129 protein-coding genes and 2 pseudogenes (2 of these 131 only partly in view) are annotated in these 114,812 nt (G+C 39.5%); 50 read left to right on the top strand and 81 right to left on the bottom strand.

Going from position 1 to position 114,812, the window contains the following annotated elements:
* The 5 genes from NST15_RS09170 to NST15_RS09150 form a co-directional block, all read left to right on the top strand.
* A protein-coding gene (locus NST15_RS09170; RefSeq protein ID WP_342499032.1) for a CoA-acylating methylmalonate-semialdehyde dehydrogenase crosses the window boundary here: on the top strand, positions 1-617 show its 3' end. Its footprint begins 844 nt before the window's first position; only the last 617 of its 1,461 coding nucleotides appear in the window; the start codon falls outside the window, past its left edge; its stop codon occupies positions 615-617.
* Between the two features lie 235 nt (positions 618-852).
* The gene (locus NST15_RS09165; protein ID WP_342499031.1) at positions 853-2,397 is read left to right on the top strand and encodes a glycoside hydrolase family 43 protein; all 1,545 of its coding nucleotides are present in this window, start codon (positions 853-855) and stop codon (positions 2,395-2,397) included.
* Between the two features lie 41 nt (positions 2,398-2,438).
* Positions 2,439-3,704 (top strand): glucuronoxylanase, encoded by a 1,266-nt coding sequence (locus NST15_RS09160; protein WP_342499030.1) that lies wholly within the window; start codon positions 2,439-2,441, stop codon positions 3,702-3,704.
* Positions 3,705-3,841: 137 nt separating this feature from the next.
* Complete coding sequence (locus NST15_RS09155) at positions 3,842-4,549, top strand: response regulator transcription factor (RefSeq protein WP_008343743.1); 708 nt, start codon at positions 3,842-3,844, stop codon at positions 4,547-4,549.
* Positions 4,550-4,551: 2 nt separating this feature from the next.
* Positions 4,552-5,955, top strand: coding sequence for a HAMP domain-containing sensor histidine kinase (locus tag NST15_RS09150; protein ID WP_268357884.1), 1,404 nt, complete (start codon positions 4,552-4,554; stop codon positions 5,953-5,955).
* 53 nt (positions 5,956-6,008) lie between these two features.
* Here NST15_RS09150 and NST15_RS09145 read toward each other — a convergent pair whose 3' ends face one another.
* Positions 6,009-6,317: a DUF4870 domain-containing protein gene (locus NST15_RS09145; protein ID WP_342499029.1), complete on the bottom strand. Its 309-nt coding sequence runs from the start codon at positions 6,315-6,317 to the stop codon at positions 6,009-6,011.
* Positions 6,318-6,691: 374 nt separating this feature from the next.
* Between NST15_RS09145 and NST15_RS09140 the strand changes: the two genes are divergently transcribed.
* The 6 genes from NST15_RS09140 to NST15_RS09115 all read left to right on the top strand — a co-directional run bounded on the left by NST15_RS09140 (position 6,692) and on the right by NST15_RS09115 (position 13,273).
* Entirely contained in the window at positions 6,692-7,534 is an 843-nt protein-coding gene (locus NST15_RS09140; protein ID WP_060781083.1) for a PRD domain-containing protein, read from the top strand.
* 118 nt (positions 7,535-7,652) lie between these two features.
* Complete coding sequence (locus NST15_RS09135) at positions 7,653-9,545, top strand: beta-glucoside-specific PTS transporter subunit IIABC (protein WP_060781082.1); 1,893 nt, start codon at positions 7,653-7,655, stop codon at positions 9,543-9,545.
* Positions 9,546-9,568: 23 nt separating this feature from the next.
* A complete protein-coding gene (locus NST15_RS09130; RefSeq protein ID WP_164072383.1) occupies positions 9,569-11,035 on the top strand; it encodes a glycoside hydrolase family 1 protein in 1,467 nt (488 codons plus the stop codon).
* Positions 11,036-11,270: 235 nt separating this feature from the next.
* On the top strand, positions 11,271-11,672 hold the full coding sequence (locus tag NST15_RS09125) for a MerR family transcriptional regulator (protein WP_017367349.1): 402 nt from the start codon (positions 11,271-11,273) through the stop codon (positions 11,670-11,672).
* A gap of 26 nt (positions 11,673-11,698) precedes the next feature.
* Complete coding sequence (locus tag NST15_RS09120; protein WP_342499028.1) at positions 11,699-12,625, top strand: alpha/beta hydrolase; 927 nt, start codon at positions 11,699-11,701, stop codon at positions 12,623-12,625.
* Positions 12,626-12,850: 225 nt separating this feature from the next.
* Entirely contained in the window at positions 12,851-13,273 is a 423-nt protein-coding gene (locus NST15_RS09115) for a cytidine deaminase (protein WP_025207420.1), read from the top strand.
* A 43-nt stretch (positions 13,274-13,316) separates the two neighbouring features.
* On the opposite strand, the gene NST15_RS09110 is transcribed toward NST15_RS09115, so the two are convergent.
* Complete coding sequence (locus tag NST15_RS09110; RefSeq protein ID WP_342499027.1) at positions 13,317-13,778, bottom strand: hypothetical protein; 462 nt, start codon at positions 13,776-13,778, stop codon at positions 13,317-13,319.
* A 165-nt stretch (positions 13,779-13,943) separates the two neighbouring features.
* Between NST15_RS09110 and NST15_RS09105 the strand changes: the two genes are divergently transcribed.
* On the top strand, positions 13,944-15,089 hold the full coding sequence (locus tag NST15_RS09105; RefSeq protein ID WP_342499026.1) for a choline esterase: 1,146 nt from the start codon (positions 13,944-13,946) through the stop codon (positions 15,087-15,089).
* Positions 15,090-15,204: 115 nt separating this feature from the next.
* Here the strand turns inward: NST15_RS09105 and NST15_RS09100 are convergent, their stop codons facing one another.
* The gene (locus NST15_RS09100) at positions 15,205-15,516 is read right to left on the bottom strand and encodes a monooxygenase (RefSeq protein WP_113767126.1); all 312 of its coding nucleotides are present in this window, start codon (positions 15,514-15,516) and stop codon (positions 15,205-15,207) included.
* 11 nt (positions 15,517-15,527) lie between these two features.
* Positions 15,528-16,451, bottom strand: coding sequence for a DsbA family protein (locus NST15_RS09095; RefSeq protein WP_342499025.1), 924 nt, complete (start codon positions 16,449-16,451; stop codon positions 15,528-15,530).
* A 181-nt stretch (positions 16,452-16,632) separates the two neighbouring features.
* Here NST15_RS09095 and NST15_RS09090 point away from each other — a divergent pair, with 181 nt between their 5' ends.
* From NST15_RS09090 to NST15_RS09080, 3 genes are all read left to right on the top strand, one after another.
* On the top strand, positions 16,633-17,202 hold the full coding sequence (locus NST15_RS09090; protein WP_342499024.1) for a TetR/AcrR family transcriptional regulator: 570 nt from the start codon (positions 16,633-16,635) through the stop codon (positions 17,200-17,202).
* Between the two features lie 72 nt (positions 17,203-17,274).
* Positions 17,275-17,700, top strand: coding sequence for a MarR family transcriptional regulator (locus NST15_RS09085; protein WP_113767123.1), 426 nt, complete (start codon positions 17,275-17,277; stop codon positions 17,698-17,700).
* 156 nt (positions 17,701-17,856) lie between these two features.
* Positions 17,857-18,204 (top strand): DoxX family protein, encoded by a 348-nt coding sequence (locus NST15_RS09080; RefSeq protein WP_058337222.1) that lies wholly within the window; start codon positions 17,857-17,859, stop codon positions 18,202-18,204.
* 72 nt (positions 18,205-18,276) lie between these two features.
* On the opposite strand, the gene NST15_RS09075 is transcribed toward NST15_RS09080, so the two are convergent.
* Positions 18,277-18,465, bottom strand: a complete 189-nt coding sequence (locus tag NST15_RS09075; protein WP_047946213.1) for a hypothetical protein — start codon at positions 18,463-18,465, stop codon at positions 18,277-18,279.
* 254 nt (positions 18,466-18,719) lie between these two features.
* Here NST15_RS09075 and NST15_RS09070 point away from each other — a divergent pair, with 254 nt between their 5' ends.
* From NST15_RS09070 to NST15_RS09050, 5 genes are all read left to right on the top strand, one after another.
* Positions 18,720-19,889: an NAD(P)/FAD-dependent oxidoreductase gene (locus tag NST15_RS09070; RefSeq protein WP_342499023.1), complete on the top strand. Its 1,170-nt coding sequence runs from the start codon at positions 18,720-18,722 to the stop codon at positions 19,887-19,889.
* A 63-nt stretch (positions 19,890-19,952) separates the two neighbouring features.
* Positions 19,953-20,612 carry a TetR/AcrR family transcriptional regulator gene (locus NST15_RS09065; RefSeq protein ID WP_202734698.1) on the top strand — a complete coding sequence of 220 codons (660 nt, stop codon included), beginning with the start codon at positions 19,953-19,955 and terminating at the stop codon, positions 20,610-20,612.
* A 162-nt stretch (positions 20,613-20,774) separates the two neighbouring features.
* Positions 20,775-21,425, top strand: coding sequence for a PAS domain-containing protein (locus NST15_RS09060; protein WP_342499022.1), 651 nt, complete (start codon positions 20,775-20,777; stop codon positions 21,423-21,425).
* A gap of 11 nt (positions 21,426-21,436) precedes the next feature.
* Positions 21,437-21,811, top strand: a complete 375-nt coding sequence (locus NST15_RS09055) for a RidA family protein (RefSeq protein ID WP_017367342.1) — start codon at positions 21,437-21,439, stop codon at positions 21,809-21,811.
* 72 nt (positions 21,812-21,883) lie between these two features.
* Positions 21,884-22,987 carry a threonine synthase gene (locus NST15_RS09050; RefSeq protein WP_048001473.1) on the top strand — a complete coding sequence of 368 codons (1,104 nt, stop codon included), beginning with the start codon at positions 21,884-21,886 and terminating at the stop codon, positions 22,985-22,987.
* 395 nt (positions 22,988-23,382) lie between these two features.
* Here the strand turns inward: NST15_RS09050 and NST15_RS09045 are convergent, their stop codons facing one another.
* Positions 23,383-23,727 carry a helix-turn-helix domain-containing protein gene (locus NST15_RS09045; RefSeq protein ID WP_017359567.1) on the bottom strand — a complete coding sequence of 115 codons (345 nt, stop codon included), beginning with the start codon at positions 23,725-23,727 and terminating at the stop codon, positions 23,383-23,385.
* Positions 23,728-23,850: 123 nt separating this feature from the next.
* Between NST15_RS09045 and NST15_RS09040 the strand changes: the two genes are divergently transcribed.
* The gene (locus tag NST15_RS09040) at positions 23,851-24,432 is read left to right on the top strand and encodes an NAD(P)H-dependent oxidoreductase (protein ID WP_202734423.1); all 582 of its coding nucleotides are present in this window, start codon (positions 23,851-23,853) and stop codon (positions 24,430-24,432) included.
* A gap of 218 nt (positions 24,433-24,650) precedes the next feature.
* Here NST15_RS09040 and NST15_RS09035 read toward each other — a convergent pair whose 3' ends face one another.
* The gene (locus NST15_RS09035; RefSeq protein ID WP_017359569.1) at positions 24,651-25,238 is read right to left on the bottom strand and encodes a TetR/AcrR family transcriptional regulator; all 588 of its coding nucleotides are present in this window, start codon (positions 25,236-25,238) and stop codon (positions 24,651-24,653) included.
* Positions 25,239-25,463: 225 nt separating this feature from the next.
* On the opposite strand from NST15_RS09035, the gene NST15_RS09030 reads away from it, so the two are divergent.
* From NST15_RS09030 to NST15_RS09020, 3 genes are all read left to right on the top strand, one after another.
* A complete protein-coding gene (locus NST15_RS09030; protein ID WP_007499309.1) occupies positions 25,464-26,108 on the top strand; it encodes an NAD(P)H-binding protein in 645 nt (214 codons plus the stop codon).
* A gap of 127 nt (positions 26,109-26,235) precedes the next feature.
* Complete coding sequence (locus NST15_RS09025; protein WP_254506442.1) at positions 26,236-26,856, top strand: NAD(P)H-dependent oxidoreductase; 621 nt, start codon at positions 26,236-26,238, stop codon at positions 26,854-26,856.
* A gap of 126 nt (positions 26,857-26,982) precedes the next feature.
* A complete protein-coding gene (locus NST15_RS09020; protein WP_342499021.1) occupies positions 26,983-27,696 on the top strand; it encodes a DsbA family oxidoreductase in 714 nt (237 codons plus the stop codon).
* Between the two features lie 191 nt (positions 27,697-27,887).
* Here NST15_RS09020 and NST15_RS09015 read toward each other — a convergent pair.
* Together NST15_RS09015 and NST15_RS09010 are read right to left on the bottom strand one after the other, a co-directional pair.
* A pseudogene (locus NST15_RS09015) lies at positions 27,888-28,206 on the bottom strand (maltose acetyltransferase domain-containing protein).
* Positions 28,207-28,208: 2 nt separating this feature from the next.
* Complete coding sequence (locus tag NST15_RS09010; protein WP_065460430.1) at positions 28,209-29,372, bottom strand: isocitrate/isopropylmalate dehydrogenase family protein; 1,164 nt, start codon at positions 29,370-29,372, stop codon at positions 28,209-28,211.
* Positions 29,373-29,449: 77 nt separating this feature from the next.
* On the opposite strand from NST15_RS09010, the gene NST15_RS09005 reads away from it, so the two are divergent.
* The 3 genes from NST15_RS09005 (at position 29,450) to NST15_RS08995 (ending at position 31,320) form a co-directional block, all read left to right on the top strand.
* Complete coding sequence (locus NST15_RS09005; protein WP_065460428.1) at positions 29,450-30,622, top strand: MFS transporter; 1,173 nt, start codon at positions 29,450-29,452, stop codon at positions 30,620-30,622.
* Between the two features lie 195 nt (positions 30,623-30,817).
* Positions 30,818-31,165, top strand: a complete 348-nt coding sequence (locus NST15_RS09000) for a hypothetical protein (protein ID WP_008343786.1) — start codon at positions 30,818-30,820, stop codon at positions 31,163-31,165.
* 29 nt (positions 31,166-31,194) lie between these two features.
* Positions 31,195-31,320: a hypothetical protein gene (locus NST15_RS08995; protein ID WP_008343787.1), complete on the top strand. Its 126-nt coding sequence runs from the start codon at positions 31,195-31,197 to the stop codon at positions 31,318-31,320.
* 53 nt (positions 31,321-31,373) lie between these two features.
* Here NST15_RS08995 and parC read toward each other — a convergent pair whose 3' ends face one another.
* The 3 genes from parC to NST15_RS08980 form a co-directional block, all read right to left on the bottom strand.
* The gene (gene parC / locus NST15_RS08990) at positions 31,374-33,815 is read right to left on the bottom strand and encodes a DNA topoisomerase IV subunit A (protein WP_058213730.1); all 2,442 of its coding nucleotides are present in this window, start codon (positions 33,813-33,815) and stop codon (positions 31,374-31,376) included.
* Positions 33,816-33,817: 2 nt separating this feature from the next.
* The gene (gene parE / locus NST15_RS08985; protein WP_007499323.1) at positions 33,818-35,785 is read right to left on the bottom strand and encodes a DNA topoisomerase IV subunit B; all 1,968 of its coding nucleotides are present in this window, start codon (positions 35,783-35,785) and stop codon (positions 33,818-33,820) included.
* Positions 35,786-36,200: 415 nt separating this feature from the next.
* A complete protein-coding gene (locus NST15_RS08980) occupies positions 36,201-36,614 on the bottom strand; it encodes a CoA-binding protein (protein ID WP_144716658.1) in 414 nt (137 codons plus the stop codon).
* 154 nt (positions 36,615-36,768) lie between these two features.
* Here NST15_RS08980 and plsY point away from each other — a divergent pair, with 154 nt between their 5' ends.
* Positions 36,769-37,350 (top strand): glycerol-3-phosphate 1-O-acyltransferase PlsY, encoded by a 582-nt coding sequence (gene plsY, locus NST15_RS08975; protein ID WP_008343794.1) that lies wholly within the window; start codon positions 36,769-36,771, stop codon positions 37,348-37,350.
* A gap of 96 nt (positions 37,351-37,446) precedes the next feature.
* Positions 37,447-37,734, top strand: coding sequence for a HesB/YadR/YfhF family protein (locus NST15_RS08970; RefSeq protein WP_008343795.1), 288 nt, complete (start codon positions 37,447-37,449; stop codon positions 37,732-37,734).
* A gap of 41 nt (positions 37,735-37,775) precedes the next feature.
* Here NST15_RS08970 and NST15_RS08965 read toward each other — a convergent pair whose 3' ends face one another.
* The 7 genes from NST15_RS08965 to acnA form a co-directional block, all read right to left on the bottom strand.
* Positions 37,776-38,084 (bottom strand): hypothetical protein, encoded by a 309-nt coding sequence (locus NST15_RS08965; RefSeq protein ID WP_008343798.1) that lies wholly within the window; start codon positions 38,082-38,084, stop codon positions 37,776-37,778.
* Positions 38,085-38,087: 3 nt separating this feature from the next.
* Positions 38,088-38,510 (bottom strand): thioesterase family protein, encoded by a 423-nt coding sequence (locus NST15_RS08960; protein ID WP_008343800.1) that lies wholly within the window; start codon positions 38,508-38,510, stop codon positions 38,088-38,090.
* A gap of 103 nt (positions 38,511-38,613) precedes the next feature.
* Positions 38,614-38,856, bottom strand: coding sequence for a small acid-soluble spore protein Tlp (gene tlp / locus NST15_RS08955; protein ID WP_017359579.1), 243 nt, complete (start codon positions 38,854-38,856; stop codon positions 38,614-38,616).
* Positions 38,857-38,871: 15 nt separating this feature from the next.
* Positions 38,872-39,015 carry an acid-soluble spore protein N gene (locus NST15_RS08950; RefSeq protein WP_008357830.1) on the bottom strand — a complete coding sequence of 48 codons (144 nt, stop codon included), beginning with the start codon at positions 39,013-39,015 and terminating at the stop codon, positions 38,872-38,874.
* 51 nt (positions 39,016-39,066) lie between these two features.
* On the bottom strand, positions 39,067-39,192 hold the full coding sequence (locus NST15_RS08945) for an FbpB family small basic protein (RefSeq protein ID WP_003211002.1): 126 nt from the start codon (positions 39,190-39,192) through the stop codon (positions 39,067-39,069).
* A gap of 76 nt (positions 39,193-39,268) precedes the next feature.
* Positions 39,269-39,772 (bottom strand): TlpA disulfide reductase family protein, encoded by a 504-nt coding sequence (locus NST15_RS08940; RefSeq protein ID WP_008343807.1) that lies wholly within the window; start codon positions 39,770-39,772, stop codon positions 39,269-39,271.
* A gap of 66 nt (positions 39,773-39,838) precedes the next feature.
* The gene (gene acnA, locus NST15_RS08935; protein ID WP_008343808.1) at positions 39,839-42,568 is read right to left on the bottom strand and encodes an aconitate hydratase AcnA; all 2,730 of its coding nucleotides are present in this window, start codon (positions 42,566-42,568) and stop codon (positions 39,839-39,841) included.
* A gap of 220 nt (positions 42,569-42,788) precedes the next feature.
* Here acnA and sspO point away from each other — a divergent pair, with 220 nt between their 5' ends.
* The 4 genes from sspO (at position 42,789) to NST15_RS08915 (ending at position 44,279) form a co-directional block, all read left to right on the top strand.
* Positions 42,789-42,935: a small acid-soluble spore protein O gene (gene sspO / locus NST15_RS08930; RefSeq protein ID WP_035700940.1), complete on the top strand. Its 147-nt coding sequence runs from the start codon at positions 42,789-42,791 to the stop codon at positions 42,933-42,935.
* A 17-nt stretch (positions 42,936-42,952) separates the two neighbouring features.
* Entirely contained in the window at positions 42,953-43,099 is a 147-nt protein-coding gene (locus tag NST15_RS08925; RefSeq protein ID WP_003211331.1) for a small acid-soluble spore protein P, read from the top strand.
* A 102-nt stretch (positions 43,100-43,201) separates the two neighbouring features.
* Positions 43,202-43,591 (top strand): Hsp20/alpha crystallin family protein, encoded by a 390-nt coding sequence (locus tag NST15_RS08920; RefSeq protein ID WP_024719083.1) that lies wholly within the window; start codon positions 43,202-43,204, stop codon positions 43,589-43,591.
* Positions 43,592-43,850: 259 nt separating this feature from the next.
* Positions 43,851-44,279, top strand: a complete 429-nt coding sequence (locus NST15_RS08915) for a DUF2621 domain-containing protein (RefSeq protein ID WP_007499335.1) — start codon at positions 43,851-43,853, stop codon at positions 44,277-44,279.
* 21 nt (positions 44,280-44,300) lie between these two features.
* Here NST15_RS08915 and NST15_RS08910 read toward each other — a convergent pair whose 3' ends face one another.
* Positions 44,301-44,783, bottom strand: a complete 483-nt coding sequence (locus tag NST15_RS08910) for a CcdC protein domain-containing protein (protein ID WP_007499337.1) — start codon at positions 44,781-44,783, stop codon at positions 44,301-44,303.
* A 94-nt stretch (positions 44,784-44,877) separates the two neighbouring features.
* Positions 44,878-45,585: a cytochrome c biogenesis protein CcdA gene (locus NST15_RS08905; protein ID WP_008343813.1), complete on the bottom strand. Its 708-nt coding sequence runs from the start codon at positions 45,583-45,585 to the stop codon at positions 44,878-44,880.
* 214 nt (positions 45,586-45,799) lie between these two features.
* On the opposite strand from NST15_RS08905, the gene NST15_RS08900 reads away from it, so the two are divergent.
* On the top strand, positions 45,800-45,967 hold the full coding sequence (locus NST15_RS08900) for an aspartyl-phosphate phosphatase Spo0E family protein (RefSeq protein WP_008343814.1): 168 nt from the start codon (positions 45,800-45,802) through the stop codon (positions 45,965-45,967).
* A 268-nt stretch (positions 45,968-46,235) separates the two neighbouring features.
* On the opposite strand, the gene NST15_RS08895 is transcribed toward NST15_RS08900, so the two are convergent.
* The 6 genes from NST15_RS08895 to yneA all read right to left on the bottom strand — a co-directional run bounded on the left by NST15_RS08895 (position 46,236) and on the right by yneA (position 50,652).
* Positions 46,236-46,454, bottom strand: a complete 219-nt coding sequence (locus tag NST15_RS08895) for a YneF family protein (protein WP_003212379.1) — start codon at positions 46,452-46,454, stop codon at positions 46,236-46,238.
* A gap of 84 nt (positions 46,455-46,538) precedes the next feature.
* Positions 46,539-46,985 (bottom strand): sporulation inhibitor of replication protein SirA, encoded by a 447-nt coding sequence (gene sirA, locus NST15_RS08890; RefSeq protein ID WP_007499339.1) that lies wholly within the window; start codon positions 46,983-46,985, stop codon positions 46,539-46,541.
* Positions 46,986-47,183: 198 nt separating this feature from the next.
* The gene (gene tkt, locus NST15_RS08885) at positions 47,184-49,187 is read right to left on the bottom strand and encodes a transketolase (RefSeq protein ID WP_019744127.1); all 2,004 of its coding nucleotides are present in this window, start codon (positions 49,185-49,187) and stop codon (positions 47,184-47,186) included.
* Positions 49,188-49,375: 188 nt separating this feature from the next.
* Entirely contained in the window at positions 49,376-49,606 is a 231-nt protein-coding gene (locus NST15_RS08880) for a DUF896 domain-containing protein (protein ID WP_008343816.1), read from the bottom strand.
* A 69-nt stretch (positions 49,607-49,675) separates the two neighbouring features.
* On the bottom strand, positions 49,676-50,323 hold the full coding sequence (locus NST15_RS08875) for a recombinase family protein (RefSeq protein WP_144740949.1): 648 nt from the start codon (positions 50,321-50,323) through the stop codon (positions 49,676-49,678).
* A 17-nt stretch (positions 50,324-50,340) separates the two neighbouring features.
* Positions 50,341-50,652, bottom strand: a complete 312-nt coding sequence (yneA, locus tag NST15_RS08870; RefSeq protein ID WP_007499348.1) for a cell division suppressor protein YneA — start codon at positions 50,650-50,652, stop codon at positions 50,341-50,343.
* Between the two features lie 159 nt (positions 50,653-50,811).
* Between yneA and lexA the strand changes: the two genes are divergently transcribed.
* Positions 50,812-51,432, top strand: a complete 621-nt coding sequence (gene lexA / locus NST15_RS08865) for a transcriptional repressor LexA (protein WP_007499350.1) — start codon at positions 50,812-50,814, stop codon at positions 51,430-51,432.
* A 47-nt stretch (positions 51,433-51,479) separates the two neighbouring features.
* Here the strand turns inward: lexA and NST15_RS08860 are convergent, their stop codons facing one another.
* The gene (locus NST15_RS08860) at positions 51,480-51,923 is read right to left on the bottom strand and encodes a hypothetical protein (protein ID WP_008343821.1); all 444 of its coding nucleotides are present in this window, start codon (positions 51,921-51,923) and stop codon (positions 51,480-51,482) included.
* Positions 51,924-52,219: 296 nt separating this feature from the next.
* On the opposite strand from NST15_RS08860, the gene NST15_RS08855 reads away from it, so the two are divergent.
* On the top strand, positions 52,220-52,762 hold the full coding sequence (locus NST15_RS08855; protein ID WP_017367324.1) for an IseA DL-endopeptidase inhibitor family protein: 543 nt from the start codon (positions 52,220-52,222) through the stop codon (positions 52,760-52,762).
* Positions 52,763-52,794: 32 nt separating this feature from the next.
* Here the strand turns inward: NST15_RS08855 and NST15_RS08850 are convergent, their stop codons facing one another.
* The 8 genes from NST15_RS08850 to NST15_RS08815 form a co-directional block, all read right to left on the bottom strand.
* On the bottom strand, positions 52,795-53,643 hold the full coding sequence (locus NST15_RS08850) for an STAS domain-containing protein (protein ID WP_342499020.1): 849 nt from the start codon (positions 53,641-53,643) through the stop codon (positions 52,795-52,797).
* 143 nt (positions 53,644-53,786) lie between these two features.
* Entirely contained in the window at positions 53,787-54,167 is a 381-nt protein-coding gene (locus NST15_RS08845; RefSeq protein ID WP_224559893.1) for a NucA/NucB deoxyribonuclease domain-containing protein, read from the bottom strand.
* A 227-nt stretch (positions 54,168-54,394) separates the two neighbouring features.
* Positions 54,395-56,389 carry a glycosyltransferase family 39 protein gene (locus NST15_RS08840; RefSeq protein WP_342499019.1) on the bottom strand — a complete coding sequence of 665 codons (1,995 nt, stop codon included), beginning with the start codon at positions 56,387-56,389 and terminating at the stop codon, positions 54,395-54,397.
* Positions 56,390-56,535: 146 nt separating this feature from the next.
* Entirely contained in the window at positions 56,536-57,444 is a 909-nt protein-coding gene (locus NST15_RS08835) for a trypsin-like serine protease (RefSeq protein WP_008343827.1), read from the bottom strand.
* 244 nt (positions 57,445-57,688) lie between these two features.
* Positions 57,689-60,832: a bifunctional cytochrome P450/NADPH--P450 reductase gene (locus NST15_RS08830; protein ID WP_342499018.1), complete on the bottom strand. Its 3,144-nt coding sequence runs from the start codon at positions 60,830-60,832 to the stop codon at positions 57,689-57,691.
* A 21-nt stretch (positions 60,833-60,853) separates the two neighbouring features.
* Complete coding sequence (locus NST15_RS08825; protein WP_007499369.1) at positions 60,854-61,435, bottom strand: TetR/AcrR family transcriptional regulator; 582 nt, start codon at positions 61,433-61,435, stop codon at positions 60,854-60,856.
* A gap of 228 nt (positions 61,436-61,663) precedes the next feature.
* On the bottom strand, positions 61,664-62,374 hold the full coding sequence (locus NST15_RS08820; RefSeq protein WP_017359590.1) for a DUF421 domain-containing protein: 711 nt from the start codon (positions 62,372-62,374) through the stop codon (positions 61,664-61,666).
* Between the two features lie 64 nt (positions 62,375-62,438).
* Positions 62,439-64,655: an RNA ligase gene (locus NST15_RS08815; RefSeq protein ID WP_342499017.1), complete on the bottom strand. Its 2,217-nt coding sequence runs from the start codon at positions 64,653-64,655 to the stop codon at positions 62,439-62,441.
* Between the two features lie 111 nt (positions 64,656-64,766).
* Here NST15_RS08815 and NST15_RS08810 point away from each other — a divergent pair, with 111 nt between their 5' ends.
* Positions 64,767-64,958: a hypothetical protein gene (locus NST15_RS08810; RefSeq protein ID WP_342499016.1), complete on the top strand. Its 192-nt coding sequence runs from the start codon at positions 64,767-64,769 to the stop codon at positions 64,956-64,958.
* Positions 64,959-64,969: 11 nt separating this feature from the next.
* On the opposite strand, the gene NST15_RS08805 is transcribed toward NST15_RS08810, so the two are convergent.
* The 7 genes from NST15_RS08805 to NST15_RS08775 form a co-directional block, all read right to left on the bottom strand.
* Positions 64,970-65,878, bottom strand: coding sequence for a DMT family transporter (locus NST15_RS08805; protein WP_224563478.1), 909 nt, complete (start codon positions 65,876-65,878; stop codon positions 64,970-64,972).
* Between the two features lie 132 nt (positions 65,879-66,010).
* The gene (locus NST15_RS08800) at positions 66,011-66,733 is read right to left on the bottom strand and encodes a lactate utilization protein C (RefSeq protein WP_342499015.1); all 723 of its coding nucleotides are present in this window, start codon (positions 66,731-66,733) and stop codon (positions 66,011-66,013) included.
* Positions 66,730-68,154: a LutB/LldF family L-lactate oxidation iron-sulfur protein gene (locus tag NST15_RS08795; RefSeq protein ID WP_058213741.1), complete on the bottom strand. Its 1,425-nt coding sequence runs from the start codon at positions 68,152-68,154 to the stop codon at positions 66,730-66,732. Before NST15_RS08795 ends, NST15_RS08800 begins: the two co-directional genes overlap by 4 nt.
* 15 nt (positions 68,155-68,169) lie before the next feature.
* Positions 68,170-68,892 (bottom strand): (Fe-S)-binding protein, encoded by a 723-nt coding sequence (locus NST15_RS08790; protein WP_076821672.1) that lies wholly within the window; start codon positions 68,890-68,892, stop codon positions 68,170-68,172.
* Between the two features lie 188 nt (positions 68,893-69,080).
* Positions 69,081-69,932 (bottom strand): SDR family oxidoreductase, encoded by an 852-nt coding sequence (locus NST15_RS08785; protein ID WP_008343941.1) that lies wholly within the window; start codon positions 69,930-69,932, stop codon positions 69,081-69,083.
* A gap of 135 nt (positions 69,933-70,067) precedes the next feature.
* A complete protein-coding gene (locus tag NST15_RS08780; protein WP_008343943.1) occupies positions 70,068-70,481 on the bottom strand; it encodes an Rrf2 family transcriptional regulator in 414 nt (137 codons plus the stop codon).
* A 48-nt stretch (positions 70,482-70,529) separates the two neighbouring features.
* Positions 70,530-71,003, bottom strand: a complete 474-nt coding sequence (locus NST15_RS08775) for a VOC family protein (RefSeq protein ID WP_342499014.1) — start codon at positions 71,001-71,003, stop codon at positions 70,530-70,532.
* A 159-nt stretch (positions 71,004-71,162) separates the two neighbouring features.
* Between NST15_RS08775 and NST15_RS08770 the strand changes: the two genes are divergently transcribed.
* Positions 71,163-71,606, top strand: coding sequence for a DUF2188 domain-containing protein (locus NST15_RS08770; RefSeq protein WP_007499382.1), 444 nt, complete (start codon positions 71,163-71,165; stop codon positions 71,604-71,606).
* Between the two features lie 28 nt (positions 71,607-71,634).
* Here the strand turns inward: NST15_RS08770 and NST15_RS08765 are convergent, their stop codons facing one another.
* On the bottom strand, positions 71,635-72,483 hold the full coding sequence (locus NST15_RS08765) for a Ku protein (protein WP_025207383.1): 849 nt from the start codon (positions 72,481-72,483) through the stop codon (positions 71,635-71,637).
* Between the two features lie 115 nt (positions 72,484-72,598).
* Between NST15_RS08765 and NST15_RS08760 the strand changes: the two genes are divergently transcribed.
* Positions 72,599-74,464, top strand: a complete 1,866-nt coding sequence (locus NST15_RS08760) for a DNA ligase D (protein WP_282833655.1) — start codon at positions 72,599-72,601, stop codon at positions 74,462-74,464.
* A gap of 34 nt (positions 74,465-74,498) precedes the next feature.
* Positions 74,499-75,194, top strand: a complete 696-nt coding sequence (locus tag NST15_RS08755) for a YoaK family protein (RefSeq protein WP_035700895.1) — start codon at positions 74,499-74,501, stop codon at positions 75,192-75,194.
* 39 nt (positions 75,195-75,233) lie between these two features.
* On the opposite strand, the gene NST15_RS08750 is transcribed toward NST15_RS08755, so the two are convergent.
* The 5 genes from NST15_RS08750 to NST15_RS08730 form a co-directional block, all read right to left on the bottom strand.
* On the bottom strand, positions 75,234-75,455 hold the full coding sequence (locus NST15_RS08750; RefSeq protein ID WP_008343948.1) for a hypothetical protein: 222 nt from the start codon (positions 75,453-75,455) through the stop codon (positions 75,234-75,236).
* Between the two features lie 462 nt (positions 75,456-75,917).
* Positions 75,918-77,030 (bottom strand): tetratricopeptide repeat protein, encoded by a 1,113-nt coding sequence (locus NST15_RS08745; RefSeq protein ID WP_048003261.1) that lies wholly within the window; start codon positions 77,028-77,030, stop codon positions 75,918-75,920.
* Positions 77,031-77,274: 244 nt separating this feature from the next.
* Positions 77,275-78,240, bottom strand: a complete 966-nt coding sequence (locus tag NST15_RS08740) for a collagen-like protein (RefSeq protein ID WP_342499013.1) — start codon at positions 78,238-78,240, stop codon at positions 77,275-77,277.
* A gap of 44 nt (positions 78,241-78,284) precedes the next feature.
* Positions 78,285-78,629 (bottom strand): S-Ena type endospore appendage, encoded by a 345-nt coding sequence (locus NST15_RS08735; protein WP_008343952.1) that lies wholly within the window; start codon positions 78,627-78,629, stop codon positions 78,285-78,287.
* 74 nt (positions 78,630-78,703) lie between these two features.
* Positions 78,704-79,357, bottom strand: a complete 654-nt coding sequence (locus tag NST15_RS08730; protein WP_272511603.1) for a CotZ-related putative spore coat protein — start codon at positions 79,355-79,357, stop codon at positions 78,704-78,706.
* Between the two features lie 384 nt (positions 79,358-79,741).
* On the opposite strand from NST15_RS08730, the gene NST15_RS08725 reads away from it, so the two are divergent.
* Positions 79,742-80,113: an iron chaperone gene (locus tag NST15_RS08725; protein WP_272511548.1), complete on the top strand. Its 372-nt coding sequence runs from the start codon at positions 79,742-79,744 to the stop codon at positions 80,111-80,113.
* Positions 80,114-80,516: 403 nt separating this feature from the next.
* On the opposite strand, the gene NST15_RS08720 is transcribed toward NST15_RS08725, so the two are convergent.
* On the bottom strand, positions 80,517-81,059 hold the full coding sequence (locus tag NST15_RS08720) for a GNAT family N-acetyltransferase (RefSeq protein ID WP_272511547.1): 543 nt from the start codon (positions 81,057-81,059) through the stop codon (positions 80,517-80,519).
* Between the two features lie 186 nt (positions 81,060-81,245).
* Here NST15_RS08720 and NST15_RS08715 point away from each other — a divergent pair, with 186 nt between their 5' ends.
* Positions 81,246-81,707, top strand: coding sequence for a macro domain-containing protein (locus tag NST15_RS08715; protein WP_272511546.1), 462 nt, complete (start codon positions 81,246-81,248; stop codon positions 81,705-81,707).
* Positions 81,708-81,813: 106 nt separating this feature from the next.
* Here NST15_RS08715 and NST15_RS08710 read toward each other — a convergent pair whose 3' ends face one another.
* The 3 genes from NST15_RS08710 to NST15_RS08700 form a co-directional block, all read right to left on the bottom strand.
* A complete protein-coding gene (locus NST15_RS08710; protein WP_041092234.1) occupies positions 81,814-82,287 on the bottom strand; it encodes an antitoxin YezG family protein in 474 nt (157 codons plus the stop codon).
* A complete protein-coding gene (locus NST15_RS08705) occupies positions 82,287-83,606 on the bottom strand; it encodes a DNA/RNA non-specific endonuclease (RefSeq protein WP_342499012.1) in 1,320 nt (439 codons plus the stop codon). The genes NST15_RS08710 and NST15_RS08705 overlap by 1 nt, the downstream gene beginning before the upstream one ends.
* Before the next feature lie 143 nt (positions 83,607-83,749).
* Positions 83,750-84,169 carry a MarR family transcriptional regulator gene (locus NST15_RS08700; RefSeq protein ID WP_048003264.1) on the bottom strand — a complete coding sequence of 140 codons (420 nt, stop codon included), beginning with the start codon at positions 84,167-84,169 and terminating at the stop codon, positions 83,750-83,752.
* A 112-nt stretch (positions 84,170-84,281) separates the two neighbouring features.
* On the opposite strand from NST15_RS08700, the gene NST15_RS08695 reads away from it, so the two are divergent.
* On the top strand, positions 84,282-85,268 hold the full coding sequence (locus NST15_RS08695) for a YhdH/YhfP family quinone oxidoreductase (protein ID WP_282833653.1): 987 nt from the start codon (positions 84,282-84,284) through the stop codon (positions 85,266-85,268).
* A 357-nt stretch (positions 85,269-85,625) separates the two neighbouring features.
* On the opposite strand, the gene NST15_RS08690 is transcribed toward NST15_RS08695, so the two are convergent.
* From NST15_RS08690 to NST15_RS08675, 4 genes are all read right to left on the bottom strand, one after another.
* Positions 85,626-85,961 carry a hypothetical protein gene (locus NST15_RS08690; RefSeq protein ID WP_272511543.1) on the bottom strand — a complete coding sequence of 112 codons (336 nt, stop codon included), beginning with the start codon at positions 85,959-85,961 and terminating at the stop codon, positions 85,626-85,628.
* An 809-nt stretch (positions 85,962-86,770) separates the two neighbouring features.
* The gene (locus NST15_RS08685) at positions 86,771-86,905 is read right to left on the bottom strand and encodes a hypothetical protein (protein WP_019743847.1); all 135 of its coding nucleotides are present in this window, start codon (positions 86,903-86,905) and stop codon (positions 86,771-86,773) included.
* Positions 86,906-88,015 (bottom strand): RapH N-terminal domain-containing protein, encoded by a 1,110-nt coding sequence (locus NST15_RS08680; protein WP_050827286.1) that lies wholly within the window; start codon positions 88,013-88,015, stop codon positions 86,906-86,908.
* Between the two features lie 401 nt (positions 88,016-88,416).
* On the bottom strand, positions 88,417-89,262 hold the full coding sequence (locus tag NST15_RS08675) for an SMI1/KNR4 family protein (protein WP_282833652.1): 846 nt from the start codon (positions 89,260-89,262) through the stop codon (positions 88,417-88,419).
* Between the two features lie 190 nt (positions 89,263-89,452).
* Here NST15_RS08675 and NST15_RS08670 point away from each other — a divergent pair, with 190 nt between their 5' ends.
* Positions 89,453-89,872 carry a hypothetical protein gene (locus tag NST15_RS08670; protein WP_017367294.1) on the top strand — a complete coding sequence of 140 codons (420 nt, stop codon included), beginning with the start codon at positions 89,453-89,455 and terminating at the stop codon, positions 89,870-89,872.
* Between the two features lie 39 nt (positions 89,873-89,911).
* Here NST15_RS08670 and NST15_RS08665 read toward each other — a convergent pair.
* The 12 genes and pseudogenes from NST15_RS08665 to spoVK form a co-directional block, all read right to left on the bottom strand.
* Positions 89,912-90,241 (bottom strand): annotated as a pseudogene (locus NST15_RS08665) (phage terminase small subunit-related protein); the annotation flags it as partial.
* 56 nt (positions 90,242-90,297) lie between these two features.
* Complete coding sequence (locus NST15_RS08660) at positions 90,298-91,416, bottom strand: hypothetical protein (RefSeq protein ID WP_282833651.1); 1,119 nt, start codon at positions 91,414-91,416, stop codon at positions 90,298-90,300.
* Between the two features lie 262 nt (positions 91,417-91,678).
* Positions 91,679-92,173 carry a hypothetical protein gene (locus NST15_RS08655; protein WP_041507243.1) on the bottom strand — a complete coding sequence of 165 codons (495 nt, stop codon included), beginning with the start codon at positions 92,171-92,173 and terminating at the stop codon, positions 91,679-91,681.
* 272 nt (positions 92,174-92,445) lie between these two features.
* Positions 92,446-92,586 carry a hypothetical protein gene (locus NST15_RS08650; protein WP_160282801.1) on the bottom strand — a complete coding sequence of 47 codons (141 nt, stop codon included), beginning with the start codon at positions 92,584-92,586 and terminating at the stop codon, positions 92,446-92,448.
* A 477-nt stretch (positions 92,587-93,063) separates the two neighbouring features.
* Positions 93,064-93,483 (bottom strand): hypothetical protein, encoded by a 420-nt coding sequence (locus NST15_RS08645; RefSeq protein ID WP_041507244.1) that lies wholly within the window; start codon positions 93,481-93,483, stop codon positions 93,064-93,066.
* A gap of 20 nt (positions 93,484-93,503) precedes the next feature.
* A complete protein-coding gene (locus NST15_RS08640; RefSeq protein ID WP_342499053.1) occupies positions 93,504-95,192 on the bottom strand; it encodes a T7SS effector LXG polymorphic toxin in 1,689 nt (562 codons plus the stop codon).
* A gap of 87 nt (positions 95,193-95,279) precedes the next feature.
* A complete protein-coding gene (locus NST15_RS08635; RefSeq protein WP_255817034.1) occupies positions 95,280-95,414 on the bottom strand; it encodes a hypothetical protein in 135 nt (44 codons plus the stop codon).
* Between the two features lie 326 nt (positions 95,415-95,740).
* Positions 95,741-97,075, bottom strand: coding sequence for a type I glutamate--ammonia ligase (gene glnA, locus NST15_RS08630; RefSeq protein ID WP_007499421.1), 1,335 nt, complete (start codon positions 97,073-97,075; stop codon positions 95,741-95,743).
* A gap of 60 nt (positions 97,076-97,135) precedes the next feature.
* The gene (locus NST15_RS08625) at positions 97,136-97,546 is read right to left on the bottom strand and encodes a MerR family transcriptional regulator (RefSeq protein WP_135227066.1); all 411 of its coding nucleotides are present in this window, start codon (positions 97,544-97,546) and stop codon (positions 97,136-97,138) included.
* Positions 97,547-97,637: 91 nt separating this feature from the next.
* Positions 97,638-98,918, bottom strand: a complete 1,281-nt coding sequence (locus NST15_RS08620) for an aminotransferase class I/II-fold pyridoxal phosphate-dependent enzyme (RefSeq protein WP_046343581.1) — start codon at positions 98,916-98,918, stop codon at positions 97,638-97,640.
* An 18-nt stretch (positions 98,919-98,936) separates the two neighbouring features.
* Complete coding sequence (gene hflX, locus NST15_RS08615; protein WP_017367291.1) at positions 98,937-100,199, bottom strand: GTPase HflX; 1,263 nt, start codon at positions 100,197-100,199, stop codon at positions 98,937-98,939.
* Between the two features lie 120 nt (positions 100,200-100,319).
* Positions 100,320-101,279, bottom strand: coding sequence for a stage V sporulation protein K (gene spoVK, locus NST15_RS08610; protein WP_008344008.1), 960 nt, complete (start codon positions 101,277-101,279; stop codon positions 100,320-100,322).
* A gap of 320 nt (positions 101,280-101,599) precedes the next feature.
* On the opposite strand from spoVK, the gene NST15_RS08605 reads away from it, so the two are divergent.
* Entirely contained in the window at positions 101,600-102,358 is a 759-nt protein-coding gene (locus NST15_RS08605) for an N-acetylmuramoyl-L-alanine amidase (protein ID WP_008344009.1), read from the top strand.
* Between the two features lie 55 nt (positions 102,359-102,413).
* On the opposite strand, the gene NST15_RS08600 is transcribed toward NST15_RS08605, so the two are convergent.
* The 9 genes from NST15_RS08600 to NST15_RS08560 all read right to left on the bottom strand — a co-directional run bounded on the left by NST15_RS08600 (position 102,414) and on the right by NST15_RS08560 (position 109,288).
* On the bottom strand, positions 102,414-103,031 hold the full coding sequence (locus NST15_RS08600) for a hypothetical protein (RefSeq protein ID WP_046343578.1): 618 nt from the start codon (positions 103,029-103,031) through the stop codon (positions 102,414-102,416).
* Between the two features lie 84 nt (positions 103,032-103,115).
* Positions 103,116-104,096 carry a class 1b ribonucleoside-diphosphate reductase subunit beta gene (nrdF, locus tag NST15_RS08595; RefSeq protein WP_008344010.1) on the bottom strand — a complete coding sequence of 327 codons (981 nt, stop codon included), beginning with the start codon at positions 104,094-104,096 and terminating at the stop codon, positions 103,116-103,118.
* A gap of 17 nt (positions 104,097-104,113) precedes the next feature.
* Entirely contained in the window at positions 104,114-106,216 is a 2,103-nt protein-coding gene (nrdE, locus tag NST15_RS08590) for a class 1b ribonucleoside-diphosphate reductase subunit alpha (protein WP_017359033.1), read from the bottom strand.
* Positions 106,176-106,568: a class Ib ribonucleoside-diphosphate reductase assembly flavoprotein NrdI gene (gene nrdI / locus NST15_RS08585; protein WP_017359034.1), complete on the bottom strand. Its 393-nt coding sequence runs from the start codon at positions 106,566-106,568 to the stop codon at positions 106,176-106,178. The genes nrdE and nrdI overlap by 41 nt, the downstream gene beginning before the upstream one ends.
* 265 nt (positions 106,569-106,833) lie before the next feature.
* Complete coding sequence (locus tag NST15_RS08580) at positions 106,834-107,046, bottom strand: hypothetical protein (protein ID WP_003212415.1); 213 nt, start codon at positions 107,044-107,046, stop codon at positions 106,834-106,836.
* A gap of 79 nt (positions 107,047-107,125) precedes the next feature.
* Positions 107,126-107,458 carry a YmzC family protein gene (locus NST15_RS08575; RefSeq protein WP_007499435.1) on the bottom strand — a complete coding sequence of 111 codons (333 nt, stop codon included), beginning with the start codon at positions 107,456-107,458 and terminating at the stop codon, positions 107,126-107,128.
* 162 nt (positions 107,459-107,620) lie between these two features.
* Positions 107,621-107,842: an RNA chaperone Hfq gene (hfq, locus tag NST15_RS08570; protein ID WP_003211269.1), complete on the bottom strand. Its 222-nt coding sequence runs from the start codon at positions 107,840-107,842 to the stop codon at positions 107,621-107,623.
* Between the two features lie 25 nt (positions 107,843-107,867).
* Positions 107,868-108,818: a tRNA (adenosine(37)-N6)-dimethylallyltransferase MiaA gene (miaA, locus tag NST15_RS08565; RefSeq protein ID WP_272511536.1), complete on the bottom strand. Its 951-nt coding sequence runs from the start codon at positions 108,816-108,818 to the stop codon at positions 107,868-107,870.
* A 68-nt stretch (positions 108,819-108,886) separates the two neighbouring features.
* On the bottom strand, positions 108,887-109,288 hold the full coding sequence (locus NST15_RS08560; protein ID WP_007499437.1) for a YmaF family protein: 402 nt from the start codon (positions 109,286-109,288) through the stop codon (positions 108,887-108,889).
* Between the two features lie 104 nt (positions 109,289-109,392).
* Between NST15_RS08560 and NST15_RS08555 the strand changes: the two genes are divergently transcribed.
* From NST15_RS08555 to NST15_RS08540, 4 genes are all read left to right on the top strand, one after another.
* On the top strand, positions 109,393-109,656 hold the full coding sequence (locus NST15_RS08555; protein ID WP_017359036.1) for a hypothetical protein: 264 nt from the start codon (positions 109,393-109,395) through the stop codon (positions 109,654-109,656).
* Between the two features lie 112 nt (positions 109,657-109,768).
* The gene (locus tag NST15_RS08550) at positions 109,769-110,311 is read left to right on the top strand and encodes a TetR/AcrR family transcriptional regulator (RefSeq protein ID WP_008344015.1); all 543 of its coding nucleotides are present in this window, start codon (positions 109,769-109,771) and stop codon (positions 110,309-110,311) included.
* 2 nt (positions 110,312-110,313) lie between these two features.
* Positions 110,314-110,631 (top strand): multidrug efflux SMR transporter, encoded by a 318-nt coding sequence (locus NST15_RS08545; protein WP_017367286.1) that lies wholly within the window; start codon positions 110,314-110,316, stop codon positions 110,629-110,631.
* A gap of 15 nt (positions 110,632-110,646) precedes the next feature.
* Positions 110,647-111,015, top strand: a complete 369-nt coding sequence (locus NST15_RS08540) for a multidrug efflux SMR transporter (RefSeq protein ID WP_007499443.1) — start codon at positions 110,647-110,649, stop codon at positions 111,013-111,015.
* 46 nt (positions 111,016-111,061) lie between these two features.
* Here NST15_RS08540 and NST15_RS08535 read toward each other — a convergent pair whose 3' ends face one another.
* The gene (locus NST15_RS08535) at positions 111,062-111,511 is read right to left on the bottom strand and encodes an OsmC family protein (RefSeq protein ID WP_272511535.1); all 450 of its coding nucleotides are present in this window, start codon (positions 111,509-111,511) and stop codon (positions 111,062-111,064) included.
* 76 nt (positions 111,512-111,587) lie between these two features.
* Entirely contained in the window at positions 111,588-112,322 is a 735-nt protein-coding gene (locus tag NST15_RS08530) for a poly-gamma-glutamate hydrolase family protein (protein ID WP_007499447.1), read from the bottom strand.
* A gap of 584 nt (positions 112,323-112,906) precedes the next feature.
* On the opposite strand from NST15_RS08530, the gene NST15_RS08525 reads away from it, so the two are divergent.
* Positions 112,907-114,232: a S8 family peptidase gene (locus tag NST15_RS08525; protein ID WP_272511534.1), complete on the top strand. Its 1,326-nt coding sequence runs from the start codon at positions 112,907-112,909 to the stop codon at positions 114,230-114,232.
* Positions 114,233-114,321: 89 nt separating this feature from the next.
* Here NST15_RS08525 and NST15_RS08520 read toward each other — a convergent pair whose 3' ends face one another.
* Positions 114,322-114,812, bottom strand: partial view of a Rap family tetratricopeptide repeat protein gene (locus tag NST15_RS08520; protein WP_019744195.1) — the 3' portion only. It continues 658 nt past the right edge of the window; 491 of the gene's 1,149 nt are visible here — the last part of the coding sequence; its start codon lies beyond the right edge, outside the window; it ends in the stop codon at positions 114,322-114,324.

Genomic DNA, 114,812 nt, shown 5'->3' with positions numbered 1-114,812 from the left:
CAGGTGAACGCTGCATGGCAGCAGCCGTTGTCGCAGTTGAAGAAGACGTGGCAGACGACTTGATTCAACAATTGGCCGATGAATCCAACCAGCTTGTCATCGGAAACGGAATAAATGAAGATGTCTTTCTCGGACCAGTCATTCGGAAAGAGCATAAAGAACGAACTCTTCAATATATCCAATCAGGAATTGAAGAAGGCGCAAGCCTGATTCGTGATGGCAGACAAGATAACGAAACAAATGGAGAAGGGTATTTTGTCGGACCAACGATCTTTGATCATGTCACAAATCAAATGAAAATCTGGCAGGACGAGATTTTTGCCCCAGTCTTATCCATTGTCCGTGTCTCATCACTCGCAGAAGCAATCGACCTGTCCAATCAATCAAAATTCGCAAACGGTGCCTGCCTATACACAGACAGCGCTTCAAGCATAAGAGAATTTCGTGAAAACATCGAAGCCGGCATGTTAGGCATTAACATTGGTGTTCCTGCTCCAATGGCTTTCTTCCCATTTTCCGGCTGGAAAGATTCCTTCTACGGAGACTTGCACGCCAATGGAACAGATGGAGTAGAGTTTTACACGAGAAAGAAAATGGTGACCGCTCGGTATATATAGCCTACATTTATTAAACATTGAGGAAGAATGCAGCTCCATCATGGAGACTGCATTTTTTTGTTGTCTTCTAGTTAAAAAGTAAGGGTTTTCATCGCACTCTTTACAAGGATTCACAGGGAGAAATCATTCTTTGTATTCATTCTTCATCACGAAACATCAACATAATTTGAAATTGGGCCTAAACCCCAATATCAGGAAGATGAAAACAGGAGGAAATGACACGATGAGGATGAGGATGAGGACGAGGATGAAGTGTAGCGTTTGTTTATTGATCTTCACTTTGGTACTGAGTTGTTTGCCAGTATATGAAGCTCATGCGGCAAGCACACCAATTGCCAAGCAAGTAGGAAATGCAAACCCGCTCATTGATCATCACTTAGGAGCAGACCCGTTTGCGCTTACCTATAACGGAAGAGTGTACCTTTATATGTCGAGTGATGACTATGAATATCAAAGCAACGGAACGATTAAGGACAATTCATTTGCAAATCTGAATAGAGTATTCGTCATCTCTTCGGCGGATATGGTCAACTGGACCGATCACGGAGCGATTCCAGTAGCGGGGGCAAATGGGGCAAATGGCGGCAGAGGCATTGCCAAATGGGCAGGCGCATCATGGGCCCCATCAGCGGCGGTAAAGAAGATCAATGGAAAGGATAAATTTTTCCTTTATTTCGCTAATAGCGGCGGAGGGATTGGAGTCCTTACAGCAGACAGCCCGATTGGCCCATGGACTGATCCAATTGGAAAAGCGCTCGTTACGCCAAGTACACCTGGCATGTCCGGAGTTGTATGGCTTTTTGATCCGGCCGTATTTGTAGATGATGACGGTACTGGTTATCTATATGCCGGCGGAGGCGTTCCAGGCGGTTCCAATCCAACGCAGGGACAATGGGCAAATCCTAAAACAGCAAGAGTCCTGAAGCTAGGTGCTGATATGACAAGTGTGGCCAGTAGCGCATCCACCATTGATGCTCCTTTTATGTTTGAAGACTCAGGGATGCATAAGTATAACGGAACCTATTACTATTCCTATTGCATCAATTTTGGCGGCTCACATCCTGCCGATAAACCACCTGGTGAAATCGGCTATATGACGAGCTCAAGTCCGATGGGACCCTTCACGTATAAAGGACACTTTCTGAAAAATCCGGGTGCTTTTTTTGGTGGCGGCGGTAACAACCATCATGCGGTGTTCAATTTTAAAAATGAGTGGTATGTGGTGTATCATACGCAAACCGTTAGCTCTGCCTTATACGGAAGTGGCAAAGGCTATCGCTCTCCACATATTAACAAGCTTGTGCATAATGCAGATGGCTCCCTTCGAGAAGTAGCAGCCAATTATGAAGGGGTGAAACAGCTATCTAATCTGAATCCATATCAACGTGTTGAAGCTGAAACATTCGCTTGGAATGGACGCATTTTGACAGAAGCCTCGTCAGCACCAGGAGGACCAGTGAATAACCAGCATGTCACCAACATTCAAAACGGCGATTGGGTGGCTTTAGGGAATGTAGACTTTGGTTCAAATGGCGCTAGAACATTTAAAGCCAATGTCGCATCGACAGTAGGCGGGAAAATAGAAGTACGCCTTGGCAGCGCAAACGGCAGACTGGTCGGTACACTTGATGTTCCTTCCACCGGTGGAACACAAAACTGGCGGGAAATAGAAACATCGATTAACGGCGCATCCGGAGTGCACAACGTATTTTTTGTCTTTACCGGAACAGGCGGGGGAAATCTATTCCAATTTGATTCTTGGCAGTTTACTCAAAGGTAGCGAATAAATGTGCTTAAATGTTTGATAGAGGAGTGGGAAATTTGATGTCATGTATAAAAAAACCAATGTTTGCTTTATTGGTGTGTTTCACCATGCTGTCTGTCATGTTCATAGGACCTGGAGTAGCTGAAGTATCAGCAGCTGACGCAAACATTAACCTTAATGCAGAAAGACAAGTGATTCGTGGTTTTGGCGGAATGAACCATCCAGCTTGGATTGGTGATTTGACAGCGCCACAAAGGGAGACTGCCTTTGGCAATGGACAAAATCAGTTAGGGTTTTCCATTCTTAGAATTTATGTAGACGAAAACAGAAACAATTGGAGCAGAGAAGTTGCGACGGCCAAACGAGCGATCGAGCATGGTGCTCTAGTCATTGCTTCCCCTTGGAATCCTCCAAGCAGTATGGTTGAAACATTTAACCGGAATGGATCACCTGCCAAGCGGCTTAAATACAATCAATACGCAGCATATGCTCAGCATCTGAATGATTTTGTCACTTACATGAAAAACAACGGAGTCAATCTTTATGCCATTTCTGTACAAAACGAGCCTGATTATGCGCATGAATGGACATGGTGGACACCTCAGGAAATCCTGCGATTCATGAGAGAAAATGCCGGCTCCATTAATGCACGTGTGATTGCACCAGAATCCTTTCAATACCTTAAGAATATCTCAGATCCTATCTTAAACGATCCGCAGGCGCTTAGAAATATGGACATTCTCGGCGCTCATCTATACGGGACCCAAATCAGTCAGCTTCCGTATCCTCTTTTCAAACAAAAAGGAGGGGGAAAAGAGCTATGGATGACAGAGGTCTACTACCCGAATAGTGATAACAATTCAGCGGACCGCTGGCCTGAGGCATTAGGGGTATCAGAGCATATTCACCATTCAATGGTGGAAGGGGACTTTCAGGCGTATGTGTGGTGGTACATTAGGAGATCATACGGTCCTATGAAGGAAGATGGAATGATTAGCAAACGTGGATACAACATGGCGCATTTCTCCAAATTTGTGCGTCCAGGGTACGTCAGAATTGATGCAACGAAAAGCCCTGAATCGAATGTTTTCGTCTCAGCCTATAAAGGAAACAATCAGGTCGTCATTGTGGCGATTAATAAAAACAATGCAGGGGTCAATCAACACTTCGTCGTGCAAAATGGCTCTGTTTCTCAGGCGTCTAGATGGGTGACGAGCGGCAGCAGCAACCTTCAGCCTGGTACAGATATCACGATTTCGGGCAATCAATTTTGGGCTCATCTTCCGGCTCAAAGTGTGACAACATTTGTGGTCAAACGCTAGAGATAGAGAAACACGAAAAGCCAATTTTCTCATTCAAAAAGAAAATTGGCTTTTTTCTGTGTAAATAGAAAGTTGATTTTTCACGACGTCAACACTTTGGGTATAATAATAACAATGACTTCAGGAGAGTGATCATTATGCCAAAGGTTCAAAGCAAAGTATTGATTATAGATGACGAAAAAGAAATTTTAGAATTAATCCATACCGTATTAACAAGAGAAGGCATTGACCAGGTGTTAACAGCTTCAACTGCCCGTGATGGGCTCACGCAATTTCATCAAGAACAACCAGATCTCGTCATACTGGATATTATGTTGCCAGACGGAGAAGGCTACGATATTTGCAAACAAATCAGAGATGTCTCACATGTTCCGATTATCTTTTTATCAGCAAAGGGAGAGGAATCAGACAAAATTGTAGGACTTGCCATTGGCGGCGATGATTACATTACAAAACCGTTCAGTCCAAAAGAAGTCGCCTACCGGGTAAAAGCCCAGCTAAGACGGTCATCCTACTTACAGCCTTCTCAAGCGGAGCCCGTGATCAAAAAAGGACCATTTGAGTTAAACGAGCAGCAAGCCGAACTGACGAAAAACGGAGCGGCAATTGAACTCACACCGAAAGAACTTATGTTGATGACTTATTTCTTGCAGCATCCGAATCGCGTCATCAGTAAAGAAACGCTTTATCAAACGGTTTGGGGAGAGGATTTCTTCGGTTCTGATAATACGGTAATGGTTCATATACGAAGACTGCGGGAAAAAATAGAACATTCCCCATCTACACCAGAATTTCTCGTGACGGTCAAAGGACTTGGCTATAAATTTGTTGTAAAGGATGCGTAAAGATGAAATGGCGATTAACAGGCAGATACATGGTCTCTGTCATTATCGTGACCATTATCACGGTCTTTATTAACTTATTTGGATTCATGATATGGCTTGTACTACAAGCAAGCAGTCAGCAAAACGAAGAAAATACGCCGGAAACCTTCACAAGAACATTTGAACAATACATCACCTTGTCTAATCAAAATATCACTGTGAGTAAAGAAGGACAGCAAGCCTTAAAACAACAAAATGCGTGGATTCAAATATTAGACGAAAATGGACAAGACGTCTATCATGCACTAGCACCTAAAGGCATAAAGAGCAAATACACACCTATAGAAATTGTAAACTTACATAAATATAAAGATAAGCAATTGATGTCGACGATCTATGCTGGAGGGAAAAATGGAAAGGGTAAGGAATACAGCTACTTCATCGGATTTAAGGACCCTTCCATCGGAAAATATTTATTTTCTTTTGATACGAAAGAATTAATATCGCAATTCAATATCGGGACGATGATTTTATTATCGATTGATGCCATCATTGCCTTATTCATTGGATACTTATTCAGCCGGCAACTCATCAAACCGCTCGGCCGTGCCATTTATGGCATCCAGCGGCTCGCAAACGGAGATTATACGACAAAGCTGCCAACGAAGGGGATATATAAAGATGTGTTCTATAATGTCAATCACTTATCCGAGCAGCTCGCTTCAAGCCAAAAAGAAAAAGACAAATTAGAGCAAATGCGGGAAGAGTGGATCAGTCATATTTCTCATGATATTAAAACACCATTATCCTCTATTCAAGGCTATGCAGAAATCATGAAAGATCCAAATTATCCTCTTTCAAATCAAGACATTAGACATTATGCCAGCATCATAGAGAATAAATCACTGTACATCAAAGATGTGATGGAGGATCTCAATTTAACAACAAGGCTGAAAAATAACGACATGATGCTGCATAAAGAACTGGTGAACATTGTGCCATTGCTGCGTGAAACGTTAATTGATATCCTCAACGATTCGAGATATGCAGATCAGACCATTGAGCTACAAACGAATGTAGACAAGCTCATGCTGAATATTGATACGATCCTCATACGAAGAGCGGTCACCAATCTCATTTTAAATGCCCTTGTTCACAATAATGCTGATGTGAAAATCATTGTACAGCTTGAACAAAAAGAACATACCCACATCACCATTCAAGACAACGGCAAAGGAATTGAAGAGGCAGAACTAGAAAAAGTATTTGACCGCTACTATAGAGGGACGAATACAGGAGGGACACATGCAGGCTCAGGTCTTGGAATGGCGATTGCAAAAGATATCATCCAAAAACACGGGGGAGATATGACAATACAAAGTATAATAGGAGAAGGAACAACGATTGATATCCAATTACCCGCTTAAACGGACATACAAAAAACGGTTCTGCTCAATCACAGAACCGTTTTTTCTAACTCTTATTCTGAAAACACTTTAATGCCTTTCACAATGTTCCAAATGAAGAAGTAGATCGCCACAAGGAATGTCACAGCATACGTTGCAATTAAGAACGGACCAGCATGACTGATATCGTTCATGCCAAGTAAACCTGAACCGGCAATACCAAGACCGAAAATCAAATAAGGAATAATATGTGTCCATAGTGATTTTTTCGCATGGTATTTCACTTCGTCTTTTCCTAAGAAATAAAAGATAATCGGAAATAGAAATGGTGCAAAAAAGATGCTGAAGTAACATAATGAAGACAAAATTTTATTTTCTCTCAAAGCTTTTCACCTCTATGATTGATGTAGAAGAGGGGACCATTTGACTCATCCCTCAATTCCTTACAAACCCATTGTACAACCTCAACCTTAACTCGTATTAATCCGAACCTTACAGCAACCTTAAATATGTTAAACTGTAAAAAGACAAGGAAAGATAAAATGATTCTGGGTATTTCAATCTATTTTTTCAGAAAAAAATAGTTGACTTTGGTCATTCCTCTATTTAAAATAAAGTCGTAACCGATGCAGGAGTGTTACTGATATGATCAGGCACCACCAAGTCAGGTAAACAGATTGTACATTTGTACGTTGTTTGCTGAGATTTTGGTGTTTTTTTATGCTTTTTTTAGCATTTTAGGTAAGGTGGGATGAGGATGTTCACCGTCGTTAAAGTTTTAAATAATAATATCGTATTAGCTCTAACAGAGGCTCAAAATGAAGTCGTTGTGTTTGGAACAGGAATAGGTTTTAAAAAGAAGAAAGGTGATACACTTGATGAGAGCGCTGTCAGTAAGACATTTTATTCTGATCAGACGTCTCCATTAGAATCTCAACTTGCCGCTATCCCAACTGATATCCTTTTATTAACTGAAAAAATCATTCGCGTAGGCGAAGAGATGTTGAATAAGAAGTTAAGTTCCAGCGCGCTCTTTTCGCTATCCGATCATCTCACCTTCGCTATTCAAAGGCACGAAGAAAAAATGGCGTATGAAAACCCCATTGTGTGGGAAATTCCACATCTCTATTTTCAAGAATATCAAGTCGGGAAAAAAGCACTGACAATTATTCAAAAGATGATGGGCATTTCTTTTGAAGATACTGAAGCTTCACTCATTGCCCTGCATTTTGTAAACGCTCAAATAGATGGTCAGTCTATGGGAGACACCATTAAGATGACTCACCTCACGAAAGAAATCGTCAAAATCATTCAAAATATTTTCGAGATGATATTGGATAAATCATCCATTAATTATTCGAGGTTTATTACCCACTTGAGATATTTTATTGTCAGGCAGGAAACCAACCAACCACCGCAGCAGATGGATGACTCGTTAAAAGAATTAATACAGGATCGTTATATGAAGAGTTATGCCTGCGGATTGATCATCAAAGAAATGTTAAAACGAGAATTCAATTGGAATGTGACAGAAGACGAACTTGTTTTTTTAGTCATCCATATTGAGAGAATCACAAAGGAACACCAAAAAAATAAATGATTTCTTTTAGGCGTGTTATGAAAAAGCATTAACCTAAACAAATCTCCATGAGAAAGAATGATCTTTTCTATGGTGGATTTTGTTTAGGTTTTTTTTGTGAAAATGAAGGGGTGAAAGCATGGAAAACAAAGAATTGGCTGGAAAAATTGTGAAATTAATCGGTGGAACCGAAAATATATCTCAAAGTTGGCATTGTATCACACGGCTAAGATTTAATCTCAACGATGAAAGTCAGGTAAAAGTAGATGAGCTGAAAACATTAGATGGTGTTTTAGGTGCTCAATTCCAAAGTGGACAGTTCCAAGTCATTATTGGAGCAAAGGTAGCAGAGGTTTATGAGGAAATCGATCATCTGGCCGGTCATAGTAGCAATGATTCTGCTCCTGTTAAAAACACGTCAAAGATGAACCCAATTGAAGTCGTATTCGATGTGATCAGCGGGATTTTCACACCTATTTTGCCAGCGATTGTTGGTAGTGGATTGATCAAAGGGATCATGGCACTGTTCGTTAGCTTAGGCTGGCTGACGGAGACAAGCTCTACCTATCAAGTACTTCAAATTTTTTCAAATGCTGTCTTTTACTTTTTACCTTTCCTCATTGCTTATTCGGCAGCGAAGAAATTTAAAACGCGAGAATCTCTTGCGCTCGCATTAGCAGGGATTTTACTATATCCAACGATGATCGAAGGTGCAGCAAAAGGAGCAGACCCGTTAAGTTTTTTAGGGTTAAGTATTCCACTAAATAATTACACATCTTCTGTATTACCAATTATTTTAGGTGTGCTATTACTAAGTTTTGTCGATAAGTGGATAACAAAAGCGATCCCAAAATCCTTAAGTATCGTATTTACACCGGTACTGAGCCTGATGATCACGGCTCCTCTTACACTGGCTTTTATCGCTCCTATTGGGAACGTTTCTGGGCAATATTTAGAAATCTTTTTCACTTCTTTGTTCAATTTCGCTGGTCCGATTGCCGGTTTATTAATGGGAGGCCTTATGCCACTCATTGTGTTAACTGGAATGCATTACGCATTCTTCCCAAGCACGTTAGCCAGCTTTGAAAAAGTGGGTTACGATATCATGCTGCTTCCGATGAATTTCATTGCGAATATGGCACAAGCAGGCGCTGTGTTAGGTGTCATCATCCGCACCAAGCGGGTAGAAACAAGGTCTTTGGCGCTTTCAACATTGCTTCCTAGTTTCTTCGGGATCACAGAACCAGCCATTTATGGAGTCACACTTAGACTAAAAAAACCTTTTTATGCTTCATTAATTGGCGGCGCAGTCGGTGGATGTTTTTACGGTTTATTTTCAGTTAAAACGACAGCCTTTTCGATCCCAGGCATTACTTCACTGCCAACTTACATTATGAAAGGGACAAATAATTTTCAGCTGGCTCTGATTGGAATCGCCCTTAGCTTCATCGTGTCACTTCTCATCACCATTCTCCTTGGATTTCAGGAGTCTGTCACGGCCGCTAACGAGCAAGCAGCAGAAAAGCGAAATCACACTGAGAGTACAGAGAATCAACAAATGTCTAAGCAAACAAACCCTTATGAAGTTCAAGCACCTATGAGTGGAAAGGTCATTCCTTTATCTGAAGTGAATGATTCCGTGTTCTCAAGTGAAATGATGGGGAAGGGAGTCGCAATTTTGCCTGATAAGGGGGTGGTACAAGCACCGTTCTCAGGAAAAGTAGTGACTGTTACACCTACTAAACATGCCATCGGACTCGTTTCAGATGATGGGATTGAATTATTGATCCACGTGGGGATTGATACCGTCAGCCTAAATGGCCAATTCTTTGATGTACTGGTAAAAGAGGGCGATGAGATGAAGACGGGGGATCATTTATTATCGTTTGATATAGAAGGAATTCAATCAAACCATTTAGATGTAGTGACACCTATTATCGTCACAAATTCAACGCAATACCTTGATGTGATTCATACAGGTGACGCTCATGTCACCGCAAGTCAAAATAAGCTCTTAATGCTTATTCACTAATATAAAGAGAAGGGATGATTGAAATGAAGAATGTAAAAAAAGGATTTTCAGATGATTTTTTATGGGGTGGCGCAACTGCTGCCAATCAAATAGAAGGCGCATACTTAGAAGGTGGCAAGGGCCTGTCGACGTCAGACTTTGCTGCATATAAAGATCCTTATGAAAAAGGAAAAGTGAACAACTTTACTTTCGATGTGAGTTCAGCTGAATTAACAAGATACAAGGAACAACCCGATGAATTTGATTTCCCGAAAAGACGCGGAATCGATTTTTACCATCGATATGAAGAGGATATTGCACTATTTGCAGAGATGGGCTTTAAAGTGTTTCGCTTGTCTATTTCATGGGCAAGAATCTTTCCAACTGGTTTAGAAGACAAGCCGAACGAAGAAGGATTGGCTTTTTACGATAACGTATTTGATGAGTGTGCGAAATATGGAATTGAACCGCTAGTCACGATGTCTCACTATGAAATGCCGATTACTTTAACAGAGAAATATAATGGCTGGATGAGTAGAGAGCTTGTCCCGTTGTTTGAAAAATATGCCCGCGCCATTTTAGAAAGATATAAAAATAAAGTGAAGTATTGGATTACATTCAATGAAATGAATATGAACCTCAATAGCCTTTACACCGGTGCTGGAATTTTAGAGGACCTAGTAGACCATAAATTACAGGCTGCGTATCAAGCATCACATCACCAATTTATCGCCAGCGCTCTCACAGTGAAGGCTGCAAAAGAAATCATTCCACATGCACAAATTGGCTGTATGATTAACCAAATTGAAGCCTATGCAAAAACAACGAAACCAGAGGACCAGCTGCAAGCGGTAAAATCAAACCAATTGAATATGTTCTATCCGGATGTTCAAGCTAGAGGTGAATATCCAACATACATGGTGAAATATTTTGCTGACAACGACATCAAACTTGATATCGAAGAGCAGGATGAGCAAATTTTGAAAGAGGGCATCGTTGATTTTGTGGCGATCAGCTACTATATGTCCCACGTAGCAGAAGCGCGAGAAGATGCAGCAGAGCTAGCGGGTACATTTGATAGTCCAATTAAAAATGAGCATTTGGAGTTATCACAATGGGATTGGCCAATTGATCCAATGGGGCTGCGCATTTCATTAATTAAACTGTATGACAGATACCAAAAACCTTTATTTGTTTGTGAAAACGGACTTGGCGCAAGAGATACATTGACACCAGACAGAGAAATTCACGACGATTATCGAATTGATTATTTAAAACAACATATTGAACAGATGAAAGAAGCAGTCAAAGAAGGTGTCGACTTAATGGGGTATACACCATGGGGTTGTATTGACTTAATTAGCTGCGGAACATCTCAAATGAGTAAACGCTATGGTTTGATCTATGTAGATCAAGACGACAGAGGGAATGGGACATTAAATCGTTACAAAAAAGATTCCTTCTACTGGTACAAAAAAGTGATTGAAACAAATGGGGAAGATTTATCATAATCCAGATGGAATGATGATGACACCATTGCATCCGCCTTATTTGGCCGGGTGCGATGGTGTTTTTTTGTTTACCCAAAAGTAACCTCAATTATGTCATAGCAAGCACTAGAGATCTCTTTGCTACAATCATTTGATAACAAAAGTTGGCCGAAAAATGTTTCACCTTGACCTTGAAGTATAGTTCAACCTTTATAATGTACATATAGTAAAACAAAATAATAAAAAAGGAGTAACGATGGAGTTGATGACTAGAGGAGAACTTGCCAAAAAAACAGGAGTAAGTCCTGCCGCAATTCGTTACTATGAAGAGCACAACATATTACCTGCTCCAAGACGACGTTCAAACGGTTACAGATTCTATACAGACGACTATGTTGTGAAAATTCAATTGATCAAAGATGCGAAAACGCTCGGTTATTCATTAAAGGAAATAGCTGAAATTATGGACATGCTAAGTCAAGACATAGACCTTGATACCCTAAGACAAATTGTCCATCTTAAACATGAAGAAATTGAAAAGAAAATTAAAAGCCTTCGTCTCATTCAAGACCTTTTATCTAACTTATTAAAAACCCCTGAAAAAAAAGTACAAGTCTACCTGGAATCATTTCGTGTTCCGAAGCAGGATGATCAATAAACCTATTGAGTGAAGGAGAGAAAAAAATGAGCGTAGAAATGTATCATGGTGAACGTTCTAAAGAAAGTATTCAATTTGAAACATTATTCGCTTCGCAAAGTAATAAAGAGAGTTTTTCTAGTATCGAACAGACAAAAAAATTTCTTGAGCAAAAAGGAATTGAAAATACGCAGCCTTATGCCATTGGAGAGGATGTGAAGTTAATCAGTGAGGTACAAGAGCAGACATTCGAAGGCATGCAAGTTTTCACATTGAATGAACAAGCATCACAAAATCAAAAAGTCATTCTCTATCTACATGGTGGTGCGTGGACAAATCAGCCTTTGAATGTCCATTGGTGGTTCATGGATAAAATGGCGCAATCACTAGGTGCGAAAGTAGTCGCCCCTATTTACCCAAAAGTGCCTCATTATAGCAACCAGGATACGTATCCGAAAATGCTTAACCTATATAAAGACCTTCTGAAAACTGCTGAAAGCGCCAATCAATTGACGATCATGGGAGATTCAGCTGGCGGAAACATCTCACTTGGTCTTGCGCACCTTTTAAAGAAGGAAGATCTGCCGCAGCCAAAGGATATCGTGTTACTATCTGCGTGTGTTGATATGAGTATGAGCAACCCTCTCATTTTTGAATATGCAAAAAAGGACCCGATTCTAGGTCATGAAGGAATGGAAGTCATCACAAAAATGTGGGCAGCTGATCAAAGTCTCACAGACCCATTGATTAGTCCGATTTACGGTGACTTTAAAGGGCTCGGGAAGATCACTCATTTTATCGGAACACATGATATGTTATATCCAGATGCCATAAAGCTCGATGAAAAACTATCAGAACAAGGAATGGACATCAAAACCTTTGTTTATCCTGAAATGCTGCATGTGTTTGTTGTCATGCCAATTCCAGAAGCGGCAGATGCTCTGAAGAAAATCATTCAAGTGATCAATCGTTAGGGATTCAGTTCACACCTAGAAAGGGTACATGTTCTGATGTAAATAGGCGAAAAGGCTGCTTACTTGAAAGCAGCCTTTTTCAATTGAATATGAAATACATTCAGAATGGCAATTCACTACAGATTAAACGGTCTTTTGGCTGGTTAGTAAAGGAGAGTGAAGTTCAGTTCATCACCTTATGTTTGGTATAATACATACGAGCAGTGAGACGAAAGGGGAAACGCGATGAAAACGTTTGATCTATCACAAGAAGATATCGAATTAATAGACGAAGCAAAAAAGAAGATGATCAGTCTTTATGAAGATGACAAGCATCATGTAGGGGCAGCGATCCGCATGAAAACAGGAGAAATCATATCAGCTGTCCATATAGAAGCCTATATCGGACGGGTAACTGTTTGTGCAGAAGCCATTGCGATTGGTAGCGCTTTATCGAATGGATACAAAGATTTTGATACAATTGTTGCAGTGAGACACCCTTATTCAGATGAAAAAGATAGAAGAATTAGGGTAGTCAGCCCTTGCGGCATCTGCCGAGAGCTCATTTCAGACTTTGGACCAACATGTTTTGTCATCCTTGATATGGATGGGGAGCTGGTCAAGGTGAAAATCGAAGAACTCATTCCGCTCAAATATACTCGAAGCTGATGTACCACATAAAGATAAAATAGGAAAAAGGATGTAGCAAACGCTACATGTGATCCTTGCTACATCCAAGATGACTGAAAAAGCGTTCAACAAAAGCGGCCGCATGTATTTTCTCCATATATTTCGTGTTAAAAATACACTGTTCCATTTGTTCAAGCTTCCGCAGACTCCGCACTATTATTTTCCGATCATGGTCAGACAGAGTAGGATCATCTTCTATCTTCTCTAAGGCCTTTTTCACTCGTGCAGATACATGTTCAACATATAAATGGTTTTTGGATGCTGGCGGAATACATGCCGCTAGGTCACAGCCTATAAAACGAACACCATCAAGGGTGCAGTTTTCAAAATTGGTGATCAGCTTTTGTTTGCCATTTCCCTCAAACGTTATATCTATTAGCTTACAAGCAAAGGTACAATTGACGATGTTCGCTGCCTGTAAAACACGGTCATTGAATCTACAATTAGAGAAAGTACAATCGATACCAGACTCAAGTCTTCTCATCGCTATCACCCTATCATTTCTTCAGAAATTTTTCACCATCATGATGTCCATTCAGCAAGTTCATTTTCTCTTAGCGCTTGTCTTTGACTCAAGATTATATCACAATACGATACTCAGCCAGCAAAGAACCGATATTCATTTTCATGATGAAAGGGGCATAAAAGAATGAAAAGGTATGACACATTTCCAGAACCAATCGGTAGGTACATAGTCGGCCGAATCCAGATGGATTTTGAGTATACGGCATCAGATCAATCCAAAAGAGAACTGACCGCATTTATGTACTATCCATCTGATAGCAGTGAAGGAAAGACTCCATCCACATACATGTTTCCTGAAGTCTACGAAATGCTTCATGACCAGCCGCTTGTCACTGAGTATTTGAAGGAAATAAAGTTCTTCTCTATCGATATCAAAACGCATTGTTATGACGATCTGGCTCTTTCTCGGAAGGAAGAGCGCTATCCAGTGGTATTCTATGTTTGCGGCGGGGGTGGTTCACCTGAATGGGGGACAGCCATCTGTACAGATATGGCAAGCCAAGGGTATGTTGTCGTCAGTATCGGCCATCAGGATAGCACCATGTACAAACGGAAAGATGGGAAGCTGTTGAATGTATCAAAGGGTTTTTCGGAAGTCATTAAGGCGTTTTCTGAAGATCCAGAGATGATAACACTGGCAGGTAAGATGAATATGCGCCCTGACGATGAAACGGCTATTGAGATGTGCCGTAACATCCTTTCCTTGCCAATCATTAACGAGTTAACAAGATATAGTGAACGACAGGCAGAAGATGTAAGGTACGTAGCCGATCATCTTCACAAACTAAACTCTGGAGAATGGAAGTCCATTTTTCATGACAGACTACTGCTCGACACTGGCATGGGTATCGCTGGACATTCTTATGGCGGACCTACAGCGGTTATGGTTTGCCGGGATGACGACCGGTTTGTCTGCGGGGCTGGCTTAGATAGTGGTGCATTTGGCCTTCTCGACAGCGACCTCAATAAACCCTTTTTGCTCCTGTTTTCTGAACCGAATTATAATATGAATGCGATCATTGGTGACAACAATAGCATGGAAACTTATTATTTCACTGTTGATGGTGCTGCACATTTAGATTACTGTGACATCGTGTTTACCGGTGTAGATGAGGAACTTAGAGGCACAAGAGATGCATTAGAGATGCATCATCTTGTGACGGACTATACGAAGACGTTTTTTGATCATTACATCCTGCAAAAGGCTACACATGTAGAAACCCTATCATATGATGGTGTAGACTTAATTAAAAAAACAAGCAACAAGTGAGCTAGGGGAAACTGCTGATCATAACCTTTTAATGAATCGATTTAAAGTTGAATATCTTACTTCATTCACACGAAAAAAGAGCAGTCAACAACCGCTCTTTTTTCGTGTGTTAATCTTAATACGTTTTTAATGGACCTTTTGTGATATGCGTCAGCTTAGAATTTATGTCAAAGATTTTCGCATTGATGTCTGTTATGCCAAAGCTAGTGATTCTTTTAGAATGCATATCGAGATATGTTTGAGCTTCTTCTTTTGTTTCAAATAAATAAATTCCGCCAGCCTCATTTTTCTCAGGATTCTCCGTCCATATCTTCCATATGAACCCATCCTCTTCACTAATACTTCTCGCTAAATCAGAAAACTCTTTTGCCAATTCATCTCCGAAAGGGCCATTCATCTTAAAATCCACTTGTAATACGTAAGCCATCGCCATTCTCCTTATATTGAAGTTGTGAAATACTGTTCTCCTAGAACTTCTTTCATTTGGAACGATTCTTGTGAAAGTTCTTTCTCCATAAAAGATCGCACATCCGATTGATCAACATCGTACATCACTTCAATCTCTTTAGAGAATAGACATTTTTCTTTTTCGAGTAAGGCAGAAACCATGGGAAGCTTCTTCGGTTGAAGCTCTTCTGTGTTTAAAGCTTGCTTTAAACCATCAATATAGACGTCTAATGGTCGACCACCCGTGATTTTAACTCCTTTATTTTCTTCGTTGACGAGGATGATGGTCGGAAAACCTCTTGCATCGAGGTCTCGAACAAGAGCAAAATCTTGATTTAATAAGTCTTGTCCGCTATGGAGCTCCGCTTCATGTAAAATCTCATCCCCGTTCAATCCAAGGTTGTTGACGATATCAATCAAAACTGCAATATCCGATATATTTTGATTGAATGCAAATAGCGCTTCTCTTGCACGGCGTAAAAACGTATAGGCTTGTTCATCACCGTGATGTTTTTGAATCACTTTGAACACACGAGAGGACGGGTAGGAGGATTGAACAGGATTGTCAATCATTAAGGACCCATCAATTGGCATGCGAGAATGTTCTCCGACTTCTCTCCAGTGACCCGCAACATCAGCCGGCTTATAAATTCCGTTTGCAGGATCAATTGGACCGTCATGCCATTTCTCTAGCAGTCCACCTAACACAGTCTGGAAATGAAAATAATGTCCGTATTGCTCTTTAAATCGGCGCAGGACAGGTTCAATTGCCCAGCAATGAGAACAAATTGGATCTGTTACATAGTAGAGCGTAATGTTTTTTTTAGGTTGGTGAAAGTCAATGACCTGGATATCTTCTTCACCTACACCGCATACACTAGTTTCTAAATCACAAAACATGTCATTGTTTTTCAAGTTGTTTCCTCCTTATTTTTTCAGGAAAAAATGTGTCCTGATCAGTTGTTTGAATCAAGTCATCATTTGCTTTACAATTGAATCTTAAGACAGAATGAGTGAGATCAACACCAATAATTTCTTCAATTTGTTGTTTATCCGACAGATTCAAGCTTGTGTTTAAAAAGAAGGGGGGAAGAAGATGACGCAGCCAAAGACAGACCCGCGTGTATTAAGAACGCGCAAATTAATCATGGAGTCTTTCATGAAGCTTTCATCGAAAAAGGAATTTAAGGATATTACGGTGAAAGATGTGACAGCAGAAGCCATGATTAACCGAGCCACGTTTTATTATCATTTTGAGGATAAATATGATTTATTAGATAAAACACTCTCAGAAGTATTGTCAATTAATTTAGAAAGTATCAATTTTAACAATAGTAAACTAGATGATGATACAATGATGAATATTTTTAAAGCGCTAGCCAGTTTCCAACAATCTCTTCATAACCGCTGCCAAGTAGAATATGAAACTGAACTTGCTCCAATTGTTCGAGAACAGCTAGAAATTATTTTTTATCAGTTGTTAGTGAATCAATATACAAATGTCGAAAAGCAAGTGTTGAAGGTCACGGCTGTTTTTTTAAGCTGGGGAATTCACGGAGCTTCTGTTGAGTGGAGAAAAAATAGTTCGCACATATCTTCAGAAGAATTTATCAAATCAGCATTGCCGTATATCATGTCAGGAATTGATTTTAAGCATAGCATGTAGACAATTTGACAATGTTTAACCGCTCCACTAATATAAATGCTATAGCATATAAAATGATTAGAGGGTGTTTACATGAAGTTACATGATTTAATAGGTTATCTCGTTCATCGCACTGATGTGAAAATGACGAATTATTTTACGAATAGGTTAAAGCCATACGGTGTTACACCAGAGCAGTGGAGTATTATTAGTATTCTTAGCCGTGAAAAAGGCGCGACTCAAAAAGAATTGGCAGAAGGCATTGATAAAAATCAAACCACTGTCGTAAGAATGATCCAGTCAATGGAACGAAAAGGGCTTGTCAAAAAAACCTATAATGAACAAGACCGGCGCTCGCATCACCTGTTTTTAACAGAAAAAGGGGACGAGATCAAAAAGGCGATTCTTCCTGTCGTCATGGATGCACATCGAACTGTGACAAATCAATTAAGTGATGAAGAGATTGAACAATTAAAATTACTTTTAAACAAATTATTCTATTCAGACTATCCATCTTGATAAATCTATAAGGTAGAAACAACCTCTATTTTTGTATAATATATGCTATGACATATAAATTTCATCCATTCAATGTGGAAGTGAGATTTTATCAAGATGGCCCCAGAAACCGGTGTCCATTAAGCGACCCTTTCTGGTCAAATAACTTAGAAAGATGTGATTACTATTTTCATTCTTATTCTACAAATTGTATTGGCCGTTTTCTTTTTCCTCACAGGAACGAAAATCATATCTGGAAAAATGGCAGAAGAGTTCAAACGATTTGGTTTACCTGCTTTTTTTAATGTTTTAACGGGGGCTCTTGAGTTAATAGGCGCTGCTGGAATGCTAGCCGGCATATGGATCCCAACATTAGCATTATTATCAGGCTTATTGTTAGGAGGTACGATGCTGGCAGCTGCATTTACTCTGATCGTATTGGCCAAAGATCCCTTTAAAAAAGCAATCCCTGCACTTGTTTTATTCGCTCTCAGTATAGGTGTCAGCTTATACCACATTCTTTAAATTCATATTAAAAAACCACAAAAACCTAAACACATCTCCACTGTTCATGACGGTGGATTTTGTTTAGGTTTTTTAGCGATTGAATCGTTTTCGAAGAACTAGGCATGAGACAGCGAATACTACGAAAGCGCCCGCTGATCCAGCAGCAAACACCAGCTCAAATTGTCCCGGTTTCGGTTTGAATAACAAAGGGACTGAAAGAATGAGCGCAGCACCACTAAAGCTTAATCCTAATATCAACATGGCCAATAATTTATTCATAGAAACACCTCTTACACTTAGAGTGAGAACAATGGAGACCTACTGATCTAAGTATCATTGTTATGATTCGACAACCTTTAACCGTCCTAAATGGAGTGTATCATATGATGGTAGGAGATTGTTTTTTTCATGAAAACACAATCGTACAACAAACAATTTTAAACGAACACTGTTCTTCACGAACGGTGTTCGTTATAATATAAATGAAATGTAATTTAAAACGCTTTCCACAAAGGGATGAGGAGATGCAGAAGATGACGTCATTATCTAAGAATCAAAAGCAAATCGCTATCATTGGAGGAGGACCTGGGGGACTAACACTCGCCTTAATTTTGCAAAATTACGGTATACAAACAACCATCTATGAACGGGAGATGCATGACAAGAGCCTTGAACGAGGGGGCTCACTGGATATTCACGAAGAAACAGGTCAAAAAGCCTTAAAAGAAGCAGGAGTTTATGAGAAATTTCAAAAGAATGCTCGCTATGAAGGGGAAGATTTCCGATTACTTGATAAATCAGGAAGAATTTATTTAGATGAAGAAACGGAATCAGATCAAACAGGTACTCGCCCGGAAATTGATCGTGGTGTGTTATGTGAACTACTGTTAGAACAAATTGATGCTGAAACCATCAAATATGGGTATAAACTAGAAAGATGCGTTTCATTAGAAAGTGGTATGACAGAGCTTCATTTTGAAAACGGAGTTGTCGAAACAGTTGACCTTTTGATTGGGGCTGATGGTGCTTTTTCTCGTGTGCGTCCTCTGTTAACAGATATTGAGATTGAATACTCTGGGCTCACGATGCTAGAACTGAATGTCTTAAGCGTAGAGGAGAAACACCCTGATTTAGCTGAATTTAATAAACGAGGTAAGATGTTTGCTTTGGCAGACCACAAAGGACTGATTGGGCAGTTAAACGGAGATGGCCGAATCAAAGTGTATGCAAGCCTTATGGTAGAACGCAACTGGATCGAGACTTGTGGTATACCGTTTCATCAAGCGAAAGAAGCAAAAGAACAATTATTAGCGTTATTTAGTGATTGGGATGATCAGCTGAAAAATTATATTCGTTATGCAGAAGATGCCATCATTCCAAGACGGATTTATACGCTTCCTGTCGGTTTCAAATGGAATCGTCATAAAGGAGTAACGCTTATCGGTGATGCAGCTCACGTCATGTCGCCATTCGCAGGCGAGGGTGTGAACATGGCGATGTTTGATGCAAGGGAGCTAGCACTTGCTATTGTCCGACATTCTCATCATTTTGAAAAGGCGATTGAAGAATACGAAGACATGATGTACGAATATTCATCGAAAAAAGCTAATGAATCGGAGAATAGTTTAAAACTGTGTTTTTCAAATGACGCTGCGGTCAAGCTTGCAAATATGATGAATTCTTTTCAAAAGGATGATGATTGATGCTCAATTTACTATTTTACTTTGACATGTTATAAAGAGAGTATGAACAATTCAAATCGTCGTATGATCAGTCGCCGGTCTCGGCCGGCTAAAGAACCCTTAAGCCGTGAGCTTATTGTGAAAACGGCCTATGAGCTTCTTAAGGAGCATGGGATAGAGGGCATGAGTATGCGTAAGGTGGCTAAAGCACTCGATACGGGACCTGCATCCTTGTATGTCTACGTGAACAATGTTCAAGAACTCAGTGCTTACGTATTGGATTATGGTCTCGGACAAATGGTCTATCCAGATTCAAAGGATAGCACATGGAAAGAACAGTTATTCGACCTATTGCATACTTATTTCCTCCTGCTATTCGAAAAACCTGGTCTCGCTGAAATTTCTCTTTCCACCATTCCACAAGGAACGAACTTTATTCAGTTGACCGAACGTATTCTCGCTGCATTGCATGAAGGCGGGATCAAATCTACATCTGCAGCATGGGGAGTAGACCTATTGCTGTTATACGTATCTTCTGTAGCATACGAAAAGGTCTCTTGGAAGAAACAAGGCTCTTCACAGATTTCAGACGCAAAAAAAGCATTTCTTCAAGCAGACAAAACGCAGTTTCCTTTCATTCATCGTGTAAAAGAAGAAATGTTTGCAGGTGATACCGTATCAATGGAACGGTTCCGATGGGGAATTGACGTCATTTTGTATGGCATCCAGCAGGAAGACAATTAGAAAGGAGCACAAGCAAAAAGCAGTCAATGGCTGCTTTTTTTATATGATGATTTTCATATTTGTGATCTTGTGAGCATTACAATATATAAATAAATCTATATATTGTTTTTATATATAAAAAATTATATAATCTAGTGGAATAAAAAAATGAGGTGCTTAGGCATGGAACATATTAAAAAGTTATTAGAGAGTTATATTCCTTTAGCAAAATCTACTGCAAAAATGTTTGGACCAAATTGTGAAGTGGTGATTCATGATTTAACGAATCCTCAAGTATCTGTCATGTTTACAGTAAATAACCATGTGACAGGAAGAGAAATCGGCCAATCATTTGATCATCTAGTCAAGACTGTATTACAATCAGAAGATTTTAAAGAAGATTATCTGGCTGGTTATACATTTGTAACAGAAGATAAGCGTACGATTCGTTCTTCGACTTCATTAATACGTGATTCAAAGCAAAAAGTGATCGGTGCTTTCTGTATCAATTTTGATGTTGAAGCACTGAATCAAATGCAGCAATTTATGGATACTTTTCTTACTACACAAGTGGAAGCTCAAGAGAAAGAAACAACATCAAATGATGATCTTGAAAATGTGGAAGAAATAGTAGATCAATTGATTCAACAAATCATTCAAAACAGTGTTCACCCAGTCATGAAACGTCATGAAAAAATTGAACTAATCAAATTTATGGATGAAAAGGGCATTTTTTTAATGAAAGGATCTGTTGAGAAGGTCGCATCTATGTTAGGTATTTCCAAAGTAACCGTCTATAGCTATTTGGATGAAATCAAAAATAAATCGAGGTAAGGAGTGTCAAAATGGAAAGCATACTCGAGGTAGGAAATCTAAAATCAAACGGACACTATGCATTCGCAACCATTCATCAAAACACGGTCTATGTGTCAGGACAATTTGCCATCAATCCTGAAACGACAGAAAAAGAGTTCGGCCCCATTGAAAAAGAGACATTACAAGCGCTTAAGAATGTAGAGATGATTGTAGAGGCTGCTGGAAGTCAAAAAGAAAAGATTTTGCGCATGACATTATACATTTCAGATATTGAATTATGGGACAAAGTAGATGCGGTTTATACTGAATTTTTCGGTGAACATAAACCAGCACGTACGATTGTACCAACGAATGAATTACATTTTGGTTTCAAAATTGAAATGGATGCCATTGCCTATATTTAGAATATTTTTTTGACCACCCTATATAAAAAATTATATTTTATATAAAAAAATATTCAAAGGGGTAGATGATGAATGAATCAATTAATTTGTAACCATTGCGGGGAAAAATATGAGATGACACCAACTCTATGGAAATGTGATTGTGGTGGAGTATTCAATCTAGTGAAAGATACCCCGAAAATAGACGTCACAGCTTGGGATCACTATCCAAATTCATTGTGGCGTTATGTTGAAACCATGCCATTTCAAAAAGATTCTAAGACGTGGGAAACTGTGACAATGGGGGAGGGCCAATCTCCTTTAATCGTTCTAGATCCTAATGAGCCAAACACTTATGTAAAAGTTGATTATATGATGCCGACACTATCATTTAAAGACCGTGGAGCAGCTGTGTTAATGACAAAAGCTAAGGAATTAGGGGTAACAAAAGTCATTGCTGATAGCAGCGGGAATGCAGGAACGGCAATTGCTGCGTATGCGGCGCGTTGTGGTATTGCCTGTGACATCTATCTAAGTGATCAAACGTCACCTAAAAAAGTCGCTCAAATAAAAGCCCACGGAGCAACGATTAAAGAAATTCATGGTACACGAGAGGACATTGCAGCTGCGGCCCAAAAGGCAGTAGACGAGGAAAACGTTTTTTATGCAAGCCATGTCTATAACCCTTATTTTTTCGAAGGTACAAAAACATACGCCTATGAAATCTTTGAGCAACTAAAAGGAGCACCGGATGCTTTAATCATTCCGGTTGGAAACGGCACTCTGCTGCTCGGTGCGTATTATGGCTTTAAAGAGTTATTTGAAAATGGTCTCATTCATAAAATACCGAAAATTGTTGCTGTCCAAGCGAAAAACTGCGCACCCCTTGTGAAAGCCTATCAAAATGAAGAAGAATCAGCATCACCTGTCACAAATAAAGGGACTGTAGCAGAAGGGATCGCTATTGCTGCCCCAGCGCGTTCTAAACAAATTTTAGAAGCTGTATACAAGACGAATGGTACGTTTATTGATATTGAAGAAGAAGAAATTATACATGCACGCTCTAAACTGAGTGAGAAAGGATTTTATGTCGAAGTGACATCTGCCATCAATTTTGCGGGTTACATGAAATATCAAAAGGAATCAGAAGAAACCATTATCATACCTCTTTGTGGGGCAGGGATTAAATCAAAATAACCTTAGGACTCTGGTAGAATAGAGCGTTGCGTGCCTCGTTGTCCTATTATAGGTTCAATCAGGAGTAATATTTGCGAAATGAATTTAGATGATATGGAGGGATTTGGCGGGGACATACCCCTTTGAAAACTTTACAGATGACATCATTCCTTTGCTGGATCTTTCGGATTCTGATAGTTACTTAATGCCAGATGTTTGTAAGACTGTTGCAGTTAGATTACGTCAACTGATCCACAATTGGCCTGATATGATATAGATAAGAAGAACGCTCTCTATCTGGCAGAAGAAATGGAGTTAGCGCATCAACAAAATGAGCCAATCGGATTGATATAAGATGAGAAGAAAGCTACTTTAGAAAGCATGTTTAAACTGTAGTAGCTTTCTTTCCACTCTACCTAATTATTTTTCATTTGTTCCTCTCCCCAATAGCATATCTCATCTAATACAGGCATCAGTGATAAACCCTTTTCAGATAAACTATATTCTACTTTTGGAGGCACTTGGGGATATTCTTTACGATGAATTAAGTGATCCGCCTCAAGCTCTTTTAGTGTATTGGTTAATGTTTTAAAAGAAATCGTTCCGAGCTTACGTTTCAGCTGATTATAGCGAACAGGACCATCGTTTGAATATAAAGCATACAGAACTGGCATTTTATATTTCCCACCAATTAATGACAAAGTATACCCAAAACCAGTATCTTTTAGCTCAGCTTTCGTCTGGAAGGACTCCTCATTCATTTTATACTCTCCTTTGGGTTAGTATCGCACTTTGATTACCGTACTTGTAGTATGTTATAGCATACAATAAAATCAATGTACATCAAAAAATGATGCAAAACTCAGAAAAAGGGTGAATGAATAATGAAAACGATTGTCTATGCACATCCTTGGGATGGAAGCTATAATCATGCCATTTTGACTTCCATAACAGAAAAATTAGAAACAAAGAGAGAACCGTTTCAAGTGATCGATTTATATAAAGATGGATTTAATCCTGTTTTTACAGCTGAAGAATTAAAGCATTTTCATAAAGGAGAAACGCCTTATCTATTAGTGAAGGATTATCAAGAAAAATTAAAACAGTCAACAGAATTGGTATTTATTTTCCCAGTCTGGTGGTGGGATCTACCTGCTATGTTAAAAGGATTTATTGATAAAGTGATGTTAAGCGGTTTCGCATTCATTGAAGATCAAAACACTGGTACTTTGAAAGGTTTATTGACAAATATAAAAAAAACAACCGTGATCTCAACATCAACTACAGATAAAAAGTATATAGAATCTGAAGCTGGAAATGCCATTCAAAGCGTTTTTATTAACAGAACGCTAGCAGATTTGGGATTGAAAAATGAATCCACGAAATGGATTCATTTTTCTAGAGTGAACTTAACAACAGATGAAAAGAGAAAGCAATTTTTAAAAGAAATATCCCAGATTATTTGATTTACAGTACAACAAATAAGGGCCATCTTCTACGACCGATTTAATTTATTGAGAAGGTCGTAGAAGTTTTGTCATTTAAGCAACAACAAATCGAGCCTGCCTAATTGACCTCTTGATCTCCTCCAAATACCCCATTATTTAAACCCATACCATTTCTGTGTTTTTTTAATATTTTTTATAGCACTGCCGGCTCAAGCAGATTGTTAACATCATTTTCATTAAAGATAATACTGACTCATGCCATTTTTAAAGATAGGCAGGGTCTTAGTCACTAGCTCTTCTGATGAAATAAGTCTTCCATCCTTATTCCATGTGTATGCAGCTCCGTATATCCCCCAACTTAGCATAGTAGATAGGGTTGTTACCATTTGTTTATCCTCGAATTCGATGATGTTTTTAGTTCCTTTTAGCATAAGATCAGCTATTAGTTTCTGTAACTCCTCTTTAATTTTACTTTCGATAATAGTTCCTAAAGAATGATAACCTTTGGGACATAGGTCGCTTATCTCTTTATGGTGATCACACATGGCTAGAAAAATATTTGCAATGACTTTTTCATTGAATGCATCGTGATCATTGATTCTTTTTTTCAATTTGTCTGTAAATGTATTGGTGATTGTAGAATGTAACAAATCAAATTTATCGTCAAAGTGCGCATAAAATGTAGCCCGGTTAATAGTAGCCTTTTCTGTGATATCACGTACCGTTATATGGTTGAAATCTTTTTCACTAGCTAACGAAAGAAAAGAGTCTACAATCAATTGTCTTGTACGAAGTATTCTCGGATCTTTTTTTGGCATAATCATTTTTTCTTCTCCTTTTAGGGTTCATCATCTTGTCTAAAAACGACAATACATTAGAAGTGTTGCGTAAACTACATATTGGCTATTTTGGTTATTGTTTATTATTCTTTTTCATCTTATCATCAATTATACAACGCGCGTTGCTTAAATAACACATGTTATTACGAAAGATTTTTGATCAAGGAAATCATTGTGATCATTCTGAATAACAAAAGGAGATAGACGACCATGAATATCACTATTTTTGGGGCAACTGGTGCAATCGGTCAACTTTTAACACAGTTTGCATTAGAAAACGGAGATATCGTTACGGTATATGTTAGAAACCCTGAGAAAATCAAGCAAAAGCATTCGAATTTACGCATTGTAACGGGTGAACTAACGAACACTTCAGCTATTGAAACGGCAGTTTCAGAAGCTGATGTCGTGATAAGCACCTTAGGTCCCGGCATTGATTTGTCTCGAAAACAAAAAGGTACACCGATCGCCGACGGACATAACCGAATTGTCAAAGCGATGAAGAAGTTCACCAAAAAAAGGTTGATTACACTCGCGACGCCAGCCTTGCAATCTGAAGACGATAAGAAAAGCTTATCGACGATATTGCCAAGAATATTGCCTAAACTTCTCATGCCAAATGGTTATGCCGAAATGAAGAAGATAGGAGAACTGATTAAAGAATCGAACCTGGATTGGACAGTCGTTCGAATCATTAATCCTAATATCAAATACAACGGGCAATCTTACGGTTATTCATTCGGCGATCAGCCAGCTAAAATGTCCGTATCTAGGGAAAATGTCGCTAAACTCATGTATGACGCTGCTAGGCAACACCAATTAATCGGAAAAATGCCCATTGTCTATAATCATTAAATCAGCTTTTTGTATGAGGTTGTTGATTCAGCAGAAATTATAGGAATCATTTAGGGTCATACCAAAATATTGCGTGTGCATTCTTTTTATAAGTATTCAAAATCAAAATCATAAAGGGGAAATGATCATGTCAAAAGTATTATTTGTTAAAGGAACACCTCAAAGTGAGGAACAATCAAGAAGTACGCAAGTTGCTAGAGCATTTATCACTGAATATAAGGAAGTAAACCCAGCGGATGAAATAATAGAAGTAGATGTCTATTATGCAAATGTGCCATTAATCGATGCTGATTTTTTAACTGGACAAAAGAAGTTAAGAAGTGGGGAAGTGCTAACAGATGTTGAAGCACAAAAAATAGAAGCAGTGAATGCATTCACAAAGCAATTTATGGAAGCAGATAAATACATCATTCAGTCTTCAATGTGGAATTTAGGAATCCAACCTTTATTAAAAGCCTATTTTGATACAATCATGAGTGCTGGAAAAACGTTTAAATATACATCAGAAGGTCCAGAAGGATTGATGAAAGGGAAAAAAGCAATCCATATTCATGGTATGGGAGGATTTTATTCACAGGCAATTGGAATGGAGCATTCCGATTCTTACGTAAGAGGTGCGCTGAAGTTTGTTGGAATTGAAGTGGAACCAACGATTTTTGTTGAAGGTATTGACTATGATCCAACTAAAGAAGAAGAAATTGTTACTTCAACAATTGAAAAAGCAAAAACGGTAGCACGAACGTTTTAAAAAAGAGCATTGGTGGGATTAGTTAAAAAGATTTTAATTAACATCATCCCACCTCGCACGTTCAAAAGCGTAATAAAGAAGAATAGACAAAATACATTCATTAAAATCATAAAGGGGGAACATAGGATGAAAGTAGAAATTTGGTCTGATTTTGTTTGCCCGTTTTGTTATATTGGCAAACGTCAATTTGAAATAGGGTTAGAACAGTTTGAACATAAAGAAGAGGTCGAAGTCTTATTTCGACATTTTCAATTAGATCCATATACGAAAAAAAATACAGGAATGGATATTCATCAAGTATTATCCTCTAAGCATGGTGTCCCATATGAAAAAGCAAAAGTACTGAACAATCAATTGAAACAGAAAGCAAAAGAGGTTGGGTTAGATTATCAATTTGATACAATGATTCCTACGAATTCATATGATGCACTTCGTCTTTCTTATTATGCAAAAGAGAAAGGGAAGATTCGGGAGTTTATGGAACGTATTTTGAAAGCTCATTTCACAGATTCACTAGATATCGGTGATCACGCAACACTTGCTCAACTTACAAGTGAAATAGGTCTTGATGGCAACGAAGCTTTGGATGTTTTATCAAATGATCAATATAGCGAGAATATCGCAGCTGATAGAGCCCAGGGATCTAAAATTGGGATTCAGGGCGTGCCCTTTTACGTTGTGAATGATAAATATGTCATCTCAGGAGCACAACCTAGCGAAGTGTTTTTAGAAACATTACAACAGGTATGGAAAGAAGAGTACGCGAATCGTAAGGTTGAAGAGCATAAATTAGAGTCGTCGCTCGATGAATATTGTTCAGATGGAACGTGTAAATTTTAATGGATATTCAAAAATTGAATTGAACCTAAGAGGCTTATGTCATTCTATCGATATAAGTCTTTTTTAGTTTACATAATATATATTCTAGGAAGTTAAAGAGCAATTAAAATTTTCTTGTCTCATTATTAAGTATACTTATCTTATTGAGATGAAACGAAAAACGAAAATCCAACGGTTGATTTGTTAGATTTTCATTCCTCTAAATGTTTTAAGATTTTTGCAAGATTCCCGCCAACAATCACATTTGCCGGAACATCTTTTGTCACAACGAATCCTGATGCAATGACAGCATGATCTCCGATTGTCACACCTGGATTGATAATGGCACCGCATGTCCAATTGTGACTGATTTGCCGAATTCAATACCTGTTTGACGTTCTTCTGGATTTAACGGATGTCCAGCTGTATATATATGTACATTTGTCGCGCTTTTGCTCGATCTGCCATCAATGTGTGGTCATTTGGCTGATAGTATTCTCCCTTGATCATCTTTTCTTTTTCTGTTTTCATGTTCATCTCCCTTTTATTGAAACTTCATTCATCGTTTGAATGAATGCCTCGGTGAATTGTGTCGTCGTCTCATTTCCTCCTAAATCCTTCGTTTTCAAGTTCTTTTTTAAGGTCTCATAAAGAGTATGTTCGATCAGACTGGCTGTCTGTTTTAATCTTTCATCTTGATATTTCACATGTAGCCAGTTACAAAGCATCACTGTAGAAAGAATCAAGCCCATTGGATTGGCGATATTTTGACCAGCTATATCCGGTGCTGAACCATGTGCCGCCTGTGCCATCGCTTGATTTTCGTTGCAATTTAATGAGGGTGCCATTCCTAAACTGCCGACTAGTTCCCCTGCAAGATCAGATAAAATGTCGCCAAACATATTTTCTGTCACAATCACATCAAAATCACCTGCACGTCTCACTAAATGGGCAGCCATCGCATCAATATGAATATCCTCAACCTCTACTTGCGGATATGCTTTCGCTACCTCTTGACATGTTCGTAAAAACAAGCCAGATCCTAATTTGATCACGTTCGCTTTATGAACAATGGTGACTTTCCCCCTCCTCTCCACTGCACGTTGAAAGGCTGCGTGGGCAATACGGGTAATTGCTTTTTTTGTAAACACACCTGTAGATATGGCGACATCTGGTGTAATCATCCACTCTCCTGTCCCCTGATACATATTCCGGTCTGGATAAAAGCCTTCTGTATTTTCTCGAAAAATGACAAGGTCGACGCCACTGGCAACGCTTTTTACACCTGGCAGCGATTGCGATGGACGAATATTTGCAAATACATCAAATGTATGACGGAGTTCTCCACTTGGATTTCTTCTTTCTTTCAATAGATCAGGATATGAAGCTGAATCATGAGGTCCTAATATCCAGCCATGACATTTTTTCAAGGCGGCTATCGTAGAAGCTGGCACTGGATCTTGATGAGAATGAATGGCTTCAGCACCGATAGGACACTCTACAAATTCCACAAATGGTTCTTTGAACTGTGACAGCGCTGTCTTTAAAATACGCATACTAGAATTAACAATTTCCGGTCCAATCCCGTCTCCCTTTAAAACACCCATTCGATATGACATATGTATCGCCCCTTTTGTCTTTATTCTATCAAAGAATGATGAAGTTGGAATATTTTCTTCATGATGATCCTCCCTCATGTTATTTACGAATCAGGAAGTCTCATTTATAATCGAGTAGATTTGTTCTGTATGACTACATAGATATGAGGGATTAGATGAAATTAAAGTGGTATAAAGCGATCATTGTTATTTTTACGATGTCTGGGATCTCCATCTCCACTTGGTTTTCAAGAACACCAGAAGTGAGAGATTTGTTGCAAGCAGATACAGGCACAATGGGACTCATTTTACTCGGCCTATCTGTAGGTTCCATTGTCGGGCTGATTCTTTCCAATGTATTCGTTCGCAAAAAAGGCGGCCGAGTGGCGATTGTGGTCAGCGCTTTTTTGATGTTTATTGGATTCTCAACCCTTGCAATCGGCGCCGCCCTCTCTTCTACGCTGATTGTCACTGCTGGTCTTTTTCTTTTTGGTTCAGGCTCAGGCATGTGCAATGTAGCCATGAACTTAGAAGGAACGGAGATTGAGTATCAGATCAAGAGAACGATCATGCCGATTTTGCATGCTTCTTTCAGTATTGGAACGTTAATTGGTGCAGGTGCCGGAATTCTCTTTATTTATTTAGGTGTGTCTGTCCTCATTCACCTTCTCACCATTGCACTCCTTTTCTTTCTCAGTATCCTGATTTGTACACGGTTTATTCCGCACGGGACAGGAAAAGATCAGGATGAGACGCAGACAGAATCAGTTGAGGCTTCTCAAACATCATGGCTGAACAAACGGACGATCTCATTAGCGATGATTGCCTTATGTCTCGCATTTGTAGAAGGTTCTGCAAATGATTGGATTCCACTAGCAATGGTTGATGGCTATCAGGTTTCTCATTCAATGAGTACGGTCATCTATGCATTATTTTTGTGCGGGATGATTAGTGGCAGACTGGTAAGCGGACGTTTCATTGATCGCTTTGGCAGGGTGCTATTGCTAAGAATCGCGATCTTATCTGCTGCCGCCGGACTATTCTTGGTGATTTTAAAGATTTCACTCGTCGTGTGTATGATATCTATCTTTTTATGGGGACTTGGCGCGTCCTTAGGCTTCCCGCTGACCATTTCAGCAGCTGGTGATGATAGCCGCTATGCTGTCAAACGTGTCAGTATCGTCACTTTATCTGGGTATACAGCCTCTCTATCAGGGCCCCCTGTTTTAGGACTGCTCGCCAATCAAGTCGGACTGCTTCATGCGTTTATTTTTGTTCTGTTTGCCATTTGTATTGCGGGAATCTTCACAAAAGCTGTTGCAAAACCGACATCAATACATTCTTTTTGAAAAGTGCCAGATCTTTGATCTCGGTACTTTTTTTTAATTTAATAAATAAAATTGAAACCTTTCATGAAGTGAAACAGTCCTATAGATATCTTGATGTTTAGCGCTTTTTTAAAGAGGGAAAGTAAAAAAATAAGACTTTTCAAATAACTGAAAACGTGGTAAGATCATGAAAATAAACAGGAAGGGGTGAGAAAAATGAAAAAAAATATGCTGTTAAAATTAGCAGTCTTATTCATAGCACTTGCAAGTTTTCATTTGTTCTCAATGCCTCATTCCGTTCAGGTATACCATCATGCAAAGGTGGTTGCTGATCAAGAATCACATGAAATGAAAATCGTTCAGACAGCAGGCGATGAAAAGAAACAAAAACATGTGAACGCAGTATTTGCGGCATTTACAGCACTGCTAGTCATTGGCAGTATGGCAGCTGGATTTGCACGCATCACTTATACTGATCGATTTGACCGGAAAAAGAAGCATTTACTTGCAGTGTTCTACCAGTCTTCGAATTTCCGAGTAGCTCGTGTTAACCCAACCATTTAAATCAAACAAAAATTGGGAGGTTTTACACGATGTTATTTTTCTTAAGAGTATTCATTCTAGGTCTGTTCTCTGTCACTTCACTTTCTCTTTTCGTTTACCAAGGAATTGAAGTAGTGCATGCCATCACAAGCATGTTTGGCAATCACGAGAGTTAAATTGACCTCATCATAAAAAACCCCCTGCCTTACGCAGGGGGTTTTCATTTTGCTTATTTATTGTCATCTTGGTCAGATGCAGCAGGTGATAAAAGAACTTGAGTTACTTCTCCCTGCTCTTCCTCATCTAAAATAAACGATCCATTGCTATAACGATCATTTGCTCTTAGTGTGGAAATATCGAGCGGGATCGTGGCACCCTTTTCCGTATCAATCTCAAGTGTATCGTGCAGTGAAGCAGCAATCACAGCAACAATTCTGTGAGGGTTTTTCTTTAATTCTCTTAGCATGATCACTCCACGTTTTGCTCTTGATGTCTTATCAAATTCAGAGAGGTTCATCCGCTTCACAGCACCTCTTTGTGTCGTGAGAACAAGCACATTGTTCTTCGGATCAATCATTTGTCCAGAGACCACCTCGTCTCCGTCCTTTAAATTGATGCCTTTCACACCAGCCGCTCTCGGACCGACCACACTCACTTCTTCTTCATCAAACCATAATCCATAGCCATTTTTCGTTGCAATAAACAATTCTTGCTGACCTGTTGTGACATGAACATCTACAAGTTCATCATCACCTTTTAAATTCAAGGCGACAAGCGGTTTTGAATAGCGCTGCGCTTTATATTGGAGAAGCTCTGTTTTCTTCACCATACCGCCTTTTGTGAAGAACAAGAGATACGATGATTCATCGAATTCTTTAATTGGGATCGCTTTTTGAATGGATTCATCGCGATCAATCGAAATAATATTCGTAATATGCTGCCCCATGTCTTTCCAGCGTATATCTGGCAGCTGATGAACTGGACAGTAAATATAGCTCCCTTTATTCGTAAAGAGCAGAAGAACATCTGTTGTATTCATTTCAAACTGGTGAATCAGTCGGTCTGTATCCTTCATACCGAAGTCCTTACCGTTTGATGCAGCATAGGAACGCTGGCTTGTCCGTTTGATGTATCCATCTTTTGTGACTGTGACGTACACGTCCTCTGATGCGATCATCACTTCAAGGTTAATCTTAATTTCTTCAATTTTTTCCTCAATAACAGATCGTCTTTCATCAGCATACGTCTTTTTCAACTTCTTCAAGTTGTTCGTAATGACTTTAAACAGCTTTTTCTCATTCGCTAAAATGTCTTCAAGTTCTGCAATTCGCACGTCAAGCTCTCTTGCTTCGTCTCTTAGTTGAGTGATATCTGTATTTGTTAAACGATATAACTGGAGAGAAACAATCGCTTCTGATTGTGCTTCTGTAAAATCATATTTCTCCATCAAATTGTTTTTCGCATCACGCTTATCATTAGACGAACGGATCGTCGCAATGACTTCATCTAAAATGGAAAGAGCTTTAATTAACCCATCTACAATATGATGACGTTCTTTTGCTTTTCGAAGCTCGTATGCTGAGCGGTTCGTCACCACTTCTTTTTGATGAGTAATGTAAGCGTCTAGTACAGTTGTAAGCGTCATTAAAGTCGGTCTTCTGTTATGTATCGCGACCATATTAAAGTTATATGGGATTTGCAGATCAGAATTTTTATATAAGAAATTCAAGACACCATTCGCATCCGCTTCTTTTTTCAGCTCTACAACAATCCGAAGGCCGGTACGATCCGTCTCATCCCGAACTTCAGAAATTCCTTCTACTTTTCTTTCAATGCGGAACTCGTCCATCTTTTTGACAAGATTGGCCTTATTCACTTCATAAGGAATTTCTGTGATCACGATTTGCTGGCGTCCACCGCGGATGGTTTCAATCTCCGCTTTTCCGCGAATCATAATCTTTCCTTTTCCTGTTTCATATGCCTTCTTAATACCATCCACACCTTGAATGATCCCGCCTGTTGGGAAATCTGGCCCTTTGATGACTGTCATTAAATCCTCAACCGTACAATGCGGCTGTTCGATTCGCTTAATCACGCCATCAATCACTTCTCCTAGATGGTGCGGCGGAATATCAGTCGCATAACCGGCTGAAATCCCTGTTGAACCGTTCACAAGAAGGTTGGGAAACATCGCTGGTAAAACAACAGGCTCTTTGCTTGTATCATCAAAGTTCGCGACAAATTCGACTGTCTCCTTGTCGAGGTCCTTTAAAAGCTCTGATGCAATGGCAGAAAGCCTTGCTTCCGTATAACGCATGGCAGCAGGAGGATCTCCGTCGATACTCCCGTTATTTCCATGCATCTCAATTAGCACATTTCGCACTTTCCATTCCTGGCTCATTCTCACCATGGCTTCATAAACAGAAGAATCACCATGAGGATGATAGTTACCAATGACGTTACCGACTGTTTTGGCAGCTTTACGGAAGTTTTTATCTTGTGTATTTCCTTCTGCATACATCGCATATAAAATTCTTCGTTGTACAGGCTTTAATCCATCACGTGCATCTGGAAGTGCACGATCTTGGATAATATATTTACTATAGCGACCAAAACGGTCCCCAATCACTTCTTCTAACGGTAAATCATGAAATCGTTCTTGTTGTGCCATGTTTAAACCTCCTCAGCTAGCGACAAGTTTTCATTTTCAAGAATGTTGCTTTCCTCATCAAGTCCAAAGGCGACATTCTTTTCAATCCATTTACGGCGTGGTTCTACTTTGTCACCCATCAGTGTCGTGACGCGGCGTTCCACCCGTGCAGCATCATCGATCTTCACCCTGACAAGCGTTCTCGACTCTGGATTCATTGTCGTTTCCCATAGCTGGTCGGCATTCATTTCACCTAAACCTTTATAGCGCTGAATCGTATATCCTTTTCCAACTTTCTTTAGTACGTCATCCATTTCTTCATCAGACCAAGCATATTCAATGACTTCTTTCTTCCCTGAGCCTTTGCTGACTTTATATAAAGGCGGAAGGGCAATGAATACTTTGCCATGCTCAATCAGCGGCTTCATATAGCGGTAGAAGAATGTAAGCAATAGAACCTGAATATGCGCCCCATCTGTATCAGCATCTGTCATGATGACAATTTTGTCATAATTGATGTCTTCTACATTAAAATCGACACCAACCCCGCCGCCAATGGCATGGATAATGGTATTGATTTCTTCGTTTTTGAAAATATCCGCAAGCTTTGCTTTCTCTGTATTAATGACCTTCCCTCGAAGCGGCAGCACCGCTTGGAATTTTCGATCACGTCCTTGCTTGGCTGATCCACCCGCTGAGTCGCCCTCTACTAGATACAGTTCATTTCTTGCCGGGTTTCTAGATTGAGCAGGTGTTAATTTTCCGCTTAGTGTCGCTTCAGATTTTTTCCGTTTCTTGCCGCTCCTTGCTTCTTCTCTTGCTTTTCTAGCCGCTTCTCTTGCCTGCTGCGCTTTAATCGCTTTTTTCACAAGCAGTGTTGCCGTTTCGCGGTTTTCTTCAAGGAAATAAGCCAATTTTTCAGAGATCACAGCGTCTACAGCAGACCTAGCCTCACTCGTTCCAAGCTTTCCTTTTGTTTGTCCTTCAAATTGAAGAAGTTCTTCAGGAATTCTGACAGAAATAACAGCTGACAGGCCTTCACGAATATCCGTACCTTCTAAATTTTTATCTTTTTCTTTTAAAAGGGTCACTTTGCGTGCATATTCATTAAAGGCTCTCGTCATGGCCGTTTTTGCACCAGACTCATGCGTACCGCCATCTTTGGTTCTTACGTTATTGACGAACGACAGAATATTTTCTGAATAGCCGTCGTTAAATTGAAAGGCAAAATCGACTTCAATGGACTGATGTTCGCCTTCAAACGAAACGACTTCACTAAGTACATCCTTTTCCTCGTTTAAATAAGCAACGAACGCTTCAATACCTGTCTCATAATAAAAGGTTTCCTGCACATCATGGCGCTCATCAATCAGCTCTATTTTTAGCCCTTTTAATAAAAAGGCTGATTCTCTTAAACGCTCTGATAATGTATCAAAATTATAGGTGGTGACACTGAACATCGTTGGATCTGGCTTAAAATGAATCAGTGTACCGGTCTTTTTCGTTTTCCCGATTTTTTCAAGTGATGTGACTGGCTTTCCGCCATGTTCAAAGCGCTGGTGATAAATAAATCCATCGCGTTCTATCGTCACGGTGAGCCACTCTGAAAGTGCGTTCACAACGGACGCCCCAACCCCGTGAAGTCCACCACTTGTTTTATAACCACCTTGACCAAATTTTCCGCCTGCGTGCAGGACCGTTAAAATGATTTCTGGTGTCGGTTTTCCAAGCTTATGCATACCAGTAGGCATTCCGCGCCCTTTATCTTGGACGGAAATGCTATTATCTTTATGTATTTTGACAATGATATGATCTCCATGGCCAGCGAGCACTTCATCGACAGAGTTGTCTACAATCTCATAGACAAGGTGATGAAGACCGCGTGAATCCGTCGATCCAATATACATCCCTGGACGTTTACGGACCGCTTCAAGCCCCTCTAGCACCTGAATAGAATCATCGTTATAATCTACTTGCTGCTTTTTAACCAAATGCTTAATCCCCTTTCACTAACAAACATAACCGGCTAATCATCAATGATCTCTCTAGATTTTAATGATGATCATGCTGCTCATTACTGTCCACTTTAATAAGCTGCATCATCACCATGCATGTGTGATTCAGCGATACATGCTCTTTTGCACGGTTATGAGAATGTTCTACATTCTGCAATCAGAACTAGAAGTCCATTATAAACAAGACTGTTTCATAAGCCAAATGCAATCATATGATGGTTTTAGCAAAACAGAACAAATGTTCTATATTTATCTTATCGCTCTTTTTCTCGATATGCAAGGTCACCGATATGTCCCTGTCGCCTTATTTTATCGCTTTCTTCTAGAATCGCAAATATATTTCTGCAACAAAAAAGCAAAAATCCTTGGTTTTTCAAGGATTTTTGACGATTTAATGAGTTTTTGTCATCGCATGAGCCACTTTGATACATAAATCCATGATGGCGACCTTGCCATTTTCCTCAATCAGCCTTTTCGCATCTTCATGATATACGCCTTGCTGCGCCCAAAAAACAGGTGCATTTATTTCAAGAAATTCTTTCGCCACCTCAGGCAAAAACTCGGAACGTCTAAAGACATTGACGATATCAACAGGCCCTTCTATGTCTTTTAAAGAGTCGACCGCTTTTACCCCAAGTGCTTCATCAATCGTTGGATTGACAGGAATGATGTCATAACCGGCATCCTGCATGGCTTTTGAAACCATATAAGACGTTCGGTGCGACTGATCTGACAAACCAACAACCGCAATTCGCTTACTGCTTTTTAATATACGCCCAATTTCTTGTTTTGAAGGATGATTCATCCAGACACTCCTTTTCTTCTATTTTAGCGAATTTCTTGTTAAAAACAAAGCTGAATTCATCGGCCATCGTTTTTTTCAAAAAAAGATCGCCATGTTTTTCATAAGATCATGTTAAAATGTAAGACAAGAGGGAGAATATAAAGGAGTTATGCAGATGTTAATTGCTTTGATGTTTATTTTGGCTTATCTTCTCGGCAGTATTCCATCAGGTCTCATTGTCGGGAAAGCTGCAAAGGGAATCGATATCCGTGAACATGGCAGCGGGAACCTAGGTGCGACGAATGCATTCCGTACACTGGGTGTTAAAGCAGGGTCCATCGTTATCACTGCTGATATTTTAAAGGGGACTCTTGCTTCGGCTTTACCGTTTTTCATGCAACTGGACATTCATCCCTTATTAGCAGGAGTGGCTGCTGTTATCGGTCACAGCTTTCCTGTCTTTGCAAAATTTAAAGGGGGAAAAGCGGTCGCTACATCAGGCGGCGTGCTGTTATTTTATGCCCCATTCTTATTTATCACGATGATCGCTGCTTTTTTCTTATTTTTATACATTAGTAAATATGTTTCATTATCATCTATGCTGACTGGGATCTACACATTCATTTACAGCATATTCACCCAAGATCTATTTTTAATTATTGTTGTTGCCGTTCTTGCTGGCTTTGTGATCTTCAGACACATCGCCAACCTCAAACGAATTCTCAACAAAACTGAACCGAAAATCAAATGGCTTTAGCCGTTTCATCAATTTAAATATGTGGTAAAAGTAAAGAAAAGCTGTTTTTGCATCCTGCATTTAAAAACAGCATGACTTCAAAAAGGGGCGATCACATTGAAATTAACGATAAAAGATGATGCACTCAATTGGTACAAGAATGAACTGGATTTAGAAAAAGGTGATCATGTTCGCTTTTTTGTCAGATATGGCGGGTGCAGTAATGTACAAAAAGGCTTTTCTCTCGGCGTCGCAAAAGATGAACCTCAAAATGCCGGCGCAACCGCTGAAGTAGAAGGCATTACTTTCTTCGTAGAAGAAAGTGATATTTGGTATTTTGACAACCATGATCTGCATATTGATTATAACGAGTCCGTGAAAGAACCAGAATTTCATTATGAATAAACAAAAAAGATACCTCATCCCTCGGGTATCTTTTTTGTTTATCACTCAATATAAAGTCCATACTCCTGAATGTTTCCTAACGACCGCTCTTTTTGTAAAATCCGTTTTTGCGAATCACCGATGAGATCAAAATGAGGAAAACCTTCGCGAACATGAATCCATTCTTTCTTTAATCCATGCTTTTGTCCCCAAGCGATTAATTGCTCCATATCCTGACAGGCTGCCTTTGTGACAGTATTCGCATGCGGAAAACGGTCATCAAGCCAATAGTGTGTCAAAAAGGCCACATTCCCTTGCCGAACAGCTGATTTCCAAGCATGTAGATCCTTTCTTTTAATTCCAAATGCCATGAATCAAACCTGCTTCTTGGACTGTTCGTATACGCTGTGCCATGCAGGGAAAGCTTTTCTAAATTGAATCGGTCTAAAGGTTTCTTTGTCCACACAAATATGTGAAGTGGTCCCTGTAATAGCCGTTTGTCCATCAGGTTTTTGTATTTCATAGCCATACACTGTTTTCACGCCGTTATATTCTTCAATCCATGTGTGAACTGTAGCCGTTTCACCGTACAGTAGTGGTTTCTTATATTGAACCTGAAGATCGACAACAGGTGCAAGGACACCGTCTGCCTCTAACTGGGCATAGGAAAAGCCTAATTCTTTAATTAAAGCTGTTCTGCCGACTTCCATCCAGATTAAATAGTTGGCATGATACACAATACCCATTTGATCTGTTTCTGCATAACGGACTTCTATTTCTTTTTTAGATACATACACGTTTTCATCGCTCTCCTATCAAAACCTAACGTCTCTGACATTTTACCACATTCCAAATGGTTCTTCTAAAAAGAGGCAATAAAATAAACCAGGAATCCCTGGTTTATTCAGTGTAACCGCTCTTTCTTGCTGCTTCCTCGTCCTTTATTTCAGAACGCATTGCGTCAATACTTGTTCTACGGTTTTCATTTTTTTGCTTGATCATCTGCTTTTCTTCCTCTGTTGAAAGACCCATTGCTGCTTCAGATTCATCAATATTTTCAAGTGTGTTTTCGATCATATCCTGCAGCTTCTCAACATTATCAGAACGATCATCTGGATTGGATTGATATGACTTGTCATTCATCATGCTTCCCTCCTATTATTCGCCCTTCGTCTGTATCACATCAGGCTGTTCATTCGATTTATTATGCATCTTTTTGCCTTTATTTCGTTTGTATGCTACAGGTTTTGTCCCTAAATGGTCTGGTGTAAACTGCGCTTGTTTATCATGCTCTCTACCCATCATTCATCCCTCCCTCTTCTTTAGGATGAACGAAAAAGGTCAAATCATAACTTATTTCTGTCTAAATCGCTCTTCCAACTTTTCTTCAAGCTGGTTTAAAAATTCCTCATTGCTTAATAATTCTTTTTTATTTTCAAGCACAAGTTCTTCAAAAGTACGGCGCTTTCTTCGTCTCATTTCTATCACCACCTCCACTCTGTTCATACCATTTTCGCCAAAACATTTAGAAAATAAGCAAAAAAGAGCTGAATCATTATAGATCCAGCTCTTTTTCAATTTCTTTTTTTGTGAGCATTTGATGCTTTACAGACAGGATACGCCCTTTTTCATCTAGTATGTATGTCGTCGGATATGAAAGTACCTGATATCTCGCTTGAATACCTTTTTGATCTAATAAAACAGGAAAACTGACCTTAAGTTCATCAATAAAAGATGCGACGTGATCCACACTCTTTTCAGTGTTCGTCAAATTCACCGCTAGTACCTCAACTTGGTCATTTTCACTTCTAATTGCATCTAGATCTGGCATTTCTGTTCGGCAAGGCTTACACCATGTCGCCCAAAAATTGAGAAGTACTTTTTTCCCTCGATAATCAGATAAAGATGCCGTTTTGCCATCAAGGGTTTTGAGCTCAAAATCAGGGGCTTTGTCCCCTGTTTCAAGACCGATGGCAGGTTCTTTTGGTCCGAATACATTCCACGCAAGTAAACCAATCAACACAAGTAAAACAGCGCTTGCCATTCCTTTTTTCCACATGATTGATCCTCCACTATGTTAAAAAAGAAGAGAAAGCTGTCTAAGCGCCTTCTCTTCTTTGCTTTATTAGTTGCTTGCCAATTTTTCACGCAATACCATTTGAAGGATACCACCATGGCGGTAGTAGTCAATTTCGACTTCACTGTCAAAGCGAACAATTACTTCAAATGTTTTCTCGTTGCCATCTGTATCAATTGCTTTTACAGTGACAAGATCACGCGGACGAACTGTTTCATCAACATCTACTTCAAATGTTTCTGTTCCTGTTAGTCCATAAGTTTCTGCACTTTCACCGTCTTTAAACTGTAAAGGAAGTACGCCCATGAAGACAAGGTTACTTCTGTGGATACGCTCAAAGCTTTCCGCTAGAACGAATTTAATTCCAAGAAGATTTGTTCCTTTTGCAGCCCAGTCACGAGAAGAACCCATTCCGTAATCTTTACCTGCTAAGATCGCAAGACCAGTTCCATCTTCTTTATAACGCATGCATGCATCATAAATGGATGTCACTTCACCAGTTGGCCAGTACGTTGTATACCCGCCTTCTGTTCCTGGTGCGATTTGGTTCTTAATACGGATGTTTGCAAAAGTACCTCTCATCATAACATGGTGGTTACCACGGCGAGATCCGTATGAGTTAAAGTCTCTAGGCGATACGCCTCTTTCTTGCAAGTATTTACCTGCAGGTGTGTCTTTACCAATCGCTCCAGCAGGAGAAATATGGTCTGTTGTGACAGAGTCACCAAACTTCGCCACTACGCGCAATCCTTTAAGTGGTTCAACTTTACCAGGTTCAACTGATAAGTTTTCGAAGAATGGCGGGTTATCAATGTATGTGGAATTTTCATCCCATTTATACAATGCATCGTCTGTCGTTTTAATTTCATTCCAGCGGTCATTGTTGTCAAAAACAGTTTCATACTCTGAACGGAATAGCTCAGGTGTGACAGTGCTTTTCACGACGCTGTTGATTTCATCCATTGATGGCCAAATGTCATTGAAATAAACGTTCTCGCCATTTTTATCGACACCGATCGGATCTTTTGTTAAATCAATATTCACCGTACCAGCAAGTGCATAAGCCACAACTAATGGTGGAGATGCAAGGTAGTTTCCTTTTACAAGCGGGTGGATACGACCTTCGAAGTTACGGTTACCTGATAAAACAGAAGTGATCAGCAGATCATTTTCAGAGACAGCATCTTCAATTTCTTTTTCAAGCGGTCCGGAGTTTCCGATACATGTTGTACAGCCATACCCAACAATGTTAAATCCGAGGTCTCTTAAATATGGAAGAAGTCCCGAATTCACAAGGTACCCTGTTACAACTTTAGAACCCGGTGCTAGTGACGTTTTCACGTAATTTGGCACCTTCATACCGAGCTCACTTGCTTTTTTCGCAACAAGACCTGCTCCGATTAAGACGTATGGGTTCGATGTATTCGTACAGCTCGTAATCGCTGCAATCGCAATCGCACCTGTCTTCATCACAGCCTTTTCACCATTTGCTAGATCAAATTCGATTTGTTTGTCTAGCTCTGATTTTTCTAAGCCAAAACCTTGGTTACCAGCTGGGCTTTCGATGTGTTTATGGAACGTCTCTTTCATTTGAGAAAGTGGAATCAAATCTTGTGGACGTTTAGGACCAGATAAGTTTGATTCAATTTGAGAAAGATCAATTTCCACAACATCAGTAAAGATTGGCTCTTCTGCATCTGGCGTATAGAATAAGCCATTTGCGCGAGAATATTCTTCAACGATATTAATTTGCTCTTCATCACGTCCAGTAAGGCGAAGGTAAGCTAGCGCTTCTTCATCTACTGGGAAGAATCCGCAAGTTGCACCGTATTCTGGCGCCATGTTCGCAATTGTTGCACGATCTGCTAACGGCAATTGTGCAACACCAGGTCCGAAGAACTCGACGAACTTGTTAACTACGCCTTTTTCACGAAGAACTTGTGTCACTTTTAAGGCAAGGTCAGTTGCAGTCGTTCCGTTTGGAAGCTCTCCAACTAATTTAGCACCAATGACTTCTGGTACTGGGAAGTATGAAGGCTGACCGAGCATTCCAGCTTCTGCTTCGATACCGCCAACGCCCCATCCAAGTACACCGATACCGTTAATCATTGTTGTATGTGAGTCAGTACCAACTAATGTATCTGGGTAAGTGATGATCTCGCCATCTTCTTCGATTGCATGAACAACACTTGCAAGATACTCTAAGTTCACTTGGTGAACGATCCCTGTTGCAGGCGGAACAGCTTGATAATTGTTAAACGCTTTCTTTGCCCAGCTAAGGAAGTTATAACGCTCTGCGTTACGTTCGAATTCTAAATCCATGTTAATGTTTAATGCATCTTCAGTTCCAGCTTTATCGACTTGTACAGAGTGGTCAATGACCAGGTCAACTGGAATTTCAGGGTTGATTTTATCTGGGTCTCCGCCCACATCTGCCATTGCTTTTCTTAAAGAAGCAAGGTCAACGACAGCTGGCACACCCGTGAAGTCTTGTAAAATAACACGAGAAGGTTTAAATGGAACATCAATTTCTTTTACCTCGGCAGTTCCCCATTTTGCCAAGTTCTCAACGTGTTCCTTTTTGATCACTCTACCGTCTACTTGGCGAAGCACTGATTCTAACAGTACCTTAATGGAATAAGGCAATTTAGAAACATTTCCGATTCCTTGTTTCTCGAGTGCTTCTAACGAATAATAGTGATACGTTTTCCCATTTGTCGAAAACGTTTTTCTAGATTGAAAAGCGTCTTGTTTAGCGACTTGCTGCTGTTTCGACATGTCCAAAATCCCCCTTTTGATGATCAAGATCAATTTCAATTCTCAGAAAAATCGTCGTATTTCACCACAATTTTCTCACAATTTCATCTTAAAACAAATTCATACATAAGTAAATAACAATGCTTTTATTAAATTCAATAAGTTTAGCTTATCACAAGGAAATGATTACTCCTCATAAACTGAGCAGCACGGGTTCATACTAATGCTGAGGTGATAGAACATGACAAAAAGAAAAGCAAATCATGTCATTGACGACATGAACGCAGCCAAAAGCCAAGGAAATGGTGCAGGCTATATAGAAAATGATCAGCTCGTTTTAACAGAAGAACAAAAGCAAAACAATAAAAAGCGTAAAAAAAACCAATAAGAAAGGAGTGAGAAATGATGACGAACAAAAACACTGGGAAAGACATACGTCAAAACTCTCCTAAAGAGCATCAAGGCGGGCAGCCTGAGCCACTATCAGGCAGTAAAAAAGTGAAAAACCGCAACCATACAAGACAAAAGCACAATTCACATCATGATATGTAAACATTTTCTCTTAAGCCCGTGACCAAACGGGATGTTTTAGGTCTTTCACACATTTCAACTTTCATCATATGATTTATTATGAGATGTGATGGAGGAGTGTTTATGGAGAATGAAAAGCAAGTGAATTCCTCTGATTTTCTTGAAATAGATGATTGGCTGAGTGTATTAATGGACGATCCTTTTGCATGGTATGACGAACAGCTCCCAATAGATCTTTACGAAACGAGCCGTGATTATATTATTGAGATCGACCTCTCCACCCTATCGATCACTGATTTAAAACTGACCTTTTCCGGATGTGAGCTCATCCTCGCTTATTTGATTGATGAAAGAGAACAGCCGATTGAAAAAAGTGTCATGCTCCCTTTTTATTTGAATGACAAAGACATTGATACAGATTACGAAAACAGAATCATATCAATAAAAATCAAAAAAGATGCCCATCGTCAAGACGGAGCATTTTCCTTTCAAATGCCGCACTTCAAACATTAAGAGCCCACCTGTATACAGGTGGGCTCTCTTCCGTTCGTTTCAAGTCAATACCTTGTGCGAACCACCATGGCCAAATAGTAGAGTCGCTATACAATAATGTATTCCTTTTCTACTAAATGGTTTGGGTCATTCTAGTAAATGGGCGTCTCTTTATCAAAAAAGGCATTTATAGAGAAAAAACACATACATTTTTGTTATTTTCTTCTACCTTCTCTTCATGTAAAATAGAATAGAGAGAAGGGATATAGGGAGTGAGAACATGTTAAGCGGCTGGTTTTTGTGGTTCATTTTATTTTGGGGTACAGTGATGATTGGATTACTAGCAATCGGTGGCTTTTTTATGTTTCGCAAGTTTTTAAAACGATTGCCGAAAGAAGACGGGAAATCAGAGCTTGATTGGCAGGATGAATATATTCAAAAGAGCCTGCACCTATGGCGCGATGAAGACAAACAGCTATTAAATGAGCTAGTATTACCGGTTCCAGAGCTGTTTAGAGATGTCGCCAAAGAAAAAATCGCCGGCAAAATTGGCGAACTGGCACTAAAAGAACAAGCGGCCAGCATTAATTTAGACTTAATCATTCGCGGCTATATTATCGCTACACCGAAGCGGGATCATAAATTTCTACTAAAGCGCCTTCAAGAAAAAAAGATCGACCATTCACCATATGAATCTTTATTAAAATAACCTCCTTTTTAAAAAGGAGGTTTAATTTATTTGGGCCTGCTGCAGATCTAATTGTTTAGACATCTTTCTAAACGACAAATACATCGCAACCCGCCATGGGACAATCATGCCAAAGGCTAGAATCCAAAACATCCCGCTGAGCGCACCATAATCAATGGAAGAGCTTAAAATCGTCTTCATTCCGATACGAAGGACAAGAAGTCCAATGAGAATAAACACAAATGCTTTTGAACGTTTCAAATAGATTTCATTGCCTCTAATTTCAAATTTCGATGTTTTAATTAAAAAGATAGAGAAAAACATCCCTACAGTAATCGCCTCTAAAAATTCAGCTCCAGTTACTTGAAACATTGGCACAAAAAACATCAGTGCACCAGTGCTCATAAAGATAGGAGGTAATATAATTTTTTTCGCGGTTGCAGGTTTTGCAGATGATTTAATGCGAATAAACATGACGGCTACCGCCATACATACCGCCACTATAGAAGAAATTATGATCATCATATCAAATCATTCCTTTATTCTTTAAGGTCAGTCTATGTATAATATACTCCAATTGACGAAAAAAAACCATTCGCCGCGACTGTAGAAAACGATTTCAAAAGCCCGTAAATCCTCCAAATAATGATGAGAACATAATAATGATCCATGTCAGAAGATCAAAGAACAGTAAGATCCCTACTACGATCATAATAATCCCGCCAGTTTTCATGATGAGCTGCTGACGCTTTCTGATCCAAGCCATTTTTGTGATGAAAAAGGAAAGAACAAAAAATGGGATAGCAAAACCTAATACATACGCAATCATGTAGGTCACAGCGGACTCTGGCTTGTTGCTGGCAAGTGTGATGACAGCTGATAAAATCGGGCCGGTACATGGTGTCCAACCAGCAGCAAAACCCATTCCGATGAGAATCGATCCAAAAAAACCGGCTGGACGATTTTTAAACTGCAACCTCTTTTCTCCCATTAAAAAAGAAGGCTGAAATACACCAAGAATCATAAAGCCAAAGAAAATAATGAGAATGGCACCAATTTGACGAATCGCATCTTGATATTCAATGAAAAACTTCCCAACAAACGATGTCCCAAATCCAATGGCAATAAAAATGAGAGAGAACCCAATTAAAAAGAATAATGTATGAAGAAGACTTCTTCTTCTCAGCATCACCTTCTCAGATTTCACTTCATCTATACTAACGCCCGTAATATAGGATAAAAAGGCTGGATAAAGTGGCAGACAGCACGGTGAGATAAAAGATAGAAACCCTGCTCCAAACGCTAAAAAGTAATTCAAATCTGACAAAAGAACACCCCCTTCTTACAATATACAATAAGAGATGACAAATTCATTTCATTTTTTTTACATCGCCTCAATAAAGATGGTCTAATCTCTTAAAACCTTATATAATTTAATTTGACATCAAGATACCAAACCCTTTAAATTTGAAAATAAACCTTAAAATGGATATAATAGAATCGATTCTTTTTATCAAGATTTGCATGAAAGGAACATGACTTTGGTAAAAACATCATTATTAACTCAAATTGAAGAAAAAAGAGAAGAGCTGATGAAAGTTGTCTTGCATAATGGGATGACATCAACAGTGACCATCGAACATAGCCAGCAGCTAGATCATCTCCTCTTACAATATCAACGACACTTACACTCAAACTCAGCCAACTAATGATATCTCAAGATAGAAACAAATGCCGCACGATTTTAGAAAAGTTGATATGTGTGACAATAAAAGAAACGAAAACCTCTGCTCACAGGGGTTTTTTGTTTTGTCTTAAACGGACGGTTCACGGCAAAATAAAAACCACTTTCCCTGCTTTATTCATGCAAGTACAGTGGTTTTATGCGTCTGATGAAGGTGACTTCAATAAAGAAAGGACATCGCTTGTCCAATCTTTAGGGACCATGTTCCATCTATGATCATAATAACGTACGTATTATTTCGCTTGGTTGTTCATGGCTTTCATCATTTGATTGATTTTCTTTTGGGACGGTTTCATGCCCATTTGCATCATCATCATTCGAAGCATTTGTTCATTAATTGGTGGATTCTTTTTCAAATAGCTCATCATATACTTACGAGCAATAAAGAATCCGAGTGCAACTCCTGCAAGCAGTGCAACAACGCCTACAAGGATGACAACCCATAAATCCATAATTCTTCCTCCTTCATGTTGTCTCGTATAAAGTGTACTAAACAAAAGGCTATTATACAACATTTCACGTTCAATTTTATTTTTTTAAACAAAATTCCTCACTTTTACCGGATTGAGCCACCCGTGCTTCTTTGATCCAAAGTCCATAGCCAGGAAACAAGGACTAATTTTTCTGAGTACTTCAAAAAACACCGCTTCTGCCTCATAACTGCCTGTGGCAGACATTTGAATGTAACGGTCTTTTATAATGAATGCGGCTGTGCCTTTTCCATCTGGCAGCGATGCACTGTATATTGAGCCTATTTGTGTATAGTGAATGTTGGTTAAATTGTTCATTAAACGCTGGTGCATATGAAAAGCAGGGATTCGTTTCGTTACATAATCCACTTGCTTAACAAGCATGACTAATTCGTCATCACTGCGGTTCGTCCAGTGTAACGATTCAAACAAATGAAACAAAATAGATTCTCTACCAAAATAATGATGAGCAAACTCATCCTCAATCCAATAAATATAATAATGGCGTTCCATGTCTATCCCTTCCTTTCACATTTCGTCAATCTCGCTTATTGCTTGTATTATACAAAAATGTGAAAGAAAGAATTGTCTATATATGAAGCAAGAAGAAACTAGTTTTGTCAAAAAAACAAGAAAAAAGAAAAAAGTTTGCAGAGCATAGTGAAAAGCTCTGCAAACCAACTGCAAAAAAACATGATGCTTGGAGACTGATTATTTATTCAGCTTTGCTTTTACGCGGCTCACCACGTTGCTGACAGTGAAACCGTATTTTTCAATAATGGTTTCGCCTGGTGCAGAAGCGCCAAATTTATCAATCGCAATCACATCGCCATCAAGGCCAGTGTAACGTTCCCAGCCAAGTGAAGCACCCATTTCGATTGCAACACGTGCTCTCACTGCTTTAGGAAGAACGGACTCTTTGTATTCGTCTGACTGCTCATCAAAGCGATCCCATGCAGGTAAGCTCACGACAGAAACGCGAATGCCTTCTTTTTCAAGTGCTTTTTGCGCTTCAATGGCTAAACCTACTTCAGATCCTGAAGCAAGTAGAAGAGCTTCTGGCTGTGCATCAGCTGCTTCAACGACGACATATCCACCTTTTTCTACGCCTTCATACGCCTTCTCTGGTGATTGATCAATCGTTGGAAGGTTTTGACGAGTAAGAACAAGCGCTGTCGGTTTATTCGTTGAAGATACAGCAATTTTCCATGCTGCAGCTGTTTCGTTTCCATCAGCTGGACGAATAACAGAAAGGTTAGGCATCGCACGTAATGAAGCGAGCTGTTCAACTGGCTCATGCGTTGGTCCATCTTCCCCAACCGCAATGCTGTCATGCGTAAATACATAAGTGACAGGAAGTCCCATTAATGCAGCAAGACGAATGGCAGGTCTTAAGTAGTCTGAGAAAACAAAGAATGTTCCACCGAATACACGAAGTCCGCCGTGAAGTGCCATACCGTTTAATGCTGCACCCATTGCGAATTCTCTCACACCAAACCAAATGTTTCTGCCAGCATAATTCTCTCTACCAAAGTCACTTGTATCTTTGATTGTTGTTTTATTTGATCCAGCAAGGTCAGCAGACCCACCAATAAAGAATGGTACTTGCTTTGCAATGCCATTTAATACTTCTCCAGAAGAAGCACGAGAGGCAAGGCTTGAACCTGCTTCATAAACAGGAACTTCTTGATCCCAATTCTCAGGAAGTTTTCCTTCAATCGCAAGCTTCAGCTGAGCTGCCAGTTCTGGATATTCTTTTTCATATTGCTCAAACAGTTCATTCCACGCTGATTCTTTTTTCTGTCCAGCGTCTTTAACAGCAGTTTTGAAATGATCGTACACTTCAGAAGGTACATGGAAATCTTCTTCAAACGTCCAAGAATAAGCTTCCTTCGTTAGCTTCGCTTCCTCACTGCCAAGCGGTGCACCGTGCACCCCAGACGTTCCCGCACGGTTTGGTGAACCGAAACCGATTGTCGTCTTCACTTCAATAAGTGTAGGTTTGTCTGTACTTTGTTTGGCTTTTTCAATGGCAGCCGTCACTTCTTCAATGTTATTGCCGTCTTTTACATAAAGAACTTCCCAATTCATCGCTTCAAAACGATTCTTCACATTTTCAGAGAAAGAACGATCAAGGTCGCCATCTAAAGAAATGTCGTTTGAATCATAAAGAACAATTAAACGGCCTAAGCCTAAATGACCAGCAAGTGAAGCAGCTTCAGAGGAAATGCCCTCCATTAAGTCTCCATCTCCGCAAATGCTGTATGTATAGTGATCCACAACATTAAAATTGTCTTTGTTATACGTTTCTGCAAGATGTCTTTCTGCAAGTGCCATTCCAACAGCCATCGCAATCCCTTGTCCTAAAGGACCTGTTGTCGCATCTACGCCCTCTGTATGTCCAAACTCAGGATGTCCAGGTGTTTTGCTTCCCCATTGGCGGAATTGTTTTAAATCTTCGATGCTCAGATTGTATCCGCTTAAATGAAGCATGCTATATAAAAGCATAGAGCCATGTCCCGCAGATAACACAAAACGGTCTCTGTTAAACCAATTTGGATTTTGCGGACTTACGTTTAAGTGATTCGTCCATAAAGCGTATGCCATTGGTGCAGCGCCCATCGGCATTCCAGGGTGACCGGAATTCGCTTTTTCAATTGCGTCTATGGAGAGAGTACGTATTGTTGCAATAGATTTCAATTCAATCGTTTCCATATAAATCCCCTTCCGTATCTTGTGTACACCATTATCATAAATCTACTGTCCTTTTTTCACAACTATTTCACGCCGAAAAAGAAGGATTTTGTCACATTTAGTTTATCGATCACCTAAAAACTTATGCAAATATGAAAAAAGATGAGAATATTCCTCCCATCTTTTCAAAAATAAAGAAATGATGACCTTTAATGAAGATTCTGGTCTCTTTCTCTTTTTAATTTTTCTGGTGTGACATCGTTTCCTTCTGGATCGACGATTTTCACGGTTTTGAGTGTATTTTTCATAGAAGAACGAAAAGCCTTTAAATATTCCTCTCTTAATTGCTTCTGTTCTGTTTTCTCAGCGTCCGACAAACCGGCCTCTTTCGACTTTTTTGAAAGCTCATTGATTCTTGCAAGCTGTTCTTTAGAAATCATGACAAACTCCTTTAAAACATTTTCTCTACATACTACTAAATATCAGTCATTTTTACAACAAATCACGCTTTAAGTCGCAAGCCCTTTTTCATATTCTTGGTACCTTCTATGGACGGTTGCTTTTGAAATGTCAAAACCAAGTGCCTGCAATGTCACTGCAATTTCAGCGAATGTCATGTTGTTTTTTCTTAATCGAACAATTTCAGAAATCGGTACTTCAATACGTTCGCGGCCAGGCGCCTGCTCTTGGTGTTTTAAATTTAGTTCGGGTTGATACCCTCGCTCAACAGCTTTTTTCATCCCACGCTTAATTTTCAAATTATGAATTTTCCGCTGATACTCTTCTACAACGCCTACAATTTCAATGACCATTTCGTCTGCTTCTGAAAGCTCAAGCTCTCCTCTATGAAATACGCTGTACACCTTGACTTTCTCTTTAAACAGACAGTGAAGAAGAGCGATTTTCGCCTGCCCTCTTCCAAGGCGTGTCTCATCTTGAATGAGAACAGCATCGATTTCTTCCTCTTTCAGCGTAGCCAGCATGTCAAAAACACCGTCACGATCAAGATCGTATCCACTCGCTTTTTCTTTAATCACTTTGACTACATTCATCTTGTGCGCTGCAGCTAAAGCAAGCAGTTCTTCTTCTTGTCTTGTAAGCGAGGTTTCTTGCTCTTCTTTGGCAGTACTTACTCTCGCATAAATGATTGCATTCATGTCTTCAATCGACCTTTCTACTGTACTGTTGCAAGTTGATATACGACTGGATGCTCTTTTTTAACTGGAATGACAAGGATATCTCCAGGCTGGATGTCAGTTGAAGCGAGATCATTGTGTTCAGTTACCCAGTCAATAAAAGCATTTTTATCGATTGATTTACTGTCGTTTACTTGATCAGCTAATCCCCAAAGAGTATCACCTGATTGAACCTCTATTTTAACATATTGATTTGGATCATTATGGCTAGTGACTGCAATAAGTGAGAGAAATATGCCAACGATGAATGAGAATAGCCCAATAAAAATAATAGATTCCTTTAACCTCATAATGTCATCTCTCCTAATAGAATGTGTGTTCGTTCTTTCTGACACTCATTATAAATACGAACAAACGTTTCTGTCAAACGTTTTTTTCGAACCTATGTTTGTACTGTTAGGAAAAACATGCTATAATTTCTTTAAAATTGACGTTTTGAGGTGCAAAAGATGACGAAGCTATCAAAAAGACAACTCGATATCCTGAAATTCATAAAAGAAGAAGTAAAAAGCAAGGGTTATCCCCCATCCGTTCGTGAAATTGGCGAAGCTGTCGGTCTAGCATCAAGTTCAACTGTCCATGGACATTTAGCTAGACTAGAAACGAAAGGTTTAATTAGAAGAGACCCAACGAAACCTAGAGCGATCGAAGTACTAGATGAAGAGGAAATGAATATTCCAAAGAGCGCTGTAATGAATGTTCCAGTCATCGGAAAAGTCACAGCAGGCTTGCCTATCACGGCTGTTGAGAATGTAGAAGAATATTTCCCACTTCCAGAAACTTTTGCAGCGCCAGATGAACAAGTATTTATGCTTGAAATTATGGGAGAAAGTATGATCGATGCAGGTATTTTGGACAAAGACTACGTCATTGTGCGTCAACAAAGCACTGCCAACAATGGAGATATTGTGGTGGCTATGACAGAAGAAGATGAAGCAACAGTGAAACGTTTTTATAAGGAAGATACACACTTTAGATTACAGCCCGAGAATCCATCAATGGAACCGATTATTTTACAGAATGTGAGTATACTAGGTAAAGTGATTGGCGTATTTAGAAATATTCATTAAAAAAAGCCGGTATTTCATCAACGTTTGATGAGAGCCGGCTTTTTCTTTTATGAACAAGAATATGCAAGAATACTAGAGCTTGGGAACGAGCCAAATGTAAAGTTCGGCCATATGAAACCCGTTGTACGGCCAAAAGGCTGCGAGGAAAGAACATACATGAGAAATACTTGACCGTTTCTAAGGAACACAATGGTCCACCTTCTATTACATCCAGCTGCAAATTGAACCGTTTGCTGGCTTCCGCCTACACTCTGCCCTGCAATGAGCGGCTGCATACTTTGAGGCTGAGAAACTGCTTGTTGATATTGCGAGATGATATGCTGCGGCGGGGCTGGCGGGACCGATTGTCCTCCTGCTCCTTGCCCTTGCCCAGTCCCTCCGAATGGCAAGCCGGGAAATCCTCCAACTTGAGAAATAGGAAACGCCGGCATGCTTTGTACCTGCCGATCGTACAAGTACCCATTCCACGTACCTTCATATGGATTATACATATTAAACACCACTTTCTTAGACATTCATCACGACAGTATATGTCATACATAAAAAAAGAGTGTTGAAGAGACAAATAGAAATCTTTCCAAAAGACGTTTTATTCTTCTTTAGAACGGTTAAATATTAATGAGGAAGAAAAAAATAAAAAAATGAAAACTTTTTGTCTCCCTCAAACGTTATATATGTAGAAAGAAAAGAAATAAAAAACATTTAGATTTAATACTTGTAATATATCTGTAACTATTGTAACATTTGTAACATAAGAAGTTTTCATTGAGAAAAGGAGGCAATCGCCTTGAAAAAATTATTTGTTTTATTAACCGCTATTATGCTTATGATCTCATTACAAACAACAACACTGGCCGCTTCCAAAAAATCAGCCGCTTTGACAAATAAAGAAGCGTTACATATTGCCCTTGATGCAAGAGAACACTTTTGGAGTGCGATGTCAGGCTACAACATTAAAGAGCATTCAGATTACAAATTAAAATCATTTACTTATAAAGATATGACTTACAACTACCTGTCTAAAACATTTGATACAAAGAAAAAACTAAACAGCTATCTATCTCAAGTGTTCACAAAAGATGCCATTACTCACGGTTTAAAAGACTATCAGTTCATCGTTCATAAAGGTAAAATGGCTGTGCCAGTTGGTGACGGAGACAATATGCTTAATTGGGATAAGGCAACACCTAAACTCGTCTCTAAGAAAAGTACAATCCGCACATACGAATTCACAGTCCCAACACTTGATGGACGCAAAGTAAAACGTACTGTCACTTTCGAGAAAGTACAAAAGGATTGGAAAGTAACAAAAATTGACGCTGTGATCTAAATAAAAACCAGGCCGTTTACTAGGCCTGGTTTTTATATGGATGAAAATTCAGTCATACGATCTAAAGCGTGAGCAAGTGATGAAGCCGTTTGAAATTCATTAAAAGACAGTCCAAGCTGTACAGCCGTTTGAGCAATTTCTGGTCTAATGCCTGAAATGGTCGTATCAACCCCAATTAACCGAAGTGACGTGACAAGATCAAAGATTTGATGTGCTACCATCGTATCAATGATGACGACACCTGATAAATCAATACATAAATGTTGAACACCTTTTTGCGAACACTGTTTTAATGTATTTTCTAAGATAATCTTTGCTCGCGCAGTGTCAATATCTCCAACTAAAGGCAATAAGGCAACATGACTTTTTAACACAATGACTGGGGAACTCAGCTCATAAATCATGTCTCTTTGTGCAACGAGTTTATTGGTGGTATTTTTCACATATTGCTGAATAAAGACATGAATTGAAATGTTAAATGCCTCAGATATCAAATCATACCAATAAAATATTCGGTCAATGTCAATATCACCTTGATGCTGTTTTATAAACTCTTTTAAGTAATGAAGAACCACTCTTTGATTGGACATATACTCTCTCACGACGTAATCTAATGGCGTGTTCAAGTGCTTCGGATCACTTGCTAAGTCTTCAGACCATTTTTTAAATTTCGTATGTAAATACGTCTTGTCTTCAATAAGTGCGCGTATAAAATGCTGATAATAATCTTGATTTTGCCGTTTTAGCTCTGCTATGATGCTGGAATCTGTTGAACGATAAATGGATTCTGGATCATCATCCTCAATTGATTCATACCATGTTTCAGTCAGTTTCTCTGCATGTTGCATGAAAAAATCGTATAATGCACGGTTCTTTTCCATAAGCATATGTCCCTTCACATTTTCTACTTGTCAGTCTTTGTACCTGATGGATTGATTGTACCACTGAATCTTTTGTACCTGCTAGCTCGAATACGCTCCTGTTGAACAAAAAGAGCCCCTCTCAAGGAGCCTCTTGTCTATGTTTATTTGACAATAAATAAAATTCGTTTCCCGTCAGGATACCCACTGATTTGATGCCCGACCCATGAACCAGCGCCTCTATTATCTGATGGACTGACATATTGAACGCTCGCCCCCTTTCCTCCTTCAAGACACACCGCCATCGGCCATTCATCCCGGTCAAAACCAGGTTTTGTGGGAATTCCTTTTAATGATTCTTGCCTGCGGGCATCTGCCCCATTTCGGTCAATGGTACACACGTCTGAGTGTCCTTTTCGAATAGCTTCTTGAATATGACTGCCTGTTTCAGGATACCGTTCCTTAGGAAATTGAATCACATGATCATAACGATCTGCCCCTTTTGCTGAACGATCCTCTCCAAAACCACCTAATAACGCACCCATCCAAATGACAAAACAAAGAACGACAGCAGCGATCCAGCCTTTTCTCATCTTCAAAAGCTCGTGACCTCCTCATACTTTTGATGAAATGATGTTGACTTGAAGGGAATGAGTCATTTTTAATGTATGAGTGGCTGAGTGATGACATGTGAAAAACATGAGCTGAATCTTCCTAGATACTGATCCATAAGAAAAAACGAATGATCTCTTCATCATTCGCCTTGTTCTACTTAAGATATTTCATCTACTCTATATAATGTTTCGTTTTGTGAAGACATCTCGGACGGCATCCCCTCTTCAGCTGATGAGGATCGTTTATATTCTTCAGATGAGATGACTGTACCATGTGATTTAATCCAACTCACCAATTTGCTGTTAGCTGATGACTGATTGTCTGTTAATAAAAAGTATTTCACCTTTCCTTGTTGAATAAGTGCTTTTAATTTGTTGACAGTCAAAATAGGATCTGTCCCATTAAAACCGCCTAAAGCCATTACATTCTCATCTTCATCAATGATATATGGCGCTGCGGTAACAGTCGTAAGCGTTGCAAATAAATACGTTTCACCTGTTTGATGCGCCTTTAAATAAGTGAGTAAGCCTTGATCGACACTAGATGTAAACATGTTCCCTCCTCGTGAACTAGCCAGCTGTACACCTGCCTCTGGAAGAACAGCATTTCCACCATAGATGATTGGGGTGGCGGACCAAAAACCTGGAATCAGTAACAGCGTTGTCAAAGCGGTGATGAGCAGTCGTTTCATGATCAATTGTTTTTCTCTGTATATCAGCAATAGGATAGCGATAATCATCCCTGCAATCGCAATGGCATACATCCAAATACTACTGATTTGAGTCGTATAGTTACTCAAAATATACCCTTGGAAGATGGCTGTAACAGCGATTGCTGCTGGAAGCAAATACGCAGATACTCCTTTGTTGGCCTTAAATAACTCTCCCATCTTCTTAGCTCCTATGCCGCATAGTGCTGCAATAGGCGGGGCAAGCATAATGAGATAGTAATGGTGAAAGAAACCCGCAATACTAAAGAATCCGGCAGCAGGAATCAGCCATGCTGTCCAAAACATCGTTTGTTTCCATTCATTTAATTGAGCTTTTCTCTCCTTCCACCAGCTGATGATCATCCCTAAAAGTCCAAACAAAGCAAACGGCAGCATCCAGCTGATTTGACCTGACAATGCAGATTGAAATAAACGAAATATACCGGGATTCCCCGTGCCATACATATTCATGCTTTGTTGACCTACAGCACTTCCAGGCGGAGAACCACCATCTGGACCATGTTGAGGTAGCATCATTTGATTTTGGGATGGCGGCGGCTGATTTCTGTTTGACTGATCCTCTGACGAATCGCCTAATCCAGAATTGTCTGGCATCACCATACCTGCTTGCTGGTTCATGTCACCAAAGGATTTCCCTGTCGTCTGACCAAGCAGCCGTTCCGTGCCATTATAACCAAAGGCAAGTTCTAACACTGAATTTGTTTGGCTGCTTCCCACATAAGGGCGCTCACTTTCAGCTGTCATATCTACAGCAACTGCCCACGATAGAGATAAGCAGACTAATACGACCATAGAGCATAAGAGAGAGAAAATTTTCTTTTTTAACGGTACGCGAGCAGCAATGAAATAGTAGAAAATAAATGCTGGAACGACCATAAACGCTTGCAGCATCTTCATATTAAATCCTACCGCTACCAAAGCGAAGGCAATAAGAAGCCAGCGCAACTTCCCTCTTTTTACAGCACGCATCAAGAAATACGTACCCGCAAGTAATGTGAAGACGAGCATACTGTCGATATTGTTCGTTCTGCTCACAGCTGCGGCAATTGGTGTGAGAGCCATAACGGCCGCTGACACCCTTGCAGCACCTTGACCGAAAGCCGGTTTTATCATGAGATAAAGAAGAAGAACAGACCCCACTCCAGCAAGTGCCTGCGGCAATATCACACTCCATGTATGAAAGCCAAAAATAAGTGCACTGATGGTTTGAATCCATAAAACGACGGGTGGTTTATCAATTGATACGAATCCAGTTGCATCAAACGAGGCATAAAAAAAGTGATGGAAGCTTTTGGACATACTTTTGACTGCAGCTAAATAATATTGATTGGCACTGTCATTCTGCCAAATTTGATAAGTGTAGAGAAAAGCTGCGATCAGTAAAATCAACAACAATATCATATCTATTTTTTTATTTTTCACTCATATCTCTTCTTTCTTTTTCATTTATTTCATTCAGCATAGCTTTTAAATATGAAATAGTGATGAACAAAAAAAGAAACTTTTCTGCATTTGACGATAAAAAAAGCCTGTCCCCTGTAAAGGAAACAAGCTGAATGCCCTATTTTTTATTGCGCCTTCGCATAGTTGATAAATTCAACAAAAGCAGCAGTCGCTTTTGGTCCGCCGTTGATCGTTCCGTTTGAATAACCCGCATTATGGACCCCGACGATTTGTTGGTTCTGATCTAGCATCGCAGAGCCAGAGTTTCCGCTAAATGTATCGATCGTATAGTATGCGAGATTCGTATCTTCTCTCGTGACTGGACCTGACATTTCCCATTGTGACACTTTGCCAGTCGATCTCATTTTATCACCTGGATATCCAGAAATTTTAATCGTTGTACCTGTTAGATTTGTCACTTGACGAATAGAGCGGTAGCCGACCGTATTTCCAATGTTCGTATCTGTTTTAATGACGGCAAAATCATATTGACTCGCCCCCGTGTTGATATATCCGCTTGGTACATAGAATTCGGTCATGTTTGCTGAGCCGTTCACAGCCGTGCTGTCATTCATGCCTGGGTAGACAGACCCTTTTGCACTATAGCTTCTTGTGGCTGTATTGTAGACGCAGTGTCCGTTTGTCAATATTTTGTTTGGAGCAATGAGTGTTCCTGTGCAGCTAGATCCACCAAATGTAATATAGGCAATAGAATTATAGGGTGCTACTCTTGTATTCGTCACTTTTGTTCTACCATCGTCTCCAATGACTACTTTTGTTTGAAAGTCTTTTAAATATTTTGTGAGTGGTTTTACTTTTTCGCCAATAGTAGAAGAGAGATCATCCACTTTGTCAAAGGATGAGGGGGTTTTCATATCGTTGTGGAAGTCAGCTGAAGAAATCACCTTTCCGTCAGAAGTCACCATGTCATAATCAGACGTAAGTACTGAATCAGATGCTGCATGGGCAAAACTAGGCACACTTAAAGCACCAAAAACGAGTAGAGAAGGGATTAATTTTTTCACCTTTTTCATCATATTCCTCCTTTATGTCCTATATCAAAAATGATACGATTGTTTCATATTGGAGTAAATGAGAGAATATTCTTATTTTTTACAAAATATTTCATTTGTAAATTAGGTGTTTCGTATCTTCCAAATATTTATTCTAGCGATCTCTCTATGAAAAAAGAAAAACCGCCATTTTGGCGGTTTCAAGATTGTTGACGAAGGGCTAAAAAGTGATTTATTTTAGCCCTTTGTCTTCTTTTCAACATGATCAGCTCCATACATCTTTTACATATCTGTTGTCATTGGCTAAAGATGTCAGCCATTGTTCAGCTGTTTCTTTCGCACACTGTTTCTCAGTCTGATACAGTTCAATAAGTGTTGCCTCGACATCTGGTGCCATGACCTTTCCATCCCCGCAAATATACAGGTAGGCGCCTTTGTCGAGCAATTCAATGAGCTTGGCTCCATCATTTTTAATGAAGTGCTGGACATACACTTTTTGCTCCTCGTAGCGAGAGTAAGCACGGTGGATGGTGACGGCTCCTTTTTCTTGTGCAAGCTGCATTTCGTCATAATACAGATCATCTTCATGCGGGTGGCGGCAGCCAAAATAAAGATGGGCTTCACCTAACGACTTCCCTTCATTTTGCCAAGCTTCCCTTGCCTGAATGAACCCTCTAAACGGGGCGATACCTGTTCCTGGTCCAATCATGATCATTGGTATTTCAGGAGAAGGCGGCATTTCGAATCCTGCTTGAGCTTCATGAAGGAAGCAGGCCACTTCATCTCCTTCTTGCAGTCCGCATAAATAGTTTGATGCGACGCCTGCATATTCACCGCGTCCGCTCCATGATTTTCCTTTCACAACAGCTACTGTGATACTAAGCCTCTTTTCATCTACCTTTGGCGAACTGGAGATCGAGTAATAACGAGGCTTCAATCCTGGTAAAAGGGCTAAGAAATGATCAAATGGCAGTTCACATGCTTCGTACTGTTCTAGTAAATCAAGCATGGTCACACGCTTCTTTAATACAGCTTCTTGATAAATTTCTCCCGCCATTTGTTCAAGTTCAATACGATGAGGTGGGCATACCGTATATTTTGCAAGTTCTCTTAGCTGAGTACGTGTCACAGGCTCTTGCAGCTCTACATGTGACGCCAGCAATTCTCCGACTTGAATTGGCTGATTTAATGGTAAATGACTTGCTTCTTTTTCCGAAGAGAGTATCATGTGCTGATCTGGATCGAGCTTAAAACGATCGGTCACTCGCTGAACGAGTGTTGCACTATTTTTTGGCACGATTCCGATATGATCTCCTTCTTTATAGTGCTTGCCTTCAGGTAATTGAAGTTCGATATGCCTTGTTTGGCGGGTACTTTTTTCAGATTGTAATTCTTGATTTTTCAATACAACAGCTGAAAAGGCACCGTATGTTTTAGCAACAGGACGTTCCACTAGCTCATTCGTATATGCAATGGATAGGTTTGGCTTTTCTTGGCGTTTCTCCTGCAAGGTTAAATTGAATTCTTTTGCAAGCTCATCGAAGACTGTCTTCTGGAATGTTTCTTTATCTTCATCCATATCACCGCCCGCATCGCCTTCACCAATATCCGTTACACGCTTCGCCCCTTTTCTTTCAAGTGCTTCATCAATCAGACGAGGAATACGCTGATACGTGCTCGCCCAATTTCGATCCCCACACCCAAAGACTGCAAATGTCACATTTGATAGATCCTGCTCCTCATCCTGCGTCACCCAATCCACAAACTGTTTCGCATGATCAGGCGGATGACCGTTGTATGAAGCCGTTACAATTAAAACTGCGCCTGACTCTGGTAACTTTCGAGTATAATCATCAAGCGGTGCCGTTGTCACGTCAAACCCTTTTGCTTTCCCGTCTTCAGCAAATTCGTTTGCCATCTGCTTTGCTGTGCCCAGATTTGATCCGTACAAGACCAATAGCGGTGTTCCATGACTCGCTATTTTTGCTTCAGCAGATGCCGTGCTTTTTGTTGGTTCTTCTTTCGGAGGCGCCATAAAGAATTGCTGCTTTCTTGGCCGCACTTTGATTTTAAAATCATTCGGCTTAATGGTCAGAGATTCTTTTAAATCCAGTTCATACGACGTATGGTCAATCAGTTCAAGGTTGTGCAGAACCATCGCCAGAACCATCGTGGCTTCATGAAGGGCAAATTGCATCCCAATACATGCACGCTGGCCATTTCCGAACGGTTTATAGGCATGCTGTGGAATCTTTTCAGGATGCATAAAACGTTCAGGCTTGAATTCTTCTGCATCCTCCCCCCAAACCGCTTGATCCCGATGTAATTTAGGAAGCAGCACATTGACACTTTGGTTTTTTTGGATCGGATATTTTCCTCCAATGACTGTATCCTCTTTCGCATAAAGAGAGAACGTAGGCGCCGTCGGCCAGAGGCGAAGTGCTTCATTTAAGACCATACGCGTATAACTTAGTTTTTGAACCTGCTTAAATGTCGGCAGTCCGCCTTGTAGCACGTTGTCTGCTTCTTGTACGGCTTTTTTTAATTTGTCTGGATTCTTTAGTAAAAAATAAATCGCAAATGACAACAATCCACTTGTTGTTTCATGACCTGCTATTAAGAAGGTAATGATTTGATAACGGATATTTTCATCCGACAGGCGTTCACCTGTTTCAGGATCCTTTGCATGTAGCATGAGAGATAGTAAATCATTGCCCGTTTTATCTTGTTTTTTCCGTTCTTGAATAATGTCATCTACTAATTGCTTCATAAAATCAACATCTTGTTCAAATTCTTTTCTTCTTTTGATCATTAATTTATCTGCGACCGGCAATCTGCTTGCTTGATCCATCGCTTCATTTAAACCATTCAGCATGCTTTCAATAAATGGATGTTGATTTTCTTTATAAAAGCTGTTAAATCGAAAATCAAAACCGCATAGCCCGATCGTATCTAAAGTGAGCTTTGTCATATCTTCTGCTACTTCAATTTCTTCATCACGGCCCGTTCTTTGCCATTTTTGTACAAGCTGTGTGGCAATATCGAGCATCATCTCATGATAGCCCTTCATGGCCTGCTGGCTAAACGCCGGCATCAAGATGTGATGAGCCTTTCTCCAATTCGGCTCTTCTGTCCAACTTGTGAATAACCCATCCCCTGAAAATGTTCTCACTTTATTGAGACTGCTTCCAATGAATTTATCAAAACGCCTCTCATCAAATACTTCTTTAGCAAGTTCATGGCTGGAAACAAAAATACTTGTTGCTTTTGAAAATTCAAACTGAAAGATCGGCCCTAATTCATCTGCCAGCCGCCAAAAGGTTTGAGAAAGCTCTCCTTTTTTGATATGAGGAATATTTTTTAAAGGTCCGTATGTTTTTGGTTTTGGAATGATTGATGTTTGTTGCATGTGCCCACTCCCTTTATTTCTTTATGATGCAACGCTAATGGCACGCCATAAGCATTGCTCAATATCTTCTAAAAATTCAATCGTTGGTTCAATTTCCTCTGCTAGAATCTGTTTATGAAGCTGAACGAACGCTCCAAATACAATGGATAAAATCGTTCTCCCTGAAAGATTTGGATGAATTCCATCCTTTTTGCCTTCTTCAAAAATATGAAATAGCTCATTTAATAGCTGCTGCATCTTCTCTTTACTTGTCTCATCTAAATAGTGTGAGCGTTTGTCAATTTCTAAGAAGTACAGACCACTTGGATTCTCTTTTGTAAAGAGCACTAAGCAATAAAAGACATGTTTGAAATAAGCCCTAATGCTTGCTTTAGGGTCTGGACTGTTTGTATTCACCTTGTCGATAAATGCAGTCAGGCTTCGCTGGTATAAAATGTTCACAAGAGCCTCTTTACTATCAAAATAACGATAAATGGTTCCTGCTCCAACATTGGCTCTTTTCGAAATCATCGGCATCGTTGTACCGTCAAAACCCCGTTCAATAAATAAGTCCAGAGAAGCCTTCATAATCTGCTCCTGTTTATCAGTAGTTGCTGCGGGCATTTCATCCTCTCCTTTCGTTTTATCAGGAATGAATATTCATTCCGCTTGGTGTATATTATATTAATATTTTAAATTCTTCTATTTATACTTAAACATACTTATTTTTCTCCGTCACTACATTTTTTGAAAATAATAATAATTGAGAAATGATACCTAGATAGATGACATCCAAACGACTTATAAATATTGGCAGTTCTGTGACGCGCGGGTGTCGACTGAACTATATGTTCATTCTTGGTCAATTGGAGAATGGATGTGATCGTCATATGTATCAATATATAAACTGCCATTACTTGAACGAACCGCATAAACAATGTCTTTTAAAGACAGCTGCCTTTTTTGAATTTCTTCATAGATCCACTGCTCCGTTAATTGGTTTTCATGAAGGTTTTTCAAAATGAGCTTTCCGTCCATAATGACTTCAATGGGCATGTAACGCTCTGCCTGCATCCATAGGTTAAGATCTTTTCGCGTGACATAATCAAATGAAGGGTATTTTTTCACCGACATATGCCCATCTGTTTCAATCATTGCAAATTCAACTTCACTAATGTCAAACACATTCTTTTCTCTGAGCTGTTGATTTAAATAATCAAGTGTATACCTCATTCCTTTCATATTCTCTTCAAGGATTTTGCCATTTTGAATCACAAGCGTTGGTTTACCGGCCATAAAACCTCTCACCTTCCGGCTTCTTAAAGCAAGTAAAGAAATCACATAAATAATGATCACAAGTGTCACAAAAGAAATGGTTGTGTGATGAAGCGGAAGCGTAGTATTAAACGCCAAGTTCGCCGCAATTGAACCTAGACTGATCGCCGCAATGAAATCAAAAATATTCATTTGTGCAATGGTTTGCTTTCCAAGAAGACGGGCACCGCCGAATAAAATAGCAAAAGCGAATATGGTTCGAAGAATGACTTCAATATGATCTGGCATTTCAGCTTCCACCTTTCGATTTCATGAAAAAAAGCCTTTTCTTTAGAAAAGACTCTTTGTTAGACTATGCATTTATTCCGTCATTATTCAAATGGGCCGCTTCTGTTTGCTCAAATTGTGAACGCAGCTCAATGATTGAGCTGTTTCTCACGTTTACTGGATCTTGCTCGAGTAGCCATGTATAAAATCTTGCTTGCTCTGCTGTTTGCAAAGCCTGCATATATTTTTGGGTGGAGCGCTTATCTGCAACACGCTGTTTAATGGATCGCATTTGCTTCCAAAATTGATAATAAGGAAGCTTTAACTTGGTCATAAAGCCGCTGTTATCCTCAATGACATAACCTTCTTCTTTGATTGTGTCATCATGTGATACAGATTGATACCATTTATAGAAAGAGGTCCAATCATGAAACACTGCCACTTGCTGTTTGCACCGCATGCCAAGCTGTTCACTGAGCCTTTTCACTTCAGCAAATGGTTCTTTTTCATAGCTCAGCTGACGCTTCACGATATCAAGTAAAATGAGTTGATCATGATCATATGTGATAATATGCGGGTCTTTCTCTGGCAAAATGACTTCAAATACAAGGGATACATGGTTGTCGCGTACGTATGATTTGATGTAATCGACCTGCACATCGTCAAAGGTCGCATAAAATAGCTCTTCGACCCAAGCAGCATGCTGATTTTGCTTCACATGTGACGTATACGATTTGGACGTAAACACCAGCTCATCTTTTATGTCGTTAAACCCAACCGTGCCTAAGTAGCCATTTGCTTTATCATAGACCGTCACAGGAAATTGAAGATGATTCACTAAATGCTGCATTCTTGTTTCAGGACGTTCATCAATATTAAAGAACTTATTATAACTTCTAGACACAATCTGCTTTGAAGTCATATTGATAAACAACCCTCTTGCTTTGACATTTATTTCATCCCATTGTCTTTCACTAAATGCTTTTTTGGTGAAATTAAAAGATGAAATATCGTGTGGCAGCTTTAATTCTTGTACATATTCATGCTGATCTAAATGGGCTAAAAAATCATCCAGCGTCACATTGGGCTGAACAAAGACCGGTTGCTTGTTTTCAGAAGCTCTGTAGACAGGATTGTCAATTTCATGTGTCTCAATCCCGCCTGCTGTAATTTTTAACACACGCAGCTGTCCTCCAAATTCAACCTGACCTTCGAGATTATAAGATCTTTCCGCCGCTTGGATAGGCAGTCTATATAAATTGCGATGACCGTGAATTTGAATGATATCTAATCCAGAAGTATTTTGTACAAATAAGTGGTCAATGTCATCTGAATATTCACCTACTCCGTGAATAAGCTGCTGCGTTGAGACATGCAGAAGCTCTTCTGGCAAATGAGCAAGCCCACCATGGGTGACAAGAAATGTCTGACCATGATACGTAAAATAGGTGAGCTGATGAAATGTTCTGACAAACTTCCTTAATTCTTTTAGGTCAAAACCTGCTTCCGCAATTTCAGGCGCAGTATGACGGTTAAACATATTACTTCTCACTTTTTCTTCATGTGCATATTTGTAAAGATGCTGATCATGATTTCCTTCAATGACGATCACATTGCGGCATTCTCTATGTGCCAGCATCCATTCTAAAACTTCCTTGTTTTCTATTCCTCTATCAAGTAAATCACCTGCAAAGATATAAAGCTCGTTTTCTTTCAAGTCTCTTTGCAAATAAGTATTTAGAGCTGTGTAACAGCCGTGAATATCACCGAAGACGTGAATGGCCTCATACTGATCAAAAGATCTGGGCTGATAAGTCATAATAGCTTGATATTCCTCAGGCGTCAAAACGGTTACCCATGAAGGCACCTTCTCTGTCTTTAACCGTTCATTCATTTGATATAACACAGATTCCTTCACTACTTTGTGCGGCTCTCGACCGCGATTTTGCAGCAGGGATGTTTCAAGAGGCACTTGCGTAAAATCGACGACATACACTCTATAGCGATATGAAGTAGCTAATGATTTATACTGCGAAATGGACTTACTTGTGACATGTGTTGCATCAATGACAGTAAAGTCTCCTCGTTCCATTCGGGCTGTGAGGAGTTCAAATAATAAAGACCAGACTTTATGATCATGTTTGCTTGAAATTTCCGGCTTCCCATTGACTGATAACTGCGGAGGCTGGGTTAACAGACGGATCTGATCCGCTGATAATGTATATGGTTCTAACCCTTGTTCTTTGATCCAAGTTGATTTACCTGCACCTGGGAGACCTCGTAAAAGGACTAAAGTTCTCATAATGGTTCTCCTTTAATGAGTGATATTTTACCTATTATAGATAAATTATGGATAAATCTCAATCTTTTATTGAATATGGTAATATATAGATATCGAAAGGAGGGGTTACATATGTCTAATGAAGAGAGTGCTGCATTCAATGTTGGGGATATCGTATTCCAAGTATTTTCTCTTCTATTCATCGCATTGATCGTGACCATCATTGTGATTGCCATTCGAATGATAAGAAGAAAACAAGTGGAATTAAAGAAAGTAGAGGCTAGATTAAACAGAGTGGTTGAAAAAAATCATTTAAAAGAGTAAAAATCCGGGAGTTAGCCGGATTTTTGTGTTTTCATTACGATCCCTTGTCGCTGCTGCATCAAAAAGAAAAAGACACCTAAAAGGACAAGAAGACCACCGAACATTTGCAGCAGCGTGACTTTCTCTCCAAGCAGTAAAACAGCGAGTATCGTTGCCCCAACAGGTTCTCCTAGAATACTCATTGAAATAGTTGTCGCATTCACATAGGTTAACAGCCAGTTGTTAATGACATGGGACATGGTAGGGATAATGGCGAGCAGTAAAAAAATCCCCCATTCTTTACCCGAATAGCCTACAAAAGGCGTTTGCTGTATAAGGTTAAATAAAATTAAAAAAAGGCCGGCAAAACCAAATACACAAAAACTATAAATCCAATGAGATATCTTTCTCACAGCTTGTTGACCGATTAATAAATAACAAACAACAGCGATTACACTGAAAAAGGATAAAATGTCTCCTATAATGGCGTCTTGGCTATGTCCGATATCCCCCCATCCGATCATGAGCGCACCAACAATCGCCGCACACATTGTGAAAATGGCTGACTTCGTTGTTCGTTCACGAAAAATGAGAAATCCGCCTAATAATGACACCATCGGCTGAAGTGCAATGATGATTGTAGAGCTCGCCACTGTGGTGAGCTTCAATGAGCCGAACCACAAAACAAAATGGAGCCCTAAAAAGAAACCTGACATACATAAGAAAAACCAGTCTCTCCGCTTTAACGAGACAAACTCTTTTTGACGCGGCAGAATAAACGGAAGCATCAAAACCGCCGCAAATATCATTCGATACATACTTAAAATAGCAGCAGGCGCACTTGACCACTTCACAATAATGGCCGAAAACGAAATCGCAATGATGGAGATCACAAGCGGCACCGCAATCGACTTCTTTGGAGCATTTGTCTTCATTTCCATTAGCAGCTTCCTTTACATCAGCAGTAGATGAGCTTCTCATCTTGTATGACGTCATCTTACTATGACTATTCGCCTAGAGGCAAGATGAATTTTAAGAATGTTTACATAAAAAAGGCTTTCTTCACGAAAGCCTCATTCATCATCTATTAATACATACACAGCCTGCACCGGCCCATGAACACCAACTACTAAATTCATTTCAATATCGGCAGAATTACTTGGACCTGATATAAAATGAATAGCGCCTTTCGTCTGCTCTCCTTCTTCTACTAAGCGATGAAGAGCTGAAGCAGCATGAATCATCCGCGGGACAATTGTGCTTTTTTCAATACATACGATATACATCATCGGTAAAAAATGAAGTGCTCTCCCTTGACCTTGATGGGAGGAAAGAACAACCGTTCCGGATTCTGCAAGTGTGTAATCACTGAATACCACTGCATATTTCGCTTGTTCTGCCTGCCTTATATTTTCTTCTCTTGATGTATCTGCATTCCAGCTAGTGACTGAGATTCCTTCTTTCCGCAAGGCTTGAAACATAGGATGACATTCATATTGTGCAAAACGTCTATCGCTCGAAGTCATCACAGGACCTTCTCCATACTCTTTCATCAATAATCGTAACGTTGAGGGTGCTTCTTTTGGCGTTGTTTCTACCACTTTCGTATAAATTTGCTGACATTGCACCTTCAATTGCTCTACCAATTCTTCTTTCGACAGACCTTCATTTGTTTCCCAATTGACTCGATGCTTCCAAACCGGACGCCGAATAGATGCAGGCTTGGAGGAGCTTTTGCCTAATTGTTGCTGGATATGTGCTAAAAATGGATCTCGATGAGAAATGGTTCCTTTCATTGCCGCTCCTCCTTTTGTTTCTTTTTAAACCAATCCCGAAACCTTTCTTTGCTTGGCGCTGGGAGGTCACGAATTTCTGTCCAATTCTTTAAAGGACCCGCACCTTTTGAAATCTGTCCGTTTGAAGCCATACGTTTCAAGAGCACAGGGGCTGCTTTTGTTCCAAATCGATACATTCTAGGAGTGGATGCGCCCATTCCGAACATTTTCATTGCCATCATTTCCGCTTTAGGCGCTCTCCCCTCTTTTTCAACGATGACTTGTCGATGTTTGATTAATAATTCGTGAAGTGGAATTTTCACTGGACAAGCATCTGTACAGGCTGCGCACAAACTTGAGGCGAAAGGAAGCTCTTGGTAGTCGTCATATCCTCCAAGTAGCGGCGAAAGAACAGCACCAATCGGACCCGGGTAAATTGATCCGTACGAATGACCGCCAACATGCCGATAAACGGGGCACACATTGATACAGGCTGCACACCGAATACATTGCAAAACTGGCTGAAATTCCGTCCCTAATATGTTTGACCGTCCGTTATCCACAATGACCAAATGGAACTCTTCTGGCCCATCAACTTCTTCTTCTCCTTTTGGCCCCACGACAGAGATATAGCTTGTTAACTTTTGACCGACTGCGCTTCTGCACAATAGACCGACAAGGACATCGAGCTCCTCCATCGTTGGTACAAGCCGCTCCATCCCCATGACTGCGATATGTGTCTTTGGAATAGACGTGACAAGATCCGCATTCCCTTCATTCGTCACAAGACAAATCGATCCTGTGTCAGCCACAGCAAAGTTACAGCCCGTCACACCAATATCTGCTTCAAGAAATTTTTCTCGTAACAAAGCTCTTACAAATTTGGTCATTTCTTCAGGAGTCTCTGACATATCATATCCAAGCTTTTCGTGAAAAACTTCCCGTATTTGTTCTTTCGTCATATGAAGGGCTGGTGCCACGATATGTGAAGGTGGTTCATGGTCATCAACTTGAAGAATATATTCTCCAAGATCGCTTTCAACTACCTCGCAGCCAATCTCTTCTAGCGCTTGATTCATTTCAATTTCTTCTGTGACCATTGATTTTGATTTCACGATCTTTTTTGCTGCTTTTTTTTGTGCTACATCTTGAATGTACGCCGATGCCTCTTCCTTTGTTTTTGCAAAAAACACATGACCTCCACGTCTACTCACGCTCTCACTTAATTGATATAAATAGTCATCAAGATGGGCCAGTGTATGCTGCCTGATGTCCTCTCCAAGTTCACGCCACTTTTCCCAGTTTCCAAGCTCTTCACTTGCAGTCATCCGCCTTTTATACAGACGCTCCTGTGCCGAAGAAACAGCTCCTCTCATCACAGCGTCTTCTAATCCTTCGCCGATCCGCTCTTTAAAAGCCTTCTCTCCAATTTTCATACTCATGTGCCGTTCCCCCTCTTAGCTTAAGCGGCTATTCAACACTTCTGCGATATGCATCACTTTGACTGGCTTATGAAGACGATTCAGTCTTCCTCCGATATTCAGCAGACATCCACAGTCAGCACCAATGATATATTCAGCGCCTGTCTCCTCTATGCTTTGTACTTTTTCATCGACCATCTGCTCAGAAATGGGTGTCATTTTGATTGAAAAAGTTCCTCCAAATCCGCAGCAATTTTCAGCGCGAGGCAATGGTTCCATCACCAAATCTTTGACATTTGACAACAGTGTGAAAGGCGCTTCCTTAATTCTAAGCAGTCTCGTCATATGGCAGGAGGTATGATAGGTGGCTTTTCCTTTCAAACTCGCACCTACATCTGTTACATGTAATATATCAACAATAAATTCCGTTAATTCATATGTTTTCTCAGCAAGTGCCTGAGCACGGGCGAACCACGCTCGGTCTTCTTTAAAAAGGTGCGGATATTCTAAAAACATGGCCTTACAAGAACCTGATGGTGTGACGACATATTCAGCTGATTCAAAGGCTTTCATCATATTTTTGGCCGCTTTGATTGTTTCTTTTGTATAGCCGCTGTTAAAGGCGGGCTGCCCGCAGCACACTTGTGCTTCAGGGAATTCCACTTCAACACCAAGCCGCTCTAACACCTCAACAGTCGCCTTTCCTACATGTGGCTGCATCGTGTCAATTAAACAGGTGACAAATAAACTGACTCTCATCGGCGAACTTCCTTTCTTTTACTGCACCTTGATTTATATCTGGTCATCTGACGACTAAATAATAGACTTTCATTTCATTTTAATCCCAAATTTCTGAAATTTCAACGAACGGATTTGTCTAAAATTTGGACATCATGCTTGTGAAGGTACATGAAAAAAACGCCCTTTTACAGGGCGTTTTTACATGTTTAGTTTGACATCATTTCTCGTATTCTATCTTCAATAGGTGTTAAAGAGCGGCCTAATAGTTTTTCGAAATCATGGCTTTCGACTGCTAATGCCCCATCGCGAATTCCGCTTTGCATCGCTTTGACAAATGGAACAGCTTCTTTCGGTACACCATTTGACGCTAAAAATTCTCCAAATGTATCTACATCCATGTGCTCTACTTTGATTTCTTTCCCGCTCACTTTGCTGACCATTTGTGCAAGTTCAGTGTGTGTGCGAAGCGGTCCTGACAATTCATAGATTTCCTGATCATGTGCCGGCAGTGTTAACGCATTTGCTGCTGCTTCTGCATAGTCATTTCTTGTTGCCCAGCCGACTTTACCTTCACCAATTGGGCTGATAAACGGCGCTCCGTTCACTGATGCCAGAATCGTATCTTTTTCATTTTCCACATACCAATTGTTTCTTAGAAAAACATGAGGTATGCCAGAGGCCAAAATTGCTTCTTCTGTTTTTGCATGGTCATGTGCTAGGTTAAGCTGACTTTCTCTTGCATTGACAACACTTGTATAAGCAATAAATGACACATTTGCTGCTTTCGCTGCTTGGATGGCATTGATATGCTGCTTCACGCGGTCTCCATCCCCAGACGAAATGATCAAAAGGCGATCAATCCCTTGAAACGCTGATTGAAGTGTATCCGGCTGTGTGAAGTCTCCCTTGCGCACATCCACCCCAGCTTCCTTTAGATGGACTGCTTTTTGCGGATCTCGAACACTGACCGCCAATTGTTCAGCTGGTACTTTTGCGAGCAAATGTTTGACGACGAGCGATCCAAGTTGTCCTGTTGCACCTGTCACTAATAATGTCATTGATTTGACCTCCTCATTTTTCGTTCAACGGTGATGTTTCATGTATGAAGCAGCTGGTTTCTTGCATCAGATCATTCGTTATAATCAAAATGGTTACAACGAAGGGGTAAAAAAAGCTCTATGTATGAGCTTTTTCTACTCCGCCTCGATTAATAATTGCTTAATTGTCACTTGTTTAAGATGATGCTCAAGTGCGGACTGTGCTTCTTTAAGTTCTTGCCGCAGTCTCGTATCCATGGCTTGACCAATTGGACATGCAATGACTGGTTGATGAAAGTTAAATAACTCTTCATCTGCGCTTACATCCACAGCCCGGTACACATCTAGTAGAGTAATGTCCTCTGCCGGCCTTTTTAAGGAAGCACCGCCAACTCCTCGGCGAATCTCAATGAGATCCGCCTTTTTGAGCATAGCCATCATTTTTCTGATAATGACTGGATTTGAATTGACACTTTCTGCAATAAAATCCCCTGTGCACTCTTTTGAAACACCCGCAATAAATGACAAGATATGAACAGCAATGGTATACCTGCTGCTAATTTGTTTCACATTCCTTCACCACCGTTGTAATCAATATAGTTACAATGAATGCATTTGTCAATCAATAAACGGATGTTTCTTTCTTTCCCAATCTTCAAATGTCATCATCTCATGATGTTCTCCTGCATCAATTTCAAGCGGTGCTATGCATTCAAGCAAATTGCCATCTGGGTCAAGAAAGTAAATCGCGGCATGAAATTGTGGTGGATTATCAAGAACTAAAGGCTGCTGCTCTTCCGAAAAACCAAACATCGGATGAATGCTGATCCCTTTTTCTATCAGCCATTCTTTGATCTGGTCAATACTGGATGTTTCCATTTGGAAGGCTACATGTCGCGTCGCTGGATGATATGGAATAGTGGATATATCAGCCTTCCATAAGCCAAGCCAGCTCTTTCCTTTCTCAATCCATAGAAAGGCCACTCGTTCATTTTCATGAGCAAGTGTTAATTCCAATTTTTCATAAAAAGAAATGGATGCCTTCAAATCACTCACAGGTAAATGTGCTTCATACAAGCCTTTCATCATCATTTCAATCACTCCTTTACTATCTTCTATTGTGCAGGAATTGAAAACATTCTTCCTCAGCAAAACGATGTATTTCAACCAAGCCATTGGATTGAGATGGTTAAATGTTTGATCCATTGCATATGGGGGAAGGTGTTCAAATAAAAGAAAGGAGCGTTCAATATGCCTTGGACAATGGAAGATTATCCAGCTTCATTCCAATCACTAGACAAAGTCATTCGAAAAAAAGCACTTGAGATTGCCAACAAAATGGTGCAGGAAGGCTATGAAGAAGGTAGAGCGATTCCAATTGCGATCAATCAAGCGAAAGAGTGGAAAAAGAATGCGACGGAAAAAGAAATGGAGGACTTTCACTCTCATGGTTCTGTGACTCCTTCTAAGAAAAGCAGCTCTGCACGACCTGAGCTCATGGATCATGCGCAGCATGTCGTGAAACATGATGAAGGCTGGGCGGTTCAAACTGAAAAAGCGAAGCGTGCAAGTGAGGTAAAAGAAACGAAACAGGAAGCCATCGACCGCGCGAAAGAGATTTCATCTAAAAAAGGAACAGCAGTTGTCATCCACAGAACAGACGGGACGATTCAGGATGTGGTGAAGCCAAAATAAGACCGCCCTTTGGCGAGCGGTCTTTTCTTTATGCATTCTTTTCTTTTTTAGCGGGTGCTTTTCTTTTCTTAGGTGCTGCTTTTTTCGTTTTTGCCGGTTTTGATCGATCGATAGAAGCCTGCAAAGCGGCCATCAAATCAGTGACATTGGATGAAGCCTCTTTTTTACCTGTCGTTGCTGGTTGAACGGTATGTTCTCCAGAAATTTTGTCTCCAATGACATTCATCAGCTGCTCTCTGTATTCATCGCGATAAGCGGCTGGATCGAATGTGGTGGTCAGCTGCTCAATTAAAAGGAGTGCTGTATCTAACTCTTTCTTCACGATGTTTTCCTCTTGCGGGATATTGGGGACGTCTGATACTTGCCTAATTTCGTCAGGGAAATGAATGGTTTCCATTAGTAAAATATGTTCGTAGCACCTAACAATCGCTAATTGCTCCTTTGAGCGAATCATGATCTTGGCTACACCGATTTTCCCTGATTCTTGTAACGCTTTTCTTAATAATGAATAAGCCTTTGCTCCGCCGGTATCTGGAGATAGAAAATAACTTCTTTCATAATAGATGGGGTCGATTTCTTCTATCTTCACAAAATCAATAATTTCGACGGCTTTTTCTTCATTTTCTTTTCTCAGCCTTTCGAGTTCTTCCTCATCCAATTCAATGAATTTATTTTTGGCATACTCGTACGCTTTTACAATTTGCTCTGGCGCTACCTCCTCGCCGCAGTTAGCACAAACCTTTTTGTAGTTAATCGGCGTATGGCATTCCTTATGAAGCTGTCTTAATTTAATATCTTTGTTTTCTGTAGCGGTAAACAGCTTGACTGGAATATTCACCAGTCCAAAGCTAATGCCGCCCTTCCATACTGTATGCATCGTAACGCCTCCGTTCTTTTCTCCTTACTATGTAATGTTTTCAGCAGAGTTATGTATGTTTATGAAAATTTCATCCCACTCTAAGAACACATGATGTAAGGAAGTGAAAAACACAATGAATCCGATGCGTTTAACGTCTGCACATGATATTCCTGTTGGAGCAGACTGGCTGTATGAATTAAAATATGATGGCTTCAGGGCCATTCTTATATGGGAAAAAGACGCCATCCATTTAGAGAGCAGAGCGGGAAAACGATTAAACAAACAATTTCCTGAAGTCATTGATCAGTGCCAGCAACTAACAAAGCAGCTTGCACCTTTTTTACCGCTGACCCTAGATGGAGAATTGGTCTTTTTACTGAGTGAACAAGAAAGCGACTTTACAAAGGTTCAGCAAAGAGGCCGCCTGAAAAACAAAGAAACCATTCAACGCCAGGCTAAGCGGTTTCCATGTCATTTCATTGCATTTGATCTATTGAGATTTAAAGGGAAATCCCTGGTTGATTTACCGCTGATTGAAAGAAAAGCTGAGCTGCATGAGGTGTTCCAAGCTGCAAATCTTCCTCCCTCCGTTCAGCTGAATCACCCCTCTCTTCTTCAAATCATCCAAACCGATAGCAGCCCTGATGACATGAAAAAAATCATGCTGACCTATTTAGCGGAAGGATTAGTTGCTAAAAAGAAGATGAGTAAATGGCAGGAGCATACCCGCTCGAAAGAATGGCTCAAAATCAAAAATTGGCGGTATGTATCTGTCATCGTGACTCGTTTTGATAAAGACAATGGCTATTTTCAAGGATGTCTTTATCAAGAAACGAATCTCATAGAGGTTGTCCAATTTAAGCATGGTTTTTCTAAAGAAGAAGAACAAACCCTGCGCACCTTATTTCTAACCAAAGGTCAAATGACTGAAGCATCACATTATGAAATCCCACCATCCATTGTCGCAAAGATTGCCTGTATCTCTTTTGATGGATCAGCCTTACGAGAGCCCCGGTTTTCTTCGTTTTTATTCGATGCAGATCCAGCAACGTGTACCTTTCAACACATGCTCAAACAGCTTTATCCACTCCCAGCTATGATTGATATCACCCACCCAGAGAAACCGGTTGTACCTGCCCTTCATATCACAAAGGCAGATTACTTACTTTATTTGAGGCAAACCGCTTCCTATTTATTACCCTTTTTACGTGAAAGACGTCTTACGTTAATACGCTTTCCTCACGGCACTGGTGGAGAATCTTTTTATCAAAAGGCAACGCCCGATTATGCGCCTGATTTTGTTGAGACAGATCAAGCGCACGATATTTCTTACACAATCTGTAATGATCCTAACACGTTGCTTTGGCTAGGTAACCAGCTGGCGATGGAATTTCATATTCCTTTTGAAACGAGAGATACAGATCGGCCTGTAGAAATTGTATTTGATTTAGATCCGCCTTCTGTTAAAGAGTTTCACCTAGCAATAGAAGCAGCCAAACGAATCAAGGTCATTTTAGATGGACTCTTTCTCACCGCATTTATTAAAACAAGTGGTGGGAAAGGGCTGCAAGTTTATATCCCATTGAAGAAAAATGCCTTCACATATGAACAAACTAGACAATTCACTGCGTTCATCTGCCAATTTTTATGCGAACAAGCACCCGAGCTGTTTACGCTAGAGCGTCTAAAGAAAAACCGCGGCAACCGTTTATATTTAGACTACCTTCAACATGATGCTGGAAAAACAATCATCGCCCCGTATTCCCCGAGAGGAAACGAGCTTGGACTTGTTGCAACACCGATTGAATGGGAAGAATTAAATAGCGAAGAATGTCATCCTTCTTTATTTACGATGCCGGCTGTTATGAAACGTCTAAAGGAAAAAGGCGATCCATTCCGTCAAATGAGGTACCATGTGAATGATGATTCTTTTCGACAAGTTTTATATCAGCTGCAGGACATGTTACCAGCTCATAAAATGGACATACGCGGTCATTAAGCGTTACACTTATTCATTAGAGAGGAAGAAAGGGATGACCATTTTGACCGCACACTCAATACGAAACATTGCCCTGATGTTCTTATGTCTTACCGCAGGAATAGTGGATGTTATTGGCTATTTAAGCCTAGGGCATGTGTTTACAGCAAATATGACGGGAAATATTGTACTGCTTGGCATTGCAGCAGGCAGTTCATTGCAGTTAACCGCTCTTCATTCCATCACGGCACTTAGCGGATTTGTTCTAGGTGTTTTACTAGCTGTTGTCATAGGTGGAAAACAAGAAAAAACATTTTGGCCAAAAGCCGTTACACGCATCTTTATCATAGAAGTCATCATCTTGCTTCTATTTGCTCTTATGACCATTTTCCCTTATACGCAAGGTGCTTATTTTATGCTGATTATCCTTTTAAGTATGGCGATGGGCATGCAAACGGCGGCCGCACGCAAATTAAATGTCGCTGGCATTTCTACAACAGTTTTAACGAGTACACTTGCTAACTTATTTGAAGATTTGGCGCAGCGCTTATCAAATCGGGAAAAAAGAAAAGCCCCTATTCAGCATGTGAGCTTTCTGCGAATTGGATCTATTGTCTTTTACTGCCTAGGTGCTGCTTTAGCAGCATACACAGATGCGTACGATCCGTTTATCATCATTTGGCTGCCTATTTGCATCCTAGGGGTTATTGTAATCACAGCTACATTTAAGCACTTTCACCAATTGAAATAGCCAATCTTAGATGGCTATTTCAATCACTGTGATGAAACATTAATAACTTCTTACATAAAAACCAGGAGGACGCCCCATAATGAATGTGGAGCCATATGGAGAATATCCAGAAAACGTCCCGAACCCTCCATATCCAGGGTAACCTCCTAAGCCCGAGAACACGCCAGGGCTCACATAATACCCGCCAAAGCCAATATGAGGTCCCACTGCTCCGCCGCTAAAACCGCCGCCATGAAAGCCTCCATACACCCGTGGATCCATACAATCACCTGCCTTCAACTTACACTTCATCTCATCATATGCGTGACAAATGGAGCGGTGTTCCCTCTTTTGTAACAATTTCTATGTACAATAGACCAATTTCATAAAATTTGAATGAAAAGTCCTGCAAAAAATTAAATTAAGCAAAGAAAGGTGACCTTTTTAACTTGTTGCTCTGCCCTATGTTTATTTAGAATAATGGAGCAGGTAACAAATTTGCACACCCCCTTTGTTGCGAATTCTTCTTATTAAACGTTCTTGCAGCGTTTAATAAGAAGAGCCTATTTTCACCCATATAAAAAACCCTTGCTGATGATCATCAACAAGGGCGAGATATGATTGGGTGATTAACCACCAATGATTTTTTCTGCTACTTCGAAAGAACCCGCTACATTTTCAGTTAAAACAGCCGCAGCGACCGCTAAACCCACAACGAATAATACTTTTAATCCTGTTTTCATCTTATATCAACCCCATTCTTTTCATATGTAAATCCGCTTCTAAACTTTTATTCAAGTAAAAAACAGACTGCTCATAAAGTGCTTGCTTTTCACAATACTTTGCAGCAAAGTGAGAAAGCTCTTTCACTTCATGATATTCATTCTTTTCTTCTAACTTTCTTAATTTCTCATTAATTTGCTGAAATCTTTGTGGCACATTCGTTAAGTAAAGATCATGTACGATGCCTATTTTGAGCTGAAACACTTCATGAGAAGCATCTTTTATTCGTGCATATGCAGCCTCTATATACTGGCTTGCGCGCTGCTTTTCACCAATCACACAGAGTTCCCGGCTGATCAGATACGTAGAATGGAAAAAGAAATCAGAATCATAATACTCTTGATGAGACAATGCTTTTTCAAGATGTCGTATGGATTCTTTCGGTTTATTCCAAAATGAATATAAAATGGCCACATTATGGTGATGCTGAGCCAGCATAAAATCATCCTGTTCGCTTGTCAACACCTCTTCCGCCAAACGATAATTCTCAAGCGCTTCTTCGTACCTGCCAATCTCTGTAAGGTTGGCTGCGATAAGAGAATATGAAAGTGCAGTTCTTCTTTCATAGTGCTTGTGACGTTTATAGACGTGTAGAGCCCTGCGAATATAACTTAATGAAAGCATGATATGACTCAGGCGATAGTAAAGCCACGCGACCTTAAAATCGAAATCAGCGCGTTCGATTTCACTTGGAATTTTATCTAAGAGCTTTTCCGCACTTTGATACATCTGTAATGCAACCTCATAATTCCCCTGATGCTGTTCATACACACCCTCATAAAAATCAAAATAGTAAGCAAGGCGATTAGACAAATCATCATCTTTATTCCCATAATGGCCTTCTATACTTTTCGTTGAAACATTGCCTTTTTGCCCTCTTAAATTGTACATCAGAATATGATGCCTTTTCTCTAGAAGAGAATAATACATGAGGATGTCAGCATCATCAATTTCCTCTACTGCTTGTTTCGCTTTAGCAAATAGCCGTTCTGCCTCATCTGCATGATCTTTTTTGATTTCCATGTTCCAGTCATTTAATAGTGATGCCAATTCCGCCACAGGAACTTTGCTCATTCTACACCCCCAATCACCTTCAGCTACACCACATGATTTCACTAAATATGGAACTTCTATTAGCAATTGCTAATTAGTCCATTTGACATCATTTTAATATGAATCACTTGAATCTTCAATAACCGATTCCTTCGTTATTGCGTTTCTTTCTCCTAGTCAATGATGCATACACTAAAAATTCCGTCTTTTTTCTATTAAAGGACACGGTTGAATTGAAAAAAAGCCCTTATTGGGCTTTTTGGATTTATTCCAATCTGATAATGGTTAATGCCGCTCCAACAGATCCCCCGCCAAGTAATACTACGGTTGCGACTAAACCGAATATTTGAAGAGAAATTTGATTCCCTGCTGCAAGTGTTGTAATGAGAGATACATTGTAGGTAGATGTAGATAAAGCAGGTGTTAAAATAGACCCTGCTATGGGTGTTCCGTTGTTAATCACCCTTGTTCCTGCCAGAAGTGCAGCGCTTGTATTTACTTGATACGTGATAAAATATCTCCCTGAAACAGGTACAGTAAACACCGTATTACCACCACTTACGGTAAATCCATCTAAACTTTGGTTATTAGGCAGCGTCACTGCCGTTCCGCCTAAAACAACCAGCACCGTACTTCCCGACGTATTGGATGCGTACATCGAGTTAGTTGTAAAACTAGTACCGGTTGGACCTGTGTCACCGGTTACTCCGGTTGGACCTGTGGCTCCCGTTGGACCCGTCGATCCGGTTGGGCCAGTTACTCCTGTTGAACCCGTGGCTCCCGTTGGACCAGTTACTCCTGTTGAACCCGTGGCTCCCGTTGAGCCGGTTACTCCCGTTGGACCTGTGGCTCCAGTTGGGCCGGTTACTCCCGTTGGACCCGTTGCCCCAGTTGCCCCGGTTGCGCCGGTTACTCCTGTTAGACCCGTGGATCCCGTTGAGCCGGTTACTCCCGTTGAACCCGTGGATCCGGTTGGGCCAGTTACTCCCGTTGAACCCGTGGATCCGGTTGGGCCGGTTACTCCCGTTGGACCGGTTACTCCCGTTGAGCCGGTTACTCCTGTTAGACCCGTGACTCCAGTTGGACCGGTTACTCCCGTTGAGCCGGTTACTCCTGTTAGACCCGTGACTCCAGTTGGACCGGTTACTCCCGTTGAACCCGTGGCTCCGGTTGGGCCAGTTACTCCCGTTGGACCAGTTATTCCTCCACACATATTAAGTTGGGCGCACATGTCTCACACTACTTTCAAACTGTGGAATCTTCAAGACATACACACTAATACTGATAATTGAGAGAAAACGAAACGACAATACTTCCAGTCGAGGTTCCACCAGTAGCTAAAATCCCAATCGAGTTCAGATCACTGAGCGTAATGGATCGACTCTCTCCTGGCGGTACCGTGAAATCAGGAACAGCTGTACCGTTTACCTCTAAAGCCACGGTAGGTGCTACAGCCACAATCCCATTGTTTTCCACCATGATGGTTCCGTTTATGACATAAGGTGTTCCATCTGTCCAGACGACAACTGCATCAGCTGCTGCTGCTAAATCAAGTGTGAAGCATACTGCATCATTTACAAAGCCCGCTTGTTCATTACTACATCCGCCTAAAATAGCCATTTTAACCCTCCTTCAACCTAGTCTTGATAGACTATGATCCATTTACCTTTGAAGATTGTGCGATTATCACAGCTTCAAAGCTTTATTTTTCTTCTTTGCACCATGTTGATTTGCATGTCTAATCGTGCTTGCACACTTTCAGTTGATGGAGATTTCAAGATGAATTTCACATCTTTCACAGTAATCGCACGACTTTCTCCTTTTTGGACAAGAAGATCATAACAAAATGTACCAGTTTGAATCCTAATTGCGACTGGTACATCCTGATGATCTTGATGATGCAACACAACAGTTGCCGTATTGAGAAATTTTGTTCCATTCCGCCATACTTCCACCGAACTGGGCGATGTGGAAAAACAAAGAAAGATGTGGTGAGATTCTATATTCTTTAAAATAAGCGCATCATATACAGGAAGCTCTACTTCAATCATTCCACATAAAAAAGAAAGATCTACAAGAATTTTCGAACTGGATCGATACAAAACTTTTTGACAGCATGTTGATCTATTGCAGCACGGTACAAGAAGTTCCAACAGCACACAATTCTGCTTTTCATTGATAGAGCTCAAAGAAAAATAGCAAGTCTTAAACACACTTCTTTCAAAAAACACCCATGAGTAAAAAGGTTCCCCATCTTCCATGGTGAGCAAAAAGGGAGAACTCATCGAACGTTTGTGAGTAAAGCCTTCTAATTTTGTTTGATTGTTTATCTCTTTTAGTTTACTCATCAATAGGTTTGTCACTTTCAATCAGCCCAATTCCATGCTGTATACATAACTATATGGTCTTTTATCATATGTGCCTTTGACTATTTTGTGCGATTGGATTAGATGATGAGCATAGCTTTTCATTTTTCAAGTTTCTCTATATAATATGAACAAGAACTTCCGTGCCTCAGTAGCTCTAGAAGGGAAGAGCGCCGTAAAACAATTGTAGCTAGCGGGTCGCAAGGCAAGGGTTTCAGAAGCACCGAAAAGCAAATGAGCTGAGACAGGTGAAACTCCTGTCGGTGAAATTCCGTAGGGAAGCGTGTTGCCCCCTAGCCTATGCTTACGAAAGGAGTGCGGGTTCGAATCCCGTCTGAGGCTTGATGAATATGGAGGATGAAAACAATGCAGGTTTTTGAAGAATATGTAAGCAATATCGGTAATCCAGAGCTGAAACAGCGCACGCAAGACATCTTACAATGGATTTCAGACACATTCCCTCAATTAGAGCCAAGAATTGCTTGGAATCAGCCCATGTTCACAGATCATGGCACATTTATTATCGGATTTAGCGTCGCAAAACATCACATTTCTGTCGCACCAGAAGGTAAAGGAATTGAACACTTTTCACCAGATATTGTACAAGCTGGTTATGACCATGGAAAAAAGATGTTTCGGATGAAGGAAAGCTTACCGATTGACTATCCTCTATTAAAAAAAATCATCGAATTTAACATTGAAGACAAAGCAGATTGTTCCACATTTTGGCGAAAATAATAAACACCCCGATCTGATTTCATAACAGATTGGGGTGTTTTTTCGTGAGACTTACATTTTATTTGGTTCTCTCTCCTGCCCATTTCTGCTCCATCCATTCATAGCACGACAGAAGTACATTAACGCCCTTGCGGAAAGCCAAAAGACCATACAAATAGAAAAAATAAAAAAGGTGCGTGATCTCTAGGAAAACAGTCGTTCTTTTCGATTAAAAGATTAACTTGATTCAATTCTGCAAAGGGCTACTGATTGGAATAAAAGAGCCCAGCACCTTTGCCAAAATAAAGGTCAACCCAGCAGATATCATCATCCATTCTTCTGCTCCGGTAACGAGCGAAAAAAACAATGAGATCATTTCACATTTTGTCACTTCATTGTCATCCGGATACCAAGAAACAAAGCACTATTTAGAATGAAACTGCTCCCATTCTTTTTTCAGCAAAGCATATTGATAGGTATTTTCATATTTAGGTGTGCCATCTTCATTTGTAGTAAATGAAACAAACTCAAGAAAGAGGCCTTCCTTCCTCATGCCTAAACGCTCACATAATGTTTGAGATCGATCATTGTCATCCTCTACATATGCATATAAGCGTCTTGCTCCTTGATTGACAAATAGATACGACAAGAGAGCTTCTGCACTTTCACGGGCATATCCCTTCCCTTCATATGACGCATGAAAATTCCAGCCAATCGAATACGTATCCGGCTCATCTTTTAAATGAAACAGTTCACCGATAATCAACTGACTTTCTTTTAAACAAACCGCCATATAAGAGTGATCTGCTTTTCTTTTTTGCACCTTAGCGACCGCTTCTTCTAATGTAGAGATTTGATCATCCAGAAAACAATTTACTCTTGGATGAGATAAGTATGCAAACATTCCAGGTGCATCTTCATCACGAAATGGTCTAAGAATTAAACGATTTGTTTCTATTTTATCCATAAGACTCTCCTTACTGTATCTTCTTTATCTTTCACTATTTTAGATGACATGCACTGTTTTTGACAATTTGATCGTATAGACTACTCCATTTTTTAAAGCCCAAGCGCATTTTGCAATGAAATAATGTCTTCAATACTGCTATAATAGAACATAAGTTTGCATTTTATTGAAAAGGGATGACTTGAAATGATCAAAACGGTAGAAGGCAATATCTTAGAGGCAAAAGAAGATATCATCTGTCACCAAGTGAATTGTAAGGGTGTCATGGGAGCAGGGTTAGCAAAGCAGATCAAAAGCAAATATCCAAATGTGTATAAAGACTATAAACGGTTATGTGCAGAACAAGGAGATGATTTATTAAGCTCCGTTCAGCTCATCACAACGAGCGACGGAAAAACCATTGCCAACTTATTCGCCCAAGTTGGATACGGAAGAAAAACAAAACAAACGGATGACGACGCGTTACGCAGCTGCTTTGAACATCTAAAACAGACAGTGACAAATCCAAATGAAGAGAACCCCCTTCATTCTATCGCCATTCCTTATGGGATCGGCTGCGGCTTGGCAGGCGGCGATTGGACGATTGTTCGAGAGATGATGGAAGAGGTTCTTGGCGATTGTGAAGTGACGGTTTATCGGTTTAAATAGGTGAAATGAGAAATTCTAGAGTGAATAAGAGCACCCTTTCTGCTTGGAATGAGTGCTCTTATTATGTTCTCTAGTCTGTATTTCTTTAATATTCTCAAAACGATTTTTACTCCAAAGTAGAAAGGTACTTTTCTAAATGTTTTTTACCCGAATTGCTTTTAGGTATAATGCCTAGATGATTATATTTCCAAATAGTTTTTCTTTCATGAGGGTTTGTATTCGAAAGGTCATCATAATTAAACTCTATATTTAAATATCCTGTTTCATCAATTATCATTGTAAAATTTGTCCAAGGTGCTTGACCACTTTGTTCAAACACTCTCCCAAGTTCTTGGATGTAGTCGACTAATTGATGCCACCTTTCTTTGTATTCATGTTCACTCACTTCAAACAATTCAGTTATCTCATGACTATATACCGGCTTACTATCATTTTCTTCAGGTAAAAAATAAAAGTAAGCAGTCTGTGAACCTTCAACTACCTCACCATATAAATAGACCTTTTTCCACTTGACCGGTATGGTTTCCACTACAACATCAACTATCAGCTTATATACATATTCTAGTTCTTCTTCTTTCATTACTTTTTACCTCCATACACATTATCAAATCGTCTGATTTCCCATTCATCATCACCGATTTTATACTTAATATCAAAAGTTTCAGGACGTAGAGAATCAGCCTTATAGTTAGGAGTTATTTTCACTTTAACTTCATCACCATTTTGAAGAGCATCAGCCCAAGTGTTCTCAAGTTTTTTCCATTCACCTTTGTTTAAATTTCCATTCATTGGAACAAGATTATCAATATCGCCTGACCCTTTGAAAATTGACGCAATTAAATGTCCACCATCATCATCCAGTAATCTGTCCGGCTTACCTGAATTGGATTGAGCATATTGATTTCTTTTGACCTCTCCATATTTTAAATCACTTGCTTCGACTTTGACAATGCGTCCGTAGTGATCTGTTGTGTAGGTGTAACCTTGCTTTGTTGAATAAACGACATTCGGTTTTAATACCTTTTTGCGTTTCCACCGCACATAGTGATCTCCGTAACTGACAACGGTCGGTGGTGATTTGGGTGCTGGTAATCTTCTGCCTGTCTGAGAGATACCGTATCCTGAATTGTTGTCTAGACGCTTTGCCATGGAGAGAAGTTTATTTTTGAGATTTTCTCCGTCAAATACATTGTACGGGAGCTTCGGGCCACCAGCCATTTGAAACTTTGGTGAGTATGGCAATAGATTCGGAATGGTGACGTTACCGATTGATTTTGCTCCTTGTTCAAGGCCTTTCTTCATTGTTGTTTTGGCAGCTGTTGTCCCTGTTTTTGTGATGGCTCCTGCCCCTTTAGAACCAAAGACAATTTCTGCAAGAGAACCAGTCGCATAGGCGAACCAGTGTGACCGAGAATACGCATCACCATCTATGACCTCTTTTAGGAATGAGTCTGAAATCGATTTTCCAATCGTTTTCGATGTTTCAATTGGATGTGAAACAGCCGTTACGACTGATTCCACAGCCCCACCAGGATCAGTGACAAGATCATAGATTCCGGTCACTGTATCTTTTGCCACATCATATAGACCCACTGCAGCACCTTTTACACTATCAATGAACACCTCCGATGCTTCTTCCTGTGCTTTGATTTGGAGAAGCTGACTGTAATACATTTTTTGATCATATGTGAGATTCTCATAACCGATCTCATCTACAATCTCAAAGTATTTCGCTTCTGATAGACACGAAGGATCATTGAGCTTTTCTTTCAGTTCTTTGATTCTTCTTTTTTCTTTTTCTTCTTTTTTCACAAGTTTCATTTCTTCTTGAAGCTCATGATAGGCCTTTGATCTCTGTTCTACAGCTGATAGTAAAGATGGAGCATCTAATATTTTCATATAAAAAAGACTCCTTTTATGGCATATTCTTTTACTAGAATACCATAAGGAGCCTGACACTTTAATCCACTTTATCGTTTTTTAACCAATTATCTATCAGAGCTACCTCTTGATACATAAGTAACTTGTTTTAAAAAAATCCATCATTGAAAGTTATTGATAATTGTATACAATGCTTTTTTTAGCACAACCTTATCATCATTTGACAAGTTTTGGAGCGCTGTATTGTTCAGCTCAATTGTTGCTGCTTCAACTTTTTCTCTAATGGCTAAAGATTTTTGAGTCGCCTCTACTAAAATATTTCTTCGATTTTTTGGATCAATTGTGCGTTCAATTAAGTCAGCTTTTTGCATTTTATCTAAAATTCCAGAAACTGTTGAGGCTTCTAAATACACAAGTTCTCCAATTTGTTTAGGAGATAGCTGGCCCTCTCTCCACAAACAGTTCAACACACCATATTGAGCGGGTGTCAAATCACATTCCTCTAAAAGCTTACTAAAGTACTTAAACACTTTATTTTGACTAACACTTAGTAAAAAATTTATGCACTCTGATAATTCCATTTTATCTCCCCCACATTGACTTCACCTATAATATCATGGTAGTTTTTTAATTGAAATACTTTTGCACCAGAAATGTTTTGTTATAACATATTTTTAGAGAGGAAGATAAATAGTGGATTCATTTAAAGCGATACTAGTGACAGAAAAAAATGATCAAATTAGTTATGATCTTCAAAATGTAAGTGTGAATGATCTATCTGAAGGAGAAGTATTAATTAAAGTAGCATATTCTTCAATCAATTATAAAGATATGCTGGCTGTTCAAAAAAATGGAGGTGTTATTCGTAACTATCCGATGATTCCCGGAATTGATTTAAGTGGAACGATCGTTCATACAACAGATCATCGTTTCGTAGAAGGTCAACAAGTGATTGTCACAGGTTTCGCTATGGGCATGAGCCACACTGGAGGTTTTTCTGAATATGCTAGAGTACCTGCGGATTGGATTGTTCCTTTGCCAAATAACTTGACTTTAAAAGAAGCAATGATTTTTGGAACAGCAGGCTTTACAGCCGCTCTTTCGATCATGGCTTTACAGGAAAATGGGATGAATACAAAAAATCAACCTCATATACTCGTTACAGGTTCAACTGGTGGAGTTGGTAGCATCGCGATACAATTATTATCTAAAATTGGGTATAAAAATATTCATGCTTTAGTGCGTAAAGATCATCAAGTCGACATTGCAAAATCTTTAGGAGCAACTGATGTCATTTTTGCAAACGAGTTAGGAGAGCTCAAAAAACCATTAAACAAGCAAAAATTTGACTTCGTCTTAGATACCGTAGGAGGAGATGTGGCTTCTGTCATAATACCTCAAATTTCTTATGGTGGAAGCATGAGCATGTGCGGGAATGCAGGTGGAATTAAATTAACAACAACTGTGTTACCTTTTATTTTAAGAGGGATCAACCTTCTAGGGATCGATTCTGTAAATGTACCAATCAATAAACGCAAAGTCATTTGGAACGAGATAGCAAACGAATGGAATATCGCCCAAACGACTCTAGTCAATGAGATTACTCTCGATACGTTACCTGAAACAATTGAAGCCATCAAAAATGGCCAACATTTAGGAAGAACAATTATTAAATATTAAAATAACACAAACTCTATTTGAGCTTTATTACACAAGATAAAAATTGAACTACCAATATTCTTCGTACCAATCGCAATGACCGCGGGAAGAACTATCATATCGATTGGTATGTAAAAAATAGAAAATGAAAAGTTGAGTGTCTTGTAAAAGAGTTTCATAAAAAAGGGGAAAAGAAAACACGAGTATTTGCAGTTGATAACGGAGTCATACCACTAAAACCAGGATCGTCAAACTGGTACTGGCATTTTCATGCAGCTCCAAAAATCCATATACACCATGCTCATAGAGCATCAGTACCAAGTAAACACAAAGCTAAAAAAGGTGAAACTATACTCCACTAAAAAAAGAAAAACCCTATTATAAAGGTTTTTCTTTTTTGGAATCGTACTCTTTAATAATATCAATTGGATCAATCGCATCATCATCTTGTGTATATTCCTCTACATAAGGAGTAATTAATTTCTTAAACTGCTTTTCATCATCCACTAGAGCAATACAAGTTTCATACCCTTCAAAATCAGATGGGTATAAATTTGCAACAGCACTACCGGTTTTTAAAGCCTGATCTATCGCATTTTTTAATTCCAATAGACCCTTCCTGTTTCCTAAAATCAATGCTTCTCTGTGATGAGTTTCTTGGGCATATATATTACACATCTCTAAAACACCATCATCATCTACTTGAATAGACACATAAAAGCACCTCCGAAATTAAATTTAGTTCATTATATAATTCTTAATGTCAACATGCCAAAGAGCCATGACCTCAAACGTCTGATCCCAAAAGTGATTGTGGACACCGCAACCAAAAATAGCTCAAACTACTTAACTGTACTTTGCTCCTTTTTATATTTCATTACTTTTATAATTCTATAAACTATTACAGCAACATAGCACGTAACTAATGTAATCAGATATTCAAAAGGAAAATCTCTTTGTACACCTTGATAAAGAAAAATAGCCAAAAGGACTGTAAACAAAACTATTTGAAAAACTTCTTTTTTTATCATCCAAATCCCCCGATATACTTTCACTTACGTTTTATACTTTTAATTACAATCCAGAGAAAGTTATGTTACCGTGAAATTATAAAACAATCAGTCTTAACATTCTACAGTCAGTTCCATATTTAGGATTTAAGTAACAAAATTGAAAGTATGTACTATATTTGTTTTTACCTCAAATTGTTTTCTTCTCTTTCTTCATAAAAACATCCTGAAATTCTTCATAAATTTTTTTCGGTTTTTCAGAATCCCATGCTTTATACAGCTCTCGCATAAATATATACAGTGAAATTGGGTAATACCCGGAGTCCCTCCAACAGACACTGAAAGTCTCCTTCAAAAAGCTTAATTAATTCATTTGTTTTTTAGTATCTCTATACGCTGCCATCAAAGCAAATGGAGCAATTAATATAAAAAAGACTCCTTTATGGCATATTCTTTTACCAGAATACCATAAGAAGTCTGACGCTTTAATCCACTTTATCGTTTTTTAACCAATTAACCTCCAGAGCTACCTCTTGATGCAACTGTTTGGACATCTTCATGTAGAGGTTGAGTCAAACCGTTTGTAAAGAAAAGTGTACCTAGAGCTACCACAACTAGTGAAAATGTAATAAAAACCGACTTCTTCAATTAATTCACTCCTTTTCCTACATACTGGCTTGCGAGTAAGGCTCTTTTATAGTAATTTAATGATTGTTTCAGCAAGCCTCTCCCCTCTAAATATTTCGCCACATCAACCAGAATTTCCTCTAAATCAACCCATACTCTTTTCTCTTCAAGCTCTAAACACAGATTGTTTATATTGTTCAATTGAGAGTGATTTTTTTCATACAATAGTTCTTTTAACAATTTAAATTTTATTTGAAAAACGTTATGGTTGACTTGTTCTGATAAAGAAATGCCTAGATCTATCCATTCAATCGCGTCATTACTTTTACTGGAGATTTCTATTCTAGAAAGTTCATATAAACATCTCATCTTCAATAAATCTTGATTTTCGATCTCTTTATAACTCAACGTGCGCCTAAATAGTGCTGATGCTTCTTCTAAATTTTCTTTTTTGCTTTCTAGAAAACCCATATTGTAATATAGATGAATGATTAAATGATTGTCATTAATACTTTCGATCATATTCTCAGCTTCACTAAAAAGAGCTCTTGCTTTATCATATTCAAATTGATCAATTAAGTTTAACGCATGTAGCATCCTACAGTTAATCTGTCTTTTGATATATGTTTCATGCGCATTAAATGTGTCACACGCAATTTGTGCATGATATTTTGATAAAAAGGTCATTTTCAAATCATAAAATAGAACTGCGATTTTATAATGAAATTCAGCTTTTTCTATTTCATCATCAACATAAGCCAACTTTTTTTCAGCTATTCTGAAGTAACTTAATGCCTTATCATAATCTTGTAAGTAGTCATGATAGATCCCATTATAAAAGTAGAAGTAATATGACATGAGTTTATTTGTTTTTTCTTCTTTTTCGTCTGGAGCATTCCGCTGAAAGAATGGCTTATCTAAATTTCTGCTAATATTCTGAAGTTTCAGCTTAAGCCTAAAGCTCAACAGTTGATAGTACAAAAGAATATCTTGATTTTCTTCCATTAAATCAATTGCCCTGTCTATGTCATCTTGCATTTCTATAGCTGCCGATAAATCCCCTTTTTGTATCGCAAGATTCCAAGTGTTTAACATGTTTCCTACCTCCTGAGAGGCAATTAATCCTGACATTCCTTTACCCCCTTCTAAACAAATCCCTAGTATAATTCTAACACGCATTTTACAACATATGTAAAGTGAATCTGCTCATAATAGAAATTTTCGGTATCCCGCAAATATGATAATAATTGAATGGTATGCAATTATAAGAGTTGGTTAAAAGAGAGAGTAGCCAGAAAGGACTTGATACTTATTTCTTTTAGATTGAACACCTTCATTTTTTAGAAAGAAATTCACAAAATATTGTTTTGAAATTGATATAAAAAAGACCTGACTGAGTTTCAGCCAGGTTCACGAAGGGGTCAATCTAAATTATATTATAATGAATTCAAAACAGATAATTAAACATCCGTTCTCATTCACTCTTTGAAAATTCACCCTATACAGTACACTCTACATGCTCTAATTTTGCCTTAATCTAAAAAATCAATATTAACAGCGAAATTTCCAGCTGTTACAGTTATCTGAGGAATTTCAGTTTTTTCAAAAATGTCTACAATTTCAAATAATGTCTTTTTTATAATATCGTTACTTGGCATTGTATCTACTCTTAATATAAGGATTGTGTCAATGCTTGCAGCTACTTCATAAAGAACGTCTTCATCTTTAACAGATTCAATATAGCTTTTTATTCTTTTAAAGAACCACTCTACTTCTTCTAAATCTTGTAACGGATATTTAGTAATTTGATGAATATCGGCTGGATCAGGTGCTTCTTTCTCTAAGATCGCTTCAAGTTCTGCTTTAGTTATATATTCCTCTTCTTCTTCTTCGTATTCACCCTCTGCTACTTCCTCGTCAACACTGTACTCAACTGTATAAAGCCCCTCAATGAATTCATCAAAGGAATCTGCTAACTTAAAGTCTTCTTCCATCTCAACATCAAAATAATGAATTGCAGGATTCTCTTTCGTTTTTCGATAATCCATCGTTACCCAAGTGTGACCATCCCCGTTAATTAAGACAAGCCCTTCTGGCAGCTCCCACTCTTTTATCAAATAGGCACTATCCATAATTGCTTCATCTTCAGCAATTCCCAAAAGATGATTAAATTGAATATGATCCTCGGCCCATGAATTAGAGTGAGTGGTTGGAAAAGCATTATGAATGGTATAACCACCATTCTGTTCTAATATGAGCTTTTTATATGTATCTGGCAAAGTGATACCAAGTTTCTTTTCAGCCTTAGCTATTTCTTCTGCGTTGATCTTTTTTAACGTATAGTAACCTTTCTCGTCTATTTCCCAAAATGATTTCAAGGTGATGCCTCCTAGTAAAATATGCACATAAGTATACCATCTTGCTGAGTATATTTGACAATTTAGTCAAAATAAAAGAAGAATATTTGTTACTTAGTCATTCACGCTGTCTATTTTTGTCGAAACGATAGTAAAAAGAAGGTACTTCATGTAAAATTTCCTTTGCACCTAAAAATCAGGAGGATCCAATATGAAGAAATTATCTATATTCATTTTTATTTGTTTAATGATGCTAACAGCTTGCAGTAGCGCAGCATCAAATGAAAAACAGCTCACGACAGCCAATATTATTGAAGCTTTTAAAAGTGCTGGGCTTGAAGCAGAAAAACCATCTGATCTTAAACAAAAAGAGTTTGGAAATATAAGAGAAGAAGGAAAAAGAATTCTCGTTCCTTCCTTAGGTGAAAATGCTGGCGGAAGGATTTTTAAATTTGGAAATGAAACTGATTTACAGCAGGCGAAATCCTATTATGATGAGTTAGGCAATGCTGGATCTATGTTCTTCTCTCACACCTATTCAAAAGGGAATTTTCTATTACAAATGAACGGTGAAATGAAAGATTCTGAATTTGAAAAGTATAAGAAAGTAATGGATGAGGAAATAAAATAATTTCATATATTTTCAAATTCTGTTTCGTCCATATAATCGACGTAAAGAATTTTTATTTCCTTTAGGAGCTGCCCCTCCCCTATTACCTTTTGCATTCTGGTTGCCAGGTGGCCGCTTTACCACCTTTATTTCCTTTGGCGTTTTTGTTCCCTATAGGTGCGCCAGAACGTAAGGGAGCGCTCCTATTTAATTTAGGAGCGCTCCCTTTGAGATTTTATTTTCATCCCATTTATCATTCGCTTTCCATTTACGGACGGTGCTGCTTGTTATACACAATTCATCTGCAATGTCTTTAAGTAAGCGGATTCCATCGCTTTCTTTCCAAAGACGAAAAGCATCATCTCTTCTTGGATCGCGCGCTCTAGCCATTACATTTTACCCACCTCCGAGTTGCTGAACTAAGTTTGAGTTTGTTTTTTAATTATCTAATTTTGTTGACAAAATTCATCCCAAAAATCATTTACATTTTTGAGTTCAACTTCTTTTTCAGGAAAATAATTAACAATCGTTTGACCCTCTAATTCTTCATAAAAATAATAAACTATTTTTATGATTTCTTTATTATTAAGGATCATATCTAAAATATGTGAATCGTTATTTGGAGAGAGCCCGATTATAGTAAGAACACCTGAATTAGCCTTCAATTTATCAAATGGATAATAATCATTAAATTGTAGGCTTTTATCCTTTAATTTCAAGATAATTGATTCATACATGTTTCTTAGCAACTGATTATCTGATTCCTTAAAATGAGCAAATTCATTTATTCTTTTTGGATCTTCATCAATTGCTTGAACAAATTTAGTTATAGCTTTATTCGCTGAATCATTCATAGTGCCCGAGAATTCTTTTAGTGAACCTGAATACGTTGAGAGCGCATTCGAGTATAGGTGATCATACCCTTCTATAATTTTATAATCTCTAATGGGACTGTCAGATAATTTATTTCTAAAACTATTTTTATCATAAATGTCTTTTCTGATATGGAAACCACCATGTAAATAGTGAACCTCCATATTTGTTAACAATTCTATATTTTTATCATAATTAGTTGTAAATATCTCATCAAACTGTGAAAACCAATTTATTAATCCCTTTGGATATAAATTGAACAATTTGTTAATATCACCATTATTATATATAGAATCTAGAAAAAAACATTTAAGTGCTTCTTGAAAATTAAATTTTTTTGGATTCGTTATATGATTATACCTACAAAAAAACTCATGAAGCATAAAATAGTCTTCAAAACCTATTTGGTAGTATCTCAGTTTCCCTTTATGGAATCTATATCTTTGTATAAAATTACGTAATTCTGCTTCTTCCCTTTTCCCTACATATATTTGAATTTTACCTCTTATTATTTTCGAACTAAATGCATAGAGTCTTTCAAAATATTCTTTTATTTCATAAGGATAAATATCTTCAGGAAAGTTTCCTTCTTCAATATTTTTTATCGCCCTATCTATTATATTTCTATTTGTGTATTCAACACCACCAAATTGAATATTTATTCCGTTTCCAACTAATACAATACTTTTCAATAATTTCTCCCCCTTTCTTATTTAATACAATAATTTCACTGAAATGTACAGAAATTCATTGAAAGTCGCAACCTGTCCTTTCATTCCAATCTAGTGATAAGAGTATCTAAATTTGTCTATAGATTGTTTTTTAGTGAATCGTTCTCAAGATCTCCTGGCTGCAGATCGATGCGGGGATTATATGGTGCAGGGTTAATTTTATGTACGGGGATTGTTTTGATATTCATGGTGTATCGCCTCCAATAAAGAAACACCCTATCTCCTAAGGTGTTCGGTACTTATTTGTTAATTTTAAGAAACGTCTTTTGCTTTTCTTTTCAGGTAATTCTTCTAAACATTCTTGTAATAATCGTTTATAACGACTCAATTCATTGAGTTCTTTTTTTTCATCCAAAACAGTCTTTCCCCAAAAGAAAAGAACAATAATAAGTGTAACTATGATAAGAATATAGGGCCCGGCTTCATGTATTTCTTTTATTGGATTAATACTATAATTCATTAAACTTGCAAATCCAAAAGACACGATTCCAAAAAAGGCTGTAGTTAAGTGATTAGAAGATTTCTGATTATCTAACATATCTTCAATCCTACCCAAAAGCATTTTTATTTTTTTACTATCATGATTCTCTTTAATTCTCTTTTTGAATGCTGTTTGTTGATTAATATCTGCTTTATGCATATCCTTCCCAAATTGTTTCAAATATCTTGGTATGTATTTACTCTGTCCGAATGTTGTTGATTCGTTAATTTCATTCATAAGAATCACCTCCTAAACTTATATCGGAGCTGATTTGGAAATTTTAAGATATTCAGTGCATTGGTTTTATTTAACGTGAAATTCGTTTGTGTAGAATGTACCAACAGTTTCAACATGATTACTATTCTTGTCGTAGCACTCTACATCAACCTTGAATCGATACGTACCTTTTTTGTTACCCAGTGATTCCTTGATATCGAATTCATCATACTTTTTCTCTGCTGGGTTAAACAGGTTAGGTGAATTCGTCTTGATTGTGACCCATTTCCCTTCTACTTTTCGTTGAGGAATAAGGTTTGGCCCACAAATGTAATCATTGTGATTCTGAATCGCAACAACCACTTATTAGAACCAAGAGCAATGCGCTTTAATTGCTTCGTTGTGTCTACAGATAAAGAATCTCTGATCTTCATGTTCATACTCTCCTTGCCGAATAAGTACCACCTTACGCTATTCGCTTAAATAGATTTTGAAATGATGACTACACTCCGAGATGATGCCACGTACAGTTCATCATCATAAAATGAATAACTGTCCTCGATACGGCCGCCGCAGACCAACTGCTATCCAGGCTCAGAATGTCCCTCTCGTATGGCCACATTCCTCAACAGTCCAGATACGCCATTGATAAGGGAAAGACGCGTCTCCCAATAAAAAAAGCGGACACCAATCAAGGCACTTATAGTGCTCAATGATCAGCGTCCGCAGGTTCTTCCTTCTGGACAAAATATTCACGTTCGTTTTGCTTGTCTCTATTATACGATGATCCACTTAGGAAAAAAGGTCCCTTTTTATCCCCCCTTTTTCTCGGCTTGAAGTCCAATAACACCAAAACCTTGAAAGGTATTAAGCCATTCAAGGTCTTTTTGCATAATCTCATTAAAAACGAACTAATTTGAATTTATTTTTGAAAGAAAATCTTGAAGAACTAATTTTGCTGGTGTATTCGCAGTAGTAGCCAACAAATGATTTACACGTTCTAAAATTTGAGGATGCTCCAATATCAATTTTTTGCCTTGCTCAATTGGAAAACTTCTCAATGTATCAATACAGATCTCAAATAGTTCTTTATCATTAGTATTCAACAAATCCATTAAAATTTTCAACTCATATTCATTGCACTCATTATCCAGACAATACGCAATTTTCCGCTGCCACTCTATTGGCTTATTGCGCACCTGATTTGATAATTCTTCCCAATCGTTCAGGCTAAAATCCGAGAGAATCTCACTAGCAATCAAACACCCGTCGTCATACCACGAATCTACCGTTGTATCAGCAGATAAAAGATTATCTAATTCCTTAAACACATTTAATACCTCCATTTAAATTAAAATCCTGATGGGCGTAAAGCATTTTCTGTACCTGTCGGATACCCGCTAGTTACATCTTTCCCCACTTTAATCACATCAATTTCTACACCATCAATACGTGCTCTATGCCAAGTTGCTCTATCTCTTAATCTTGATGAAATAGCTGCTGTATCTCCAACGTCGGTAATACTTTTGAGAATTTTCTCATCCTTCCAAGAATCAGGAAAGAGCGTGCTTTTTTTAATCTTAGAGATATTTCCATCAGAAAACTGTTTTGTAAATACAACATTTTTTGTACCATCCGCATTTGTTGATAATACTTCAACTGCAAATTTTTCATTATCATTATTAATTCTAGGCGAATGTCCACCTATTAACTGATTTTTGGGGACCTTCCGTTGTCCTTCTAGAATCTTAGCTTCAATTTCTGGACTAATTACAGTTCTTCTAGCAGAATCTCCACCTGCACCCTGAATTCCCACCTTTCCATGAAACCCTTTCGCCCCAAACGGCAAAAGCATTCCAAGCGCCGCATTCATACTCGCCTCCTGCTGTTCTTTCGAGATCTTATTCCCAAACATATCTCTACCAGTAATCGCTTCGCTGAAGCCGTTGGTGGCGGTGAGACCATATAAGCCTTTTTGGGATGTTTTTAAGGCATCAAAGGTCTTTTGTGATGTCTTATAGATGTCGACTGCTCTGACTGCGGCTGAGGTGGCTTGAGTCGTTTTATAGACGGCTTTTCCGCCTTTGAAAATACGTCCTGCCCATCCGACGATTGGGATATATCCTGCTGCTGCCATGCCACCTGCGGCGACTCGCTGTCCTGCGGTGAGTTCTTCACCTGTGATCGGATCAACGCCCGTTGCGGCACGTTTTGCATCGTTCACGCCTGTCAGCTCATTAACGATATTCCCACCGTAATCAAGGGCTTTTTCATACCAAGGACGGTTGGCTAGTGCTTCTTGTTCCTTTGCAATCTTGCGGGCTTCTTCTTGATCTTTTTTTATTTTTAGATATTCAGAAGTTTGCTTCTCAATATCGCTTTTTGCCTTGTAGATTTCGCTATTTTGATACGCTTTCTTGTCAAAATTCATAGGCGAAATGGATTTTCCGTCATTTGTCGCATTCATCATTTCTGCGTACAATGCCATTGTAGCCTTCTCCTCAGTCTCTGACAAAGCATATTCATCTTTTAGATTTTGATCAAGTTCTATTAAATCTTTAACCGTTTTCTTCCGTTCATCTTCCGCATCTGCAATCTTTTCGTCAAAGGTTTTACTATCAAATACCTCCAGAGAAATGAGGTCGTCAATATCTTGAAAAATCGTTATGAGTGCCTTTTTTTGATCCTTCACGATGCTTTTGGCATTCTTGATTCCCATATGTACAGCGTTGTCTAAAAAGTGTTCTTCTACAAAAGTGTCGCCGCCAAAATTTGTATCATCAAGTGTCCCAGAAACACCTTCAAGAAAGGCTTTTTGTTTATCAATGAAACTAATAAACATGTCCACATTTCCGGCGAGTTCTTTGTAGAAGCTTTTAATGTTATCGGCACCTTTTCCAGTGAAGTCGTCACCGAGATTGGCAACACCATGAAGTGCCTTTTTTAAATCGATCATTTGTTCGCGGAGTTCCTGATAGTGTTTTGCCCTTGTATCCATGACACTGGTTAGTGCTTTTGCATCAAGTATCTTGCCCAGCAGAATTCACTCCTTCCTATTCATTGACAAGGTCAATTTTACCAACACAAAGTTTGTCATGAAATAGGAATAAAGATACAAAAACAGCATTCAGATGATTCCAAGTGCTGTCGAAAGTTTAAACGTTGCTTGCTTTTTCAATTTGTAATATCGATCTTTCTTTAATCCTAGCTTTTCGCATACCTCAAGAAGCAGGAACAATCGTCTTGATCGTTTGCGTGCCACCTTATGTAGCCCCGTCCTCGTCTTCCTCATCTTTTTGATCATTCCCGTCAGAATCGTCTTGCACACTTTGAAAGCAATCTAATCATTAGCAGCTGCTTCTCATCTTTCTGCATCGGTACAGCTTCGTTGGCTTGGACATCATACTAGAAAAAATAGACACAGATTCAATGAATAATTATGAAGAGTATATCTCCAAGATAATGGAGTGATTTTTTCATCATTTTTTGTGGGTGAATTGTGGTGGCAGCTTCTTCATTTTGAAATATGAGAAACACCCACAAAAATAAAATCCCCCTGAAGCCAATGGCTCCAAGGGGTTTTCTTTATTAATACTGAGACATATACTGATCGCGTTCCCATGGGTGTACTTGGGTTCTAAACATATCCCATTCGATTTCTTTTGATTCGATGAAGTGCTCGAATAAGTGATCGCCTAGTGCGTTGATCATGACTTCGTTTGACTTGAGCAGCTCAAGTGCTTCTGCAAGTGTTGCAGGTAAGTCAGCGATGCCGTTTTCAAGGCGCTCTTCTTTATCCATGACATAGATGTTTCTGTCGATTGGCGCTGGTGCGTCTAGTTTGTTTTTGATTCCGTCTAGACCTGCTGCAAGTAATACGCTTAGTGCAAGGTATGGGTTTGCAGATGGGTCTACACTGCGTACTTCTACACGTGTGCTGATGCCGCGTGATGCTGGGATACGGATCAATGGGCTGCGATTTTGTGCACTCCATGCTACGTAGCAAGGTGCTTCATAGCCAGGAACAAGACGTTTGTAAGAGTTCACCGTCGGGTTTGTGACCGCTGTGAAGCTTGTTGCGTGCTTAACGATACCTGCGATAAAGTGTCTAGCTGTCTCGCTTAATTGTAAATCTGCTTTTTCATCAAAGAATGCGTTTTTGCCATTTTTGAATAATGATAGGTTACAGTGCATACCAGACCCGTTTACACCGAACAATGGTTTTGGCATGAATGTCGCATGAAGACCGTGCTTTCTCGCAATTGTTTTCACAACGAGTTTGAACGTTTGAATGTCATCACAAGAGCGGATAGCGCCTGCATATTTGAAGTCAATTTCATGCTGTCCAGGTGCTACTTCGTGGTGAGACGCTTCAATTTCAAAGCCCATTTCTTCAAGCTCAAGCACGATATCACGGCGGCAGTTTTCGCCTAGATCTGTTGGTGCAAGGTCAAAGTATCCACCTTTATCGTTTAGTTCGAGCGTTGGCTCGCCTTTTTCGTCTAATTTAAATAAGAAGAATTCTGGCTCAGGTCCAAGGTTGAAATCACTAAATCCTAGTTCTTCCATTTCCTTTAAGATACGCTTTAAGTTGTTACGAGGGTCTCCATCAAATGGTGTTCCGTCTGGCTTATAAATGTCACAAATAAAGCGTGCAACTTTACCTTTTTCTGCTGTCCAAGGGAAAATAACAAACGTGTTTAGATCTGGATATAGGTACATATCTGATTCTTCGATACGTACAAACCCTTCAATAGATGAACCATCAAACATACATTTGTTATCGAGAGCTTTTTCTAACTGGCTCACAGGAATCTCAACATTTTTAATTGTTCCGAGAATGTCTGTAAATTGCAGACGGATGTACTTTACGTTTTCCTCATTTACTAATTTTACGATATCTTCTCTTGTGTACTTTGCCATTTCGTAAAACTCCTCCCCTACAAAAGGTAAAATGTGTATAGCAATGCTTTTGCTAATTGGTTAACGGAAGAACCTTGACATATCCCCCTGCCTAAAGGTCGTTCCTTGTTGGAAACGTCCAGCCTGAATGAGTTCCTTCTTCAGTAGCTTCCTGAGTTCATCATCTGTCAAGTTGTGCTTCGCTGTGTTTTTCTCCTCTGTCTTTGTTTCAGACGATGGATTTTCTGCCTCAGCTTTGGCAAAAAGTTTTTTGATTCCTGCCATGTTTACACCTTGTTCGATGAGGTTTTTGATTTCTAGTAATTTATCAACATCATGGAAAGAAAATAATCGGCGATTCCCATCACTTCTAGCTGGAAATACTAAACCATTTTCCTCATAATAGCGAATTTGTCTTGCAGATAATTCTGTTAGCTGCATGACAATCCCAATTGGGAATAAAGGCATTGAGCGGCGAATGTTATCACTCATCTCAACTGTCTCCTCCTCTTTGCTTAAATTTATTATATGTCATGTTATATTATGTGTCAACGAAATGTTAGGAATATTAACATGGATTTTTTTATCGAGCAGGCACTTCAATAAAACCTTGCTCTAATAAGGCATCTACAGCACTGCAAATGGCATTTTTCACATGGGCATACGTGAGACCGCCCTGAACATAGGCTGTGTACGGCGGTCTGATCGGACCATCGGCTGATAATTCAATGCTGGCTCCTTGGACAAATGTGCCCGCTGCCATAATAACATCGTCCTCGTAACCCGGCATATAGCTCGCATGCGGTGTGACATGACTGTTAATCGGTGATGCATATTGAATGGCCTGACAAAATGCAATCATTTTTTTAGGGTCTCCAAATTCTACAGATTGAATCAAGTCGGTTCTTTTCGCATTCCACGATGGGTTTGTTTGGAACCCGAGTTTTTCAAGAAAACGCGCTGTAAACACGGCGCCTTTTAAACTTTGTGCAACAACATGCGGTGCTAAGAAAAATCCTTGATACATTTCCTGGAGCGCATACAGCGATGCACCCGCTTCACTGCCGATGCCTGGAGATGTCATTCGATAAGAGCAAGCTTCTACCCATTTTTCTTTTCCGACGATGTAGCCGCCCGTTTTGGCAAGGCCGCCGCCTGGGTTTTTAATGAGAGAACCTGCCATAAGATCTGCGCCCACATGACACGGCTCTTGTAATTCAGTAAATTCACCATAACAGTTGTCAACAAACACTATGATGTCCTCATTGATGTCTTTCACAAATGAAATCATTTGTTCAATTTCTTCTATTGTAAAGGATGGTCTTGAAGCATACCCTTTAGAACGCTGAATCCCGATGACTTTTGTTTTTGGGGAAATAGATTCTTTGACTTTGTCGAAATCGACAGATCCATCTTGACGCAAATCAATGGCTTTGTAATCGATCTGAAAATCTTTTAATGAGCCTGTCCCTTCTTTGCCGCGAATCCCGACAATCTCTTCTAGGGTATCGTAAGGTTTCCCCGTCATGTAGATCAATTCATCGCCAGGTCTTAGCACACCGAATAAGGCGATGGAAATGGCATGTGTTCCAGAAATGATCTGCGGGCGTACAAGACCGCTTTCCCCTCCAAATACATCCGCATAGATCTTTTCTAACGTGTCTCTTCCCATATCATCGTAGCCATAACCAGTTGTCGGGTTAAAATGAGAGTCACTGACTTTATGTTTCCGGTAGCTTTCAAGAACCCGCCACTCATTTTGTTCGCTCTTTCGATCAATTTGCTGATGTATTTGTGAAATGTCTTGTTCTGCTTCTGCTGCTATTTTTTCTAAAATGGTGCCATGTTTTAAAGTGTGAAACATCGTGATTTAATTCCTTTCCTACAACATATACTTCTTGATTTGTCCTAATATGGTTTGCTCCTCACCACTAAATCCAGTGATGTCATAAAGCTCTGCTTCCTTTTGAAATTCCAGTGATTCCACCAAGGTTTCTGACTTTAAGGCAGATATGAGTTTTCCTTCATATGCCGGAATTCTTACATGATATGGCTTTAAAAAATCTTTTTTCAGTTCAGCCATGATATCCGCTTTTAACCGCTTCACATCTTCCTCGCGCCTAGCACTGATTAAAATGTGGCGCTGCTTTGAGGAAGGGATAAAATCCGGCCGGATTTGGTCTTTTTTGTTATAGACTGTCAGCATCGGAATACGGTCAGCTTCTAATTCTTCTAAAAGCTTATGAACCGTTCGTTCATGCCCTTCATAATCCTCATTCGAAGAATCGATCACATGAAGCAAATAGTCTGCTTCTTTTACTTCTTCAAGAGTGGAACGAAATGCTGCAATCAGTGTGGTTGGAAGGTCTTGAATAAAACCAACTGTATCGGAAATCAGCACACTGTAGCCAGATTCAAGTGTCATTTTACGCGTCATTGGGTCAAGTGTAGCAAACAGCAAATCTTCTTCATGGCTATCCGCTTCTGTTAACTGGTTAAACAATGTAGATTTCCCGGCATTTGTGTACCCGACAATAGCGATTTGGAATACGCCATTTTTCTTCCGTCGTTCCCGGTATCTCGTGCGATGTTCTTTGACTGCAGACAGTTGTCCGTGAATTTCGTGTATGCGGTTTCGAATATGACGTCTGTCTGTTTCAAGTTTTGTTTCACCTGGACCTCTTGCGCCAATTCCGCCACCTTGTCTTGAAAGGCTGATCCCTTGTCCACTCAGTCTCGGCAAGGCATACTGAAGCTGGGCAAGCTCTATTTGCAGCTTCCCCTCTCTTGTACGGGCTCTTTTGGCAAAGATGTCTAGAATCAATTGCGTACGGTCAATGATTTTCACATCTAAGGCAGTCGCTAAAGCTTTTAACTGGCTAGGCGAAAGCTCGTCGTTAAAAATAATAACGTCACAGTCTAACTCCTCGCAAAGCACTTCAAGCTCTTCCACTTTCCCTTTTCCGATGTAAGTCGCGCTGTCCTGTCTATTTCTTTTTTGCGTCATGATGCTGACAGCTTCACCGCCAGCTGTTTTTGTTAAGGAAGCTAATTCTTCCATAGAATATTGAAAGCGTTCATCCGTTATATGCGGCAGTTGACAGCCGACAAGGATCGCTTTTTCGATCATTTCATGTTCATTCAACGTCAGTTGTTTCCTTTCTGTACTTAAGTTTCAGTAGTACCATCATACCAAACACATCACACGTATACCACCATTCGGAAGGTTTAATTTCTTGTCTCTTTACAAAAAGGATACGCCATTTCAAGAAGGCGTATCCTCTTTCATTTGCAGATCATGGCTTTTAATCGTAAGTAAATCTTTTTTATCATAATGATCCACAAGAAGCAGCCTCATCGCCTGAGTTCGGATCGCTTTTTCAATGGTGTTTCGCACAAAACGGCCGTTGCTGAATTTGGCAGGACTCGTTGTGCTCTTGATGTGCATTAAATAGTCTCGCAGTTTCCATTCTGCCTCTTGGGTAAAGACATATTCCCGATCGGCCATCATTCGTTTTGCAATATCCATCAGCTGATCGACCGTATAATCAGGGAAGTTGATATTAATCGGAAATCTCGATTGCAGACCAGGGTTTAGAGAAAGAAAATGATCCATTTCCTTGGAGTATCCAGCTAAGATGAGGATGAATTCATGCTGCTTATCCTCCATATGTTTTACAAGGGTATCAATGGCTTCTTTCCCGAAATCTTTCTCTCCTCCGCGGGCAAGAGAATAGGCTTCATCGATGAACAAAATGCCGCCTAGTGATTTTTTAATCAAATCTCTTGTTTTTTGAGCTGTATGTCCAATGTACTCTCCAACCAGATCTCCTCGTTCTGCTTCAATTAAGTGCCCCTTTGAAAGAACATTCATTTCAAAGAAAAGCTTCCCGACAAGCCGTGCAACTGTTGTTTTCCCTGTGCCGGGATTTCCTTTAAACATCATATGAAGCGCTTGTTTTCCTACCTTTAATCCTTGTTCTTGTCTTTTTTGATTCACAAAAATCCAAGCATAAATTTCTTTTATGTTTCGTTTCATTTCATCCATCCCGACAAGGCTGTTCATTTCTCGTTCTATTTCTCGTAAGATGCTGTGTTTGGCCTCATTTTTTTGCAAGGCCTCTAAGTATTCTGCCTCTGAATCTGCATCAACCAATACTTGCTTCTGTCCATTAAGTATAATGTTGATTTGGCCGTTATTTTTATATGTGACAGCTCGCTCCAACGTATTCACCTCTCGCTCTTCTCTCTTTAATCTATTCGGGTGGAGCTGTAATCGTGACAATCGCCCGCACTAGCATCGGTTTACTGTCAAAATGACCCGAGATACCGGTTATTGTAGGGGATTGTGCGGTTTCCCAGGAAATGATGTGCTATTTCCATTGTATTCATCCATTTCGGGCGGACAAACCAACAATTTGTTTTTTCTTAGAAAAATAGCGCCTTTTCTTCCCAAATTGTGCAGAAAAGAGTCTCGATGATTTCCGCATTTTGTACAGGCAATTTTTCTATTTCCTCATAAAATAAAGACGAGGTGATGAATAGATGGTGAAAATTTTTATTGATCCTGGCCACGGAGGAACAGATTCTGGAGCTGCTGCTAATGGACTTTTGGAGAAAAATATCACACTGCAAATTGCGCTTTTTCTGAGAGATATGTTGATTAGTGAATATGATGGGGTTTCCGTCCGCTTAAGTCGTTCAATTGACCAATCCGTCACGTTATCCCAGCGTACGAATGCGGCAAACAGCTGGGGAGCTGACTATTTCGTGTCTATTCATATTAATGCTGGCGGAGGCACAGGTTTTGAAAGTTATGTGTACCCTGGCGTTTCAGCACCAACCACCACGTATCGCAATGCCCTTCATGATGAGATTGTCCGCTCCGTTGATTTTGCCGACCGCGGCAAGAAAACGGCGAACTTCCACGTTCTGCGGGAAACTTCTATGTCTGCCATTTTAACTGAAAACGGTTTCATTGATACGGTAGCTGATGCAAATAAGCTCCGTAACGCTACTTTCCTTCAAGGGATCGCTCGTGCTCATGCCACTGGATTAGAAAAAGCCCTTCAATTGAAAAAAAAAGCAAGTAACCTATATAAAGTGCAAGCAGGGGCTTTCAAGGTCAAAGCCAATGCGGATGAACTAGCAGCTACACTCAGATCCAAAGGATTTGAAGCGCTGGTCGTACTGGATAGCGGCATGTACCGAGTCCAAGCTGGCGCTTTCCGTTCAAAGCAAAATGCAGATGACCTCGTCGCTCGATTAAAGCAGGCCGGTCACGACGCATTCGTTTTTCAATAATCTAAAAAACAAACCGGCTCAAGTCATCTTTAGAGCCGGTTTGTTGTCTATCCAATTATGCTAAAATGTTCACGACAAATTGAGACCATGTTTCAAGACGATCGAAGTACTCAGGCTTTTTCAAATCTGTTACTTTCATCCATTTGCCTGAGATTTGATCTGTTTCTTTTACTTCTACATGAGCACCCGGCGATAATTCAAGTGCTGATAACAGTCCGATGTGCACACGGCCGACACTATTGTCATCATCATTAATGAGTCCAAGGGTTTTCATCTCAAGTTTGTCTTCTTCTTGAATCGAAAGTTCCTCGTCCAGTTCACGATCGGTATTTTCTTTTAGAATCTCAGCAAATTTTTTTCCTTCAATGAAATTCATATGACCCCCAAAGCCAAGAGATAACTTATGATGTAAGCGAGTCTCTCCCCCGCCTTGAAGTCTTTCATATACATACACTTCGTCCTCACGCTTAATGACAACATATGGAATTGGCTGCTTAAAGTCAGGATTTTCTTCTGCATCGCCTCTTCGCATTTGCTCGAAGTGCTCTTCGATTTCTTTCATAATGGTGCTGATTGTTTTCTCTTCACTATTCACACCATTAAACGCAAGTGTTTCGTTTTGGAACACGCGTGCGCGCGGTGCAACTAAAATAATTTCGTCCATTTTTCCCATGTTCGGTAACCTCCAGTATGTAACACATTGTTAGAAATGGCAAAAAGCCAAAACGAGTGATGCGTTTTGACTTTTACGCTTTCCTTATGATTCATCTCCAAAGAAGAAATCGTCATCTTTTAACGGCTCAACTGTTGCCTTTTTGTAGCCGTTCCCTTTCATTGAGAAGAAGTCATGTGACTTTGTTTTTGTATTGAGTCCGTTCAATACAATTGGGTTGATCTCTTCTTCTTCAAAGTAAGGGGCAAATCCAAGGTTCATTAACGCTTTATTGGCATTGTAACGAATGAACTTTTTCACATCATGCGATAAATTGACTTGGTCATAAATATCCTCAGTGTAATGAAGTTCATTTTCATAAAGCTCATTAAGCAGATCGATAGAGAAATCATAAAGCTCTTTTTGCACGTCAGGTGTTTGTTTGTTGTAAATTTCTTGTGCTAACAATCCAACATACACACCGTGAATCGCTTCATCGCGCAAAATCAAGTTAATGATTTCACCACTTTGCATGAGCTTTCCTTGCCCGTAGAAATATAGCGGGTAGTAAAAGCCGCTATAGAATAGGAAGCTTTCTAAATACACTGAAGCAACCATTGCTTTAAATAAGGAAATCGGGTCATCCTTTTGAATGGAACGGTACAGACCTACAATCATATCTGCTTTCTTTTGCAAGAATTTATTTTTCTTGACCCATTCAAATACTTCACTAATCGTTTCAGTCGGTGCAAGCGTCATGAAGATATTTGAGTATGATTTTGCATGCACTGCATTTTCCATCATGGCCATAAAGTTTAACACGGCTTTACGTTGATGACCGTCCACATGTTCAGCCACTATCGGCATTCCTGTATTTCCTTGTTCTGTATCAAGTAACGTCAGTCCAGCCAGTACCTTCATGTACGTATCTCGCTCTTCTTCACCTAAATATTTCCATGTTAAAAGGTCCCCGTTTAAGGAAATCTCTTCTGGAAGCCAGAATTGCTTGACGTTTTGGTTGTAAAACATTTGTGTAAAATCGTCTTCGTGTTTTGACCAGTTGGCTGCATCATAAATTTTTGTCACGTTAAACTCTCCTTTAATCAAACAACACAAGAAAGACAGCCTTCCTGCCCTGTATCCTTCGTTCTTGCATAATAAAGTGTCTTAATGCCTTTATGGTGTGCATAAAGATCGATGCGGTTTAAGTCACGCGTTGTCATCGTATCTTTTAGGAATAATGTAAAGCTGATTCCTTGATCGACGTGCTGCTGAATGGTTGCGATCATATCGACCACTTTAAACATGTCCATATCGTATGCTTCTTTATAGAAGAACCAGTTTTGTGCTGAAAGTCCTGGCATTGGATAATACGTTTTGCTGTTTCCGTATGTTCTTTCTTCGATACGTTCCATAATTGGCATCACAGACGCTGTTGCCGATTGAACATACGAAATAGAACCTGTTGGTGCAATGCATAATCGATAGCTATGGTACATGCCATTTTCCGCTACAAAGTCTTTGAGTGCTGCCCAATCTTCTTTTGTTGGAATGTGCATGCCTTCAAATAGCGCAGCTGCTTTTTCTGTTTTTGGAGTGAAATCATTTTCTACGTATTTATTGAAGTACTCACCTGTTGCATAACCAGAGCCCTCATAACGATGGAATGTTTCCCCTTTTTCTTTTGCAAGCTCACTTGAACGCTTAATGGAGTAATAGTTCACCATCATAAAGAACGTATTAGCAAAATCTCTTGCTTCTTCACTTTCATAAGCGATTTGGTTTTGAGCTAAATACCCATGAAGGTTCATCGCACCAAGTCCAATTGACTTCATCGCTTTGTTCGCTTTTCTAACAGCTGGTGCATTGCGGATATCTGTTGTTTCAGACACAAGTGTAAGTGAGTCCGTTGCAAGCTTGACTGTTTTTTCAATGGATTTGTTTTTCATCACGTTCATGATATTTAAAGAACCAAGGTTACAAGAAATATCAAGTCCGATCTCATCATCTTGATCATAGTCCGTGTAAGAAGAGACTTCTGAAGCTTGAAGTACTTCTGAGCAAAGGTTTGAGAATTTCACACGTGAAATATGGTTCAGTGCGTGCTCTCTATTCACATTATCTTGGAACATGATATATGGATAGCCTGATTCTGAGCGCAGAACAGCTAATTTTTCAAGAAGTTTTCTCGGATTGACTTTTTCTTTTTTGACTTTCGGGTTTTCTACAAGCTCGTCATACATTTCTTCCATATCCATCTCATCAAGATGCTGTCCATAAGCTTTATAAACTGTATGAGGATAGAATGTGTAAGCTGTTTTATCTTCTCTAGCAAGCTCGATAAATTTATCTGGGATGACGACACCGATCGATAGTGTTTTCACACGAACATCTTCATCCGCAGAGATTTTTTTCGTATCTAAGAAATCATTAATATCTCTGTGGAAAATATTCAAGTACGCACTGCCTGAACCTTGTCTTTGTCCCATTTGATCTGCATATCGGAATGCATTATCAAGAAGTTTCATGACGCCTACGACACCTTTGGTCGCATTTTCTACATCTTTGATCGCTTCACCTTTCGCACGAAGCTTTGAAAGGTTCAAGCTGACGCCGCCGCCTAATTTAGACAGCTGCATGGAAATATCAATGGCTCTTGAAATATCATTTAATGAGTCATTCACTTCAAGCAAGAAGCAGCTCACCAGCTCACCACGTCTTTTACGGCCTGCGTTTAAGAATGTTGGTGTACTTGGCTGATACTCTTGGTTGATCATCAGTTCCACAAACTCAAGTGCTTTCTTTTTGTCTCCACCCGCAAAGAAAAGAGCCACAACTGAAATGCGGTCTTCATAGCGTTCAAGGATTTTCTTTTTGTCATTTGTTTTCAGTGCATAGTCATTGTAAAACTTAAACGCACTCATAAATGATGGGAATCTAAATTTCTTGGCATATGCAGCTTCAAATACTTCTTTAATATCTGACATGCTGTATTGTCTTAAAAATTCTTCCTCATAGTAGTCGTTTTCTATTAAGTAATCAATCTTCTCTTCTAGATTATGAAAGAAGACCGTGTTTTGATTAATATAATCTACGAAATAACTATGTACAGCTTCTTTGTCCTTGTCGAACTGAAACTTTCCTTCTTTTTGAATCATAATCTCGTTATTTAATTGTATCCACTTTGGAACCTGATTTTGTGACAATTCTTTCTACCTCCTGTGTAAACAATTCAACATCCCTTTTTGTTCCGCTTAGTTCAAAGGTGTGCAAAATAGGAACTTGATATTGTTTAGAAATCGTATCGGCGCTTTTGGCAAAGTTATCTCCCCACACTTTGTTCCCACTCACCGCTACACCTAGTAAAAGGTGCGCATTTTTCTCTAAAAATGACTGAGTGGTACCAGGGACTTGTCCAAATCCTGTCGTAAAGGTGACGAGAATAAACGGCGTATCCAAAAACTCTTCTCCAGTCAATTTTCGTTTGTCTGTAAAAGGGGTCTTGTCCAAAAAGCGTTGAACATTTCCTGTTTTTGAATCAAATACGATTTGAATCAATTCCATCACGACCTAGTTTTTAGTATTGTTGATCATTTCGTTATTCACTATATATAGTATACTATGTTTTTTCAAAACACAATATATAGATGCTCGAAACGAAAAAAATCAACCAACCCGGCCGAACATTCATAGCCGAACTCGTACGTTCAAATAAATAGAGCAGAGCAGGTTCTAAAAATAGACTGCCCTACTCCCTATTCAACTGAAACCGAAATCTATCATAACACGAAAAAAAATCGCTTAGTAGACTAGACTTTTTGTTTTATTTTTTGTAGGCATCGCACTGTAAATCTTCTGACACTTCTGTTATTTCCACTTCAACACCTAATTCTTTCAGCACCGCTTCAAGCGCAGAGACGATCGAGGCTTCTCTTACTAACTCTTTCCCGTTTACAGAAACGCTTGTTCCATATTCGAAACAGGAGTCATCTTCACAAGTTTGTTCCCAATGATTAATTTTAATTTTGTGTGTCATGAACTCATCCTTTTCTGTCTAGATGTCTGATGCATGTTTATAGTGTAGCGACTTCACATTCATTTGTAAATTTACGTGCTTACTCTTCATCAAAGTCTTCACTATCACCATCATCTTCATCCCATTCATCTATGTACTTTGTCGTAATGAGCGTCAGCTCTCCTTCTTTTTCATCAAACCGGTATACATGTACTTCATCATCTTTCACAACAGCAATGTGATTATTTTTTAGCGCAACAGATGATGGTAAAAGACCATCAACACGGCTCCCATCATGCTCACCAGAATGGTTATGCCAACTTTCTTGTCTCGTTTCGATGTTCGAGATGGCGCATGATCCAAATAAGACAACGATTCCAATCAAAAGAAGGATCACTCTAATCCTTCTTAATTCAAGCTCTGCATTTTCCATATAAATCCCCTCACCCTTTTAAATGTCCAATAAGGATTTATACGCAACTTGGACAGAAAAGTTTCATGGCATGCAAAATAGCCCCTCTGCACTGACAAAAAACGTAGCGGGTTTCGGCCGGTTTATTCGCAGCTGCATGGGGCTATTGGTGAAAACGGGTGTTTATTCTAATTCAAGATTTACATTTTTTTGAGGTGCAAATGTTGAAATCGCATGTTTATAAATAAGCTGCTGCTTCCCTTCTGTCTCAAGCAGCACCGTGAAATTGTCAAATCCCTTTACTTGACCGCGAAGCTGAAAGCCATTCAGTAAAAATACTGTGACAAATGTATTGTCTTTGCGGATCTGATTCAAAAATTGGTCCTGAATATTAATCGGTTTCATGTTTCGTCCTCCTTGATTCTGATAACTACAGTTTCGCTTTAAGTCCAAGCTTTCCTGCTATATATGCGAAAATTTCCTCTTTTTTGTCCGAAAAGTGGCAAGGTGGTGTCATATCAAACCAGGTGACATCCATTTTATTACGGAACCACGTAAACTGACGCTTCGCATATCTTCGGGAATTTTGTTTTAATTGCTGGATGGCTTCATCAAGTGAGCAGTTGCCTTGAAAATAGGCATACAACTCTTTATAACCAATCGCTTGAACAGACTGACAATCTTTCAAACCAGATTGATAAAGTGCGCTCACTTCTTCAATTAAGCCTTCATCTAACATCATATCAATTCTTTGATGAATGCGCTCGTACAAAAGCTCTCGGTCCATTTTCAGCCCAATGAAGGCAGTGTCATACAGAGGAATTTCTTGATGCCCGTTTTGCATATCAGACATTTTCTGACCTGTTGTATGGATGATTTCAAGCGCCCTGATCACGCGGCGGACGTTATTCGGATGAATCGCTTTTGCAGCCTCAGGATCGGCTTCTTTTAGCTTTTCATACAGCTTGATCGGTCCATGCTGCTGTTCAAACAGCGTCATCTCTTCTCTAAAAGCAGGATCACTTTTCTCATCAGTAAACGTGTAATCATATAAAACAGACTGAATATATAGCCCAGTTCCACCAACAATCATGGGCGTTTTTCCTCTCGCAGCAATCTCTTTGATTTTTAAGCGGACAAGCTGCTGAAATTCAGCTGTAGAAAACGATTCATCCGGTTGTTTAATATCGATTAAATGGTGCGGAACGCCATTCATTTCTTCAGGGGTGATTTTCGCTGTGCCAATATCCATCCCTTTATAGATCTGCATGGAATCCCCGCTGATAATTTCTCCATTAAATGCTTTCGCTATATCAATGCTCAGCTTTGTTTTTCCGACAGCCGTCGGACCTACTAATACAATCACTGGTTGTTTTTTCATAACATCACTCTCTTTTACAAACTGCCTACAGTATAGCATAACTTCTCTTTCTCTCCTATAACCTCCCGTCACCAGCCAAGTGGTTCATTCCCGACCACTTCATATGTCTTTCCTTTTAAACGGTGCTTATGCGTTGGCCTTTCTTCATCTGGACTGTAAACGACTCCCCCGTATGGAATCGGGACAGAATCGGTATAGGCAGAAAACGTGACTTCCTCAATTTCATGGTAGTGCGTCCCGTCCACTCTTGGGATAGCAGGTCCAGTGACGCCATAATATCTATGAAAATGCCCTCTTTCAAATGACGTGATCCCCCGATAATAATGAGTATGTCTATCGGTACTGCTTCCATTCACAGGCTGAGAAATACCTTCTATTAAATGATAATGTTCTTCTGTTACATCCGTTCGCGCTTTATAAGCATGAGCATGAGGTGGACATTTAGCCCAATCAGACGGATACAGGCCCATTTTTTACATTCCTCCTTATTTTAGGCATTCACCCAAACACAAGTGGGCCACTCGAATACACTGATGTCAGTTACAGTGATTTTATGTGAAAGGAGTCTTTTTTTATGAATTATTTTGACGCACCGTTTGTTCAAGATGAGATGAGAAGACCTTTTGGATTTGGACGCCCTGGATTTGGTTTTGGAAGACCTGGGTTTGGTTTTGGGCGCCCTGGTTTTGGCTATGGGAGACCTGGATTTTTTGGACCGCCATTTTTAGGTGGTTTTGCTGGAGGGCTTCTAGCTGGGTCGCTTCTTGCTCCAGGATATGGCTATGGTTATCCTTATCCACCGCCATACCCGCCATATGGACCATACCCTTATTATTAATTATGACGATTTAGTGAAAACATCCTCTTATAAAATGAATCGATTGACACATTTGTTTTTCATAGGTTAACATTTACTTTACCGACCGTTCAGTAAAGTAGGTGTTTTTTTTATGTCTAAAACGAAAAAAGAACAAATTTTTGAGGCAGCAGCTCACACCATTCTAAAAGAAGGATTGAGTCAGCTCACCCTTCAGCAGGTGGCAGAACATGCAAATATGACCAAAGCCGGGCTACTGTATCATTTTTCGAGCAAGGAAGACCTGATCCAGCAAATGAATGAGCATGCGGTTGCCTCTTTTCGTCAGCAGCTTGACACGTATCAGGAAACATACAAAAACGAAAAGGCGCCTTATGTACGTGCCTATATATTGGCCACATTAAATGATCTTGATAGGCAAAACACCACACAGCTATGTACAAGTATGCTGGCAACCATGTCATTTGATGAAGCGTTATTAAATCCTTGGCGTCATTTTTATGCGGAATTTAAAGAAAAAGCAGCCGAGGAAATCAATGACCCTGCACTTAGCCAATTGATCCGTCTTGCCTGTGATGGCATATGGTTTTCAGAAATGTTTCAGCTTGAACCATTGAATCGAGAGGAAAAAACCCTTTTACTTCATCGGATTTTACACATTTTAGAGGAGGGATGATGATGATCCTCGGATATCTTTTTTTGGCTATCGCCATTTTTTCAGAAGCGATTGGGGCAGCGATGCTGAAACTATCAAATGGTTTCACACGCTTTAAACCTAGCGCTGTCGTTGTCGCTGGCTATACACTTGCTTTTTACATGCTGTCATTGACCCTTAATATCATTCCACTTAGCATGTCTTACGCCACATGGTCTGGGGTAGGTACCGTCCTCACGGCTTTTTTTGGCGTGCTCTTTTTCAAAGAAACCTTGAACCGTCAAGCACTTATTGGAATGGCAATGCTTGTTTCAGGGGTCGTACTATTAAATATGTCTTAAAGGATGTGAAGTGATATGAAAGGAATGCTTTATTTAACAGGAGCCATTTTGACAGAGGTTTTTGGCAGTACGATGCTGAAGCTTTCGCAAGGTTTTACACAGGTGCTGCCGAGTATGGGGGTCCTGATCGGATTTGGGTGCGCCTTTACCTTTCTCAGTTTGGCACTCAAAACAATTGAGCTGTCATCTGCATATGCCACTTGGTCTGGGGTCGGTACAGCACTTACTGCTCTTGTGGGCCTCGTACTATTTAACGAAACCATTCATATGAAAGGATTCATTGGTCTTGCACTTGTCATATGCGGCGTCATTGTCTTAAATCAATCCAAAAAACAAAAGGAAGAAAAGAAAGAACCATTCGATCAAACCGAATGGACGTCATAAAAAAAGTCATTTTCTCCATTAATCAAGAGAAAATGACTTTTTTGTCTTAATGACCCGCTTTGATGGTTTCTTCTAAAGAAATATGGACATTCCCTTGCACAGCTCTAGAGATCATACATGAGCTTTCAGCTTTATGTGCAAGCTTACGAGCTCGTTCTATGTCCTGTGCAGTAGCAGACTCTTTGAGAATGATGACAGGACGGTGAATGATTTTCTCATATGTAAACACACCGTTTGTCACATCGACAACTGCCTCAGAGCTCATCGATAGATCCTCTTTCTCTAATTGACTCCGCTCCATCATGGCTGCAAGTGTAATGATATAACATGTGGCCGCTGCACCTAGGAGCATCTCATCTGGATTTGTTCCAATACCCGGTCCATCCATTTCTTTTGGAATGGAAACCTCCGTCTTTAACTGTGCACATTCGATTGTCCCCACATCGTTACGCAGACCAGGCCAGCTTGCCTGAAGATGAAAATGATGACGCGCCATATCTGTCTCTCCTTTTGTTATCACTTTTTATAGTGTAACAAGAATTCACCTTGCTGTCTTAAGATGTGCACCATCCTTACGTATATTCTTCATCCAGCACCGTTCGAATCGCCCTGACATACCGGTAGAACGTCTCGTTTTTTGTACTCGATCGCTGCCGAAAATCGAAACTGTCAAATAACGCTTCCCGTTGACTTCTACTAATCTCAAGCTGTACACTTTGCCCTGTTTTTGTAAGATTATTAATATTATGATTGCTCGTTCCGCTTAGGGTTGCGTGTGCAACTGCAAGTTCAGCAGAAAAACCGTTGCGCTCTAATGAGTTCACAATTTTTTCAGCACGGTCATAGTCTGTTCCGCCAACAAGGGTGTGGTCAATTCCCGGCTCCCCTTTATATCCATGAACAGCTAATACATAATCATGTGCTTTTGCCTGTGCGACTCCGATTGGTTCATCGAAGTTTGTACTTGTAATATGAAGTTCTGATGCATTTTCTCTAAAACCTTCAAATAAGTACGTAGAAAAATCGTTATCAAAAAAATGGACAATCTCACTAACGCCGCCTTCGATTCTCCCGCCATGAGGCGACATCACTAGAAGACGGCTGCCGGGCACTGGATTGGATGTGATTTGATAATGATCTGTTGATTCATTCTCTTCCAGTTCTTTAAAATTGCGATACATATCATTTGAACCGCTTTCGTCTTCTCCACCTGATGACACTGGCTCATCATGTTCCTGTGCTTGCATGGTATAATAGACGCCCCATCCGATGACAAGCAGGAGAAGCAAAGCAAAAAACTTCTTCATTCCCGTTCTCCTTTAACAGATTTCTAAGCCGTTTCTATGATTAATATTGAAACATCATTTCTTTTCATTTTTTCCACATTTTCTCTTCAAATTTGATCATAACACTCTAGATCATGAGATTCCTCAAAAATAAGATAATTGCATTTATATACACAGAAACGCCTTTCCTGATTGAAAACAGAGTTAGAATAGTATGACAAACAAATGAAGTTATGTTTAAAATGACCTAGTCCTACCCAGTCTGTTTTCTTTAATTCGTCTTTTTTTTATGCGGATTTGGTTTTTTTCATCTGGAATGAATCACATTTGTATGAGCATTGACCCTGTCTAGAACCCCCTTTTTTCTGCAGAATCCTCTGTTTTACTGGTTCTCTAAGAAGAACTCTCCCACCTATCATCGGCAGTTTTGATATGATTTCCACCTTTTTCTATTATTTTACAAAATGTAAACGCTTTTTCTTTTTGGATGAAATGAGTCAGACGCCAATATGAACAAAAGAAGGGACAAGAATCCGAACGAAGATGCTGTCATGTTCATAACGTAAGAGTGTACGAGAATTGATAGCTAGAATGGAGGGCATCACATGTTTGGATTTTCCATGGTACAAATGGTCAGAACACATGCTAGTAAATTGGATCAACCTTTAAGAGAGACCGTCCTTCACCTCTATAAGCCTTTTAAGTGGACACCTTGTTTTCTTCATCGTTTTTTTGAAGGTAGGTTAAAGAAGAGCAAGAAGCTTCGGGTCATCATTGAATTTAAAGAAGATGCAGTCGAAGCAGGTATTCAAAGCACAAAGCAGCTATTGAAAAAAAGCAGAAAAACAAACATCAAAAAACATTTTTCACACATTGACTGCTGCGCAGCTCATCTTACCCCTGCTGCTTTAGAGGAACTCTTAGCGAATGGGAAGCATATTCGCAAAATATATTTAGATAGACAGGTACATGCACTGCTGGATGTGGCGACACAATCAAGTCATGCGGATGAAGTCGTTCGAAATGGCACGACCTTAACTGGCGAAGGCATTACGGTTGCGGTCGTTGACACGGGCGTATACCCACATCAGGACTTAGAAGGAAGAATTCGCGACTTTGTAGATTTAGTCAAACAAAAAACGAAACCTTATGATGATAACGGTCATGGAACGCATTGCGCTGGGGATGTGGCTGGAGACGGAGCTGCTTCAGACGGCTTATACAAAGGACCCGCTCCAAAAGCCAATATCATTGGGGTAAAAGTGTTAAATAAACAAGGCGCTGGATCACTTTCTACTATTATAGAAGGTGTTGAATGGTGCATACAGTTCAACGAAGACCATCCTGACGACCCAATTCACATTATCAGTATGTCACTTGGCGGCGATGCGCAGCGTTATGATGACGAACAAGACGATCCGATGGTGCGCGCTGTCAATGCGGCTTGGGATCAAGGGATTGTCGTATGCGTTGCTGCTGGGAACTCCGGCCCTAACAGTCAAACGATCGCCAGCCCTGCCGTGAGTCAAAAAGTCATTACAGTCGGAGCCTATGATGATCGAAATACGCCCGAATCAAGTGACGATGTCGTGGCACCATTTTCGAGCAGAGGTCCAACGGTCTATGGTGAAACAAAGCCCGACCTCCTCGCACCAGGAGTCAATATCGTCTCTCTTAGATCACCAAGATCATTCCTAGATAAACTAGATAAATCAAGCAGAGTCGATGATGTTTATACGACATTATCTGGCACTTCGATGGCGACACCCATTTGTGCCGGTATCTGCGCACTATTATTAGAGCATTCATCAGATTTAACTCCTGATGAAGTCAAAACTTTATTAAAAGAAAATACAAGCAAGTGGTCTGGAGAGGATCCAATGATTTACGGAGCAGGTGCCATCGACGCAGAAAAAGCAATTCAAGAATAAATAAAAAAGCCCTTTACGTTTTTCGTAAAGGGTGTTGTTTTATCTGTTTTTATGTGTGAAGTCTTTCTTCTACTTGAGCAGCTGACATGTTATGCTTCGTTCTCATACATCTCATCTCCTTTTTGAATGTGCGTACGCGCTTCGATCACAATTTCAAAAAAAGTGGAAGATTCCTTGTACATGTCGCGTTCCTTATAATAATTAGCCGCATCAAGTGCCAATTCCTCTAAATCAGCAAACATTTTTTTGTTTCGTAGTCCCAAAAGGGCTGACCTCAATTGTTCCCAGCTGTCTGTTTCTATATAGAGTGCCTGTAAAAATTGGAATTTCAATTGATAAATTTCATCTCCCAATATAGAGGCCTGATTCATGCCTTCCTTTATAGCCTCACTCGCTCGCTCCATATCTTCGAGTTTAAAACAAGTAAGAGCCAGTGAAAACAATGATTTGATCATCATTGCAGCTTGATCTTTTTGATAAAGTGAAATGGCTTGTTCAAAGAAGACAGTCGCTGTATGGTAGGTTCCCATACTATAATGACAAGTTCCTAAGTTATTGAGGGCCATCGCCTTAAAATAAG

This window comes from Bacillus sp. FSL R5-0820, assembly GCF_038593385.1.
Lineage (GTDB): Bacteria > Bacillota > Bacilli > Bacillales > Bacillaceae > Bacillus > Bacillus altitudinis.
This window is presented reverse-complemented; position numbering and strand designations above follow the sequence as displayed.

Excerpts from the sequence above, each read along its gene's own strand:
- NST15_RS09165 (WP_342499031.1), top strand. The coding sequence starts at position 853 with ATGAGGACGAGGATGAAGTGTAGCGTTTGTTTATTGATCTTCACTTTG.
- NST15_RS09155 (WP_008343743.1), top strand. The coding sequence starts at position 3,842 with ATGCCAAAGGTTCAAAGCAAAGTATTGATTATAGATGACGAAAAAGAA.
- NST15_RS09150 (WP_268357884.1), top strand. The coding sequence starts at position 4,552 with ATGAAATGGCGATTAACAGGCAGATACATGGTCTCTGTCATTATCGTG.
- NST15_RS09140 (WP_060781083.1), top strand. The coding sequence starts at position 6,692 with ATGTTCACCGTCGTTAAAGTTTTAAATAATAATATCGTATTAGCTCTA.
- NST15_RS09135 (WP_060781082.1), top strand. The coding sequence starts at position 7,653 with ATGGAAAACAAAGAATTGGCTGGAAAAATTGTGAAATTAATCGGTGGA.
- NST15_RS09130 (WP_164072383.1), top strand. The coding sequence starts at position 9,569 with ATGAAGAATGTAAAAAAAGGATTTTCAGATGATTTTTTATGGGGTGGC.
- NST15_RS09125 (WP_017367349.1), top strand. The coding sequence starts at position 11,271 with ATGGAGTTGATGACTAGAGGAGAACTTGCCAAAAAAACAGGAGTAAGT.
- NST15_RS09120 (WP_342499028.1), top strand. The coding sequence starts at position 11,699 with ATGAGCGTAGAAATGTATCATGGTGAACGTTCTAAAGAAAGTATTCAA.
- NST15_RS09115 (WP_025207420.1), top strand. The coding sequence starts at position 12,851 with ATGAAAACGTTTGATCTATCACAAGAAGATATCGAATTAATAGACGAA.
- NST15_RS09110 (WP_342499027.1), bottom strand. The coding sequence starts at position 13,778 with ATGAGAAGACTTGAGTCTGGTATCGATTGTACTTTCTCTAATTGTAGA.
- NST15_RS09105 (WP_342499026.1), top strand. The coding sequence starts at position 13,944 with ATGAAAAGGTATGACACATTTCCAGAACCAATCGGTAGGTACATAGTC.
- NST15_RS09100 (WP_113767126.1), bottom strand. The coding sequence starts at position 15,516 with ATGGCTTACGTATTACAAGTGGATTTTAAGATGAATGGCCCTTTCGGA.
- NST15_RS09090 (WP_342499024.1), top strand. The coding sequence starts at position 16,633 with ATGACGCAGCCAAAGACAGACCCGCGTGTATTAAGAACGCGCAAATTA.
- NST15_RS09085 (WP_113767123.1), top strand. The coding sequence starts at position 17,275 with ATGAAGTTACATGATTTAATAGGTTATCTCGTTCATCGCACTGATGTG.
- NST15_RS09075 (WP_047946213.1), bottom strand. The coding sequence starts at position 18,465 with ATGAATAAATTATTGGCCATGTTGATATTAGGATTAAGCTTTAGTGGT.
- NST15_RS09070 (WP_342499023.1), top strand. The coding sequence starts at position 18,720 with ATGACGTCATTATCTAAGAATCAAAAGCAAATCGCTATCATTGGAGGA.
- NST15_RS09065 (WP_202734698.1), top strand. The coding sequence starts at position 19,953 with ATGATCAGTCGCCGGTCTCGGCCGGCTAAAGAACCCTTAAGCCGTGAG.
- NST15_RS09060 (WP_342499022.1), top strand. The coding sequence starts at position 20,775 with ATGGAACATATTAAAAAGTTATTAGAGAGTTATATTCCTTTAGCAAAA.
- NST15_RS09055 (WP_017367342.1), top strand. The coding sequence starts at position 21,437 with ATGGAAAGCATACTCGAGGTAGGAAATCTAAAATCAAACGGACACTAT.
- NST15_RS09050 (WP_048001473.1), top strand. The coding sequence starts at position 21,884 with ATGAATCAATTAATTTGTAACCATTGCGGGGAAAAATATGAGATGACA.
- NST15_RS09045 (WP_017359567.1), bottom strand. The coding sequence starts at position 23,727 with ATGAATGAGGAGTCCTTCCAGACGAAAGCTGAGCTAAAAGATACTGGT.
- NST15_RS09040 (WP_202734423.1), top strand. The coding sequence starts at position 23,851 with ATGAAAACGATTGTCTATGCACATCCTTGGGATGGAAGCTATAATCAT.
- NST15_RS09035 (WP_017359569.1), bottom strand. The coding sequence starts at position 25,238 with ATGATTATGCCAAAAAAAGATCCGAGAATACTTCGTACAAGACAATTG.
- NST15_RS09030 (WP_007499309.1), top strand. The coding sequence starts at position 25,464 with ATGAATATCACTATTTTTGGGGCAACTGGTGCAATCGGTCAACTTTTA.
- NST15_RS09025 (WP_254506442.1), top strand. The coding sequence starts at position 26,236 with ATGTCAAAAGTATTATTTGTTAAAGGAACACCTCAAAGTGAGGAACAA.
- NST15_RS09020 (WP_342499021.1), top strand. The coding sequence starts at position 26,983 with ATGAAAGTAGAAATTTGGTCTGATTTTGTTTGCCCGTTTTGTTATATT.
- NST15_RS09010 (WP_065460430.1), bottom strand. The coding sequence starts at position 29,372 with ATGAGGGAGGATCATCATGAAGAAAATATTCCAACTTCATCATTCTTT.
- NST15_RS09005 (WP_065460428.1), top strand. The coding sequence starts at position 29,450 with ATGAAATTAAAGTGGTATAAAGCGATCATTGTTATTTTTACGATGTCT.
- NST15_RS09000 (WP_008343786.1), top strand. The coding sequence starts at position 30,818 with ATGAAAAAAAATATGCTGTTAAAATTAGCAGTCTTATTCATAGCACTT.
- NST15_RS08995 (WP_008343787.1), top strand. The coding sequence starts at position 31,195 with ATGTTATTTTTCTTAAGAGTATTCATTCTAGGTCTGTTCTCTGTCACT.
- parC (WP_058213730.1), bottom strand. The coding sequence starts at position 33,815 with ATGGCACAACAAGAACGATTTCATGATTTACCGTTAGAAGAAGTGATT.
- NST15_RS08980 (WP_144716658.1), bottom strand. The coding sequence starts at position 36,614 with ATGAATCATCCTTCAAAACAAGAAATTGGGCGTATATTAAAAAGCAGT.
- plsY (WP_008343794.1), top strand. The coding sequence starts at position 36,769 with ATGTTAATTGCTTTGATGTTTATTTTGGCTTATCTTCTCGGCAGTATT.
- NST15_RS08965 (WP_008343798.1), bottom strand. The coding sequence starts at position 38,084 with ATGGCATTTGGAATTAAAAGAAAGGATCTACATGCTTGGAAATCAGCT.
- tlp (WP_017359579.1), bottom strand. The coding sequence starts at position 38,856 with ATGAATGACAAGTCATATCAATCCAATCCAGATGATCGTTCTGATAAT.
- NST15_RS08950 (WP_008357830.1), bottom strand. The coding sequence starts at position 39,015 with ATGGGTAGAGAGCATGATAAACAAGCGCAGTTTACACCAGACCATTTA.
- NST15_RS08945 (WP_003211002.1), bottom strand. The coding sequence starts at position 39,192 with ATGAGACGAAGAAAGCGCCGTACTTTTGAAGAACTTGTGCTTGAAAAT.
- NST15_RS08940 (WP_008343807.1), bottom strand. The coding sequence starts at position 39,772 with ATGTGGAAAAAAGGAATGGCAAGCGCTGTTTTACTTGTGTTGATTGGT.
- acnA (WP_008343808.1), bottom strand. The coding sequence starts at position 42,568 with ATGTCGAAACAGCAGCAAGTCGCTAAACAAGACGCTTTTCAATCTAGA.
- sspO (WP_035700940.1), top strand. The coding sequence starts at position 42,789 with ATGACAAAAAGAAAAGCAAATCATGTCATTGACGACATGAACGCAGCC.
- NST15_RS08925 (WP_003211331.1), top strand. The coding sequence starts at position 42,953 with ATGACGAACAAAAACACTGGGAAAGACATACGTCAAAACTCTCCTAAA.
- NST15_RS08920 (WP_024719083.1), top strand. The coding sequence starts at position 43,202 with ATGGAGAATGAAAAGCAAGTGAATTCCTCTGATTTTCTTGAAATAGAT.
- NST15_RS08915 (WP_007499335.1), top strand. The coding sequence starts at position 43,851 with ATGTTAAGCGGCTGGTTTTTGTGGTTCATTTTATTTTGGGGTACAGTG.
- NST15_RS08910 (WP_007499337.1), bottom strand. The coding sequence starts at position 44,783 with ATGATGATCATAATTTCTTCTATAGTGGCGGTATGTATGGCGGTAGCC.
- NST15_RS08895 (WP_003212379.1), bottom strand. The coding sequence starts at position 46,454 with ATGGATTTATGGGTTGTCATCCTTGTAGGCGTTGTTGCACTGCTTGCA.
- sirA (WP_007499339.1), bottom strand. The coding sequence starts at position 46,985 with ATGGAACGCCATTATTATATTTATTGGATTGAGGATGAGTTTGCTCAT.
- tkt (WP_019744127.1), bottom strand. The coding sequence starts at position 49,187 with ATGGAAACGATTGAATTGAAATCTATTGCAACAATACGTACTCTCTCC.
- NST15_RS08880 (WP_008343816.1), bottom strand. The coding sequence starts at position 49,606 with ATGATTTCTAAAGAACAGCTTGCAAGAATCAATGAGCTTTCAAAAAAG.
- NST15_RS08875 (WP_144740949.1), bottom strand. The coding sequence starts at position 50,323 with ATGAATGCAATCATTTATGCGAGAGTAAGTACTGCCAAAGAAGAGCAA.
- yneA (WP_007499348.1), bottom strand. The coding sequence starts at position 50,652 with ATGAGGTTAAAGGAATCTATTATTTTTATTGGGCTATTCTCATTCATC.
- lexA (WP_007499350.1), top strand. The coding sequence starts at position 50,812 with ATGACGAAGCTATCAAAAAGACAACTCGATATCCTGAAATTCATAAAA.
- NST15_RS08860 (WP_008343821.1), bottom strand. The coding sequence starts at position 51,923 with ATGTATAATCCATATGAAGGTACGTGGAATGGGTACTTGTACGATCGG.
- NST15_RS08850 (WP_342499020.1), bottom strand. The coding sequence starts at position 53,643 with ATGGAAAAGAACCGTGCATTATACGATTTTTTCATGCAACATGCAGAG.
- NST15_RS08845 (WP_224559893.1), bottom strand. The coding sequence starts at position 54,167 with ATGGGTGCGTTATTAGGTGGTTTTGGAGAGGATCGTTCAGCAAAAGGG.
- NST15_RS08835 (WP_008343827.1), bottom strand. The coding sequence starts at position 57,444 with ATGAAAAAGGTGAAAAAATTAATCCCTTCTCTACTCGTTTTTGGTGCT.
- NST15_RS08830 (WP_342499018.1), bottom strand. The coding sequence starts at position 60,832 with ATGCAACAAACATCAATCATTCCAAAACCAAAAACATACGGACCTTTA.
- NST15_RS08825 (WP_007499369.1), bottom strand. The coding sequence starts at position 61,435 with ATGCCCGCAGCAACTACTGATAAACAGGAGCAGATTATGAAGGCTTCT.
- NST15_RS08820 (WP_017359590.1), bottom strand. The coding sequence starts at position 62,374 with ATGCCAGATCATATTGAAGTCATTCTTCGAACCATATTCGCTTTTGCT.
- NST15_RS08815 (WP_342499017.1), bottom strand. The coding sequence starts at position 64,655 with ATGAGAACTTTAGTCCTTTTACGAGGTCTCCCAGGTGCAGGTAAATCA.
- NST15_RS08810 (WP_342499016.1), top strand. The coding sequence starts at position 64,767 with ATGTCTAATGAAGAGAGTGCTGCATTCAATGTTGGGGATATCGTATTC.
- NST15_RS08805 (WP_224563478.1), bottom strand. The coding sequence starts at position 65,878 with ATGGAAATGAAGACAAATGCTCCAAAGAAGTCGATTGCGGTGCCGCTT.
- NST15_RS08800 (WP_342499015.1), bottom strand. The coding sequence starts at position 66,733 with ATGAAAGGAACCATTTCTCATCGAGATCCATTTTTAGCACATATCCAG.
- NST15_RS08795 (WP_058213741.1), bottom strand. The coding sequence starts at position 68,154 with ATGAGTATGAAAATTGGAGAGAAGGCTTTTAAAGAGCGGATCGGCGAA.
- NST15_RS08790 (WP_076821672.1), bottom strand. The coding sequence starts at position 68,892 with ATGAGAGTCAGTTTATTTGTCACCTGTTTAATTGACACGATGCAGCCA.
- NST15_RS08785 (WP_008343941.1), bottom strand. The coding sequence starts at position 69,932 with ATGACATTATTAGTGACAGGTGCAACAGGACAACTTGGATCGCTCGTC.
- NST15_RS08775 (WP_342499014.1), bottom strand. The coding sequence starts at position 71,003 with ATGATGATGAAAGGCTTGTATGAAGCACATTTACCTGTGAGTGATTTG.
- NST15_RS08770 (WP_007499382.1), top strand. The coding sequence starts at position 71,163 with ATGCCTTGGACAATGGAAGATTATCCAGCTTCATTCCAATCACTAGAC.
- NST15_RS08765 (WP_025207383.1), bottom strand. The coding sequence starts at position 72,483 with ATGCATACAGTATGGAAGGGCGGCATTAGCTTTGGACTGGTGAATATT.
- NST15_RS08760 (WP_282833655.1), top strand. The coding sequence starts at position 72,599 with ATGAATCCGATGCGTTTAACGTCTGCACATGATATTCCTGTTGGAGCA.
- NST15_RS08755 (WP_035700895.1), top strand. The coding sequence starts at position 74,499 with ATGACCATTTTGACCGCACACTCAATACGAAACATTGCCCTGATGTTC.
- NST15_RS08750 (WP_008343948.1), bottom strand. The coding sequence starts at position 75,455 with ATGGATCCACGGGTGTATGGAGGCTTTCATGGCGGCGGTTTTAGCGGC.
- NST15_RS08745 (WP_048003261.1), bottom strand. The coding sequence starts at position 77,030 with ATGAGCAAAGTTCCTGTGGCGGAATTGGCATCACTATTAAATGACTGG.
- NST15_RS08740 (WP_342499013.1), bottom strand. The coding sequence starts at position 78,240 with ATGTGCGCCCAACTTAATATGTGTGGAGGAATAACTGGTCCAACGGGA.
- NST15_RS08735 (WP_008343952.1), bottom strand. The coding sequence starts at position 78,629 with ATGGCTATTTTAGGCGGATGTAGTAATGAACAAGCGGGCTTTGTAAAT.
- NST15_RS08730 (WP_272511603.1), bottom strand. The coding sequence starts at position 79,357 with ATGAGTAAACTAAAAGAGATAAACAATCAAACAAAATTAGAAGGCTTT.
- NST15_RS08725 (WP_272511548.1), top strand. The coding sequence starts at position 79,742 with ATGCAGGTTTTTGAAGAATATGTAAGCAATATCGGTAATCCAGAGCTG.
- NST15_RS08720 (WP_272511547.1), bottom strand. The coding sequence starts at position 81,059 with ATGGATAAAATAGAAACAAATCGTTTAATTCTTAGACCATTTCGTGAT.
- NST15_RS08715 (WP_272511546.1), top strand. The coding sequence starts at position 81,246 with ATGATCAAAACGGTAGAAGGCAATATCTTAGAGGCAAAAGAAGATATC.
- NST15_RS08710 (WP_041092234.1), bottom strand. The coding sequence starts at position 82,287 with ATGAAAGAAGAAGAACTAGAATATGTATATAAGCTGATAGTTGATGTT.
- NST15_RS08705 (WP_342499012.1), bottom strand. The coding sequence starts at position 83,606 with ATGAAAATATTAGATGCTCCATCTTTACTATCAGCTGTAGAACAGAGA.
- NST15_RS08700 (WP_048003264.1), bottom strand. The coding sequence starts at position 84,169 with ATGGAATTATCAGAGTGCATAAATTTTTTACTAAGTGTTAGTCAAAAT.
- NST15_RS08680 (WP_050827286.1), bottom strand. The coding sequence starts at position 88,015 with ATGTCAGGATTAATTGCCTCTCAGGAGGTAGGAAACATGTTAAACACT.
- NST15_RS08670 (WP_017367294.1), top strand. The coding sequence starts at position 89,453 with ATGAAGAAATTATCTATATTCATTTTTATTTGTTTAATGATGCTAACA.
- NST15_RS08655 (WP_041507243.1), bottom strand. The coding sequence starts at position 92,173 with ATGAATGAAATTAACGAATCAACAACATTCGGACAGAGTAAATACATA.
- NST15_RS08650 (WP_160282801.1), bottom strand. The coding sequence starts at position 92,586 with ATGAAGATCAGAGATTCTTTATCTGTAGACACAACGAAGCAATTAAAG.
- glnA (WP_007499421.1), bottom strand. The coding sequence starts at position 97,075 with ATGGCAAAGTACACAAGAGAAGATATCGTAAAATTAGTAAATGAGGAA.
- NST15_RS08625 (WP_135227066.1), bottom strand. The coding sequence starts at position 97,546 with ATGAGTGATAACATTCGCCGCTCAATGCCTTTATTCCCAATTGGGATT.
- NST15_RS08620 (WP_046343581.1), bottom strand. The coding sequence starts at position 98,918 with ATGTTTCACACTTTAAAACATGGCACCATTTTAGAAAAAATAGCAGCA.
- NST15_RS08605 (WP_008344009.1), top strand. The coding sequence starts at position 101,600 with ATGGTGAAAATTTTTATTGATCCTGGCCACGGAGGAACAGATTCTGGA.
- NST15_RS08600 (WP_046343578.1), bottom strand. The coding sequence starts at position 103,031 with ATGGGAAAAATGGACGAAATTATTTTAGTTGCACCGCGCGCACGCGTG.
- NST15_RS08580 (WP_003212415.1), bottom strand. The coding sequence starts at position 107,046 with ATGACACACAAAATTAAAATTAATCATTGGGAACAAACTTGTGAAGAT.
- NST15_RS08575 (WP_007499435.1), bottom strand. The coding sequence starts at position 107,458 with ATGGAAAATGCAGAGCTTGAATTAAGAAGGATTAGAGTGATCCTTCTT.
- hfq (WP_003211269.1), bottom strand. The coding sequence starts at position 107,842 with ATGAAACCGATTAATATTCAGGACCAATTTTTGAATCAGATCCGCAAA.
- miaA (WP_272511536.1), bottom strand. The coding sequence starts at position 108,818 with ATGAAAAAACAACCAGTGATTGTATTAGTAGGTCCGACGGCTGTCGGA.
- NST15_RS08560 (WP_007499437.1), bottom strand. The coding sequence starts at position 109,288 with ATGGGCCTGTATCCGTCTGATTGGGCTAAATGTCCACCTCATGCTCAT.
- NST15_RS08555 (WP_017359036.1), top strand. The coding sequence starts at position 109,393 with ATGAATTATTTTGACGCACCGTTTGTTCAAGATGAGATGAGAAGACCT.
- NST15_RS08550 (WP_008344015.1), top strand. The coding sequence starts at position 109,769 with ATGTCTAAAACGAAAAAAGAACAAATTTTTGAGGCAGCAGCTCACACC.
- NST15_RS08545 (WP_017367286.1), top strand. The coding sequence starts at position 110,314 with ATGATCCTCGGATATCTTTTTTTGGCTATCGCCATTTTTTCAGAAGCG.
- NST15_RS08540 (WP_007499443.1), top strand. The coding sequence starts at position 110,647 with ATGAAAGGAATGCTTTATTTAACAGGAGCCATTTTGACAGAGGTTTTT.
- NST15_RS08535 (WP_272511535.1), bottom strand. The coding sequence starts at position 111,511 with ATGGCGCGTCATCATTTTCATCTTCAGGCAAGCTGGCCTGGTCTGCGT.
- NST15_RS08530 (WP_007499447.1), bottom strand. The coding sequence starts at position 112,322 with ATGAAGAAGTTTTTTGCTTTGCTTCTCCTGCTTGTCATCGGATGGGGC.
- NST15_RS08525 (WP_272511534.1), top strand. The coding sequence starts at position 112,907 with ATGTTTGGATTTTCCATGGTACAAATGGTCAGAACACATGCTAGTAAA.